Origin of the sequence: Bacillus cereus group sp. MYBK15-3, from assembly GCF_051916765.1 — a bacterium.
Lineage (GTDB): Bacteria > Bacillota > Bacilli > Bacillales > Bacillaceae_G > Bacillus_A > Bacillus_A cereus.
The window spans coordinates 519,044-634,386 of the sequence record NZ_JBQAHG010000001.1 but is presented as its reverse complement, the minus strand read 5'-3'; the positions used below and the strand labels follow the sequence as shown (position 1 = coordinate 634,386).

The following is a 115,343-nucleotide window of genomic DNA, read 5'->3' as shown; positions in this document are numbered from 1 at the left end:
CTCCTTGAGTATATAAAGAATTTTAATATATTGTTGGTCAATTTAGAAGGGGGACGGTTATAAAAAAAAAGAGCATACATAATAAGTACGCTCCAAAGAAAGATAGGTTTTATGAGTGGATAATCTCCATACGATAATATATGTTCTTTTAATAAAAACGTGTAAAAAATCAATGAATTATCAATGGAATATCATAAAATGAGTAATTTTAGTCTAGGAATGCAGTTATTTTCTTTCTCAGTTATTTTAGGTAACAAAGTTGTGAAAATCGTGCATTATGCGGACTAACAACGGGATAACGATCGTACTTCAGTTACATATTTCTGAAAGTCTGGATATTGCGTGATAGTTTGACATTTAGGGGTGCATAGTTGATTAATTATAGACACATTTGTAATTACTTCGTTACAAGGACCGAAAAATGTAACTTTTAGTTTTGAATTTGGTGGAATTTTAAACACGATAGGTTTTTTTTCCATGAAATCAGCTCCTAATATTGAGTATTATAATTTAAAGGATATAGAGTCGTATTAGTATAATATGAAATTTCAGTGGATTTGCTTATAATAAAGAATTTCATAGTAGTAAAAGTGCTTAAAGATGTAAAGGGAAAATTGAGAATGTGAAATAAGATGTTTAATTAATATAACTGATGCATTTTTTAGTTTTTTACATATTATGCTAGTAAGAATTGTATAAGGAGGTAGTGTAAAATATTGGAAGAAAATGTACAAGTTCAGCTTTCGCCACCTTGGATCACATATTTTAATGAATTAAAAAATTCAACATTTGACTTAATAATATATAGAAAATGAGTAGTGATTTTTATTAACTGAAAGGGAATTGATACTGGAAGTTTTAAGTTAATAATATAAGAGGATTTTTTCTAATATCTATAAAAATGTTCAATACCTAAATTGATAGGATGAGACTACATAACAAATAGTAAGGTATATTTCGAATATGAGAATATTTTTTGTGACATACATGTTAAAGCTAATAAAAATATTTCTGAAAGAGAATATATTTTGAAAAACGGTAAAGATTCTTTTTATTTATATTATAGATAGCTAGTTTTAGAGAGAGGAGGCTTACAATAAAACAAGCTATGAATAAGACATTCAAAAGGAGCTGGAATGTATGGGGTATATTGTAGATATTTCAAAATGGAATGGAACTATCAATTGGGATATTGCAGCATCTCAGCTAGATTTAGTGATTGCTAGAGTTCAAGATGGCTCTAATACGGTGGATTTTATGTATCAAAATTATGTTAGTGAAATGAAAAAGCATAGTATCCCATTTGGTAATTATGCTTTTTGCCGTTTTATATCTATTGCTGATGCAAAGAAAGAGGCACAAGATTTTTGGAATCGTGGTGATCAATCTGCTAAGTTTTGGGTAGCGGACGTAGAAGTTCAAACGATGGTAGATATGCAAGGCGGGACACAGGCATTTATTGATGAATTACGCCGTTTAGGTGCGGAAAAAGTAGGATTATATGTAGGGCATCACACGTATCTATCATTTGGAGCACGTAATATTGAAGCTGATTTCGTATGGATCCCTCGTTATGGAGGGAATAAGCCAGCATATCCATGCGATATGTGGCAATATACGGATTCAGGGAATGTTCCTGGGATTGGGAAATGTGATCTGAATCGATTAGTAGGAAATAAGTCACTTTCTTGGTTTATAAATTCGAACAAAGCAAATCAATCTAACATAGTGTATACACAGCAACCGAATGGCATTGGTATTGCAGTTTCGAAATATCCTGATGGATATGGAATAAATTTATATGAAAACCCCATGAATCCTCAATTTACAGGTACACTCACTCAAAAAATTCCATATTTAATCTTAGCAGGTTATTGGGGAGGCGGTGAGCAAGATATGATTTGTTTAGGGAACGATAAGCAGTGGGTATATTTAAAACATTTTAATGTGAAATGGTTTTATGCAACTTCAAAATATCCTGTCGGTTACGGAGTAAATTATTATGAAGAGCCTGAATGTATGAATTATAAAGGAAACATAGATGGATCGACATCTTTTCGAGTGTGGGGTAGAGTGGGAAATGCGGTAGATATCGGACAGAATAGTTGGATACCTGAAAAACATGTAATTATTAAGCAACTATAGAAGCTATATTTTTTTGAGAATTATATAAAGAGCCTTCTTACTATGCATAGTAAGAAGGCTCTTTATATTTAAAAATGAAAATACATGATACATAGTCAACTCATATGAAATGAATTACATGTAGAAAACACACTGTTTTCACAATGACTGTGTATAGTTAATTTGCATAATGATAAAAGTGAGGTATTTGAATTGAAAAAGAAGAAAATATTTATTGGAACAATTATTTCATGCATGATGCTAGCATTATCTGCATGTGGTTCCTCAGACAACGTAGTAACATCAAAAGTAGGAAATGTTACAGAGAAAGAATTAAGTAAAGAATTACGACAACAATATGGAGAAAGTACTTTATATCAAATGATGTTAAGTAAGGCATTGCTAGATAAATATAAAGTTTCAGATGAGGAAGCAAAAAAGAAAGTAGAAGAAGCAAAAGACAAAATGGGTGAAAACTTTAAATCGACTTTAGAACAACTTGGGTTGAAAAATGAAGATGAATTAAAAGAAAAAATGAAGCCAGAAATTGCATTTGAGAAAGCAATTAAAGCAACAGTTACAGATAAAGATGTGAAAGATAACTATAAACCAGAAATGAAAGTAAGTCACATTTTAGTGAAAGATGAAAAAACGGCTAAAGAAATAAAGGAGAAAGTAAATAATGGTGAAGATTTTGCTGCCTTAGCAAAACAGTATTCAGAAGATACTGGTTCAAAGGAACAGGGCGGGGAAATATCTGGTTTTGCCCCTGGACAAACAGTGAAAGAATTTGAGGAAGCTGCGTATAAATTAGATGCAGGCCAAGTAAGTGAGCCGGTTAAAACAACTTACGGTTACCATATTATTAAAGTGACGGATAAAAAAGAATTGAAGCCATTTGATGAAGTAAAGGATAAAATTCGTAAAGATATAGAACAACAAAGACTACAAGATACGACAGGTAAATGGAAACAACAAGTAGTCAATGATTTATTGAAAGATGCTGATATTAAAGTGAATAATAAAGAATTTAAAGATACATTTAAATTTCTAGAAAAGAAATAATGACTGTAATCATAATTAGAAAAAGGGAACTCATATAGAGTTCCCTTTTTCTAATTAGTGTGTGAGTTATAAATAGATAGTAAGACAATACAATATTACATTTAAATATTAAGAATTACAATGGAAAATTATGGATTATAATTATTTCAACGAAAGTGGATATTCTACGGTTTTCATTATGCAAGTTTATTACATATATTTACTCTTTAATAATGGATATCGAACATAATTTAAAAAATAATACATATAATGTTTTTGAATAAATATTTAACATGGATAATTAGTAAAAAGCTGAGCATTCGATTGGAAAGGATGTTCTTTTTCATATGAAAATTTTAGGATAAAGAATGAATCGTTTTAAACGCGTCATTTACCACATCAATAAATTAAGGTGGTGGAGAATATATGAAAGTAATCTTTCAAGGAGAGGGCGGCGCGAAAATTTTTGAGTCATATGATGAAAATGTAAGTGATTTATTAGCTATATTAAAAGAAACGAAAGGGATTAAAATCGGGATGGTTGAGTATAAAGTGTTAAAGTACGAACTTAATTATTTTCGTCATCCGAAAAAAGCGGATACAGAGAGAGAGTTACATATAATAGTACAACCTAAGTATATGTAATAAAATATAATAATAAAAATCATTGATTCAGTTTTGTAAAGTTCCATAGAGTATGTAAGAAAAGAGAGTGTTGTAAATGCTCTCTTTTCTTATGCTTTGTGAGTTCGTTCATCATAGTATATGTTTTCAGTTATAGATGGTTAATAAACGATAAAAATTTAAAACTTTTTCGTTTAGGCAGGGATTTTATATTTAAGTAAATAAATATACTATGAAGTATTTTTTATACGAATACTGGAGGAGTATAAAATGAGTTTAGCAAGTTACATAGGCTGTAATGTAGAAATTCCGTTAACGGATCCGGATTCTAATAATCTAATTGTTTTTGGACCGTGTTTTTCAGATGAAAGTATGCTTGGAATTGTACAAGATTATCAATTCCAAACAAATTACACATATGAGGTTTCAACTAGTTGGGGAATTGAACTTGTCGAGTGGCAAAATGTAAAGGAAAAAAAGAAGCGAAAGAAAAACTTTTAACTTTATGGAAGGTTATTCGGAAGATAGAGACTATTTCGAATTATTTAGTTGTTGGGTTGGTGATGAAGATAAGGAACGAGTAGGGGAATTGAACTTAAAAATAAATCATTTTAATATAGATGAATTATGTATTCCAGAAAGAACATTAGTTAGGATAGAAAAATAAGCTTTGAAATATTTTTTAGAAAAAGGTGATTTCACTTTGGGTGAAGTCGCCTTTTAGTTGTTATATGCATGTTATATAAGAAATGAAAAGTTTATTTGATAAAGGAAAAAAGTATGGAGATAAATAAAATTATGTTTTTTGTTAAGAAATAATAAGTATGGCTCTTCTCAAAAGAACGTAAGTTCGTGTATAATAGGAACGAATGTTCTTTTAAGAAGTAACCTAATTATAGTTTAGAAGTAAATTCGAGTTTAGTAAGTATTAAAAATAACTAAGGGATAGTATGGCTAAATAAATGTATAAATGATCAAGGAGATAAAAAATGAACGATGTAAAGATACAAAAAGAAGAAAGAGAGTGGGTTCCGTTTACAGTAATGTCCGAACAACTTTTAAATATGAGAAAGATTATTGGAGAGAAATTAAAAGTACAAAAACCGCTTTTAACAAATGAAGCAAAAGAGAGAATTTCTGATAAATTATTAACGTCATTACTGTCTGAGAAAGAAATATTGGTAACATATTTTGAAGATGGTTACATACTAACAAGCTACATGACTGTTGTACATATCAATCCGGTAAAACAAATTGTAATTTGTACAGACGCTTTTTATAAAACTTACGTATTTAACGCTATGGATATTATTGAAATAACGTAAAAGAAGCTGAGTATTAAATGGCAGCTTCTTTTATTTCTGATTTATGAGACAAATAATACAAGAAAAAGCAGCTAGCTTCGTGCTAGCTGCTGAGCCCCAGGGAAAGGGAGAAAAAGATAGGGTACTCCAAAATCGACAAGAGCTGTCAAACAGCCTGATTATAGTATAGACAAATTAAAATTTTCTATACAGAAAGTTGAACATAAGATTAGGCTGTACCCACTTGGTTTTGATCTGCAAGGTCAGAATCAAATGTATTGGTCGCGCTAACACCGCTAAAAGTATTAACAACAAAACCAACGTTTGATGCGCCGGAACCATTATAAGCTTTCGTATTTTCTTTCGGAGATACGTTGTAGAAATCACCTAAGTTAAATGATCCATTGCTATTTTGTACAACTAAATTTCCTACAACTGATGGCATAATTTTCACCTGCTTTATAATAAGTTGTTAACATTACTATATGGAGTTATAGTTCAGATGGTTCATACAATAAAAATTGTGGAATAGTAAAACGTTTGGAGCGTGGATTTCAATAAAAGTGTGTTAAAATTAATATAATAAAGTTGAGTAATTTTTTTAAAAAATTTGTATAATTGATATATATGAAAATAAAGGAGGCAAAATGTAATGAAAGATATTATGAAAAAAGTTGATTTAACAGATGCCAAATCAAGTAATCTTGTTGCATTAATTTATAGTAATGAAGTTATATTAGTTGAAGACGCATTTTGTCCAAATGAAATAAAATTAAAGTTTAATGAAATTGCAATTTTATCTGCAATTAAAACAGCTCATATTGCGAAAGTGTCTATTAGGAAAGAACTTGAAGCGCTTTTTCATGACACGGGTGTTATATTAGTGAAACAAAATGTTGATTATGGTAGTAGCCAATCTATTACCATGCATTTTGAGCAATTTAAAAAATTGCAAGATGAGATTGAACATTTAAATAAAAGTATGTAATAAAGCAGCTAAATAAAGGTTCTATCATAAAGGTGGAATGTGTTGTGTTGAAAAAGTGGTTTAAAAATTATTTGGGTGAATCGCATTGTAAACATAAATATATTTTTATTAAGATGCAGGATAATGAGGATTTTAAAAAAAGGTATATTAGGTGTAGTTTATATTTACCAGTGTAAGAAATGTGGAAAAGAGAAGTTGAAATGTAAAAACAATAATGAAATAAATAATGAATTTTTAGATATATAGCAAAAAGTAACCATGATGGTTACTTTTTTTGCTTATGTATGCAATATCAAAACCATTACTAAAGTATGAGTTGAGTTGATACTATAGTAAATCGCTGAATAAAAATGAAGAGAGTAAGATATAGGGAAGGAGGATGAGAGAAATGAAGCGAAAAGAAATTAGTAAATCTGTAATTATTACAGGCGTGACACAAGGGTTAGGACGTGCGATGGTTGATCGATTTCATGAATTAGGGTGGAACATATATGGTTGTGGACGTTCAAAAAATAAAATTGAAGAACTAAAAAAACAGTACAGTAAAATACATGATTTCCAAGTAATTGATGTTTCAGATTCTCAGCAAGTTAACGATTGGGCAAATTATATACTTAATAGACATATGGCTCCCGATCTGATAATAAATAATGCATCGATTGTAAATCAAAATGCACAACTTTGGAAAATTACGGCTCAAGAATTCGAAAATGTAATGAATGTAAACGTGAATGGTGTAGTAAATGTAATAAGAGCGTTTGTTCCCGCAATGGTAGCTAGGAAAGAAGGAATTATCATTAATATGAGTTCTAGTTGGGGGAGAGAAGGTGAAGCTGAGCTTGCGCCATATTGTGCCTCGAAATTTGCAATTGAAGGTATCACTAAATCTATGGCCCTGGAATTACCCCATGGCATGGCTGTAGTTGCTTTAGATCCTGGAGGGAGTATTAGTACTCCAATGCTGAAGTCATGTGCGCCACAATATATAAATGAATCGCCTACACCTGAAACTTGGTCACATAAAGCGATTGAATATATATTGAATATAACAATAGATAAAAATGGAGATTCATTGACATGCCCAGCATGCGTATAAAAAGCACCTTTAAGGTGCTTTTTATATTAGTAGCACATTATATCATTCACAAAATTACATCTGAAAAATAAAATAAAAGATTAAGGGTGAGATTTGTTTGTTTTGAAAGCTTTAGAAAATATTTGAATAGGTGATAAAAATGAATCCAAGCAGTTTAAAAGTGACAGGGGCATGGTTTCAAGTAGGGGGGAATCTTACAGCTGCTATTGGAACGACAAGAGGATTTATTGGAGAAGAGAAAGTTGAATCGGAACTTGTTATTGTAGGAAGCTCATTACAAGCCCTCGGGTATATATTACAAATCATTGCGAGCAATTATGATGATGGGGAAGAAAAAAGAGAGAATCAAAGTAAATTACTTGATCAAATAGGAATTGAGTTATTAGCATTAGGAAATATATCGAATGTAATAGGAATATATTTTAATATAAATGAACAATTGAAAGAAAATGATTATCTTATCATTACAGGGAACAGTTTACAATCGGTTGGTGCTTTTTTAGGAGTAGAAGCAGCTTTGGTGGATATAAATGTATTACAGAAAATTATTATACTGGGTAACTCCATGCAAAGTTTAGGAGCTGGATTACAAGCGTATCAAGGTGTTTTAAATGTATTGAAAGATGAGAAAGAAAATAAAGATAGTCTTTTTGATAAGAAGGATGAGAGAATCATTGCACTCATTGGTATTTGGATACAAGCGATAGGAACGTTAATTTCCGCAATTGGAATAACTGCAATAGAGGAAGAAAATAGGCTAGAAAACAATGAAAAGTCTGAAATACTTATATAAATAGAAGGAGATACATTGATTTTAGAGGCAGGTTAAGATTAAAATGGTAGTAGGTTTTTTTGCGTATATTTTGAAAAGTGATATATAAAATACAAAATAAGGAGTTTTCAAGGGATGATGTATTTATTAGCAATTTTTCTTCCACCTGTTGCTGTATTATTTTGTGGAAAACCAATTCAGGCAATCATAAATTTCATATTAACATTAATATTTTGGGTTCCAGGAGTTATACACGCAATTCTTGTAGTGCATGATAAAAAAGCTGATCGGCGTTTGAAAAAACAAATTCAAGCATATGATGAAATTAATAAGAGAAATCGAAGATAATTCATCTGCCAAATGTTTTTAAAAGAAAGGAGGATTAACCTCCTTTCTTTTTTAGTGGGTGTTAAGTTTAAATTTTTGTGTGGCGGAAAGAATTTTTAATGTAAGTATTATGATAATAACTTTTAGATTGTGCATGTAATAGGCCAGTATAAATGCTTTCTGGTACATTAAAGAAATCATACATACCATGCTTTAATTGGATTCGCAAAATCATAGAAAAAGGATTATAACCAACAGCAACTATATTTTTTGAGGTAACCGGAGATAGCTTCATTATTATGCAACTCCTTATTTTTCATTTTTAATAATTCTTTGTAGGTAACGGTATTGTGGTGTTGAAATCTTTATAATTAAAGAGGTATTATACCTATATTCAATATATTTAATATTGGTTATACGTAATTATAAGTAAGTTCACACGAAGTTCATATCGATATGCTATTTTTATTTCACCTTTGATTTATTAATAAGAAAATATTGACCATTTGAAAAAAAGGTATATTATTTATACGAGGTAATAAAAATTCACTTCTTTCATTATTATGCTAAAAGGGGCAGCATTATTAGAAAATTAGAAGTGAAAATAGTATGTATAAGAGCCATTCTAAAATTTGTAATCTGTGAATTGGGAAAATATTGAATGCTCCAGGTCAGTACACTTTCTTGCCTAAACGTATTTACGAAAGTGACCTCAATATTTTAAATTAAATCAACGGGAGAATTGAAAGGCAGGAGAAAGTAACATGTCAGAAAATTATCGTTCTCGCGAGGAGCGACGACAAGTTAAAAAGAAAAAACAACCAGCTTCTAAAACACAAAAACCAAAAGGTAAAACATCATTTTTCCGCAAGTTTTTAATTACTTGTTTATTACTTGGTATTGTAGGTTTAGTGGCGGGGGTTGCTACCTTTTTCGTAATGATTAAGGACGCACCAAAACTGGAAAAAGCAAAACTTGTTAATCCGTTATCCTCAAAAATTTATGATAAAAACGGGGATTTGGTATATGAATATGGAAAAGAAAAAAGGACGAATGTTACGTATGATCAAATACCTAAATTAGTAGAAAATGCATTTTTAGCGACAGAAGATTCACGTTTTTATGAGCATAGCGGAGTAGACTTTAAAGGTACTGCCCGTGCTGTTTTAGTGAGTCTTAAAGGAGATTATGGCTCTCAAGGTGGAAGTACGATAACACAGCAAGTTATTAAAAACTACTTCTTATCAATGGACAAAACACCAAAGCGTAAGGCGCAAGAAATATATTTAGCTTATAAGCTAGAACAACAGTATTCAAAACATGAAATATTAGAGATGTACTTAAATAAAATTAACTTAGGTAATCGTTCATATGGTATCGCAACAGCAGCACAAAACTACTATGGTAAAGAATTGAAGGACTTAACATTACCAGAAGTTGCGATGCTTGCAGGTTTACCGAAAGCACCGAATAACTATGATCCAACGAAAAAAGAAAATGTTCAAAAAGCAACAGAAAGAAGAAATGTTGTTCTAAACTTAATGAATCGACATGGATATATAACAAAACAGGAAATGGAAGAAGCAATAAAAGTTGACGTAGAAAAGGGACTCAAGCCTGCAGCTCAACTACAAACAATGCCATACCCTGCATTTATGGATGCAGTTGTGAAAGAAGTAGAAAAAGAATTGCCAGATGCTAATATTGGTTCTGACGGTTTAGAAATTTATACAACGTTAGATCCGAAAGCACAGAAACTTGCTGATAATATTTTAAATAATAATATCATTGATTATCCAAACGATAAATTCCAAGGTGCATTCACATTTATGGATACGAAAACAGGAGAAGTTCGTGCTATAGGTAGTGGCCGTGGAGAAAATAAAGCTGTATTTAAAGGGCATAATATGGCAATTGAATTAGATCGTGCAGCTGGTTCAACGATGAAGCCAATTTTCGACTATGCTCCTGCAATTGAATATTTAAAATGGGCTACGTATCATCAAATCGATGACTCTCCATTTAAGTATTCAACGGGTCAAGAAGTTCGAAATGCAGATAGAAGTCATATGGGTCCAATTACAATGCGTGAAGCATTAAAAATGTCGCGTAATATTCCTGCAATTAAAACTGCAAAAGAAGTAGGGATTAGTAAATCGAAAGAATTCTCTGAGAAACTAGGTATTACATTTAATACAGCACCGACAGAATCGACAGCGATTGGTACAAATGAAGTATCGCCAACTGAAATAGCGGGTGCTTATGCGGCATTTGGTAATGAAGGTAAATATACGAAACCGCATTTTGTTAAGAAAGTCGTTTATCCAGACGGTAAGTCACAAAGTTTTGGACAAAAACCAAAACAAGTTATGACAGATTCTACCGCATACATGATTACTGATATGCTTCGTTCTGTAGTTACATCAGGTACTGGTACATCGGCAAATGTAGGCTCTTTAGATGTAGCTGGTAAAACGGGTACGACAAACTATTCATCAAAGCAATTAGCTCAATATAAAATTCCAGAAAGTGCAACTCGTGATAGTTGGTTCGCTGGATATACACCGCAATATACGATGGCAGTATGGACTGGGTATATGAAAGATGGTAAAGACGAGTATATTAGTAGTAAAAATACGAAAATTGCACAGTTGATCTTTAAAGAAATGATGAGCGAAATGGCTACAGATAAATCACGCTTTAAAATGCCAAGTAGTGTTATTCAAGAAGGTAGTGAGCTACGTATAAAAGGTGAAAAACGTGATTCATCGCCAAATACTAGCGTACCGGATACAACAGAGCAACCAAAACAAGATCAACAGCAAAAAACTGAAGAAGAGAAAAAGCAAGAAGAATTAAAGAAACAAGAAGAACTGAAAAAACAAGAAGAACAAAAAGAACAAAAGAAACAAGAGGAACTTAAGAAGCAAGAAGAACAAAAGAAACAAGAAGAACAAAATAATGGAAATGGCCAAGGAACGACACCTCCAGTAAATAATGGAGGAGGCCAAGGAAATACGACACCTCCAGTAAATAATGGAGGAGGCCAAGGAAATACGACACCTCCAGCAAATAATGGAGGAGGTCAAGGAACGACACCTCCAGCGAATAACGGAGGAGACCAAGGAACGACACCTCCAGCAAATAACGGAGGAGGTCAAGGAACGACACCTCCAGCGAATAATAATGAAGGTCAAGGAACTCCAACCCCACCTGCAACAGTACAACCAAATAATGGTGGAAATGCAGGAGAGGTTCCTGCCAATAATGGACAATAAGAAAAATTTATAAAAATATTAAAAAGCACTTAAGATTTGTGGGAATTACAATCTTAAGTGCTTTTTTCATTTTGCTACAGAAAATGTAATGTTAAGGGCTGGATAGAAGAAAAAGAGTGAATTAACGTAAAGAGAGAAAAGTCTACTTGCAAATGATGGTATGTGTTGGTTATCCCGCAAAGGGACTAACTATGATGAATCATATAAAGTATTAAATAAGTAAAAATTATATTCAAATCTTTAATAAATGTCTTTCTTTAACGGTTACTTTAGTTTGGAAAACAATTAAAAAGTCGAATTTCTTATTTAAGGAATTCGACTTTGTTATGTTGAAACTGGATTAACGGTTCGCCTTATTAAAATGTAGGGGTAATACAGTGATAGCTATTAAATGTTAAACGTACCATGAAAATTTTGAAAAAAAATTGAAGGGAAATGATAAAAGACTTGAGTCTGAGGTAGTGGAGGATAACTATGGCTATGAATGGGAGTACTACTGGGGTGTGTACCATGATGCCAAAATGATGGGGTAACTTGACCGGGAATTTGATATTGCTGCCAAGTTGCGGGAAGTTCAATTCCTACATCGGAGCTGGCTGTATGAACTGCAGGAACATGTATCCCAGGAGTCGAAGGAACTACGGCAGTTACTCTTAATAATACCCACATAAAATATTCACTCCTAAGTTGAGTTAATAAATTAGTATATTCTTTTCACACATATAAAGGTACATATATAGGACTTTCGTTTAAAACATGCGTACAAAGTCTTAAGACTAATGTAAGCTGATGGTGGACTATTTAATATGAAAAGATACGTCTATTTGCGGAGGGAAAATAGATAAAAAAAATATACAATGAAGGTGTTAATCGTAATATTTTACGAGTGTATGGAGGTATTTTTATGGAACGATTATGGACGAAATCATTTATTCAAATGACTTTCGCAATGTTATTTTTATTTACAGGATTTTATTTACTTGTTCCAACGCTCCCGCTCTTTATTAAAGAGATAGGTGGCAATGAATCGCAAGTTGGACTTATGATGGGGATGTTTACAATAGCTGCGGTTGTAATACGACCGATTATTGGAGGAATGTTAGATCAATATGGTAGAAGATCCTTTATTATTTTCGGACTCATCTTTTTTGGCTTAACGATGTATTCCTATAATATAGCATCGACTATTGTCCTTTTAGCTGTTTTACGTGTTATTCACGGAGTAACATGGGCTGTTTCTACAACAGCTGTTGGAACAGCAATAACGGATATTATTCCAGATTCACGCCGCGGTGAAGGTATGGGTTGGTATGGGATGGCGATGACAATTGCAATGGCGATCGGACCTATGATTGGATTATGGGTTGTGCAAAATTATTCATTTGATGGTCTATTTTTATTAGCGACGTTGTTATCTTTTATGGCAGTCGTATTATCATTAATAACGAAGATGCCATTTACGCCACAAAAAGAAAAAGGGAAGATGCAGCTATTTGAGAAATCCGTATTAACAATCACGATTGTAGTATTCTTTTTATCGTTTGCATATGGAGGAATAACAACCTTTTTACCGTTATTTGCATCATCAATTCATGTGAATCCGGGAACTTTCTTTCTTGTATATGCAATTGCATTAACAATTGTAAGACCAATTTCAGGGAAACTATTAGATAAGTATGGAGAAGTATTCATCATACTTCCAGCATTATGTATTACTATTTTAGCTATAGTTGTTTTAACTATTTCAAATGGTTTGATAGGTGTAATTATCGCAGCAACATTATACGGTATTGGATTTGGTTCAGCGCAGCCAGCTTTGCAAGCGGCAATGCTTACAATTGTCGATCCGAGTAAAAGAGGAGTTGCAAATGCTTCATTTTTTACAGCATTTGATTTAGGAATCGGATTAGGTGCTATTTTACTTGGAGTTGTTTCACAAATGTTTGGTTATCGTATTTTATTTTCAGGGAGTGCAATTTCAGCATTGATAGCCTTAATTATTTTCGTCTTCTTTGTAAAACAACGATTAGGAAAAAAAGAGTTTGCGTAAACTGGAGGAATAAAGATGAGAATTTCAATTGATCGTAAAGCTCTGCAGTGGTTCCAGGAAGAATTACGTATAAAGCACGGTGAATCTGTACGTTTTACTGTAAGGTACGGAGGGGGATAGTTCAATTCAGCCCGGATATTCTTAGGAGTTGTTGTTGAGAAACCCGATGACGAAATAGTGTTAGTTGAGAAGGAAGGTATTATATTTTTTGTAGATTCTGATGATCTTTGGTATTTTCAAAACTATGATTTATTTGTAAGTTATCATGAGGAAATAGAAGAAATTCAATTTAATTATGTAAAATAATAACTTTATTAAAAATGAATAAGTTTTATATAAAAATTATATTTAAGAGATAGTGAAATAAATATCATATAGTAACGAGCTGTATTTATGTACAGCTCGTTTTTTTCTATTTCTCAAATAAAATTAGAATAATTGTATATTTGGCGGTGTTATATGAAAAATCTTTATATCTTGTTTTTGAAAATATGCAAAGAAGTCTATCCTTTCTTTATAAAATATAAGAATTATTTTCAAAAAATTGTATTGTTACAGTAAGAAAAGTGTAGGAAACTTATCATTATAAAATAAATTGAAATCTTCTAAAAACTCTGATACATTGAAATAGAAATGTAGTTTCACAATATTGTAAAGGCTTACAGTTATGTGCACGAAGATCTATTAGGATTGGAGGAAATAATGATGAAAGCTGAAGAAAAATTTTCCCCGGGATTAGATGGTATAGTGGCAGCGGAGACGAAAATCTCGTTTCTTGACACAGTAAAAGGTGAAATTGTAATTCAAGGGTATGACTTAATCGAACTCTCAAAAACAAAAGAGTATTTAGACATTGTGCACCTTTTATTGGAGGAACATCTACCGAATGAAGATGAAAAAGCAACACTTGAAAAGAAATTAAAAGAAGAATATGCAGTACCAGAAGGTGTATTCAACGTACTAAAGGCATTGCCTAAAGAGACGCATCCCATGGATGGATTACGTACAGGTGTGTCAGCGTTAGCTGGTTACGATAATGATATCGAAAACCGCTCGTTAGAAGTGAATAAAAGCCGAGGGTACAAGCTGTTAAGTAAAGTGCCAAACATTGTAGCAAATAGCTATCATATTTTAAATAATGAGGAGCCAATTGAACCTCTTAAAGAATTATCTTATAGTGCGAATTTCTTCTATATGTTAACTGGTAAAAAACCAACTGAACTTGAGGAAAAGATCTTTGATCGTTCCCTTGTTTTATATAGTGAGCATGAAATGCCAAACTCTACATTTACAGCTCGCGTTATTGCATCAACACAATCAGATTTATACGGTGCTCTAACAGGTGCAGTTGCATCTTTAAAAGGAAGTTTACATGGCGGTGCAAATGAAGCGGTTATGTACATGCTTTTAGAAGCTGGTAATGTTGAGAAATTTGAAGAGTTATTACAGAAGAAACTATATAACAAAGAAAAAATTATGGGCTTTGGACACCGTGTTTATATGAAGAAGATGGATCCAAGAGCACTTATGATGAAGGAAGCTTTAAAACAGTTATGTGATGTAAAAGGTGATTATACACTATATGAAATGTGTGAAGCTGGAGAAAAGATTATGGAAAAAGAAAAAGGAATTTATCCAAATCTTGATTATTATGCAGCTCCAGTATATTGGATGCTAGGTATTCCAATTCAACTTTACACACCAATCTTCTTTAGCTCTAGAACAGTGGGGTTATGTGCGCACGTTATTGAGCAACATGCAAATAATCGTTTGTTCCGTCCACGTGTAAATTATATTGGCGAGCGACATGTACTTAGTAAATAAGAACAACTGGGGAGTTGTTAGCGCCGCCCGCCAGATGGGTGTTTGACCGACACCCATCATTAATAATAACGAATTTTCGACAGAAAGGGAAGAATAGCATGATTAAAACAAATGAAATTAAGCAAAAAGATGCATTATTAGAAGAGATTACCGATTATGTATTAAATAAAGAGGTTACTAGTGCAGAAGCATTCAGTACAGCTCGTTACGTATTACTTGATACACTTGGATGTGGAATTTTAGCACTGCAATATCCAGAATGTACGAAATTACTAGGACCAGTTGTGCCAGGAACAATCGTGCCAAATGGTACACGTGTACCAGGTACGTCTTATGTACTAGATCCAGTAAAAGGTGCATTTAATATCGGATGTATGATCCGTTGGTTAGACTATAACGATACTTGGCTTGCAGCAGAGTGGGGACATCCATCTGATAATCTAGGCGGAATTTTAGCAGTTGCAGATTATATTAGCCGTGTTCGTATTTCAGAAGGAAAAGAAGCTTTAAAAGTACGTGAAGTATTAGAAATGATGATTAAAGCACATGAAATTCAAGGCGTGCTTGCTTTAGAAAACAGCTTAAACAGAGTTGGTCTTGACCATGTATTATATGTAAAAGTAGCAACAACTGCAGTAGTTGCGAAAATGCTTGGTGGAACACGTGAAGAAATCTTTAATGCATTATCACATGCGTGGATTGATAATTCTAGTCTTCGTACATATCGTCATGCTCCAAATACGGGCTCACGTAAATCATGGGCTGCAGGTGACGCAACGAGCCGCGGTGTTCATCTTGCAATGACTGCTCTAAAAGGTGAAATGGGTTATCCAACAGCATTATCTGCGCCAGGATGGGGATTCCAAGATGTATTATTCAATAAACAAGAATTAAAATTAGCAAGACCACTAGAGTCATATGTAATGGAAAATGTATTATTTAAAGTGTCATATCCAGCAGAATTCCATGCACAAACGGCTGCAGAATGTGCAGTGAAGTTGCATCCGGAAATTAAAGAGAGATTAGATGAAATTGACCGTATTACAATTACAACTCATGAATCAGCAATTCGTATTATTGATAAAGAAGGTCCATTAAATAACCCAGCTGATCGTGATCATTGCTTACAATACATTACGGCAATTGGTTTATTAAAAGGAGATATCGTTGCAGACGATTATGAAGATGCAGTAGCAAACGATCCACGTGTAGATGAATTACGTAATAAGATGGTTGTTGTTGAAAACAAACAGTACAGTTTAGATTACCTTGACCCGAACAAGCGCTCAATCGCCAACGCTGTTCAAGTTCACTTTAAAGATGGCACAGTAACAGAAAATGTGGAATGTGAATATCCACTTGGTCACCGCTTCCGTAGAGACGAAGCAATTCCAAAAGTTGTTCAAAAATTCACTGCAAATATGGCAGGTCATTATTCTAGTAAGCAACAAGAACAAATTCATGAAGTTTGTTTAAATGAAGAAAAACTAGAAAATATGAATGTAAACGAATTTGTAGATCTATTCTTAATTTAATAATAGGGGGAATTTAGAATGGCTTGGGTTGTGAAAAAGCAGTCAACACAAGAGGAGCTTGCGAATCGATTCCGAGCTTTAGTAGAAGCAAATGAAATTTTGCAAATTCCAGGTGCTCATGATGCAATGGCAGCTCTTGTTGCAAAAAATACAGGTTTTTCAGCTCTTTATTTATCAGGAGCTGCTTATACTGCAAGTAAAGGCTTACCAGATTTAGGTATCGTGACGTCTACTGAAGTGGCTGAGAGAGCAAGAGATTTAGTAAGAGCTACAGACTTACCTGTTCTTGTTGACATTGATACAGGATTTGGTGGTGTACTAAATGTGGCGAGAACAGCTGTAGAAATGGTGGAAGCGAAAGTAGCAGCTGTCCAAATTGAAGATCAACAATTACCAAAAAAATGTGGACATTTAAATGGTAAGAAACTTGTTACTACAGAAGAATTGGTTCAAAAAATTAAAGCGATTAAAGAAGTTGCACCGAGCTTATACATTGTAGCACGTACTGATGCTCGCGGCGTTGAAGGATTAGATGAAGCAATTGAAAGAGCAAATGCATATGTAAAAGCAGGTGCAGACGCAATTTTCCCTGAAGCGCTTCAATCAGAGGAAGAATTCCGTCTATTTAATAGTAAGGTAAATGCACCTTTGCTTGCGAATATGACTGAATTCGGAAAAACTCCATATTATAGTGCAGAGGAATTTGCGAATATGGGCTTCCAAATGGTTATTTATCCTGTAACTTCACTTCGCGTTGCAGCGAAAGCATATGAAAATGTGTTTGCTTTAATTAAAGAAACAGGTTCTCAAAAAGATGCACTGTCTAATATGCAAACGAGAAGTGAATTATACGAAACAATTTCATATCATGACTTTGAAGAGTTAGATACTGGTATTGCAAAAACAGTATTATCAGAAGATCAATAGATAAAGCAGCGAAGGCGATGAAAATACATCTTTGGCAAAATAAAATGCTTGATGTGAAAAATCATCGCCTTCTATTTTCAAAAAAGATATTCCACTCATCGTAGACGAGCATAAGCAAAAAGCTATGAAAGCCGAATGATAGGGGGATACATATGGAGAAAACGAAGTTACCATGGGATGAATTTTTTTCACTTAATAAAGATATAAATCATACTTACTTTACACCAGAAGATTTTTCAGGTGATGAAGATTTAATCGCAAAAACGACAGAACAATTCGTTAAACAAGAAATTGTTCCACAAATGGAGAATATTGAACAACATAACTATAAAGTTTCTCGTCAATTATTTGAGAAAGCTGGGGAACTTGGATTATTAGGCATTGAGGTACCAGAAGATTATGGCGGGTTCGAGTTAGGAAAGGCTGTCTCAGGTCTTGTAGCAGAGAAAATGGGTTACGCTGGTGCGTTTAGCGTTTCTTTTAATATACACGCTGGTGTCGGTACATTGCCTTACATATATTATGGAACGAAAGAGCAAAAAGAAAAATATTTACCGAAAATCGCATCGGGAGAATGGATTGGGGCTTATGCTTTAACGGAGCCAAATGCTGGTTCGGATGCATTAAGTGCAAAAACAAGCGCCGTATTGAATGAAGAGGGAACAGCTTGGAAGTTAAATGGTGAGAAGCAATGGATTACAAATGCTCATATGGCAGATGTATACGTTGTTTTTGCGAAGACAAATAAAGGAATGACAGCGTTTATTGTCGAAAGAACATGTGAAGGTGTATCTATTGGATTAGAAGAAAAGAAAATGGGGATTAAAGGTTCTTCAACAGCGACTCTTATTTTAGAAGATGTTGTCATCCCTGCTGAAAATGTTTTAGGGGAAGTTGGGAAAGGGCATCACGTAGCCCTTAATATTCTTAACTTTGCTAGACTTAAACTTGCTTTTGGAAATATTGGAACAGCAAAACAAGCAATTGGTTTGTCGGTTCAATATGGAAAAGAGCGAAAACAGTTCCAAACGGAATTAGTAGACTTTACGATGATTCAAGAGAAAATTGCAAATATGATCATTGCTACATATGGAGCAGAAAGTGCAGCTTATCGTACAGCAGGTGTAATCGATGAAGCAATTCATGAGAGCGATGAAGATCTTATGAAGAAAATGTCTCAATTTGCAATTGAATGTGCACTGAATAAAGTAAATGCTTCTGAAACACTTGCTTATATCGTAGATGAAGCTGTACAAATTCATGGTGGTTACGGTTATATGCAAGAGTATGAGGTAGAACGATTATATCGTGATGCAAGAATTAGTCGTATTTTTGAAGGAACGAACGAAATTAATAGATTAACAGTTGCTAAAATGTTAATGAAACAAATCGAACAATTAGAAGATACTGAAGTAGAAAGTAATGTAGCAAATGTAGAAAGAAACCATCGTTACATTTTATTAGCGAAAAAATTGTTGAAACAATCTTTGAAAACGCTCTCTAAAACTCCAGGTCTAAAAATTGACCAAGAACAAGAATATTCACGTGTAATATCAAATATGTTGACGGACGTGTACATCATGGAATCAGCGTTTTTACGTACGAGAAAAGCGGTACGTAAAAATGGAGAGGAAAAAGAACGTACGAAGCAACTCATAACGGATGTTATTTGTGAAGAAGGATACCGTAAAGTAGAAGAAGCGGCGATTTCTGTACTTTCAGCAGCTGTCACAAAAGAACAAGATAGAAATGTGATTTTAGCTGAAATCCGTCAATTATTAGTGCCTTTATACACGAACGTATTTACGAAGAAGAGAGAAATTGCGAAAGCTATTATAAATCGCGGGAAATATATTGTGTAAATAGGAGGAAAGCGATATGAAAAAGATTGGTTTTATCGGTTTAGGTAACATGGGTCTTCCAATGTCAAAAAATCTAGTTAAATCAGGTTACACAGTATATGGCGTGGACTTAAATAAAGAGGCGGAAGCGTCCTTTGAAAAAGAAGGCGGAATTATCGGTCTATCAATCTCAAAACTAGCAGAAACATGTGATGTAGTTTTTACAAGTTTACCTTCACCTCGCGCTGTTGAAGCGGTATATTTTGGAGCAGAAGGATTATTTGAAAATGGTCACTCGAATGTAGTTTTCATTGATACAAGTACGGTATCGCCGCAGTTAAACAAACAATTAGAGGAAGCTGCAAAGGAAAAGAAAGTAGACTTTTTAGCAGCACCTGTGAGCGGTGGTGTAATCGGAGCCGAAAACCGAACATTAACGTTTATGGTTGGTGGATCAAAAGAGCTATATGAGAAAACGGAATCTATCATGGGCGTACTAGGCGCGAACATTTTCCACGTTAGTGAGCAGATTGATAGTGGTACAACTGTTAAGTTAATTAATAACTTATTAATTGGTTTTTATACAGCTGGTGTGAGTGAAGCTTTAACATTAGCGAAAAAGAACAATATGGATTTAGATAAAATGTTTGATATTTTAAATGTAAGTTACGGTCAAAGTAGAATTTATGAACGTAATTATAAAAGTTTTATAGCACCTGAAAACTACGAGCCAGGATTTACTGTGAACTTATTGAAAAAAGATTTAGGATTTGCAGTTGACTTAGCTAAGGAAAGCGAACTCCATTTACCGGTAAGCGAAATGTTATTAAACGTATATGACGAAGCGAGTCAAGCTGGATATGGTGAAAACGATATGGCTGCTTTATATAAGAAAGTTAGCGAGCAATTAATTTCTAATCAAAAATAAATTATACAAAGGAGAGAATACAATGATTACAACTGAAATTAAACGAGTAAAAAATCACATTAACGGTGAGTGGGTTGAATCGACAGGTACGGAAGTAGAAGCAGTTCCAAATCCAGCGACTGGAAAAATTATCGCTTACGTTCCACTATCTCCAAAAGAAGATGTTGAAAAAGCTGTTGAAGCGGCAAAATCAGCATTCGAAACATGGTCTAAAGTACCAGTTCCAAATCGTTCAAGAAATTTATATAAATATTTACAGCTATTACAAGAAAATAAAGATGAGCTTGCAAAAATCATTACGCTAGAAAATGGTAAGACGCTAACGGATGCAACAGGTGAAGTACAGCGTGGTATTGAAGCGGTAGAACTTGCAACATCTACGCCAAATTTAATGATGGGTCAAGCACTTCCGAATATCGCTAGCGGAATTGATGGATCGATTTGGCGCTACCCAATCGGAGTTGTTGCTGGTATTACGCCGTTTAACTTCCCGATGATGATTCCGTTATGGATGTTCCCACTTGCAATTGCTTGCGGTAATACATTCGTATTAAAAACATCTGAAAGAACGCCACTTTTAGCGGAGCGACTTGTAGAATTATTCTATGAAGCAGGTTTCCCAAAAGGCGTATTAAATTTAGTACAAGGCGGAAAAGATGTTGTAAATAGCATTTTAGAAAATAAAGATATTCAGGCTGTTTCGTTCGTTGGCTCTGAGCCGGTAGCTCGTTACGTATATGAAACAGGTACGAAACACGGAAAACGTGTACAAGCGTTAGCAGGTGCGAAAAACCATGCGATTGTAATGCCAGATTGCAATCTTGAGAAAACAGTACAAGGTGTAATTGGATCTGCATTTGCAAGTAGTGGAGAGCGCTGCATGGCATGCTCAGTAGTAGCAGTAGTGGATGAAATTGCTGATGAATTCATTGATGTATTAGTAGCAGAAACGAAAAAATTAAAAGTAGGCGATGGCTTTAACGAAGATAACTATGTTGGACCATTAATCCGTGAATCTCATAAAGAGCGCGTTTTAGGCTATATTAATAGCGGTGTAGCAGATGGGGCAACTTTATTAGTAGATGGCCGTAAAATTAATGAAGAAGTTGGAGAAGGTTACTTTGTAGGTGCGACAATCTTTGATGGCGTGAATCAAGAAATGAAAATTTGGCAAGATGAGATTTTTGCTCCAGTATTAAGCATTGTACGAGTTAAAGATTTAGAAGAAGGTATTAAACTAACAAATCAATCTAAATTTGCAAATGGTGCAGTTATTTATACGTCAAACGGTAAACATGCACAAACGTTCCGTGATAATATCGATGCTGGTATGATCGGTGTAAACGTAAATGTTCCAGCACCAATGGCATTCTTCGCATTTGCAGGAAATAAAGCGTCATTCTTTGGTGATTTAGGTACAAATGGTACAGATGGCGTTCAATTCTATACACGTAAAAAAGTTGTAACTGAGCGCTGGTTTTAATATAAAATAAACAGCCAAATTAGTTATTAAATGAAAACCACCACTATTAATAGTGGTGGTTTTCATCTTGTTAATTACTTTTTTCAAAAGCAAGTTTAATACCAAAACCAATTAAGACGACTCCCGTTAACCCTTGAATATAACGCTGCGTCTTCGGTTTTTTCATAAAAGCACTAATTTTATCAATTAAAAATATATAAAAAGCGAACCAAATGGCTGTTAAAACGAGGTAAGTAAGGCCCATTACGAGTAGTTGGATAAACGTATTATGATTTGGATTTAAAAATTGCGGTAAAAACGTTAAAAAGAATACTGCAACTTTAGGGTTTAATAAATTCGTAAGAAACCCTTGTCGAAAGCAAGAGGTGTGTTCATCTTCATTATTCAAAGATATATCGTTCGTATCAATGCCTTCTTTATTTCTTACTGCTAAAAGGGCTTTAATACCAATATAAATTAAATATAGAGCCCCAACGTACTTGAAAATAGAAAATAAAAGAGCTGACTTTACAATAAGTGCAGAAAGACCAATTACAGCAGCTAAAGTATGAATTAATAGTGCAATACATGTACCAAACACTGTTTTCACTCCACCGACTTTACCAGCAACCAATGTATTTTTCGTAGCCATTGCTGTATCTGGACCAGGTAAAATGATAAGGCAAATAGACATAATGATGAAAAGAAGATAATTTTCTATCATAGCCGCCCCTCCTTTTTATTTTTAGAATATTTGATTAAAATCAGTGTAGCACAAAAATGGATTTAATAAAATTAAATTTTGTTAAAAATAATTAAATAAAAAAGGCTATATAGTAGCTGTAATTACACTACTATATAGCTTCGATTTTATACCGCTATTTGCGGGTAGTAAGATTTTCACCGCACAAGATTTAGCTGAAGCAAAGAAGTTAGGTAGGGGATGAACAAAACATCCCCTCATGACAATTTCATTTTATGCATTAAGTAAGTTAAAGAAACGATTCACATCTTCTTCTGAAACGTCACTTAACTGTTTATATTTATAATTCGGATTTTGATCTTTATCAACGACAACGGAGCGTACTCCCTCGAAGAAATCTTCATGTCTCATGAAATTTTTAGCAAGTATAAGGTCCGTAGCGAAACATTCTTCAACGGATTTATCTTTTCCATCAATAAACTGTTTTAATGTTACTTTTAGTGAAATAGGGGATTTTGATAACAGTGTTTCTTTCGTTTTTAGAGCAAAGGAACTTTCATCTTTCTCCAATGAATGGATGATTTCTTCAATTGTATCGAAAGCAAAATGTGAATTGATTACTTCTAATGAAGGAGCAAGCTCGCTTTCTAAGTTTGGAGCAGTTGCAAATGTACGAATAACTTCTTTTAAATTAGTATGTACATCATCTTCTTTATGCCAATTTACACTTTCAAGTTCAGTAAGAAACTCTGGTAATGAATCAGATGTCATAAAGTAATCAGCAGCATTAATAAATAATACGTCAGAAGCTTTTAAAATAGATGCTGTTAAAGCAACGAATCGTCCTGTATATCCAGGCGCTTTATTTAAGAAATATGCAGCTCCGACGTCTGGGAAGAAGCCAATATTCATCTCTGGCATTGCCCATTTCGTACGCTCAGTTACAATGCGATACTTCGCACCATTTGTAAGACCGACACCACCGCCCATTACAATTCCATCTAAACAAGCAATAATCGGTTTTGTATATTGATAAATATATGTATCAATTTCATACTCTTCTTCAAAAAAACGTTCTGCATGTTGCAATGCCACTTCATTGGAACGCGCTTCATAAAGAGTTTTAATGTCGCCGCCTGCACAAAAACCTTTTGTGCCAGCTCCTTTTAACACGATAAGTGCAATACGCTCATCGTGTTCCCACTCTTTAAGTTTTTGTCCGATAGGTTGTAACATGTCATAAGATAAAGAATTAAGTGCTTTTGGACGGTTTAAAGTAATTGTCGCAACGCCGTTTTCACTAACAGAAAATAAAACTTGTTCAGTCATAATGCATCCTCCCTTACATATCTTCTTATTCTTAATTCTTGATATGTACTGAAATGTCCTTTATAAATTTTGTCAAAAGTTGACGGTAAATATTAATTTGGTCACTGCATATTTTGACGAGTTATCTTTGCAGGATTTCAGAGACTGAGGGGGAATATTACAACATTACTGTAAGTGTAATTATTTGAAGTTATAATGATAAAAGCGCTATTATATAGGTGTGAAATGTTCATTATCAATTCTAAAAGTGTGTTTGAAGAAAAAATAAATCGTACAATTGTAATAAAAAATTTTACACTGAATTAGAAATAGAGAAAGGAGAAATCGGAATGCCAGGACCTTTACTATTGTCGGTTATTATTTTGTCTTTTTTAATGATAGGAATAACGCAGTATTTTCATCATACAGATACGACAGAAGAAGTGAAGGATAAAGTACGTCTCGTATTTCCGATTTTTATAATATCTATTTCATTCTGTATTTTATTAAATAAAGATGGCTACATTGTCGCAGTGTTCTCATTTTTCGTCGCAATCGTCTTAATTACCGTTTTATATTATGTAATGAAAGACTTTATACAAAAATAAAGATGTCATAATAGGCATTTTTATTTTGGGGAAAATATAAAATTTCACATACCGTATTTTATATAAAATACATAAAGCATATAACAATAGAAAAGTGTGTACTTTGCTGTGTATGTACTTGTCAATCTTGCATAGCCACTATACTATTAAAATGTAGAGATTATAAAAAGGGGTTGTATCTATCATGAAATTTGAGATGCACACAAAAATTATTTCAAATGAAAAAGAAGTAAGATTACATATTGAAGAAAATATATTTCAATTAATATTGGATGGCTATCACTTATTTACAGTTCAAGAAATATTGCCTTTATATAAATCAAATGAAGAAAGAATTGGAAGTGCAACGATATTGAAGCTAGAGTGGGAGAACGGAAAAACTACAATAAACTATCAACTCGTTTCACTAAAATCAGTAAATTAAAAGGAGTAGAAAAATATGAAGTTATTTCATACAGCGGATTGGCATTTAGGTAAGCTTGTTCATGGCGTGTATATGACTGAAGACCAAAAGATTGTATTAGATCAGTTTGTACAGGCTGTTGAAGAAGAAAAACCAGATGCTGTAATTATTGCAGGGGATTTATATGACCGAGCAATTCCACCTACAGAAGCAGTAGACTTATTAAATGATGTGCTGCAAAAAATAGTTATTGATTTGCAAACACCAGTTATTGCGGTAGCTGGTAATCATGATAGTCCGGATCGTATCCATTTTGGAAGTAGTTTAATGAAAAAACAAGGATTACATATTGCAGGTCAATTTCAATTCCCGTATGAACCTGTTGTACTAAATGATGAATATGGAGAGGTTCACTTCCATCTAATACCGTATGCAGACCCAAGCATAGTGAGGCACGTGTTGAAAAATGAAGACGTACGTTCTCATGATGATGCGATGCGCATTTTTATGAATGAGCTCTCTGAAACGATGGATAAAGAAGCTAGACATGTATTTGTTGGACATGCATTTGTAACTTCTTCAGGAGAAGCGGAGGAGAATACAAGTGATGCAGAACGACCACTTTCAATTGGTGGTGCTGAATATGTAAATAGTCATTATTTTGATAAGTTTCATTACACAGCGCTTGGACATTTACATCAAGCGCATTTCGTACGTAATGAGACGATTCGATATTCAGGTTCACCACTTGCCTATTCAATTTCTGAAGAGAAACATAAAAAAGGTTATTACATTGTAGAACTGAATGAAACTGGTGAAGTAGCAATTGAAAAAAGATTACTTTCACCACGTCGTAAAATGCGAACAGTAGAAGCGAAAATAGATGAATTATTACAGCACCCAGTAAGTGAAGATTACGTATTTGTAAAATTATTAGACGAAAACCCTGTCTTACAGCCGATGGAGAAAATACGATCTGTATATCCAAATGCAATGCACGTTGAAAGAGCGATGCAAAGGCGAGAACTCACAGATACAAATGAAGTAACTGTTTCAAGACATAAAACGGATGATTTATCTCTTTTAAAGGCTTTCTATAAAGAAATGAAGGGGTTAGATTTATCAGAAGAGAAAGAACGCCTATTTATAGATGTATTACAAACAGTGCAAGAACGGGAAGGTGAACGAGGATGAGACCGATTCAGCTTATTATGACAGCATTCGGGCCATATAAACAGAAAGAAATAATCGATTTTGAAGATCTTGGAGAACATCGTATTTTCGCTATTTCTGGGAATACAGGAGCTGGAAAAACAACGATTTTTGATGCGATTTGTTATGTGTTATATGGTGAGGCTAGTGGAGAAGAACGTAGTGATACGAGCATGCTTCGAAGTCAATTTGCTGATGATAATGTTTATACAAGTGTTGAATTAACCTTTCAGTTAAAAGGGAAACGCTATGAAATAAAACGACAACTTGGACATAAAAAACAAGGGAATAAGACTATTACAGGACATGCAGTAGAATTATATGAAGTTATTGATGGAGAAAACGTTCCAGCCGTCGATCGTTTTCATGTAACAGACGTAAACAAAAAAGTGGAAGATTTAATTGGGTTAAGTAAACATCAATTTAGCCAAATTGTTATGTTACCCCAAGGGGAATTCCGAAAACTATTAACATCTGAGACGGAAAACAAAGAAGAGATTTTACGTCGTATTTTTAAAACGGATCGTTATAAATTAATGCGTGAGTTACTTGATCAAAAGAGAAAACAATGGAAAGACGTCTTACAAGAAAAACAAAAAGAGAGAGAGCTCTATTTCCGTAATGTTTTTAAATTACCAATCCGTGATGGAGCATTATTAGAGACATTAGTGGCACAAGAACATGTAAATACGCATCAAGTAGTAGAAGCGTTAGAACAAGAAACAACCGTGTATAAGGCAGAGGTTGAGCAATTACAAGTAGAACAAGATGTTCAAACGAAGCAATTAAAGGATGCAGAAACACGTTTTCATGCAGCAAAATCTGTAAATGAGAAATTTATAGATTTACAACAAAAGAATGAGAAATATAACACTTTACAAGAGAATCGTGCAGCAATTGAAAGGAAAGAAAAATTCTTTAAACGTGCGGAACAAGCAAAGCACTTATTACCATTTGAACAATGGTATGAAGAAGCGATGGAAAATGAGCAGAAAGCTGAAAGTTTGTTAAAACAGATAATCGTCAAACAAGAACAGATAATGAATAGCTTTGAACTTGCTCAGGAGAAGTATGAAGTAGTAAAGAATAAAGAAGCTGAACGAGAAGAGGCTAAAAAACTTGTTCAAAGATTAGAAGAGTTACAAGCGATTATTGAATCATTAGCTGAGAGAAAGCTGAATTTACAAAATGCCGAAATTCAAATAGGGAAATTAAAAGAAAGTATGCAAAAGTTAGATCAACAACTAGAAGAGCATACAAACCAAAAACAGAGAATGTCTGATGAATTGCAGCAATTAGAACAAGCACTTGAGCAATATGTAGCTAAAGTGGAAGAACTAACGAATATGCGAGAAGATGCAAAAGTTTTAAAACAAGCATATGATGTTTGGCAAGAAAAACAAAAATTCGAGCAAGAAAAAGAAGCGGCAAATAATAAAATGCAAGTGGCAGTTCGTGCATATGAAAACATGGAGCGCCGCTGGTTAAGTGAACAAGCTGGTATATTAGCTCTTCATTTACATGACGGTGAATCTTGTCCGGTATGTGGTAGTACGAGTCATCCACAAAAAGCTACAGAGCAAAGTAATGCGATCGATGAAAAAGAGTTAAACGATTTAAGAGATAAGAAGAACATTGCTGAAAAATTCCATGTGCAAGTAGAGGAGAAATGGAATTTCTATCGACTACAATATGAACAAGTGATAGAAGAAGTTGTGAAGCGCGGCTACAATTCGGAAAAATTAGCTGAAACATATAGTGCACTTGTTCAAAAAGGAAAACAATTAGCTGCAGATGTTAATACGTTAAAAGCAAGTGAAGAAACACGTAAGCAGATTGCTGCGAACATGAAAAGCGTAGAAGAAAAAATAGAAGAACTTCAGAAACAAAAACGAGAATTGGAAACAATGCAGCACCGTACAGAAATGGAGTGTATGCAACTTCGTACGTCATATGAACATGATAAACGAAATATTCCAGAAAACTTACAAACAGTACAAGCTTGGAAAGCACAGTTTGACCAAGCTATGCAGGAACTTAGGTTAATGGAGGACGAATGGAAGAAAGTGCAGGAAGCGTATCAGCATTGGCAAAATGAAAATATACGTATTCAAGCAGAACAAAAAGGTGCTTTTAATCAATTTGAAAGTGCAAAATTAAAGAAAGAAGAGACTTTCGCACGCTTTATGAAAGAGCTAGAACAAAGCGGGTTTACAGATGAATTCACGTATAAAAAAGCCAAATTAAGCGATCCCGAGATGGAGATGTTACAAAAAGAAATTCAAGGTTATTATTCATCGCTTGAAGTGCTTGCAAAACAAATTGAAGAGTTAAACTCAGAATTAAAAGATAAAGAGTATATGGATATTACATCTTTAGGTGAACACATAAAAGAACTAGAAATTAATCTCGATATCATTAAAGAAAAACGTCAACGTGCGCAAAATGCGGTAACATATATTTCTGATTTACATGAAAACATTAGACGTATTGACGAACAAATTCACGAGGAAGAAAAAGCCTTCCAAGAACTTGTTGATTTATATGAAGTAATGAAAGGTGATAACGAAAGTCGTATATCATTTGAACGTTACATCTTAATTGAGTATTTAGAACAAATTGTTCAAATCGCAAACGAACGACTACGTAAATTATCAAATGGACAATTTTATTTAAAACGAAGTGAGCGAGTTGAAAAAAGAAACCGTCAAAGTGGATTAGGTTTAGATGTGTACGATGCATACACTGGCCAAACACGCGATGTAAAAACACTATCCGGTGGAGAGAAATTTAACGCATCACTTTGCCTAGCGCTAGGAATGGCAGATGTCATTCAAGCATATGAAGGCGGTATTTCCATCGAAACGATGTTCATCGATGAAGGGTTCGGTTCATTAGATGAAGAATCGTTAACGAAAGCGGTAGATGCCTTAATTGACTTACAAAAATCAGGCCGATTTATCGGTGTCATCTCACACGTTCAAGAGCTGAAAAACGCAATGCCAGCTGTATTAGAAGTAACGAAGCAGAAGGATGGGTGTAGTCAGACTAGGTTTGTGGTGAAGTAAGCTTAGAAAATGGAGTAGGGAATCTACCGATACTTTTAGTGTCATATGTATGAATAATAAAACGTCGTCTCTTCATATTGGAGGCGACGTTTTATTTTATAAAATATCTATGAATTATCTGTAGAAGGCGGCGTATTCTCCAAACGATTATAAGTTTTAAAGGCTGAAATTGCTGAGATAACCCCGCCTACTAAAAATAAAGCGGATCCTCCAACTAAGATGATACGACTGACATATGTTTCCCGTGCTTCTTCGACTTCTTCTTGTAACGCTGTAGGCATATGAATCCCCCTTTATAAAAGTTGTTTTATAAATAGTATATACAAACGCCTAAAATGTGTTAAAATAACTGATGATTTTATGCAGTGGGTAATTAGATGAGTAGGATGCGAGTGGCTAAGTAAATCTTCATCATAAATTTATGTGAACTTCACATAGAGCACATATTAACATTGTATTATGTATATGTACCAAATAAATAAATAAAGTGAATGTAAGTTCTGTTTTCAAAAATTTAAAATCCTTTTATTTCTATATAAAAGTTTTAATCAAGGGTTTTAAAAAATTTGGAAATAGATCTTATGAATATGGAATTCATATAAAAGGGGAATGTCTTATGACAACATATACGAGTGAAATGAGAAAAACTTTAGTTTCAGAAGAAGATGTAGATATTTTAAAAATTATGGCGCATCCAATCCGACTGCAAATTGTAAATGAATTAAGTACGAGAAAAACTTGTAATGTAACACAATTAACAGAGTTACTGAATATTCCGCAATCTACTGTTTCACAACATTTATCAAAAATGAAGGGTAAAGTGTTACGAGCAGAGAGAAGAGGTTTAGAAATTTATTATCATATTAACAATTTAAAAGCGAGTAAGATTGTTAATGTTTTAGGGTATATAAACTAGTGAAATATTTTTATATAAAATAGCCCCTGCTGTTGAGCAGGGGCTATTTTGTGTTGTTTTATGTATTTGTATTTAAAACTTTATAGTTTTTATGATTTACAATTGTTCGATCAAATTCAAAAGTACCACCGCTTACATTTGTAATTTCAACTAAGACCGATTCAGTATAAAGTTTTAATACAGATCCTGTAATCTTTAAATTATTTCGTTGAAAAAGTATAGTATCCCCTACGTTTGCTTTCATAGTACCTCCTCATTAAAGACAGAAATATTTTTTTATTATATATATTAAACCACGGATAGATATATTAGTGAATATTTAGTTTTATTTATTGGAAAAAAATTTGTGATTTTATAAAAAATAAGGTGGATTGAAGTATAAAAAATTTTTCTATTGTATTTAATCAGTAGTTTTTTGTATTTCATCCTTCGTTTTTTGTAACTGATTCTACGTTTTTGACGCTCTGTCTTGTAAGTGCTTACATAAACAAAAACATCTTATACAATGAAGGTGTTAAATCAAAAGAGGTGACCAAAATGAACATAAAAAAAGTAAATTTAGCGAATAGCATTGAAATAGAAAGAGGAGGCGGAAAGGTATGAAAAAATCAACTGTTAATCCATGGCTTGTTGTCCTTGGCACAGTTATAGTACAAATGGGGCTTGGGACGATATATACATGGAGTTTATTCAATCAGCCTTTAGTTAGTAAATACGGTTGGAGTCTTAACGCTGTTGCGATAACTTTCTCAATTACTAGTCTTTCTTTAGCATTTTCAACTTTATTTGCGAGTAAATTGCAAGAAAAATGGGGACTTCGTAAACTTATTATGATAGCTGGATTAGCATTAGGACTAGGATTAATACTTAGCTCACAAGCATCCTCATTAATATTACTTTATGTACTAGCGGGAGTTGTTGTAGGTTATGCAGATGGTACAGCATATATCACTTCACTATCAAATTTAATAAAGTGGTTTCCAGAGCGTAAAGGTTTAATTGCTGGTATTTCTGTCTCTGCATATGGTTCAGGTAGCTTAATCTTTAAATACGTTAACGCACAGTTGATTGAATCAGTTGGTGTATCCCAAGCATTTATATACTGGGGTTTAATTGTTACAGCTATGATTGTAATTGGTGCTTGTTTAATCCATCAAGCTGCAGATCAAGGAGCAGTTCATGAAACAAAAACTGAGGAATACACAACGAAAGAAATGTTAGGCACAAAACAAGTATACTTATTATTTATCATGTTATTTACATCATGTATGAGTGGCTTATACTTAATTGGTATGGTAAAAGACATTGGTGTTCAACTTGTAGGACTTAGCGCAGCAACAGCTGCTAATGCGGTGGCTATGGTTGCAATCTTCAATACATTAGGTCGTATCATTTTAGGACCGTTATCGGATAAAATTGGGCGTTTAAAAATCGTTACTGGTACTTTTGTTGTTATGGCGAGTTCAGTCTTAGTTCTAAGTTTTGTAGATTTAAATTATGGTATTTACTTCGTATGTGTAGCAAGTGTAGCGTTTTGCTTTGGTGGAAATATCACTATTTTCCCAGCTATTGTTGGTGATTTCTTCGGTATGAAAAACCATAGTAAGAACTACGGAATTGTGTATCAAGGATTTGGATTTGGGGCGCTTGCAGGTTCCTTTATCGGTGCACTTCTAGGTGGATTCAAACCAACGTTCATGGTAATAGGTGTATTATGTGTCGTGTCATTCATTATCGCAATTTTAATTCAAGCACCTAAGCAGAAAAAAGAAAAAGAAGAAGAGTATCGCAGCGTAGCATAAGTATACAAATCTTCTATAACACTATGATTACGAAAAAGCATCCTATTCTATTAATTAGGATGCTTTTTTATGAGTTATTTTAACAAGGTTAAATTACTTTTGGGATTTTTATAGATGTAAAAGTGAGTGGAATACCCATTTGGAATATAATAAATTGATACATCGTATTCGAAATATATATTAAATCTTAAATGATAAAGAAGACATTCATTAGTATTTGTAAGATATATTTTCAGAAAAATATTGAGAAAATATATACTTGAGTTTTTTATAAAGCATTGTAAATGAACGTATCTCTAGTTTAGTTTTTTCAATTTTAAAAAGAGGACTTTGAATTTTATTTATAATATAAGTACTTTTAATGCGTTTACATATGATTTTATTAAGAAGCATTAAAATGGTTTATCTGAAAAATAAAAAAAGATTGACAAGTTTATTGAGAAACATTATCATTTCGGTGTAAGATGGTAAATGAAAAACATTATCAATAAAATGGATTTTAAAGTAATGCGCACTTGACCAATTAGTTTAGTAAGTGTATTATTTTTTACAACACAACTGATAATGAAAATCAATATCATCGGTGTTACTTAATGAAATTAATGTTTATGTGAAAGGATAGAGAAAATGAACTTAGGGGAATTTGATGGGAAAACAGTTTTAGTAACAGGTGCAGCACAAGGCATAGGCAGTGTCGTTGCCAAAATGTTTTTAGAAAGAGGAGCCACAGTTATTGCGGTTGATCAAAATGAAGAGGGGTTAAATGTACTCTTAAATCAAAATGAATTAAACAATACACGTATGAAAACGTTTCGTTTAGATGTGAGTGATAGCGCCGCTGTTGAAGACATGGTAAATCATATTGCAAATGAAATAGCGCCAATAGATATTTTAATAAATGTTGCAGGAGTTTTACGTATGGGACCAATTCATTCGTTAAGTGATGAAGATTGGACTAAAACATTCTCTGTAAATACTACAGGGGTTTTCAATATGTCCCGAGCGGTAAGTAAAAATATGATGTTAAGAAAATCGGGGGCAATTGTTACAGTCGGTTCAAATGCGGCAAATACGCCAAGAATGGAGATGGCTGCGTATGCTGCGTCAAAGGCCGCAACGACGATGTTTATGAAATGTTTAGGACTAGAGCTTGCGGCATACAATATACGCTGCAACTTAGTTTCTCCAGGTTCTACTGAAACTGAGATGCAAAGATTACTATGGGCTGATGAGAATGGAGCTAAAAATATAATTGCTGGTTCTCAAAATACATATAGACTCGGAATTCCATTACAAAAAATTGCACAACCTTCAGAAGTTGCTGAAGCAGTGTTATTTTTAGCCTCAGATAGAGCAAGTCATATTACAATGCACAATTTATGTGTTGATGGCGGTGCTACGTTAGGAGTTTAATAAAAATTCAGGAGGTTATTATATTATGAATGAACATATAGCTGTAAAGGAATTGTCAGAAAAACTTTTAGAAGATTATAAGACTGAATATTCATTCTTTTTCGCTTCACCAACTCGAACGATATTAGCAGAAGGAGAGTTTACTACAGTAAAGCATCGTGAAATTGAAAGTTTCCCAGAGCTTGTGCAAGCGACATTAAGTAATGCGAAACAAGCTGGAAATCCAAATCCTATCGTTGTGGGTGCTTTGCCATTTGATCGTAGAAAAGAAGTCCAACTCATCGTACCAGAATATAGCAGAATTTCTGAGCGTTTACAATTGGATACAACAAATCAGCTTGAAACAAATGAGAATGTAACATTTGAAATGACACCAGTGCCAGACCCTGAAGTTTATATGAATGGTGTGAAGCAAGGAATTGAAAAAATACAGGACGGTGATTTAAAGAAAATCGTTCTATCCAGATCGTTAGATGTTAAATCTTCCGAAAAGATTGATAAGCAAAAACTTCTGCGAGAATTAGCAGAGCATAATAAGCATGGTTATACATTTGCTGTAAATTTACCGAAAGATGAAAAAGAGAACAGTAAGACGCTAATTGGAGCAAGCCCTGAATTACTTGTTTCACGTAATGGTATGCAAGTTATTTCTAACCCGTTAGCTGGTTCAAGGCCACGTAGTGAGGACCCAGTAGAAGATAAAAGAAGAGCAGAGGAATTACTTTCTTCGCCAAAAGATTTACATGAACATGCGGTAGTAGTTGAAGCGGTTGCCGCTGCACTTCGTCCGTATTGTCATACATTACATGTTCCAGAAAAGCCATCAGTTATTCATAGTGAGGCGATGTGGCATTTGTCTACAGAAGTGAAAGGTGAACTTAAGGATCCAAATACTTCTTCTTTACAATTAGCAATTGCCCTTCATCCTACGCCAGCAGTTTGCGGAACTCCGATGGAAAAAGCAAGAGAAGCTATACAGCATATTGAGCCATTTGACCGCGAGTTCTTTACAGGAATGCTAGGATGGAGCGATTTAAATGGAGATGGAGAATGGATTGTTACAATTCGTTGTGCTGAAGTACAAGAAAATACACTTCGTTTATATGCAGGAGCTGGAGTTGTTGCTGAGTCAAAACCAGAAGATGAGTTAGCAGAAACATCAGCTAAGTTCCAAACAATGCTAAAAGCTTTAGGGTTAAGAGATAGTTCACTTAATGAAAAATAGGGGGAAGAAAGAATGCTAGTAGGTTATACAGAATGGCCAAAAGAATTTGCCGATCGTTACCGAGAAGCAGGATGTTGGCTTGGTGAAACATTTGGAGGAGTGTTAAGAGAGCGGGCTGAGAAATATGGAGATCGAATCGCGGTTGTAAGTGGTAAGAAGCATATAACATATAGTGAACTTAATAAAAAGGTAGATCGTTTAGCAGCAGGTTTACTGAATTTAGGAATAAAGAAAGAGGACAGAGTTGTAATCCAGTTACCTAACATTATCGAGTTTTTCGAAATATGTTTTGCACTATTTCGAATTGGAGCGCTTCCTGTCTTTGCACTACCTTCACATCGAAGCAGTGAAATTAGTTATTTTTGTGAGTTTGGCGAGGCGAGCGCTTACGTTATTTCAGATAAGGCTCTCGGTTTTGATTATCGAAAACTAGCAAGAGAAGTGAAAGAGAAAGTGCCAACTTTACAACATGTAATTGTAGTGGGAGAAGAAGAAGAGTTTGTGAACATAAATGATCTGTATATGGATCCCGTCTCATTACCAGAAGTTCAGCCAAGTGATGTTGCATTTCTCCAATTATCAGGAGGCACAACAGGTCTTTCTAAATTAATTCCTAGAACACATGATGACTATATTTATAGTTTACGTGTTAGCGCTGAAATTTGTAATTTGAATGCAGAAAGCGTCTATATGGCAGTTCTTCCAGTAGCACACAATTACCCAATGAGTTCTCCAGGGACATTTGGAACTTTCTATGCGGGTGGAAAAGTGGTATTGGCAACTGGTGGTAGTCCAGATGAGGCCTTTGCTCTTATCGAAAAAGAAAAAGTTACAATTACAGCGCTCGTTCCGCCATTAGCAATGATTTGGCTTGATGCTGCATCTTCTCGTAATGCCGATTTATCAAGCCTAGAGATTATTCAAGTAGGTGGTGCTAAGTTTAGCGCTGAGGTTGCAAAACGTATACGTCCTACATTTGGATGTACGTTACAGCAAGTGTTCGGTATGGCGGAAGGATTAGTGAACTATACAAGATTAGATGATCCGGAAGAATTTATTATTTATACACAAGGTAGACCAATGTCTGCACTCGATGAAGTACGAGTTGTTGATGAAAATGACAACGATGTACAACCTGGCGAAGTAGGTAGTTTATTAACAAGAGGTCCATATACAATTCGTGGTTACTATAAAGCCGAAGAGCATAATGCACGATCATTTACAAAGGATGGATTTTATCGCACAGGTGATCTTGTAAAAGTAAATGAACAAGGATACATCATTGTAGAAGGAAGAGATAAAGATCAAATTAACCGCGGTGGTGAGAAAGTTGCTGCGGAAGAAGTTGAAAATCATCTATTAGCACACGATGCGGTCCATGACGTAGCAATTGTATCTATGCCTGACGATTATTTAGGTGAACGCACCTGTGCTTTTGTTATAGCTCGCGGACAAGTTCCAGCAGTAAGTGAATTAAAAATGTTTTTAAGAGAACGTGGTATAGCGGCTTATAAAATTCCAGATCGAATTGAATTTATTGAAGCATTCCCGCAAACAGGAGTCGGAAAAGTCAGCAAAAAAGAACTACGTAAAGTCATTGCTGAAAAGCTTATTACAGTAAAACAATAATAAAAACCGGAAGGAAGTGATTAGATGGCTATCCCATCTATTTCAGTATATAAAATGCCAATTGAATCAGAACTACCAAAAAATAAAGTGAATTGGACACCAGATCCGAAACGTGCAGTACTTTTAATTCATGACATGCAAGAATATTTTCTTGATGCATATAGCGATAAAGAATCACCAAAAGTAGAACTTATTTCAAATATTAAAATGATAAGAGAAAAATGTAAGGAACTTGGTATACCAGTTGTTTATACAGCACAACCTGGTGGGCAAACGTTAGAACAACGAGGTTTATTACAAGACTTTTGGGGTGACGGTATACCTGCTGGACCAGATAAAAAGAAAATTGTTGATGAACTTACTCCTGATGAGGATGATATATTCCTCACAAAATGGAGATATAGTGCATTTAAAAAGACAAATCTATTAGAAATTTTAAATGAACAAGGAAAAGATCAACTCATTATTTGCGGTATTTATGCGCATATTGGCTGTCTTTTAACAGCTTGTGAAGCATTTATGGATGGTATAGAGCCGTTCTTTGTAGCAGATGCAGTTGCTGATTTTTCACTAGAGCATCATAAACAAGCATTGGAGTATGCATCTAATAGATGTGCAGTAACGACATCAACAAACCTACTGTTAAACGATTTACAAAGTGTAAAAGATGATGAGAGTGAAGGAATCACTATACAGGAAGTGCATGAACTAGTTGCACAACTACTTCGTGAGCCAGTAGAGAGTATTGATATTGATGAGGACTTATTAAATAGAGGGCTTGATTCGGTCAGAATTATGAGTTTAGTAGAGAAGTGGCGTCGTGAAGGGAAAGAAATCACTTTTGCACATTTAGCAGAACGTCCAACTGTTGCAGGTTGGTACAGTTTACTATCTTCACAAACAGCACAGGTGCTGTAACAAATAGACTACATAATAAAGGGGTAGTAAAGAATGCCTAACAGTCAAAAGATTCGTCATTCGTTATCATCTGCGCAGTCTGGTATGTGGTTTGCGCAACAATTAGATCCGCTTAATCCGATATATAATACTGGGGAATATGTAGAAATAAACGGGAATATTCATCAAGACATTTTTGAATTAGCTGTACGTAAAGTTGTAATGGAAGCAGAAGCACTTCACGTTCGCTTCGAAGAGGATGAAATTGGCCCATGGCAAGTTATTGAAGAATCACAGTTTCATATGCATTTTATTGACGTTCGGAAAGAAGAAAACCCTGAAGAAGCTGCTAAAGTATGGATGAAAAATGATTTATCTATGCCAGTCGATTTGAAAAAAGATACTTTATTTACTGAAGCACTTATTCAAGTTGAAAATAATCGTTTCTTTTGGTATCAGCGCATCCATCACATTGTGATGGATGGCTATGGATTTTCACTTCTTAGCCAAAAAGTAGCGAATGAGTATACATCACTTATAGAAGAAACAAACAAGAATGAAAAACCATTTGGTTCTCTTGCAAAAGTCGTGCAAGAAGATATTGAGTATCGTGAGTCTAAACAATTTCAGGAAGATCGTATTTTTTGGTTAGAAAAGTATGCAGATGAACCAGAAGTTGTAAGTTTGGCAGAACGAGCACCGAGAACATCAAATGGATTTTCACGAGAAACAGCTTATTTATCTAGTTCTAGCACGAAAACTTTACTAGAAGATATCAATATTTCGTTAACAAGTTGGCCGGAATTCATTGTCGCTATAACAAGTATTTATATGCATAAATTAACAGGTGAAAATGATATTGTTTTAGGTTTACCGATGATGGGACGTCTAGGTTCTGTATCTATTCATACACCAAGTATGGTAATGAATTTAGTTCCACTTCGTATTACAGTAACTCCAAATATAACTCTTGCGGAATTATTGCAACAAGTTTCTAAAGAAATCCGAGATGTACGTCGCCATTATAAATACCGTCATGAGGAATTAAGAAGAGACTTAAAGTTACTAGGTGAAAATCAAAGGTTGTTTGGACCGTTAGTGAATGTTATGCCTTTTGATTACGGGCTTAACTTTGCTGGAAATCGTGGTATTACGCATAATTTATCAGCAGGACCTGTCGATGATTTATCAATAAATGTATATAAACGTTTTGATCAAAATGAGCTAATGATTCATTTTGATGCAAATCCTGAAGTATATAATGGCGCGGAGCTAGCATTGCATAAAGAAAGATTTATGAGTCTATTTGAATTAGTAGTAAATAATTATGAGAAAAACGAGTCGATTGGAAAAATAAACATTACTCTGCCTGAAGAAAATCATAAAGTTTTATTGGAATGGAATGAAACGAAGGAAGACGATGAGTTAATCAGTCTGCCTATATCATTTGAAAAACAAGTGCAAAAAAATCCCAATAAACTAGCCATTACTTGTGACGGTGTAAACCTTACGTATAAAGAGCTAAATGAACGAGCGAATGAACTAGCACATTATTTAGTAGAAGAAGGAATACGACCAAACCAGTTTGTAGCTTTAGTATTCCCTAGATCAATAGAAATGGTAGTTAGTATGCTAGCAGTCTTAAAGGCTGGTGCAGCGTATTTACCAATAGATCCAGAATACCCAGCAGAAAGAATTAATTATATAGTAAATGATGCCAAACCAGTTTGTATCATAACACATGCATCTGTTTCATCTAAGTTAGTTATAGAAAATGATATGAAAAAAATTGTATTAGATGAAGAAGAAACGAAACTAGCGTTACATACATATTCTCGTATGAATATAGCATGTAAGAATGATGTATCACTTTTAAACCCAGCCTATACAATATATACTTCAGGCTCAACAGGAAACCCAAAAGGTGTAATTGTTCCTATGAGAGGTTTAAGTAACTTTTTAATGGCTATGCAACAAAAGTTTTCATTAAATGAAAATGATCATTTATTAGCAGTTACAACGTTTGCATTTGATATTTCTGCTCTAGAAATTTATTTACCTCTTATTAGTGGTGCAAGTTTAACAATTGCGCAAAAAGAAGACATACAAGAGCCTTCTGCATTAACGACACTTTTACATGAAGAAAGAGTGACCATTATGCAGGCTACACCGACGCTTTGGCAGGCGTTAGTAACTGATTATCCAGAGAAGCTACAAGGGCTAAACATACTAGTTGGTGGTGAAGCTCTTTCAGCGCATTTAGCAAATAAATTAAAAGAATTAGGTTGCTCAATAACTAATTTATATGGACCAACTGAAACGACGATTTGGTCTACTTTCATGAACATTGATGAAGGTGAAAAGGGTATACCTCCTATTGGAAAGCCAATTTGCAATACAGAAGTGTATGTATTGGATGCAGGGTTACAACCAGTTCCACCTGGAGTTATTGGGGAATTATATATTGCAGGGGAAGGACTTGCAAGCGGATATTTAGGAAAACCTGAGTTAACAGCTGAACGGTTTGTTGCAAATCCTTATGGAGAATCAGGGAAGCGCATGTACCGTACAGGAGATCTTGTGAAATGGCGTAGTGATGGTGCGTTAGAGTACATTAGTCGCGCAGATCATCAAATTAAAATTCGTGGATTCCGAATTGAATTAGCTGAAATTGAAACGGTATTACAACGACATGAAAATATTCAACAAGCGGTAGTAATAGTACGAGAAGATCGTCCAAATGATAAACGCATCATTGCGTATATCGTTGCAGAAGAAAAGGAACCGATTAATCTTTCAGAAATTCGTTCTTATGTTTCAGAAAGTTTAGCGAATTATATGATACCATCGGCATTTGTTGTGCTAGAAGAATTACCATTAACGCCAAATGGTAAGGTTGACAGAAAGAAATTACCTGCTCCTGATTTTAATGGAATGCACAATGAGAGAGTTGCTAGAAATCCGAAAGAAGAAATATTATGTGATTTATTTGCAGAAGTACTTGGTGTTTCTCGAATTAGCATTGATGATAATTTCTTTGAAATGGGTGGACATTCACTTCTTGCATCTCGTTTAATGGCAAGAATTCGTGAAACGTTAAGTGTGGAATTAGGAATTGGGAAACTATTTGAAGCACCAACTGTTGCCGAACTGGCGAAACAATTAAACCATGCAAAAAGTGCAAGACCAGCTATTCAGAAAGCAAGTAGGCCAAATGAAGTTCCACTTTCATTTGCACAGCGCAGGTTATGGTTCTTAAATTGTTTAGAAGGTCCAAGTCCTACTTATAATATTCCGCTAGTCATTCGTATGAATGGAATATTGAATCGGGAAGCATTACAAGGTGCTTTTTATGATGTAGTTGAGAAACATGAAACACTTAGAACAATTTTCCCTAACGTATTAGGTAGTTCCTATCAGAAAATTTTAGATATGGAAAACTTAAATCTAGAAATGGTTATAACTAATACATGTAAAGATGAATTAGAAAGTGTACTTTCAGAGGCGGTAAGATATAGCTTTAACCTCGATTTTGAGCCGGCAGTTCGTTTGCAACTTTTTACAGTAAGTGAAAACGAACATGTATTATTAATTTTATTACATCATATTGTAGGTGATGGCTGGTCATTACAGCCGTTAACGAGAGACTTTACAGCGGCTTATAAAGCGCGATGTCAAGGTGACAGAATTCAGCTGGAGTCACTTCCCGTTCAATACGCAGATTATGCACTTTGGCAACAGCAATTGCTAGGTGATGAAACGACACCAGAGAGTCTTATTTCAACACAATTAGATTTTTGGAAAGAAGAACTTAAAGGTTTACCAGACCAAATGGAGTTACCTACAGATTTCCAGCGTCCAATTGAGACGAGTTACCGCGGGGAAACAATTCATTTTCATATAGATGAAGGTATGCATAGTAGGTTAGTAGAGCTTGCACGTAAAAATGGAGTTAGTTTGTTTATGGTATTGCAAGCAGGGCTTAGTGCACTATTTACAAGATTAGGTGCAGGCACTGATATACCAATTGGAAGTCCGATTGCTGGAAGAAATGATGATGTACTTTCAGATATTGTTGGTTTATTTGTAAATACATTAGTGTTACGTACAAATACGTCAGGAGATCCAAGTTTTAAAGAATTATTAAATAGAGTGAAGCAGGTAAATCTTGCAGCTTATGAAAATCAAGATGTTCCATTTGAAAGGCTTGTTGAAGTGTTAAATCCAGTACGTACTCGAAACAGCCACCCGTTGTTTCAAGTTATGTTAGCTTTTCAAAATACACCAGAAGCAACGTTTCATGTACCAGGTTTAGAAGCGAGCCTTGAAATTCAAAGCGTCGGTTCTGCAAAATTTGATTTAACATTTGAAATTAGTGAGAGTAACGGGGTTGATGGTACTCCGAACGGTTTACATGGATTACTAGAGTTTAGTACCGATTTATATAAACGTGAAACGGTTCAAAAACTAATAGAACGATTCATTTTGTTATTAGATGATGCAGCTACAAATCCAGATCAATCAATTGGCACATTAGAAATATTAACTGTAGCAGAGAAAAATACAGTGTTAGAAAAGTGGAATGGTGGTTTTCAAATTGCACCAGAAATGACATTGCCACAATTATTTGAAAAGCAGGCTCATATAAATCCAAATTCTATTGCTGTTGTCTTTGAAGATAAGAAATTAACTTATGAAGAGTTAAATAGAAAAGCAAATAAAATAGCTCGATTCCTAATAGCAAAAGGGATTGGTCCTGATCAACTCGTTGCTTTAGCGATGCCAAGATCATTAAACATGGTTGTAAGCTTATTAGCTGTTCTTAAAGCTGGTGCTGGATACCTTCCGTTAGATCCAGATTACCCAGCAGACCGCATTTCATTTATGCTACACGATGCGAAACCAACATGTGTTTTAACGAATTCAGAAGTGGAAATTGAATGTAATGAGGCACTAAAAGTTTTAGTTGATGATGTAAAAGTAATAGCAGAAGTTGAGAAATATAGTGAAGAAAATATTGATGAAGTGGAACGAATTAAGCCATTATCTCCATCACATATTGCTTACGTTATTTATACGTCAGGCTCAACGGGTAGACCGAAAGGCGTTATGATACCTCATCAAAATGTAGTAAGACTTTTAGGAGCAACTGATCATTGGTTCCAGTTTGACGGAAACGATGTTTGGACGATGTTCCATTCATACGCTTTTGATTTCTCGGTTTGGGAAATTTGGGGACCTTTATTATACGGAGGGCGTTTAGTTGTAGTGCCACATACTGTAAGTCGCTCACCGAAAGAATTTTTACAGCTTCTTGTTAAAGAAAAGGTTACGGTTTTAAACCAAACTCCATCAGCGTTCTATCAATTGATGCAAGCAGATCGTGAAAATGAAGAGATTGGCCAAAAATTATCTTTACGATATGTTGTTTTTGGAGGAGAAGCACTTGAGCTAAGTCGCTTAGAAGATTGGTATAGTCGACATCCTCATAACGCACCAAAGCTTATTAATATGTACGGTATTACGGAGACGACAGTACATGTTAGCTATATTGAATTAGATGAAACTATCGTCTCTTTACGAGCAAATAGTTTAATTGGGTGCAGTATACCTGACCTTAAAGTGTATGTGTTAGACAACTATTTACAACCAGTGCCACCTGGAGTAGTTGGAGAAATGTATGTTGCAGGTGCAGGGCTTGCACGTGGATATTTAGGAAGAGCAGGATTAACGGCTGAACGCTTTATCGCAGATCCATTTGGAAAGCCAGGTACAAGAATGTATCGTACAGGAGACTTAGCTCGCTGGCGTAAAGATGGGACGCTAGATTATATAGGACGTGCAGATCATCAAATCAAAATTCGTGGATTCCGAATTGAATTAGGAGAAATAGAAGCAGTCATAATGAAGCACCCTAAAGTTGAGCAAGTAGCCGTTATTGTACGTGAAGATCAACCAGGGGATAAACGGTTAGTTTCTTATATCGTTGCATCAAATAATGAAGCGATTGATACGAATGAAATGCGTCAGTTTGCTAGTGATAGTTTACCAGATTATATGGTTCCATACGCTTTTGTAGTAGTAAATGAGTTACCTTTAACTCCAAACGGTAAATTAGATAGAAAGGCATTGCCAGCTCCAGAATTTATCGCATCATCTTCTAGTCGTGGTCCAAGAACACCGCAAGAAGAAATGTTATGTGACTTGTTTACAGAAGTGCTAAGTGTACCTCAAATTGGAATTGATGACGGATTCTTTGATCTTGGTGGCCATTCACTCCTTGCAGTGCAGCTTATGAGCCGCATGAAAGAGGCGCTTGGAGTGGAACTAAACATTGGCACTTTATTTGCAGCACCGACTGTTGCAGGGTTAGCTGAAAGACTTGAGATGGGGAATGGTCAAAGTGCACTTGATGTGTTGCTTCCATTACGAGCAAGCGGGGATCGATTACCACTATTTTGTGTACATCCAGCAGGTGGATTAAGTTGGTGCTATGCAGGACTTATGAAATCTTTAGGAAAAGATTATCCAATCTATGGTGTACAAGCACGTGGTATTGCTAAAAATGAAGAACTTCCAAAAAGTTTAGAGGAGATGGCGGCGGATTACTTGAAACATGTTCGTGAAGTACAGCCTTATGGACCATATCGTTTATTAGGTTGGTCGCTTGGAGGAAATGTTGTGCATGCAATGGCGGCGCAACTACAAAATGAAGGGGAAGAAGTAGAATTACTCGTTATGCTTGATTCTTATCCTGGACACTTCTTACCGAATACGGAAGCGCCTACTGAAGAGGAAGCGTTAATCGCATTACTTGCTTTAGGCGGATATGACCCAGATAACATGGATGGTAAACGACTTACAATGGAAAGTGCAGTTGAAATCCTTCGTAAAGATGGAAGTGCATTAGCAAGTCTTGAAGAAGAGACTATATTGAACTTGAAAGAAACATATGTAAATTCAGTAGGGTTGTTAGGGAAATATGTACCGAAAGTTTATAACGGAGATATCTTATTCTTTAGATCTACTGTTATACCAGACTGGTTTGATCCTATTTCTCCAAATACGTGGCTAAATTATTTAGATGGGCAAATTGTGCAGCACGATATTGATTGTAGACATAAAGATCTATGTCAGCCAGGTCCACTTACGGAAATTGGACAAGTATTAGCGAAATATTTGCAGAATAAGAAAGGGGTAAGTAGAGTATGACGAATCCATTTGAAAATGATAATTACACATATAAAGTATTAATAAATGAGGAGGGCCAGTATTCTCTCTGGCCTGCTTTTCTCGATGTACCTATTGGCTGGAATGTCGTATATGAAGAAGCTAGTAGGCAGAGTTGCTTAGAATATGTTGAATATAACTGGGAAGATTTGAATCCACAAGGTAATCAAGTTCGCGAAAAAACATTAGTAGGAAAACGATAATGAAAGAAAAACTAAATCCAAAAGTAGTTGTAAGTATCGTTTATATAACTGCGATGTTTATGGCTGCGATGGACGCAACGATTGTAAATGTAGCACTGCAAACGATAAGTAGAGAACTACAAGTACCTCCATCTGCAATGGGGACGGTGAATGTTGGGTATTTAGTTAGTTTAGCTGTTTTCCTTCCGATTTCTGGTTGGTTAGGAGATCGTTTTGGTACGAAAAGAGTATTTTTAATTGCTCTTTTCGTATTTACAATTGCATCTGCTTTATGCGGAATGGCTAACGATATTACTTCATTGAATATTTTCCGTATTATTCAAGGTGCTGGCGGAGGGCTTTTAACACCGGTTGGAATGGCGATGTTATTTCGAACATTTTCACCAGAGGAAAGACCGAAGATTTCCCGGTTCATTATACTTCCAATTGCTGTAGCACCAGCAATTGGTCCTATCATCGGTGGTTTCTTTGTAGATCAAATGTCTTGGCGTTGGGCATTTTATATTAATCTACCGTTTGGAATCGTTGCATTGCTATTTGGACTTCTATTTTTAGCAGAACATGTTGAAAAATCAGCTGGTCGCTTTGATTCGCTCGGCTTTATTTTATCAGCACCAGGATTTGCGATGCTCATATATGCACTCAGCCAGGGACCATCAAAAGGGTGGATTTCTTCAGAAATTATGAGTACTGGGATAGCTGGGGTTGTATTCATTACATTGTTTATAATTGTAGAACTGAAAGTAAAGCAACCGATGTTAGATTTACGCTTATTAAAAGAACCAGTCTTTAGAAAGATGAGCATTATATCATTATTTTCATCAGCTGGTTTATTAGGAATGTTATTTGTTTTTCCTCTTATGTATCAAAATGTGATAGGAGTTTCTGCACTGGAATCAGGACTTACGACATTTCCAGAGGCGATTGGATTAATGATTTCTTCACAAATTGTACCATGGTCATATAAGAAATTAGGAGCTCGAAAGGTAATTTCTATTGGATTAATATGTACGGCGGTTATATTTGTTTTATTGAGTTTTGTAAATCATGATACGAATCCGTGGCAAATCCGGGCATTATTGTTTGGTATCGGTATTTTCTTAGGTCAATCTGTCGGTGCGGTTCAATTTTCTGCCTTTAACAATATCACGCCACCTTCTATGGGGAGAGCGACTACTATATTCAATGTGCAAAATCGACTAGGTTCAGCAATAGGAGTAGCGGTTTTAGCTAGTATACTAGCTGGTTTTGGAGGTAATAACGTTCAATCCGATTTTTTACCATATCAAGCAGCATTAATTGGGTCAGCAATATTTTTGCTCATAGCACTACTATTTTCTTTACGTATTTCCGATAAAGAGGTAATGTCAAAGAAGAAAGAAAAAACATTATCTGTATCAGAAAAAGAGAAAGTACTTGTCAATGAATAACAATATACGTATGCTTTTTTATGAAAATTGATATTCGTTGAATAAAGGAGAGTTTACATGATAGAAAGTAAAGTTGTAGATTCTATTCCAACTTTGAATGAGAATGATTGTCAAATATGGTGGGCAAGAATTTCGGATTTACAATCATGGCATTACAATTTACTAAATGATATAGAGCGAGAGAAAGCAAATTCGTATCATCATTCGGCAGATCGAGCTCGTTTTATAATAGGTTGCGTAATAAGTAGATTAGTTCTCGGCAAGATACTTTCTATGTCACCAGTCCAAGTACCAATTGATCGAATGTGCTCAGTATGTAAATTGCAGCATGGAAGACCACAATTACCAGAAGGTATGCCGCAATTATCCGTTTCGCATTCAGGTGAGTGGGTTGTCGTTGCATTTACAAAATCTGTACCTGTTGGCATAGATGTAGAACAAATGAATCCAAGTATAGATGTTATGAAAATGGCAGAAGGTGTATTAACAGAAATTGAAATAGCGCAAGTTATGAAACTGCCAAATGAACAGAAAATAGAAGGTTTTTTAACATATTGGACTCGAAAAGAAGCGGTGCTGAAAGCGACAGGTGAAGGACTAATGATTCCACCAGTACATATTACAGTATCAGCTCCAAATGATCCTCCAAACTTGTTGGTTTTTAAGGATAGACAAGAGTTAGCAAGTAATACAATGATGGAAGATGTAAGGCCTAGTTTAGATTATAGGGCTTCTGTTGCAATATTCAGTAAGGAAGTGACTGAAATTACGCAATTAGACGCGGCAGCACTTTTAAATCTTAAATAAAAAAATTACAGAAGAGGTGTTCCTCATGTTAGTAGCGGAAAATAGAAAGAATGAATTCATTTATAATGTACAAGCAATTAAAAATATTTTATTTTCTGGAGATACATCATCCATTCATGCTTTAGAAAAGCTTTTAAATGATACAGTTCAGTTTGATGTTCTTGAACAAGAGGCACTTGGTAGACAGTACATTCCGAAAGAAGCAAAGAATTTCTTTGATAAAGATGGAACATTTCTTTACCGTGTATCTAATGTTAGTTATAAAGGAAAGGTGTTATCGGAAAATCTAATTTTTGCAGACACTTCGTTTTTACCGGACGCAATAAAGAGTGAATTAGAGAGTGGAAATATTCCTGTTGAAAAGCTTATAGAAAAGATGGAAGTAAGAAGAAATGTATTATATGAAGGATATCAGCCATCTGGAAATATTATTGAATTGTTTGATGGATGTTCTGTTACAGCGAATGTGTATCCAACTAGAAAGTATCAAATTGTAAGTAACTGCAAATGTGTATTTTATATTTGTGAAGTGTATCATGCAGAGAATATAAAGCAATTGCTTAAATAAAAACAAGAAACCAGCCTATAAAATGGCTGGTTTCTTGTTTTTATTTAACAGCTTCTTTTAATTCTTTACCCGCTTTAAATGCAGGAACTTTACCAGCGGCGATTTGAATTTCTTCGCCAGTTTGCGGATTACGTCCTGTACGAGCAGATCTTTCGCGTACTTCAAAAGTTCCAAACCCGATTAGTTGAACTTTATCTCCAGATTGTAATGCATTAGCAATTGTGTCAAATACGGATTGTACAGCTGCAGAAGCGTCCTTTTGAGAAATATCAGCTGATTGAGCTACGTTTTTAATCAATTCTGTTTTGTTCATGTTTTCACCTCATAAAAAAATTTTTGGAATGAATGTTTTAGTATAATAGATAGTAAAGATAAAGCTATCACCATGATTAGAAAGAATACTATATAATTATGTTAATTTCGTTGCAAGAGACTGAATCCCTTCTATTATTTAGGGATTAATTAAGAATTGATGCATATAAAAAGCTTTAATATGAGGATGAGGGGGAGTATACGAATGATTTTTCGTGAAAAAAATGAGAAGGAAAGTATATTAATTCGTCAACATGATCATGGTTTTTTAGCTGGAGAGATTGCAAAGCATATAAAAGAAGACTTTTTTGAAGATAAAACATATTTAAAAGAAACAGTTGATGCAATATATGAGCATGACAGAGGATGGATAGAGCTTGATAAAGTACCAATTTTGAATGATGCTAAAAATATTCCATATACATTTATGGATTGTCCAAGCCCATTACGTTTTGTTTTTTATACGATTGGTTTGAATGAAATTGAAAATTCTAATCCATACGGGGCATTGCTTTGTAGTAAACATTTTTTATCATTTCCACTAAACGAGGAAGATGGAGAGATGATGTCATTTTATAAACATGAGTTAGAACGACAAAAAAGAATTTTGAAAACGTTAACAAAGGAACAGTTTGCGATGTTCGATAAGCATTATAGATTATTAAAGTTTTGTGATGAACTTTCTTTATACGTATGTATGAATAAGCCTGGTGTCAAAAAGAAAGATGAAATTGATTTATTTAAAGATGGTTTTGAAGGAACAGAAATGTTTAATAGTAAAGAGGAGAAACTTATTCAAGCTGAATGGGTGGACGAGGAAACAATTCGGATTACACCATTTCCATTTCAAACGGAATTTTATACGTATGTAAAATATAAAACGATAAATAAGCATGAAATGAAAGAAAAAGGGATTGCAAAGGCTGATAGAGAATCAGAAATGAAGAAACAAACCATTCGTTTCATACAATAAGGAGGTAATATAAATTGAAAGATTATATATTAAAACAGTGTGATTATCATGCTTGGGCTAATACTAGATTATTCAATCGATTAAAAGAGTTACCAAACTATGAGACAATTTTTAATGAGCAGATACAGAGTGTATTCCCATCCATTAAGGATACTTTTGTGCATATTTATATTACAGATCAAGTGTGGTTACATATATTGCATGGTAAAAGTATGAATGAAGCAATACAAGACCGAGAAGATTTACGAAAACAAATTGAAACTAAATCATTACATGAATTAGAAAAAATGTTTGAAAACATGGCAAATCAATATAAAGAGTTTTTAATTACAATACAAGATGTGAATGCTGTATTTGTTATTGAGAATCCATACGTAGGGAAATTAGAAACTTCGATTTTAGAATTAGTGCAACATGTCGTAAATCATGGTACATATCATAGAGGAAATATAACAGCGATGATCCGTCAACTTGGTCATTCATCGACAATGATGGATTTTGTACTGTATTTACATATGGTTAAAAAGCAGGGAGAGTAATATAGTTTGTAAGAAGGAGAGGCTTTAATTATAGAAGTCTCTCCTTCTATTTTATTCTGCATTCATGGTAGATCGACTGATTAAAGTTTTCTTAAGAAGCTTTATTTTCTTGTAATTGCTTAGCGTATTGTACAGCCTTATATGCATTGACTCTACCGTTTTTCCAGTACGTACCTGTACCACTAATTTTATCAGTAGTAGACTCAATAATTTGGCGGATTTGTGTATTGCTATATCCTTGATTTGCTAAAAGAGCTGCGACTCCTGCAACATGAGGTGTTGCCATAGATGTACCACTTAATGATTGATACGTGCTTCCTTTATATGTTGAATATATATTTGAACCTGGTGCTGCAACATCTACCCAGCTACCATAAGTAGAGAATGAAGATTTTCTATCTGATTGATCTGTAGAAGCAACTGCAATTACTTCGCTGTAATAAGCAGGGTAATTAGCTTTTGTATTTCCAGCATTTCCAGCAGCTGCAACTATAACAGAGCCTTTATTCCATGCATATTGAACGGCTTGTTGTAATGCAGTACCACCATTTGGAGCTCCTAAACTTAAACTAATTACTTTTGCACCCGAATCAGCAGCTTCTCGAATACCTTGCGCTACAGCATCAAGAGTACCACTTCCTTGATTATCTAATACGCGGACAGCATAAATTGAAGTCTGTGGGGCAACACCAGCAATTCCGACGCTGTTATTCGTAAGTGCTCCAGTAATTCCAGCGCAATGTGTACCATGACCATTACCATCATCAGATGTATTGTCGTTATCAACATAATCATGCCCGTAAATTACTTTCGAAGCCAGATCAGGGTGTGAGCCTTGAACTCCTGTATCAATAATAGCTACTTTTACACCAGGATCACTTCGTTGGCTATCCCAAGCTTGTGGAGCTTGAATCTTTTGTAACCCGTATTGATTATTAAAATATGGGTCGTTTGGAGTCCAAAAGGCGTGAACGTAATAATTCGGTTCTGCATATTCCACATCTGGATTATTTTTATAGCTCTTTATTTTTTCTTTTACAGTACCTTTTGAAAATTGTACGACTTCAAAACCTAACTTATCATCTTTAGATAAGACATTAGCTCCGACAGATTTATGAAAAGATTGCACATTACTTAAAGATGCATTTTGTTTGAACTTAACGATTAATTGGTTAGGAACGTAATCAGTAGATGATGTTTCAGCGCTTGAAGTATTCGTGTTAAAGAAGAAACCACCAATAATAAATGACAAAACAGATAGGAAAACGATGATTTTGTTTTTCAAAAGATTTTTCCTCCCTTTTCTTGGATGAGTTTTTCAGTGACACTTTAATGTCACATTCCTTTTCAACTATATAGTTAGACCATACGATTTATGACATTTATGTGAAAAACTTTTGGAGGAATAAAAAGGAGTAAATATTGATATAAATATATTTTTAATAATAGTAATTAAGTAAAAGAGGGGATGAAAAAAGGAACGCTCATCATGTATGAGTCATTCCTTTTTCATAGATTAACTTGCCTGGTTTTTATTATTTTCTTTCAATTTCTCTGCTTGTAAAAAGCGATTCGTTTCAGCAACAACAATACTACTTAATCCAATTAGACCAATCAAGTTTGGAATTGCCATAAGTCCATTTGCAATATCAGCAAATGTCCATACGATTCCTAGCTTTAAATTAGCACCAATTGCAATCATAACAATAAAGATTGCTTTATAATATTTAACTGCACTTTCTCCGAATAAATAAGCTACACATTTTTCCCCATAATACGACCAGCCTAAAATAGTAGAGTAGGCAAATAAAATAATTGCGATACCGAGAATCATACTACCAGCAGTACCAAATACAGATTGGAATGCAAGTGTTGTAGCTTCAACGCCAGTTTTACCAGATCTCCAAGCACCTGTAGTAATTAATACTAGTCCTGTAATTGTACATACAATAAACGTATCTAGAAAAGTACCAGTCATTGAAACTAAAGCTTGCTTTGCAGGCGAATCAGTTTTTGCCGCCGCCGCGGCAATAGGGGCACTCCCTAAACCAGCTTCGTTCGCAAATACACCACGCGCCATTCCGATTTGAATAGCTGATGCAACTGTTGCCCCAATAAAACCACCAGCAGCTGCTGTACCATTAAATGCACCAGAAAAAATAAGTGAAAATGCTTCTGGAATTTGGTCGTAGTGATAGAAAATAATTATAAGACCAGCAATTATATAAAAGAAAGCTTTAATAGGAACGACATATCCCGTCACTTTCCCAATTTTTTTTACACCGCCTAAAATAACAATTGCGATTAAAAATGACATTACTATACCAGTTAAAGCAGGAGGGAAAGAGAAATTAATTCGCATTGCCTCTGCAACTGAGTTAGATTGCACCATATTACCAATACCGAAAGAAGCAGTTGTGCCGAATATAGCGAATAATACTGCCAGCCATTTCTTACCTAAACCACGCTCTAAATAATACATTGGTCCACCTGAATATTCACCATTTTCATTACTAACACGGTATTTTACTGCAAGTATTGCCTCGGCATACTTTGTTGCCATACCGAATAAAGCGGTAATCCACATCCAAAATATTGCACCAGGACCACCAATTGTAACCGCTGTTGCAACACCGGCTATATTTCCCATACCAATCGTTGCGGCCATAGCTGTCATGAGTGCTTGGAAGTGACTAATATCTCCAGAAGAAGAAGTATCTTCTGATTTTTTAAACGCTAGTTTGTGAGCGTATAATAGTTTACTAAACTGTAAACCTTTCAAACGCTCTGTGAGAATGATACCTGTTCCAACGAGTAGCAACAAAGTTGGTAATCCCCACACGTATTGATTCATTTGTTCTAATACTTTACTTACTGTCTCCATCTTTATTCTCCTTTATTTAGAAAAAATAAAAACCACTTCAAGTAAATGAAATGGTCTCTGGAGAAACAAGGGATAGAAAAATAAACCGATACAATCGGCTTTTTCTTTCGCTTGTCTCTGTCCTTTTACCTGAGAGATTATCCGCTAAAGTAGCGGATTTGCTCCTTCGGTGCTCGTTTTCCTCCGCGCTCTATGAAAGCGAGAGGGAGTCTCTCCAGAGATTCGTCCCCATGCAGTTCTACTTGTAACCAAGACCTGAGAGTTTCAAAGTTGGTATAACAACTTCTTGCCCCGTCGGTAGATCAATAGACCTTCTCCTGAATGGTTCATCCGAATTATAAAATTTATAAACACATTGATTGTAAATCAATAAAAACATTATAGACATACAAATTGTGAATTGCAATCATTTTTTATTTTAAAATAGTAAATAGTTTTATTTTTTTGTAAGTCCTAATTTATCTTCAACTTCATTTAAAGTAGATAAAGCGATGACAATATGTTGATCCGCAAGTCCTAAAGCTTGTTTTGTTTTTTCAATAGTTTCATCGGTTGGAGTAGAGTTATTTGCTCCGTCTATAATCAAATTTGCTGCATTTTTCATGAAATTTGATGCGGATTTAAACTGATTTGTGAATTGAAGTAGTTGTTTTTGTATATCTATATCTGTTATGTTTTCTTCAATTTTAAGCGTGTCTATTTCGTTCATAATTGTTTCGTACTGCTTGGAAACAGCACTCATTGTAACTAATAGTTTATTTCGATCTACTGAATCTCCATTTGTGTTAATCTCTTCCCAGGCAGGTAACCAATCTTTTTCGATGATGTCATTATAATGAGTAGTCAATTCATTAATTTTAGGTTGTAATTTAGTTTTGAAAGTTTTTGTATCCGCTGTTTCTACAGTTGCTTTTTCGTTGTTATTTTTAACATTAGTAACATAGAAAATCGTACCGAAAATGATGAAAATAGAAATAACAACTGTCCATTTAGTAAAAAGTAATTTCCGCAATATGTAACGCCTCCAAAATTTAAAAACTTATAATTATAATATATAACAATAATGTTGTTTAAAGTAGAGAAAATAGGTTAGAAATAATTTTAATTATTTCTTTTTTATACATAAATAATTAAAGTTAGTAAAATGATGAAAGTTGTATGCGAGAAAAGAGGGTTTTTAGTGAAAATGAATAGAAGAAAACTGGTTTCAAGTATTTCAATGGTTATGTTATTAGTTGGTTTAATTGCATTCATATTTATGAATAAAGAATCTAAAATTAAAGGTTTTCCAGTACCAATGTCAGCAATTCATATTAACGATGATAAGAAAGAGGACTATCAATATATAAGTGTAATGCCTATTACAAAGGCAAATGGATGGGAGAACTTAGGGGAAAACGGGCATACTGTTAGTTTTAAAAAAGGGGAGCGGAAGGTAGCAGTAGTACATTATCCGGGAGAAATTACGTATTATTTATTTGAAAAATAATTGATGATAAGAGAGATAGGAAGTGAATGATATTGTAGGATTGTTTACTTTCTATATCTTTTGATTTTTAATTCTGAATTATTTAAATTATAATTACTATGTGTATAGAATAAAATAATATTTAGTATGGAGATGACAAATTGCCAAGTATAAAAAAGATAGGTCGTTTTTGTTCTACTGATGATGAAGGATATATTATAAATGATGCACATATTGAAAAAGTTCAACCTATATTTATGGAGGTAATACAAGAAATAAAAAATACTTGTTGTGAATTGTTACAGGATGATTTACACAGTGTTTATATAAGAGGCTCAATTCCAAGAGGGATTGGAATTAAAGGTATTGCTGATATAGATGTAATTATATTAGTGCGAAAGGATCCTAAATTAATAGACTTAAGTTGGCGAAAGAAACTAGAAATTAAAATTTTGCAAAAATTCAATTGTATAACAGGAGTGGAATTGAGTTTTTACAGTGAAAAAGAAGTGATAAATTCCAAGAGTTTTTCTTTTATAAGCTTCATGATACAGACACATGGAGTATGTATATTTGGTGAAGATGTAACATTGTCTTTGCCTAAATATAAAGTAAGTCAGGAGTTAGCCTATGAACATCTTATTCAATTGGGAAAACAAATTGGACAAGCACGCAAAGAGTTAATACATAATAAAGGCGTGGAAGATATAGCTGATTGTTGTCGTTGGATTATGAAGATAATAATCAGGTCAGGTCTAGCATTGACAATTGAGAGAGAAGGACTTTATTCCAGAGACTTATATCCTGCCTATGAATTATTTAGTAAGCATTTTCCCGAACAAGAAAAAAATATGAGAAAGGCATTACAATATGTAATTGAACCGATAAATGATATAAATGAAATTTTATTATTTTTAAGTACGTTTGGTGAATGGCTGATAGAAAGAGCGGCTGCTTTTTTGAATACTATAGATAACTAGAAGAATATAATTATGTTATGTAAATAAATGAACGATCTAAATGTTCGTGATTTTGCAGACTATTATGGGATCCCGGAAGATGTGACAAAAGGAAGTTCAAATGGATATTTAACAGCCTATCTTTTAAAGTATCGTTTTTGTGGGAACAGAAAAAATAAATATGCGTGTTGAACAAGGATACGAGATGAAAAGGCCCTCTTTAGTACATATAAGAGCTGAAGAAATAGAGAGTAAAAATAATGTTCGTTTAGGAGAAAAGTAGAAAGTATTGCAGATGGGAAATGGAATGTAAGATAAGGGGGAATTAAAAATGTTACTAAAAACAATCTACTGTAAGGTGGAAGAAGAGAAAAAGGAATTGTTTTCAAATTCGCAAGGAAAATGGCGTGATATACGGCACCTAGATGGTTTTCATGGACAATTTGGTGGATGGTATGAAGATGAGGCATGTGTATTTACTTTATGGGAAGATAGAAGTACATATCAATCATTTATGAATGGTGCTCACGATACAATTTATTTAAATAGTAATCAAGAGGATACGTTTCTTTCATGTGAAATTGAATTATTTCAAACGTTGTATGATATAACTGATACGCATTTGAAAGACGTTGTTACAGAAGGATCATTCGTAAGAGTTGCTATATGTGATGTAAAGATGGAAAAGGAAAATCATTTTTTACATAAGCAAGAAACAATTTGGGATAAAGGAATGGAAAAAGCAAAAGGAATGTTAGGTGGAGTAGTTGGGAAGTCTTTAAAAAATAAAAATCGTTACATAGTGTTAACGTATTGGAAAGATGAAAAGACGCACCAACATTATGTGGAAGAGATTTTCACAGATTTATATAAATTAGCTAATATTCATGAAGAGATAGAAGAGATAAAAGGAAAACAAGCTGTATGTAAGGAAGAATGGCTTGTATATTAAACGCTGAAAAAGTGCATAAATGAATGTATAATAAAGAGATTTTCTTATAAACAAGTAATTAATAGAAGACGTTATATACCCTTTCATGTTAATATATTTAAGTTATAATAGGAGGCTTACCCTTTTGTATTGTACGGTAGAAGCAGTGTGAGCTTGAAATTTTTTTAGAAAAGGATGTGCCTAATTTGCGTATCAATAAATTTATTAGTGAAGCTGGAAAAGCGTCTCGACGTGGAGCGGATAAACTAATTAATGAGAGAAGAGTAATTATTAACGGTAAGGTTGCAAAAATTGGTGACCAAGTGAACCCAGGTGATGATGTACGAGTAAATGGAGAGCAGCTTCGAATTGCTCGAGATCACGTATATATCGCTTTAAATAAACCAGTAGGTATTACATGTACGAGTGAAAAATCAGTAAAAGGTAATATTATTGATTTAGTGAATCATCCTTTACGAATTAGCCACATTGGACGTCTTGATAAAGACTCTGACGGTTTAATTTTGTTAACGAATGATGGCGATATTGTTAATGAGATTTTACGTGCTGAAAACAAACATGAGAAAGAATATATCGTTTCAGTAGATAAGCCAATTACACCTGATTTCTTAGAGAAAATGGCAGCGGGTGTTAAAATTTTAGGAACAAAAACGCTTCCTTGTGAGATTACACAGTTATCAAAATATGAGTTCCAAATTATTTTAACACAAGGGCTAAATCGCCAAATTCGCCGTATGTGTGAAGCTTTAGGTTATCAAGTATACACGTTAAAACGTACGAGAATTATGAATATTGAATTGAATAATTTACCAGTTGGGCAGTGGAGAGATTTAACGAAGAAGGAGAAAAGACGTCTATTTGCAGACTTAAATTACGAACCACAAGATTGGTAAAATTGTGAAGTGAAACCAAAAAAATTTGGTTTCGCTTTTTTAAATTAAATAAATAATTTTTTTAAACACTTGCAAAAATAAAATGAATAAGATATATTAAATAACAATAAATGGATGTTTTACAAAAAGCAAAGAAAAGGACACGAGTTATTTTACCCGGTTATACAGAGAAGGAAGGAAAGCTGAGAACTTCCTAACGCAGAAAAATAACTTACCACCTTAGAGCTGCACTAGGGAAATTAAGTATCTAGTGCCGTGTATGCGACGTTATCGCAAAAGAAGCCATTATGTTTTTTTGTGATGGGAATCTGGGTGGAACCACGGATATAAGCATATTCGTCCCTATATTTAGGGATGAATATGCTTTTTTGCATTCAATTTCATAATAAGCGAAGAAAAGGACACGAGTTATTTTACCCGGTTATACAGAGAAGGAAGGAAAGCTGAGAACTTCCTAACGCAGAAAAATAACTTACCACCTTAGAGCTGCACTAGGGAAATTAAGTATCTAGTGCCGTATAAACGACGTTACCGTAAAAGAAGCCATTGTTTGTTTACAATGGGAATCTGGGTGGAACCACGGGTAAAAGCACGCTCGTCCCTATTTTAGGGATGAGTGTGCTTTTTATTATGAAATGGAGAGATGAAAAATGAAAGAACAAATGATTGAAATTAAATTTCCAGATGGTAGCGTTAAAGAATTTGTAAATGGAGTTACTTTAGAAGAAATTGCTGGATCCATTAGCAGTAGTTTGAAAAAGAAAGCAGTTGCGGGGAAAGTAAATGATGGATTATATGATTTACGCCGAAATATTGAAGAAAATGCGGAAGTGGAAATCATTACTATAGATTCAAATAAAGGGGTAGAAATTGCAAGACACTCCGCGGCACATATTTTAGCGCAAGCTGTAAAAAGATTGTATGGTCATATAAATCTTGGAGTAGGGCCTGTTATTGAAAATGGATTTTATTATGATATGGATCTTCCAAGTAGTGTAAACATAGAAGATTTACGAAAAATCGAAAAAGAAATGAAAAAGATCATAAATGAAAATATAAAGATAGAACGAGTTGAGGTTTCTCGAGAAGAAGCAGCTAAACTGTTTCAAGAAATGAACGACCGCTTGAAATTAGAACTTTTAGAAGCAATTCCTAGTGGGGAAAGTGTAACACTATATAAACAAGGTGAATTTGTAGATTTATGTAGAGGACCACATTTACCATCTACAGGTTATTTGAAAGCATTTCAATTAACTCACGTTTCCGGTGCATATTGGCGAGGTGATAGTAATAACCAAGTGCTTCAGCGCATATATGGTGTTGCATTCTCTTCTCAAAAAGAATTAGAAGAGTATTTACATTTCGTTGAAGAAGCAGCAAAAAGAAATCATCGTAAGTTAGGCAGTGAGCTTGAGTTATTTATGTTTTCTGAAGAGGCTCCGGGAATGCCGTTTTATTTACCGAAAGGACAAATGATTCGTAACGAATTGGAAGCATTTTTAAGAGAAATTCAAAAAGAGTATAAGTATCAAGAAGTACGCACTCCGTTCATGATGAACCAAGAAGTATGGGAGAGATCAGGGCACTGGGGACATTATAAAGATAATATGTATTTCTCTGAAGTAGATAATAAAAGTTTTGCATTAAAACCGATGAACTGCCCAGGGCACATGCTTATGTTTAAAAATAAATTGCATTCTTATCGTGAATTACCGATTCGTATGTGTGAATTTGGTCAAGTACATCGTCATGAATTTAGTGGTGCGTTAAACGGATTATTAAGAGTACGTACTTTCTGCCAAGATGATGCACATTTATTTGTAACTCCAAAACAAATTGAAGATGAAATTAAATCAGTAATGGCGCAAATTGATTACGTATATAAAACTTTTGGATTCGAATATGAAGTAGAGCTTTCTACTCGTCCAGAAGATTCAATGGGTGATGATAAATTATGGGAGCAAGCAGAAGCGGCATTAGAAAATGTATTACAATCGCTAAATTATAAATATAGACTAAATGAAGGTGACGGTGCATTTTACGGGCCGAAAATTGATTTTCATATTAAAGATGCTTTAAATAGAAGCCACCAGTGCGGAACAATCCAGCTTGATTTCCAAATGCCAGAGAAATTTGATTTAAATTATATAGATGAAAATAATGAAAAGAAAAGACCAGTTGTTATTCACAGGGCAGTTTTAGGGTCATTAGATCGCTTCTTAGCAATATTAATTGAGCACTTTGGAGGTGCATTCCCGGCATGGGTGGCACCAGTTCAGGTGAAAGTCATTCCAGTTTCGAATGCAGTTCATGTACAATACGCAGATGAGGTTGCGGATAAATTAGCACAAGCTGGTGTTCGTGTCGAACGAGATGTGCGAGATGAAAAATTAGGATATAAAATAAGAGAAGCACAAATGCAAAAAGTTCCTTATATTCTTGTTATTGGGGATAAGGAACTGGAGAACGGAGCTGTAAATGTACGTAAATATGGGGAAGAGAAGTCGGAAGTTATTGCGCTAGACGTATTTGTGGCAACTATTGAAGAGGAAATAAAGAATAGAAAATATTGATTGTAAAGAAAACACACTATTAGCAATTAGTGTGTTTTCTTTTTTATCTTACAAAAATGTAAGGTAAATGTAAGCGAAATCGAGGGAACGAGTTGTAGAAAAATGAGAATATGAAGTAGGAAAAAGGTTCATGTTACAGGTGTAACTCTTCTTGAATGAATAATTAAAAAATTCTTAAGAATTCACATGACAAAATAATAAGAAATATGTGAGAAATTAATTTTATACAAAAGGGATGGAGTGAAAGAGATGTCAACAAATGTAGTTACTGTAGAAAGTGTAGAAAAAACGTATGGGAAAAGAAATGAGAATCAGTCAAAAGCATTAAGGGGTGTATCGTTAAGTATTAAAGAAGGAGAATTTGTCGGGATCATGGGACCTTCTGGTTCTGGAAAAACGACTTTACTTAATGTGATAAGTACACTTGACCAAGCGACAGGTGGTAGTGTGACAATAGCTGGTACAAATATTACTTCTATGAAGGGCAATGCGTTATCTGATTTTCGCTCTCAAAAATTAGGTTTCATTTTTCAAGATTTTAATCTTCTAGAAAACTTATCAATTTATGAAAATATCGCTTTACCACTTTCTTTGCAAGGCGTACCGTCAAGTGAGATTACTGGAAAGGTAAATGACGTTGCGAAGAAATTAGGCATCACCGAAATTTTAACAAAATATCCGACGGCTGTTTCTGGAGGACAAAAGCAAAGAACAGCGGCGGCAAGAGCTTTAGTACATAATCCAGCAATTGTATTAGCAGATGAACCGACAGGTGCGCTTGATAGTAAAAACGCAAAAAGTTTATTAGAAGCAATGCAAGATTTACATGAAAATCATAATGTAAGTATTTTGATGGTTACACACGATGCATTTAGTGCAAGTTATTGTGAGCGTATTTTATTTATTCAAGATGGTCTTCTTTATAAAGAATTAAACCGTCAAGGTACTCGAGAGAATTTCTATCAAGACATTTTAGGTGTGCTCGCTCATATGGGCTCAGCTGCTGAGTCTAAGTAGGGGGCGAAACTATGTTATTTAAATTATCACGTCATAGTATGAAAAAGATGTTAAAAGATTATATGGTTTTACTTATTGGCCTCGTTATTAGTATTAGTATTTTCTACATGTTCCAAACGATGGCGATGAATAGTGAATTTACGAAAGATAATAGCCTAATTAGTAGTATTAGACTCGTCTTTTGGGTAGGTGCAATACTATTATCTTTCATTACTGTATTTTATATTATATATGCCAACTCTTTCTTACTCACGTTAAGAAGAAAAGAACTCGGTATGTACATGATGCTTGGTGCGAAAAAGAAAAAAGTAGCACAGTTATTATTTATTGAAACATTCGGTATGGGGATTGTCAGTATTATTATCGGTATTTTAGTAGGGATGTTACTTGCAAGTGTAGCAGGAAACTTTTTAATGAATGGAATGGAAATTTCAGCAAAAGGTAGTTATGCATCTGTATACACACCAGCAATTTTAGTCACAGCTATTTTCTTCTTAATACTATTTTTCATTACTGGCTTAATGAACAGTGTCCGATTGTTACGTAAAACTGAATTAGAGTTAATTCGTGAAGATGAAACACTAGATGAAGTGAAGAAAAGTAAAACTCGCATTATAATAATGACAGTACTTGGTGTATTACTAGTAAGTACAGGGTACTATTTTATGATCAATGTAAAAATATATGCTGAATTAGGTTTTATTATAGCAACCATCGTTACAACACTTGGAACATATTTTATCTTTAGTTCATTACTTCCATTTTTTGTGATGAAAATTAAGGGGAATAAAAAACGAAATGAAACTGGTCTAAATAGTTTTACATATGCACAGCTACGCTTTCGAGTAAATAGTTTATCGAGAGTATTAGGTACTGTAGCAATGTTAATTGCATTAGGCGCAGGTGCGATGACGGCAGGTATGGCGTTCCAAAAAAATGTAGGTATTATGACAGACTTTTCTCGTGTATATGATGTTGTAATTCATGATCCGAATGATCAAGACAAAGCTGCCTTAAAAGAAATGGAAATTGTTGAAGAAAGCAAGTACAAATATAAAGTAGATGGAGAAGCGGTTTATTATTTACGTAACGACTTAACTGCGAAACCGCCACTTGTTTCAGACCATTTTGATACAAAAACTTTAAAAGAGCCTGTTCGCAAACGTGTGACTGAACCTTTAACTGAACCTGTATATTCAGCTTTAGAGGCTCCTGAATTAGCAAAATTCCCTCATATGCCAAAGGATTGGGAAGACGCAGTTGTAAGAGAGATACAAATTACGCATAATCAATTTAGCGGAAAACCAGTAAGAATTGCAGACGAAGAGCATTATAAAGGGATTCAAGGAACAGAACATACTGTAACATTAGCAAAAGTAGATGATATGAAAAAATATAAACCGTTATTGATCGAAATAGATAAGAGACAAAAAGCACAAATTGAAAAAGCAACAGGTGAAAAGGTAGACTTATTTACGAAAATGACAATTTATCAGTTTATGAACAGCTTCATGAGCGGAACGATGTTTATGGGATTTTTCCTCGGAATTGCCTTTTTAGCAATGATGGCAAGTTCCCTTATGTTCAAAATATTAACAGGTGCTTCTCGCGACGTACGCCGTTATGAAATGTTACGAAAAATTGGTGTGAGACGTAGTATGTTAACGAAAAGTATATATAAAGAAATTTCATATTTATTTATCTTCCCAGCGATCATTGGCATTTCTCACGTTTTAGTTGGGCTTAACTTATTCAGCTTTATATTAGTTGACCCGTTTGTGAAAGTGTGGGTGCCAATAGGAATCTTCTTAGTCATTTATTTCATGTATTACTGGATAACTGTTCAACTTTATAAAGGTATGGTAATGCCGAAAGAAGAAGTAGCTAAATAGTTTATGAAAAGAGTCCTTGTGTTGAGAATAAGGGCTCTTTTTTATGTTTTTTATAAAGAAGGAAAAGATTGGATAATGGTCGAAAAATATAATGTAACTTCCAAGAAATTACTAAAATAATACTATTTTGTCGAGAGAAAGGATACGAAGTATGAAAGAAATGCTACAGTTATTTCGCAACAAAGTGTATGCACGTTTTTTCTAGCAAATATTTTAGAGCGACTCGGTTCTATGATTGCTGGAATTTTTTTAATATTTTATTTGCTAGATTAATACGGAAAACAACCAGTTTACGCAACGATGACACAAATTATGATTGCATTACCTGCATGAATCTTTTTTCTATTAGTAGGGACAGTAGTGTATCGTTTTGATAGACAACGTATATGTACAGTAAGTAACATATGTTGTTCGCTCTGTAATATTGGAATCCTAATTTCGCTTTATTACGGGATGATTATACTTGTCTTTATATTTTTATTTTTGGAAAATGCATGTATACAATTTTTCTCTCCATTAGAACAATCGATGATACAGGGAGTAGTTGAATCAGACCAATACGGTGCAGCAGCAGGTATTAATCAAATGGTAAATAGTTTGTATGCTTTGTTTGGTGTAGGAATTGCAACGATGGTGTACTGGACTTTTGGGATTTATCGTGTTTGGTTGATTATTTTTTGTTACGTGTTTATTCCAAGCTATTTTACTAAGTGGGAAAAAGCGAATTCAAGGTATGGTTGAAGAGGTTTGATTTTTTCTGAATATTCTTTTTTAAAGGGGTAATAGTTATGTTGATGCGAACTGCTAAGTGGTGTGGGATTACTTGTTTACAATTATTCGCTGCAATTCTATGTATAATCTGTTTAGGTGCGCTCCCTCGATTATTTAAGGGATTACAAATTGATTTAATTGGTTTTTGGAACACGATTGTGTTTATTGGAGGAAAGTTACTCCAACCTTGGGAAATTACATATGGATTTCGAGATTCGAGGAAATTATTTCCGCAAATATGGATTCATTATTTAGAGACAATGTTTGTATTTATTTCGGCATTTTTACTGTCATTACTTATTGCGTATGTTCTCGTTGTGTGGGTATTACAACGGTCTCAATCAAAGCAACGAATGTGGAATGGGATTTTTGTTGTACTTGAAAGCATCCCAGATATTTTAATAATTTTATTATCGCAACTTCTAGTCGTAATAATCTTTCAAAAGACAGGCTTTATGCCAGTAAAACTAGCGGGGATTGGGGAGGAAAGGGCTCGCCTATTGCCAATAATATGTCTAACTTTGCCTACAACACTATTATTTATTAAGCTACTACTATTACGTTTCAGAGAAGAATTAGAGAAAGATTATAGTATATTTGCTAAAAGTAAAGGGCTTAGTTTACGACATATTTTAACAAATCATATTTCAAGAAATGTTTTGTTAACAACAATCTATTATGCAAAAACAAATATTTTATTTATGTTATCAAATTTATATATTATTGAATGGATATTTAATACGTACGGTATGTTTGTTTTTGTAAAAGAAAATTCGAAATTAGAAATATTTACAGTAAGTTTAATTATATTATACGTACCGCTTTTTATACTATTTCGTTTATTACATACGTTTTTACAAAATGTAATAAAGGAGCGTGTTTAGCATGTGGCAAGTTGTAAAAAGAGATGTGAGATTTTGGTTTGGTGTTACTTTTTTAAGCGTACTTATGATTGTTAGTATTGGAAATACTTTATTTTTCGATGGGAATATCCGTGAACTTACGATGATGTATAACGAAAAAGGAGAACTAGAGGCTGCTCCATTTTCACCGTCGAATAAATTTTGGTTCGGTAGTGATGAGAAAGGACGCGATCTTTTCCAGCTAATAATAGAAGGAGCGAAATGGACAGTTGGTGCGAGCGTAATTATAGCGATTCTACGAGTTATAGTTGGAGGAGGTATTGGTTTGCTTCTTGGTATGTATAGCAAACGTTCTTTTCCAGTTATAGCATCTTTTTTTGATCCGTTCAGCATTGTACCTATGGTTATGATTTCTTTTTTTGTGTTAAAGGAAGTTTTAGTGTTTGAAAATGGGACAGTACCAGAGCCGTTTCATTTAAGGCTAATATTTCAAATGGTTATCCTTACATGTTTAGCGGTACCAACAATTATGTTATATACAGCGCAGGAAGTCCGTCGGATAAAAAGAGAAGAATTTATGATGGCAGCAACTGTGCTTGGGGGCAGTAAATGGCATAGAGTGAAAAATCACGTATGGCCACACGTATTACCATCATTTTTTTTACTTGTTGCTCAACAATTTGTGAGTACTTTATTACTTCTCTTGCATCTTGGCTTGTTAGAGTTATTTTTTGGTGGAACAATTATCTTTGGTACAGAGGCAGATAGTGTAACAAAAGAATGGACCGGCCTAATTGGTCAAAACTTCCGTCATTTAACTACTCATACATGGATTGTACTTATACCGATTGCTTTTTATAGTATGACAATTTTAGCTGGAAATCTAATTAGTAATAGCATGCAAGATGCGATTAAGTTAGGAAATGTGAGAAAGCTAGAGAGGGAAAGTAAAGAATTACAAGTAGAGAAACAAGTACAACCAACTATGAATGACTTTTCTTTTTATAAAGAGATACAAAAATAAAAAAAGATAGCTGAAGACAAATTGTTTTCAGCTATCTTTTTTCGTTTAAAGTGGAGGTAAATCAATCTTACCTTCTTCAAATAATTCTTTTATCATATGCTTCGTATAACCAGCGGCTTGACCAAATGTGATTTTTGCTGGCATTGGTGCTTCGTTAGCATCTACAACTACATCAATAATACACGGTTTATTTTGTTTTACTGCATTTTCGAAAGCGGGAAGGAGCTCATCTAAATTCTCAACACGGTATCCAATACCTCCACACGCCTCTGCATATTTTGCGAAATCTGGGTTCGTTAAGTCTGTTTCGAATTCGATATTACCCATGACTTCTTGCTCGAATTTAATCATCGCAATTTTATTATTGTTTAATACGACGACAACGATTGGTAATTTATATTTTACAGCTGTTACGAAGTCATTCATCGTCATTCCAAATCCACCATCACCACAAACTGCAAATACTTGTTTATCCGGGAAAGCAATTTTTCCAGCAAGTGCACCAGGTAAACCGCAGCCAAGTGTTGCGAGCCAGCTAGAAATGATAAATTGTTGGTTTGTCATACGGAAGTGTCTTGCGGTCCATACTGTTACATTTCCAACATCGACTGATAGAATTGCGTCATCATGTGCTACTTGCTGCAGAGCATGCATAACACGTTGTGGTTTAATTGGAATGGAAGAGTCTTCTTCTTGATCATGTAATTTATCTTCCCACTTTTTCATCATTTCTTGGTGCTGTTCTAAGAAGGAATGGTCTGTGTGTTCTTCAACATTTTCAATTAACCATCGTAATGTTTTATCAGCATCACCAGCTAAACCAATATCTGTCGCATAACGTTTCCCGATTTGGGCAGGATCTGTATCGATATGAATTGTTTTTGCTTTTTCAGGTAAGAAGCCGGTGAACGGATAAGAAGTACCGACCATAATTAAAGTATCTGCATGCTTCATTGCTTCATAAGAAGGTTTCGTTCCAATTAATCCTAATCCACCAATACAAAGAGGGTGTTCATCAGGAATAATTCCTTTAGCAGGTAATGTAAGTACGATTGGAGCACCAATATGTTCTGCTAATGCAAGTAAAGATTCTCTCGCATGTTTTGTTCCTTTTCCAGCTAAAATCACAGGCTTTTTCGCTTCATTTATTGCGAGTTTCGCTGCATCTAAATCTTCTTTTTGTGGAAATAATTCAGGCAAAGTAAAAGAAGTGTTTGTAACACGGGCACCATTTTTCACTTCAAATTTCGGGACATCATCTGGAATAGTAAGAACGGATACACCTTTTTTCGTATAAGCCATTCGAATTGCTTGATTCACTACGGCAGGTAGTTGCTCTGCTGACATAATACGCTGGTTATAAACCGCAACATCATCAAACATTCTTTCTAAATTTACTTCTTGGAAAAAGTCCGTTCCAAGTAAATCGGTTTCTACTTGACCTGAAATTGCTAGAACAGGGGCTTTATCGAGTTTCGCATCATATAAACCATTTAATAAATGAATAGCACCAGGCCCTGCAATTGCCATACAAACGCCAAGTTTTCCTGTTAATTTTGCATAGGCAGCCGCTGCTAATGCACCAGCTTCTTCATGGCGAACTTGAATGAATTTAATTTTATCTTGTTTTTTTCTTAAAGCTTCAATGATAGAATTAATGGAATCTCCAGGCATACCGTATATGTGCTCTACTCCCCAATCAATTAATAAATCAACTAATGCTTCACCTGCTGTTTTCCCAAACATAATTGTTCCTCCTTATAATAGGTAGATAACATTATGTTTTGAATAAAAAGGAAAAATATACAAGTAAGAAATTTATCTAGTTATTTGTAATCCAAGAATCAGTGTGGGAGGAACAAAAGTTTCACTTTAGCAACTTTAATGATGACCAGCGAATAAAGTGAACACTGTTATTAGTAAAAAACCACTAGTTGCCCACATTAGAAATGTAAGGAAAGAGAGCTGTTTCTTAGCTTTCCAAAGCATTTCATGAATTGTGACATATCCAAGTGAACCGATAGCACTTCCCATAATGAGGCCTTGCAGGTGAAGAGCTTTTCCTTCCATCAAAATGCCAAAAACTGTGCCAGTACCGAGAATAAGAGAAAGTAATAAAGTCGTTAATAAAAAGGAAATATATTTATGTTTTGTAAAAAGAAATGGAATAATTAAAGCTAATCCTTCTGGAATATGGTGAACGACAATTGCTATTAAAAAGGGAATGGCAGAGTCATTATGATTTATAAAAGCTGTACCTAACGCAAATCCACTCGGTATATTATGAATAAATATAGCGAAAGAGAGAAAAAGGAAGGTTTGCCATGCTTGTTGATCTTTTTTATGTATCATTGGATGGTGACAATAGTTATCTAATAAGCTCATAACTAAAATACCGATAGCTATACCAAGTATAGGCCCAACCATTTCGTAGCTTGAAAATGTTTCAGGAATAATTTCAAGGGATAAAAGCCCAAGTAAAATACCACCACATAATGCGTATAAACGATGCATCTTTTCTTCAATGAGTTGGCGTGTTGCTACTCCAACAGCACCTCCTAATAGTAATCCACCGAACGAAAAAAATGTTACAATCATTGGAATCCATAAACGTTCCATAGTATCACACTCCGATTTTATTCCCTTATTTTTAGCTTACGAAAAGGAAAGTTAGATTAGTCCAAGTAATTGTGTTTGATTATAGAGAAAAAAGTAGTGATTCGTTATAATTTATATATTAATTTTAAGTGAGAAAATGAAAAGGGGAATTGGTTATGCAACAAATTAAAAAAATAGGAAACTCATTTTGGTATATGACACCTGTTTCTGAAACAGATAGGCCTATATTAGGAATGGTCGTTGGACAAGAAAAAACGTTAATGATTGATGCAGGAAATTCAGAAGAACATGCACAATTATTTTTAGAAATGTTAAAAGAACAAAATATATCGAATCCTGATTTTGTAGCATTAACGCATTGGCATTGGGATCATATTTTTGGATTATCTGTATTACAGAATACATTAACTATTTCGCACGCTGAAACGAAAAAAGAAATGCAGGCAATAGTATCTTATGAATGGACAGATGAAGCGTTGGACGCACGCGTAAAAGAGGGTACTGAAATTGCATTTTGTGCGGATTGTATCAAGAAAGAGTTTGAAGAAAAAGCGAGAAATATTAACATTATTCCTCCAACCTTAACGTTCCAGGATCAAATGGAATTAGACCTTGGTGAAGTGACATGCGTGTTAAAACATGTGGGCGGAGATCATGCGCATGATTCAGTTGTTATGTACATAAAAGAAGAAAAGATATTGTTTGTAGGAGATTGTATATATGCAGATATTTTTTCTTCAAAGTGGAACTATACGACGAAAAGAACGTTTAAATTGATAGATGAATTAGAGAAATTTGATGCTGAGACATATATTCTTTCTCATGGGGAAGCGATAAATCGAGAGGAGTTTTTACAAGAGATTCGCATGTTAAAAGCAGTAGGAACTTATACAGAAGCTCATAAGGGCGATGAAGAGAAGATAAAGGCAGCGTACAAACAAGAGCTAGATAGAGAATTAAATGCAGATGAGTTAGAAACAATAACGTATTTTGTCAATGGTTATGAAATGAATAATCTGTAAGACACTACATTAATCAAATATAATTAAATTGCACAAAAAGAGTATTGAAATTTAATTCAATACTCTTTTAAATATTAAGTTCCAAGCAATTTCTAAATTTTTTGGCTGGTTCATCATCTGGATTTATACCACTTTCAAAACTGGTAGTGAAAGGTAACCACTGCCAATCTTCGCATCCTACAAAAGCTACTCTTGACCAATTCTCAATGAATTCAATGAAATTATTCGCAATCTTATACCCATGTCCTTCTCCATCGTCGTGGCTTAGGTAAATTATCGGAGCATCTATATCATCTTTCATATCAAATGCTAAATAATCTCCATTTCCCACTTCACAAAATGCTAATTTGTTGTGCCAAACTACATCATATTCATCATCTAGATTTGAAAAAACCTCGTCAACCAAGTCTTTACGTTCTTTTTCGAATTCAGAAAGACTTTTTAAACTCCAGTGGGGTGTTCCGCAAAAAATATCAGTAAATTCATTTGGTAGCTCTACATCGTCAGGTAAAAACCAGCGTAAGCTAAAATTTCCTGAGAACTCTAAAAGTACTTTTTTGAAGCTATTTGGTAGTTTAATACCCAGTTTTTCTTCTACTTGGATTATTTGTTCAAGGGAAGATGGTTCATCTATACAAACTTCTTGAACTTCACCACCTATGTATTTAATTCTAGAAGTTATAATTTCTATTCGTTCTTTTAGTAACTCATAATCCATCTTATCACCTCATGTTATATTAATTAAAGTATATCATTCTTAATAAATTTTTTCGTGTTATTAAGGTTTTTAGTAGAAGCTTTCTTTGCTAATTCAGTAATATATTCAAAGAAAACATCATGTTTTACATCATAAACGACATTTACAGGTCGTCCATCAGTAGTTTCTTCTGTACGTCCTTGGCTTGGTCCGTATGTATGAACGATACTATTAATCGTTTCAGTTTTTGCAAGGCTAGTGTTTCCGACAAAAGCGGTAGTTAGTACATCCCATAAATAGTAAGTAGAGTTCGTTGAGAAGTGAACGAGAGGAGGGACCATTGCATAGCATTGACCAAGGAAATCCATACCAATATACTTTCGCTCTTTTGCCCACTGTTCACGTATGTTTATAGTTAACGGAACTTGGTTTGTACTTTCTAGTGTCACTAAGTCGATTTTAATTTTTGCATCCCATACACGAGCCACTGCTTCAGGGTCCCAAAACGAATTCCACTCAGCTGTTCCATCATGCTCTGGTTCATGTACATTGCCAGCTTTAAGAAATGTACCACCCATCCAAACGAGGCGTTCAATTTTATCTTCGATTATGGGAGCTTCATATAATGCACGAGCAAGGTCAGTTAGGGGCCCAGTAAATAATAAAGTTGTTTTTCCTTCCGTTTGTAGAAGCGTTTCTATTAAATGATGATGCGCGGGTTTTGCCACCACGGGTGTTACAACTTTTCCAGACTCATTTAAAATTGGTAAAGCATCTACATAAAATGCATGCATCCGCCAGTCTTTCGGAAACGGGTTTTGCCCACGAGAGTTTGAAGCGGCTACTGCAATATTACCTTTGCCGAAGCGATCAATAATTTTACGACTTGCAGACATTGCGGGTTCTAAATAACAGTCTGCTGGGATAACAGATACACCGGTAAGTTCAACGTTTTCCATTTGAAGTAATAAAAATAATGAAATTAAATCATCTACGCCGCCATCATGATTGAAGTACACTTTTTTCTTCATTGTAATCTCCATCCTATATGATTTAGTTAGAAATTAAATATGAATTGAGGAAAAGTCATCAATAATTTCCACCACTTCAATTTCTCCATTAATCAGTAGCTCAGGAAGATCATTTCTAATATTTCCTTTCCAATACTCTCTAGCTTGTTCGATTTTTTGAGAAAAAGGAATTCCATCTTCTTTCGGTAAAAGATTCCCGTCACCTTCAAAAGAATTTCCGATCACTCGTAGTTTAACAATCTGTAAAACTTCTCGATTGTAAGAATCAAATAATGTTTTCCATTTTAAAGCATCTTCATAGCTTTTTGAAGCGTATAAACAAGATAACCTGGAAGGGTATTCAGGGAATTCTTGTAGTCTAACCATTTCTACAATTGTTTCTCTAACTGCTCTAATTGTTTGATCCATATAACTCATAACTACTTTAGTATTTTCATTATTTATATGTAATTCGTTATTTTTATAGTGTTTATTTAAAATTTGTATGCCATCTTCACCACTAGCATTTAATTGTTCTCTTTCAAAAAAGAAGTGATATAGAGTATTGTGTTGATTTTTGTTAAAAAGAATGATTTGTCCGATATGCATTTTTTTCCTTGTTACGATGTGATATGCGTAAAATTCTGCTTCATTCATGGTTATCCTCCTAGTAATAGTGTAATGCAATGTTAAATTTAGTAATTCAACATTGCGATATATATAACCTCTATAAGTAAAAGTGAGAATTTGAGTAGAAAGGAAAAAATGAAAACGTTTTAAATTTGTTCACAAAATGTTCACTTACGAAGGGGTTTCCAATGTCGATATAATGACAAAGACTCAAAGAGAAAGGGTGATGAAATTTGCCAACAACAAGAAAGGAAAACCTCCAATTTGGCATGATGATGTGCCTTGGGATGGTTATCGTAATGACGTTTTACAATTTACTAATGAATGAAACAGGAGGACCAATTTATATTAAAGAGATTGCATTAGAACTATTAATTGGCTTTATTATTGCACTATTAATTGAAATATGTATCGTTGGACCTTGTGCGAAAAAAATTGTATTCATATTGCCATTTGATAAATCTAAAAAAATAAATATTATCGTTGCAATGGCGACAACTATGGTAATTGGAATGGTGTTCTTTATGTCATTTTTCGGTATGGCTATGATGTATTTACATGGTGGACTACAAGGAGATTCATTTGTTTCCATTTATTTTACGATTTTTATTAAAAATTTCATAATGGCATATCCATTACAATTAATTATTATGGGACCGCTTGTACGTTTCTTATTTGCAAAGTTTGTTATGAAAAAGAAATCTTTTAATGTAGCGTAATTTTAATTTATAAAACATTATATATAAATAATAAAAAACACATCTCGCATTTTTGAGGTGTGTTTTTTTGTTCATTCCAAGTTATTTTCATAGTGATGTGACATTTGTCCTTTTGCCATTATAGGATGATGGTTTTTAATTAAGTCAGAAATAAAGGAGGAGATGATTTTTTGAAAGGTATTATATTTGCTATTTTTGCGGGGATATTTATAACACTTCAAGGAACCTTTAATGCGAAACTTAGTTCACATATCGGTATATGGTCGACGAGTATTATAACCCATTTAATTGGATTCATTATTGCAACAACTGTATTTTTGTTAAAGAAAGAAGAGAAAATAACGGATTTAAAGAGTGTGAAAAAAATATATTTAGTAGCTGGTGCACTTGGTGGGTTAATCATTTGTGCAGAAACAGTAGCGATACATGCAATGGGAGTTACAGTAACAGCGGGAACACTTATGGTTGCTCAATTATTAACAGCAACTTTTATTGAGATGAAAGGATTATTTCAAATGAAAAAGATACAGATGGAGAGATATCATATTGTGGGAACAATAATAATGATTATAGGTATTGTTGTATTTAATATGTAAATGAAAGGAGAAATGAATATGGAGGATAGATCAGGTTTAATTACGCATTATTTGAAAACCAATAAAACGCTCGAGGTTTTTTCAGAAATAGATACAGCTTATTTTCAATTAAATCACTTTGAAAAAGGCGAGCTCATTTGCAATATAGATGACGAAATGGATCGTTTATATTTTGTTGTTAAAGGTAAAGTAAAAGTTTATACGATTACACCTGAAGGGAAGAAACTAATTCTTCGCTTTATCAATCCATTGGCCATTGTTGGTGATATTGAACTAATTCAAAATAGCAAAGCACATAATGTCGTTGAGGCTTGTTCAGATGTTGTAGCAATCTCTATTTCTAATACGGTTATTAGAAACAAGTTATTACATGATCCTATATTTATAAAGTTCTTGCTTGAAAACATTGCGAACACATTAAAAATATCGACTCGTTTTACTGCTCTTAATTTACTTTATCCTGTAGAAGTACGTGTAGCTAGTTATTTGCTTTCAATTTCAACAGATAGTAACGGGAATATGTATAAAGAGGATTTGGATGCAACTTCGGTAACGAGTATTGCGGATTTTATAGGGGTAAGTTATAGGCACATAATACGGGTATTACAAAGATTTTATAATGAAAAATTAATTGAAAAGAGTAATGGAGTTATTGTAATTAAAGATTTTTGTAGAATGAAGGAAGTCGCTAAAGATAATATATATGAGCAATGAAAGGGAGGGGTAGATTTTGATTGGATTTAGTTTAGCTATATTAGCAGGAATATTAATTAGCTTACAATCTGTTTTTAATGCAAAAGTAAATGAAAATGTAGGACAGTGGTTAACGACTACATGTGTCCTTGGAATAGGTCTCATTAGTTCTATTCTATTTTATATCATTACAGAAAACAGTATTAACATTAAAGTGTATACTACAAATTATTTGTTTTATGTAAGTGGACTGTTTGGCATCGGGTTAATTATTTGCATAATGGGTGCAATAAAGAGCTTAGGTCCAGCATATACAGTGCTAATTAGTCTTATTACTCAATTGGTTGTTGCGTTATGCATTGATACATTTGGATTATTTGGAATGGAGAGTATTCCATTACAAGTAAATAAATTAGTTGGTATAGGTTTATTAATTGTGGGAGTAGGAATTTTTAAAAATCTATTTTTGAATAAGAAAGCTATTCATATAAATGAGGATAGTGTCTAAAGAATATAAAGGGAAAAAGTGTAAATGGTCAGAACTTATACATTTAGATAGTAACAAGTGAGCGATGAGGAGAGAGGATAAATGAATCAGTTAATGTTGCAAGATGGTATACACTATTTGAAAATCAATGGGATTATGCATTGGTGTAAAGTTGCAGGGACAGCTCATAATACAGTCCCTCTTATTATAGTACATGGTGGTCCAGGTGGTAATCATTATGTATTCGAAAGAACGCTTGGTTTGAAGTTAGAAGGAAATATGACTGTAGTTTATTACGAACAAAGAGGTTGCGGACGAAGTGAGGCACCACAAGATGACGGTGAGTACTCAATCAATACTCTAGTCGAAGATTTAGAGGAATTAAGAAAGCAATTACATGTAGAGAAGATAAATTTGTTAGGATATTCTTTTGGTGGACAACTTTGTTTAGAGTATGCTTTGAAATATCCAAAAAATGTTGAACAAATGGTATTACAAGCACCATCGTTAGATGATTTTAATGATATGTATACTGTGCAGATAGAAGGTTTTCTACAAGTAACGAAAGGGGAAATGAAAGAACAAATATTGATAATAAGTAAGTCAGAAATTCCTTTAAAAGAAAGGTATAATCAAGTTTGGAGTATAGTTGATACAAAAGCTGTAGATCGATTATTGTTTAAAAATGAAGAATTTGCAAAGCTAAATCGGAGTCTTTGGGAGGAAAGTCAGTTAAGTAATACAGGGAAGATGAGCAAAGTTATTTTTGGAACAAAATCATCTTTACCGCTTATTGAGCGTATTAAAGGTTTAGAAATTGATACGTGTGTCATAGTTGGAGCGCATGACTATAACACGGGTGTAGGAATGAGTTATAGAATAACGAGACAATTGAAAAATGGTAAACTTGTTATATTTGAAAATAGTGGACATTTCCCAGATATCGAGGAGACGGATAAAGTATGTGAAACGATTATTGAGTTTTTGGAATAAAAGGGGGATATTAAGGTCGAACCGAATTAATAGAGTTGAATTGGTTATTAGGATATTAAATCATGTAATATGCTAATTGTTTACTTGTAATTGAGGAAGAATCAATTAGTGTATTTGGAAAATAAGTAAAAAAGACCTCGTAAGGTGGAGGTCTTTTTTACTTATTATTTAATATTTTGAACTTATATGAACTGAAGTAGAAGAGTATGATAAGCAATTTCAGGCAACGAGAATATAACCGAATATAAAATATTACTAAACGTATATAACTAATGAATACAATGTCTTTTTCAGTTATTAAGTTGTAAATCATTTTATGATAAAATCTTTTACATAATTTAATAAAGGGGTAGTATTCAATGGGTTATTTTTCAAATGGTTTATTAGTTTTGTTTGTGCTAATCGTATGCAGTTGTATATTTTTTGGTTGATAATATAATGAGAGTCTTATATAAAAGAAGTTATCTTAAGTGAGGTAACTTCTTTTTATTTTATATTGAGAAGGAATTCTATCTTTCTTATTGAAGTTTGTTCTAGTTATTTTTACATCGATCACATTTGTGTAAAGGGAATTTTATGAAATATAAACAAGCCAGAGAATAGGGAGTGTTTACATGGAAAATAGTATACGCTACACAAGTGAACACCCTACAGATTTTAATGGATTATTATCCTTATACGAATCTTTAGGATGGAATTCTCTTAAATTAACGGTTAACGAGTTAGAACGAATGTGTAAGCAAAGTTGGTATGCAATTTATGTTTTTGATGATAAGAGGTTAGTAGGGATGGGGCGTGTCATATCAGATGGAGTCATAACAGGCATTATTTGTGGAGTTGGTGTATTGCCAAAATATCAGTCTAGTGGCATCGGAAAAGAAATAGTGAAACGATTAATCCAGCACTGTGAACAAAACAAGGTTATTCCACAACTTATGTGTGTAGAAAAATTGCAATCTTACTATGAATCTATAGGGTTTGAAGCATTCTCTATTGGAATGACAAAACATATTATAAGATAGAGGTGCTTTATCCTGCTATTTGTCGGGTAGTAAAACCCCACGGATTAAAGTTTCACTTTATATTTTCAGTTTACTTGTACATATTTTCAAACTTCAACATAAAGGAGAATGGCTGTATGGAGATTGCTAAAGGAGTAGAAATGTTACAACTTGAATTTCAAGAATTTGTTATTCATCCAATTCTTTTATGGAATGATGAAATGGCAGTATTAATAGATACGGGTTTCCCAGGACAAATTGAAGATATACAAGTAAAGATGGAAAAGGTTGGGGTATCATTTGATAAGTTAAAAGTCGTGATTTTGACGCATCAGGATATTGATCATATAGGTAGTCTGCCAGAATTGTTGCAGCGCTGTCGAAGTAATATTAAAGTTTATGCGCACGAACTAGATAAGCCATATATCGAGGGGGATTTACCTTTATTGAAGGACGGAAATGTAGAGAACCGCCCAAAAGGAAAAGTGAGTGATACTGTGATTGACGGGCAAGAACTTCCGTATTGCGGTGAAATACTAATTCTTCATACTCCAGGGCATACTCCGGGTCATATTAGTTTATATTTGAAACAAAGCAAAATTCTTATTGCAGGAGACTCTATGTATAGTGTGAATGGGATGTTAGGAGGAATTCACGCCCCAACAACTATAAATATTAAGGAAGCAAAGCAGTCTTTGAAGAAGTATTTAAATTTACATATTGAATCTGTAGTTTGTTACCATGGGGGGATTAAGTAAGGAGAATATAAATGTTCAACTTCAAAATTTGTAAAGTTAAAATGGAGTTTTTTGTTAAGTGACGTTGAAGTATAATCTGATTATTAGTATATAAATAAATTATAAAAGAGCATGTTTAAAAAAATTAAACATGCTCTTTTATTAAAGTAAATCAGTTTAATATGAATGACCTAACCCATTCCAATAAAAAGAAACGATTTCTTGTGCTAATTCATCTATATTTGCCAGAATAGGATTGTGATTTTCATCTTTAAAATTCCCAATTGATAATAAAGATACGAAAGCATGAGCCACAAATTTAGCGTTTCCTTTCGGAATTTCTCCCATGTGCATCGCAGTATCGAGTGCTTTTTCTAGCACTTCATACATATTATTTTCAGCATTTTTTAATTCCTTCAATTGTTCTTCAGATAACGACAGTTTAGCATCTTTCATAAAATTTTTCATATCAATATCCATCGTTGCGTGTAAGTAAACTTTGGCGAAGTCTAATAATCTTTCTTCTAAAGTTTTGTTTGTAGAGAGTATTTGAGACATATTCTCTCGTATACGTATCATCATTTGGGTCATAGTAGCGGTAAATAAATCGGCTTTTGTTGAATAGTAATAGTAGACGGTTGCTTTCGTAACACCACAAACTTTTGCGACTTCATCCATAGAAACGACTTGATAATTTTGTGTAAGAAATAAGCGAGTTGCCACTTCTAAAATGGTTTCTTTTGTAGATTTTGTATTTTTATTTTGACGTGGCCTTCCGAGAGGACGTTGTTTTTGTTCCAAATCCATTCGCTCCTGACATTTATTCTTGAGATAATTATAACATAATTTTCAATCATTCTTGATTAATTAACCTACCAGTATATATAATTAATAATGAAGGAAAAAAGGAAGGTGGGTTTTTATGAAAAAGCACCCGTTACATATGTTAGGGAGGCTTGTAGCAGGAAAAAATACGCAATGGATCACTTTATCGGTGTGGGTTCTTATTACATTATTACTTTCATTTACGTTACCACAAGTAAATAGTACGAAAGAACCGAATCCAAAAAATTTACCTGAAACAGCTATGTCACAGCAAGCGGAAGCGCTTATGAAAAAAGAGTTTCCGAATAATGCAGGGAATCCGTTGTTAGTAGTATGGTATAGAGATGGTGGATTACAGTCACAGGATTATAAACTCATACAAGACGTTTATAAAGAGTTAAAAGCTAGTCCTTTAAAAGAACAATCAACGTTACCGCCATTTGATACAATTCCAGAGCAAGTATTATCAAAAAGTGCATCAAAAGATGGTACATCATTTGTTACACCGGTATTCTTTAATAAATCTGCTGGTACGGATATATTAAAAGGAAATCTGGAATATTTTAGAAAAATAGTGAATAGTAAGGTGGATGAAGATCCATTTAAACAAAAAATAAGTGAATCTGGTTTACATGTTCGATTATCTGGGCCTGTAGGTATTCAAACGGATGCAGTTAGTTTATTTAGTCAAGCAGATGTGAAATTGTTAGTGGCTACTGTATTATTAGTCTTGGTCCTATTAATTTTGCTTTACCGTTCGCCAATTTTAGCAATTTTACCTATACTTGTTGTTGGCTTTGCATATGGTATCATTAGTCCTACACTCGGTTTTTTAGCTGATCATGGATGGATTAAAGTAGATGCCCAAGCAATATCAATTATGACAGTATTATTGTTTGGTGCTGGAACGGACTATTGTCTATTTTTAATTTCGAGATATAGAGAGTACTTGTTAGAAGAAGAAAGTAAATATAAAGCATTACAACTTGCGATTAAAGCTTCTGGCGGTGCAATAATAATGAGTGCGTTAACTGTTGTACTTGGATTAGGGACATTATTACTTGCTCATTATGGTGCCTTTCATCGATTTGCAGTACCATTTAGTGTTGCTGTATTTATAATGGGAATCGCGGCTTTAACGATTTTACCAGCACTATTATTAATTTTCGGTAGGATTGCATTTTTCCCGTTTATACCGAGAACAACTTCAATGAATGAGGAGTTTGCAAGAAAGAAAAAGAGGGCTGTAAAAGTTGAAAAATCAAAAGGCTCCTTTAGTAAAAAACTTGGAGATATTGTAGTACGAAGACCGTGGACAATAATTATGCTAACTGTGTTTGTATTAGGTGGATTGGCTTCGTTCGTACCACGTATTCAATACACATATGACTTATTAGAATCGTTTCCAAAGGATATGCCTTCTCGCGAAGGGTTTACGTTAATTAGTGATCATTTCTCGGCTGGTGAACTAGCACCAGTAAAAGTGGTTGTTGATACGAAAGGAAAAGAGCTTCCTATTAAACAAGAACTAGAGAAATTTTCTTTCATAAATACAGTGAAAGAGCCAAAAGAGGGAAAAGAAAATAAGCAAATACAAATGTATGAAGTTTCTTTAGCGGAAAATCCATACTCAATTGAAGCGTTAGATCAAATTCCTAAATTGAAAAGTAATGTAGAAAAAGTATTAAAAGATGCTGGGGTTAGTAATGCTGAAGAGCAATTGTGGATTGGTGGAGAAACAGCTTCATTATATGATACAAAGCAAATTACTGAACGTGATGAATCAGTAATTATTCCAGTAATGATTAGCATTATCGCTTTACTATTACTTGTCTACTTACGATCGGTTGTTGCGATGATTTATTTAATTGTAACTGTCGTTTTATCATTCTTCTCAGCGTTAGGAGCAGGATGGATATTGCTTCATTACGGTATGGGAGCGCCGGCCATTCAAGGTGCGATACCGTTGTACGCATTCGTATTTTTAGTTGCTTTAGGTGAAGATTATAATATCTTTATGGTTTCAGAAATATGGAAAAACAGAAAGACACAAAATCACTTGGATGCAGTAAAAAATGGTGTAATACAAACAGGTAGTGTTATTACATCGGCAGGTTTAATTTTAGCAGGAACTTTTGCAGTGTTAGGTACACTTCCAATTCAAGTATTAGTTCAATTTGGTATTGTAACTGCAATTGGCGTATTACTAGATACGTTTATCGTAAGACCGTTACTTGTACCCGCAATTACAGTTGTGTTAGGCCGATTTGCTTTTTGGCCAGGTAAACTTTCAAGAAAGAGTGAAGAAATACAAAAGGTGGATGCATAGTGAAAAAAGCCAAGGGTATTTTCCTTGGCTTTTTTCAATGTAGTTAATTAATTTTTTGAAGTCAAATTATCAGCTGCAGCGTGATCAGCATCTTCAATTGTTGTTTCGGGCATTCCGTATAAGCCGTTCATTGCTTGTTCTTCAATAGTAAGGTTTGCAGTATTATTATTTTGAATAGATGTAGTATTTTCAGTAACATTTTCCTTTTTATTCATATTTTTGTTATTCATGTATGTATCCTCCAAATTTCATTTGATTTATCTATAGTATGTGGATGGATTTCAAGAAATATGTGAATTGATTCTTACATATGTTATATAATTAAATAAATAATTAGGGTCAAATGTAAACTGTTAGGAGTGAACAATTATGGTGAAAGCAAGTGAATTAGCCTTCTAAAATAAAAAGAAAATTTTAGGAGGCTATTAGAATGAAGTTTCATGTAATTGATAGAGAAGATTGGAATAGAGAGCAGTATTTTGAGCATTATTTAAAGTTGAAATGTACATTTAGTATGACTGTAAATGTTGATATCACGATGTTATTAGGGGAAGTATATCAAAAGGGAATAAAATTTTATCCCGTTTTTATATATTTAATTTCTAGAGTAGTAAATAATCATAAAAAATTTCGAACATGTTTTAACGATGAAGGAGTTTTAGGCTATTGGGAGGAAATGATACCGAGTTATACAATCTTTCATAAAGATGATAAGTCCTTTTCAAGTATATGGACGGATTATTCAAGTGATTTCTGCACTTTCTATAATAATTATGAAGACGATATGAGATGCTATGCTAATGTTCATGGTCTTTTCACGAAAGAAAATATTCCGCCTAATGTATTTCCGATTTCTAGCATACCTTGGATTAGTTTTACTGGATTTAATCTTAATATTAATAATGATGAAAATTTTCTATTGCCAATTATAACTTGTGGGAAATATTTTAACGAAGGAAACAAGGTTATGCTACCAGTTTCATTACAAATACATCATTCGGTTTGTGATGGATATGATGCGAGTCAATTTATAGAAGATTTACAGCAGTTAAGTAACACTTGCAACGATTGGCTTAAGTAATATCTAATTTTTAATTATATAAAGTGAAACTTTAATCAGTGGGGTGTCAGCCCCCGCTGATTATTAGCCCGACCCCCACCTAACTTCTTTGCTTTCGCTGAATTTTGAGATGGGGGTCTTACTGCCCGGCAAATAGCGGAATAAAATTGAAAATGAATAAAAGAAGAGACCATGTTGATATTACATGGTCTCTTCTTTTATTCATTAATACTAAGTAATCGTGGAAAATATAGGGTGATTTGTAGTTTAATAGTAAAGAGAGTGATTAGCGTTAATTTTCTTAGTTTTTAAAAAGGATATAAATGTTTTAATAGGGGGGAGTAAAGTGAAATTTGTAAGCATTGAAAAAGAGGAGATCCTAATTGGGAATATGGCAAATTTGTATTGTAAAGTATTTGAGAAAACAAATTTCAATGAAATGATCAAGCGAATGAATAGGCATATAGAATATACAGGTTTTAAAGGTATAGTAGCAATAAATGATGAAAATGAAGTAGTTGGTTTTACTTATGGTTATCGCTCAATGGAGGGACAGTACTATAATCAATTAATGAGAGAAGCGTTACATCTAGAGCAAGTAGACGAATGGTTGCAAGATTGTTTTGAATTTGTAGAGTTAGCAGTTCACCCACAATATCAAAATAAAGGTCTTGGAACGAAATTACATAATAAATTACTAGAAGGAGTTTCAAATAGAACGAGTGTTTTAACAACACAAATAAACAATGAAAAAGCACGTTCGTTATATGAAAGATTAGATTGGATAAATGTATTGGAGCCATTTCATCCAAGTAAAAATGATGTTCCATATGTAATAATGGGAAAAGCATTAAAAACAAAAGTGAATTGATAATTATGGCATTCACAAAAATTATTGGTTTGTAATAATGAAGGGGAAAACGAAAATGAAGAGAATATCTATAGAAAAAGCTACAATTTTAGATGCTGAGAAATTAACAGAAATAATGAAAAGAACATTTGATGCAGAAGCAAAACAATGGCTATACGGCCAAGATGATGTCATTGATTATAACATTCAACCGCCAGGGTATTCTTCAGTTGAAATGATGGAATATTCCATTGAAGAATTGGATTCTTTCAAAGTTGTAATGGATAAAGAAATAATTGGAGGGATAATAGTTACGATTTCTGGTAAGTCGTACGGTCGAATTGATCGTATTTTTGTAGATCCTGTTTATCAAGGAAAAGGAATTGGATCACATGTTATGAAATTAATAGAAAAGGAATATCCAAACATAAAGATTTGGGATCTCGAAACATCTAGTAGACAAATTAATAATCATCACTTTTATAAAAAGATGGGCTACCAAATGATTTTTGAATCGGAAGATGAGTATTGTTACGTGAAAAGAATAAAAACAAGCTCAAACAAAGAGAGTGTAGTTACAAATAAAGATATGAAAAATAGTCAATACGAAAACTGTAATTTAGCAAATACAGAGTATTATCAAGTGAATTTAAAAAACAGTTCATTTGTTGGTAGCAATATAATGAATATGAATATGAGTAATTGTAATGTAAGTCAATCAAAGTTTAGAAATATAAATTTTAGATGGTCATCATATGCAGATTTAAATCTTTCTGGCAGTAAATTTAATTTGGTGACTTTAGGTGGAGTGCAATTTAAAAATACAAGTCTCGGAGATGAGAAGGAACCTATTGTATTCGATAAATGTGATTTGGAAGGTAGCACTATAAGTAATAGTAATCTGAAAAATATTGAAATAGAAAATTGTGATATAGTCGGCATGAAACTAAATGGTATTTCAATTGAAAATTTTCTTGATTTATATAACAAGGTGAAAAGTTAACCAAATCCATTTATGTCGTTAATCTTTTTGAAAATTAAGTGTTATATCAAAATAATTATGTAAAAATGACATAAAGAAATACGAGTGAGAAGGTCATTCATACACGTTTCTAGAATACACACAAACAAATATATTGTTATTTATACGGAGGAGAGAAAGATGGGGATCAACGTTAGAGCAGTAGAAATACAAGATGCTAGAGCAATTCATCGTATATGTATACAGGATGACGTTTTACCGTATATGGTTTTCTTACCTAGCATGCGTGTAGAAGCTATGGAAAATAGAATTCGAAATTTAGCACCAAATCAATTTGAATTTGTTGCAGAATATGATGGAGAAGTTGTTGGATTTGTAGGTTTAACACAAAGTCCGGGCCGAAGATCTCATTCAGGCGATTTATTCATTGGGGTAGACAGTGAATATCATAATAAAGGAATTGGGAAAGCACTTCTTATGAAGATGCTTGATCTGGCTGATAATTGGTTAATGTTAGAGAGAGTAGAACTAGGTGTGTTAGAAACGAATCCAAAAGCAAAAGCTTTATATGAAAAATTTGGATTTGTAGAAGAGGGAGTAAAGATAGGGAATTTGAAAGCTCACGGAAAGTTTATTAATGAAATTATGATGAGTCGTTTTAGACCGAATGGTTTAATTGTACATAATGAATAGTTAAAAGCATGACAGTATACTGTCATGCTTTTTCATTAGAATTTGGCTGTAATAAAAATAATACTAAACCAATAAAAATAACAGTAATTCCTAGTCCTTGTTGTAAAGAAATAGTCTCATGTAATATAAAGTACGCTAGCATACAAGTGCCAATTGTTTCACCTAAAATACTCATTGAAATTACAGTAGCACTCATCCATTTTAATAACCAATTAAAAATGGTTTGTCCTAAAATTGTAGCAATGAAAGCTAATCCAATAAAGCACAACCAAGTTTGTGTAGAGTAATGGATGAAAGATTCTTGTTGCATGAAAGCAAATATGCTAAGAAAGCCAGCACTACTTCCATAACTAATTACCGAATAGGGTATAAGTGACAAATCTTTACGAACGTGTTGGCTAATGAAAAAATAAGCAGTAATGATACCGGCAGCGATAAATGCTAAAATATCTCCATATAAAGCTTCTCCACTAATTTTGAAATCTTGCCAGCCAATGATGATACTACCTGAAATAGCGATGAGGCAACCAATAACCGCTCCTTTCGTAAATCTCTCCTTAAATAAAAAATAACCACCAATCATTGAGAACAAAGGTTGTAACGTTACGATAACTGTAGAGCTTGCTACAGAAGTATATTGTAATGATTCAAACCATAGTACATAATGTGCAGCTAAAAATAGCCCAGATGTGAATCCGAATGTCCATTGTTTTTTCGTTAAAGTTTTTAGCTCATTTCGACTATTTTTATTAAATAGTAATAACGGTAACAGGATCAGTGTGGCAAAGAATAATCGGTAAAAAGCAATGATTGTCGCAGGAGCATCTGCCAATTTTACAAAAATTGCTGAAGTTGATAAGGCGAATACACCAAAAAATAAGATGAAATATGAAAGAATAGGTGATTTCAAAGTTTGTCCCTCCGATAGAATGTTTATTATAATAAACTTAATGCGATATAATGTACAAAAGTAAGTATATAAGTCCCGGAGATAATAGGAAAGGATTATTTGCCTTTGTTTAGTATGTCAGCACAAAGACAATGAAATATGCATTATGATGGACGAAAGGAAGTTTTACTATGATACATGATAGGCTTGGACAAACAGTATTAAGTTATCGTAAGAAAAATAATATGACAATTCGTGAATTCGCTGATTATGCAGGGATTAGTACATCACTAATTAGCCAAATTGAAAGAGGACATGCTAATCCTTCTTTAAATGTTTTGGAGTTAATTGCAAAAGCATTAAATGTACCGCTATTTACACTTTTTATTAATGATATCGATACAGATTCGCTCATTTCTAAGAAAAAAGATCGAAAAAAAGTATATCGGGAAAACAATGATCACATTGTATATGATGTATTAACACCTGATTTTATGAAAGCACGTATTGAAATGTTAATGATGGATTTAAATAAACAAGCAAACACAACAGAAAGTCATTATTCCCATGAAGATAAGGAAGAGATTGCTGTTATTATGAAAGGGGAAGTGTACGTAGAATTGGAGGGAAAAGAATATTTTTTAGAAGAAGGCGATGTTGTACGTATTCCACCAAATGTGAAGCATCGATTTTTGAATAAAAGTGATGAATCGAATCACATTTTATTTGTACTGACACCATCTTTAGGATGAAAATATAGTTTAACTAGAGGAGAAAGAAAATGGAAAACAAAAGTATTTTAAAAGGCGGCCTTTCAATTATTTCTCAATGTAAAAAAGAAACAAATGATATTTGGCATGCGCATTTTGGAGCAGCTGCAATTGCTAGTTATTTTAATCATATACAGAGAGCTCCAAATTATAAAGATATCACATTAGAAAAATTCCGTTATGTTATTCATTCTTAATGAACGTTAATGATCTGTAAAAGGATGTTTAATCTAGTTTCTTTTTTTGTTAGTAGTATATTATTTTTTCAAATATGTAAGATTTTACATGTGTATTTTACTTTTACTAATTATGTAAGTAGGCTATACTGAAATACATACATTTTATTTTTGGAGAGATGTAAAACGACATGGAACTAGCGAAATTGGAAAAAGTAATTGAAATAAAAAAAGAAGAACTTTTATATTTAGTATCGGATTATGGAATTCAACATGAAAAAGTATTGGCATTGAGTCAAGAACTAGACAAATTAATCAATTACTTTATGTTTTTAAAATAAAGAGAACTATGACGGGGTTTGTAAATGTTATAGTTCTTTTTTATTAGGTAATTTGAAAATATATTCAAATATATTGTCTAATTTCTTACAGAATGCGCAACTTGCTAGTCGAATATAAGGACTTTTGGTTATAATAAAAAGGAATTATTAATTGTATCGGTTAGGAGCGCAGCACATATGAAAACAGTTGTTGTTATCGGTGGAGGTATAACGGGACTTTCTACTATGTTTTATTTAGAAAAATTAAAAAAGGATTATAATATCGATTTAAATTTAATTCTTATTGAGAAAGAAGAGTATTTAGGTGGTAAAATCCATAGTGTGGAAGAAAAGGATTTCATTATGGAGTCAGGAGCGGATTCAATCGTTGCTCGTAATGAATATGTTATGCCACTTGTAAAAGATTTAAATTTAGAAGATGAAATGGTATATAATGAAACGGGTATTTCTTACATATATTCTGAAAACATGTTACATCCGATTCCTTCTGATACTATATTTGGGATACCGATGAGCGCCCAGTCTTTGTTTAGCAGTACGCTAGTCTCAACGAAAGGGAAAATCGTAGCTTTAAAAGATTTCATAACGAAAAATAAAGAGTTTACGAAAGATACATCACTTGCTCTATTTTTAGAAAGTTTCTTAGGGAAAGAGTTAGTGGAAAGACAAATTGCTCCTGTACTTTCAGGCGTATATTCTGGTAAATTGAATGAGCTTACAATGGCATCTACATTACCGTATTTACTGGATTATAAAAATAAGTATGGAAGTATTATTAAAGGTTTTGAAGAGAATAAAAAACAATTTCAATCAGCAGGAAATAAAAAATTCGTATCATTTAAAGGTGGACTATCTACGATAATTAATCGCTTAGAAGAAGTGCTCACTGAAACTGTCATAAAAAAAGGTGCTATAACGACGGCTGTAAGTAAACAAGAAGATCGATATGAGATTTCTTTTGTAAATCATGAAACAATACAAGCTGATTATGTTGTTTTAGCAGCTCCGCATGATATAGCACAAACTTTATTACAGTCTAATGAGTTAAATGAGCAGTTTAATACATTTAAAAACTCATCTCTTATAAGTATTTACTTAGGATTTGACATACTAGATGAACAACTACCAGCTGACGGCACAGGGTTTATTGTAACGGAAAACAGTGATTTACATTGTGATGCTTGTACATGGACAAGTCGAAAGTGGAAACATACATCGGGTAAACAAAAATTATTAGTAAGAATGTTTTATAAGAGCACCAATCCGGTATATGAAACAATCAAAAATTATAGTGAAGAAGAATTAGTACGAGTAGCTTTATATGATATTGAAAAGAGTCTCGGAATTAAAGGTGAACCAGAAGTAGTCGAAGTTACAAATTGGAAAGATTTAATGCCGAAATATCATTTAGAACATAATCAAGCGGTTCAAGCATTGCAAGAAAAAATGACGAATCTTTATCCAAATATATATTTAGCTGGTGCCTCATATTATGGTGTCGGAATTGGTGCGTGTATTGGAAATGGAAAGAATATAGCCAATGAAATAATGGCTACATTAAATGAATAATACTGTAGAATAAATAAAAACTGTTCCTTCAGCAAAATGGAGGAACAGTTTTTATTTATTTTATTTGAATGGAAATTGTATTGTTTTTTACATTGTTTTCTTTTAATGTTAATGTTATTTCTCCAGACTCTTTAAATGAATACGGTGATAGTTGATAAATATCTTTTATATCATGTTTTTCTTGTAATTTATTTACCGGTATTGATATGATATTTGGCTTCCATGTTTCTTGTTTTCCTGAAGGATATTCTATAAGTATTACCGGATTTTTTAACTGTATTGTTTTCCAAGAGACAAAATATAGTTGTACTTCTGTATCTTTTTTTAATAATTCTTCGGAGAAATAACCGAATTCGCCTACATTACCGAAAACAGTATAGTTTTGATTTTTTAATTTAATATCTAAATAACTAGGTTGATATGTTACCGCATGATAAGTTCCATATGAAAGTGAGAGTATGGCAGCGATTAAAATACCGATTGAAAATGTCCTAAAGCTATTACCTTTAAAGCTAGTCATCATGAATGAGTTTGGTGTGAATTTTTTTGCGAATAAAAAAATAAGTAATATGAGTAAGAGGGATAAGCCGATGAATATATACATAGATTTTTACACCTCCATAGCGCAAAATGGATTAACTATATTTTACCATAAATGTATGGGTTAGGGTGGTTGTTTAGAAGGAAAAAATGAAGGAACAAATTCTTTACAGTTCTTGATAATTTAAAATTTGATTTATGAAAATTATAGTGTCATGTTTGAGTCGCAATCAGAAGGTATCCAATTCGTGTATATAGAATAAAGAGGGAATGCGCCATTAGAAATGTTTGACTTATGGAACAATAAGGACTTTACTAATTATACATATTTTTTCTGATATAATGAATGAGTAGAGAGAAAGGAGTGATCCTATGGCATTTCCTATATTAGAAACAGAACGCTTACGTTTAGTTGAAATAGAACAATCTTATTGTCAAAAAATATATGAAATCTTTTCATTGGATGAAGTGACGTGTTATTACGGTATGAATTCTTTTACGGAGTTTGGACAAGCTTCACGTATGATCGAATCTTTTTCAAAAAATTACTTTGAGAAAAAGGCAATACGATGGGGAATTGTGTTAAAAGAAACGAACGTTTTAATAGGAACAATTGGACTAAACAATTTACAATTATGGAGTAAACGATCTGAGATTGGATATGATCTGCATCCTCGCTATTGGGGAAATGGTTATGCTTCAGAAGCAGCTGGAGAAATTATTAATTATGGATTTAAAGATTTAGGTTTGTTTAGAATTGGAGCTATTACATATCCTGAAAATGTTACTTCTTGTAGAATGTTATCTAAAATTGGCTTCCAAAAGGAAGGGCTATTGCGCGGATATATTCATCAAGGAAATAAGCAACACGATGCATTATTGTATTCTATAGTGCGAACTGATGTTGAGGACATAAATTTATAATAAAAAAAACCTCTTAATTAAAAGAGGTTTTTTTTATTATAAATTAACCTAATTTAGGTAATAAACGTTCTCCGCTTTTCATGCTACTTTTACATAAAGGGCATTTAGGCTCTTCTTCAAATGAAAAGTTCTTTCTCATCCATCCTAAACAATCCTCTGATTCACATTCCCAAACAGGGGTTTGTTCTGGTGGTACTTCTGCTACATCGTTCTTTCGATTGCGATACATGTAACCACTCCTTTTATGTAAAAAATTTTAGTTATATATTAAAAAGGTTGTTAACCTTGCTGGTAACAACCTTTTTATTGTTTGAATTATAGCTTTACAACGTTTTTAGCTTGAGGTCCGCGGTTACCTTCTTCAACTTCAAAGCTAACTTCTTGACCTTCGTCAAGAGACTTGAAGCCGTCGCCAGTGATAGCTGAGAAGTGAACGAATACATCGTTACCGTCTGCAACTTCGATGAAACCGAAACCTTTTTCGCTGTTAAACCATTTTACTTTACCTGTTAATGTCATGGTAATGCCTCCTAAAAGTAGAAAAATTACAATATGATCGGCCTTATTTGAATGAAAATAAAATTTCACATATTATCAAAAACCCATAAGGAGTACAAACTGTCCCTGATTGATACTTGATAATATGCAAAGAAAATATAGTGTTAAATTGACCTTAATTACTATCTTACAACAAATGGTGGGAAATAGCAAGTGCTGGTAATACCACTGAGTAATCTGGGTGATAATAGTAAAGGCACAAAGGAACCTCTTTTATTTATATATTATTCCTAATTGGGATTTATGCAAAATCATGTAAGAAAAACTTAGAGTAAATATTAATAATATATTTTTCGTGGTAAAATATGGTTGGTTACTGTTGGTAGTTAAATATTATAAAAGGAGAAAAGAAAGTGAAAAATAATTCATTTATAATAATTGAAGCAGCAAAAGCAGGGAGAAAAAAGGTCCATCCAGTCTTTGCTGTAATATTAGCCATTATATTTTTGACTTTAGGCGAACTTTTTATGTTATTTATGTTATTTTTACCGAAAGCTGAAACGATATTCATGAAAGGTATTTATGACAATGTTAGAATGGTGTTAACGTTTGGCGGAGCTATATTTATTTTATTTATATGGGTTCGTTTTGTAGAAAAAAGACCTTTTTCATCCATTGGCTTTTGGAAAGAGAAATGGATGAGAAAGTATTTAAAAGGTGCGTTAATAGGGTTTTTATTTATTTCAACGCCAGTTATTCTACTATTATTAATGGGGAGTGTGAAATTGCAAGTACAACATATTACCTCAACAGTGATAGTAGGAATAGTAGGATCTCTAGTTGCATTTTTAATACAAGGGGCAACGGAAGAAATTATTGTACGAGGTTGGTTATTCCCGGTTCTTTCTGTTAGAAGTCGTATATGGGTTGGAATAATTGTAACTTCATTTTTATTTGGATTTCTTCATCTACTTAATCCAGGAATTACAATATTATCTATATCGAATATAATATTAGTGGGTGTTTTCGCAGCTTTATATGTATTGAAAGAAGACGGTCTGTGGGGAATATGTGCATGGCACTCAATTTGGAACTGGGCACAATATAATGTATATGGTTTTGCAGTTAGTGGCACAACTGTATATTCTACTCCAATTTTTAAGTCTATAACAAATGGACCAGAAACATTGCATGGAGGCACGTTCGGAATTGAAGGTAGTATCATTACAACAATCATGCTCACTGTCGCTTCAATTGTTTTATGGAGAAAGTTATGGGGAAGAAAAGCGAAACAACGAAATTTTAGTTAATGAAAGAGGGAGAAACTATGGGGATAATAGCATTTGAGGGAGCAAGCGCTGTTGGTAAAAGTACCACGTGCCGTGAATTAGAAAAGAATTATGGTGCTTATATAATACCTGAAGTGAATTCTTTATTTGAAAGACCAAAAAATGAACATAGAACATGGTATTTTGAAAAACAAGTTGAGCGCTGGAATATAGCTGTTCAGAAGTCAAAGCAATATGAATTAGTAATACTCGATGGCGATATATATCAGCCACTTAGTTATAATTGGTGTTTTCATTTTGATATATTTAATCAGCCATTATCTTTAATAGAAAATTTTTATAAAGAAAAGATGATAAATAGGGAAATTGGTTTTCCAGATCAATATTTTTATTTATATACGAACGATGAAGAACTTAGAAAACGGAAAGTATCTGATGAAACGAAAAGAAGGAGAAACTTTGAAAAACATTTACATATATCAAAATCGTTTCAGCGTTATTATGAAAATTTAAATACTGTTACAGATGGGTATTGTAAATTAATTGAGGCAAAAAGTGTAAGAAATAATGAATTAGAAATAGTGAGAAACTCACAAAATTTGAACGTGTGTGAAGAAAGACGTTTTGATGTTTCGAAGTTAGATGCTATTACGAAGTGGTTAAAAGAAAATCGTGCATAAAGTAAAAACAACGAGTGTTGTAGAACGCGCTCGTTGTTTTTTGTTTCTTTATAAATATAAAGGAAAAATTTGTAGAATATTTTCATTATTTAACAGAATAATCTTTCAATTTTAAAGAAAAAGAAATACAATATGAGGAAGTATATATAAATAATATGATAGGGGATGGGATGCGATATTTTGAATGAAGTAACAGTTTTTATATAAGAAATAATTAGGTAGTCAGAACGGAGATATTTGGGAGGAAACAAGCGAGATGAAAACATTTTTGAAAATAATAGGTGTTATAGCTGGTATGGCGGTAATTGGAGTAGGTTTAACATATGGTATGCTGCATTATTTAAATAATAGTAAACCAGCTGCGAAAAAGGCATCACCAGCTGCTCCAGCAGTAGAAGTATTAGCTGATAGTAACGTAAAAGCAGAAGATGCAAAGCTTTTAGAAAATGGAAATTATTCATTGCCGAATAGTGGTTTTAATAAAAATTTTAAATGGACAGATGAGAACATACAGACAGCATTACATGAAATGGCACATCAAAAAGCGAAAGCTGATCAAAAGTGGGGCTATATTTTTATTACACAAGAGCGGATTGAAAGCTTAATTGATATTGTAAAGAGTAATGATCTTGTACAGGGAAGTACATATGTAGAAATTTTAGAACGATGGAAACAAGGAAAATATGAAAAGGTTGATGGGGATCATAATAAGATTTGGAAATTACAAAGTGGGAATTTAGGAGAAGGAAAAGGAGTAATGTCGGAAGCTGAGCAAAAAGAATTAATTAATCAAGTGTTTATGAACAAAGGTACATATTCAGGTAGTAAATTAATTGCAGGTGGGGGACAGACTAATAAATAGTATACTAATTAATGAAAGAGAGTAATTGCTTATTAGGCAATTACTCTTTTTCTATGTACATCTTAATATTTTAGTCTCGTTCAAGTAAGGAAAGGAACGATTGTAATACCGGGGAAATCCATCTAGATTTATGATAGATTACATAACTTTGAATAACTGTTGGAGTTTCGATAGGTTGAAAACATAGTTGTCCTTTTTGGCAACTTTCTTGTACAACGATATAAGGAAGAATTGAAATGCCTAACTCACACATAACGGATTGTTTAATGACTTCAACATTGGAAGTTTCAAATGTTTTAGCTGGAATATTTCCACTTTGACATAAAAAACGATCTACCATTGGCCTATAGCCGCAGCTTTGTTCTGTAAAAATGAACTGGGTGTCCTGTAATAACTGGAATGGATTTGTATGCGCAGAGGAATAAGCTGGTAAAATCCATCCAAATGTTTCATTACTAAAAGTACGCGTAATAAAATCATTATGTTCTATACTTTCTCCAATTATGAAGACAACGTCTGTTTCTCCTTCACGTAATTTTTGTAATGCTTGTTCATTTGTGTTTGTTTCAAGTACGATATTTACTTTTGGATTTTTCTGTTTGTAAGTACGTAATAATTGTGGTAATCGGTATACCGCTAATGATTCATTAGATGTAATACTTAATGTACCTTCTAAATAATCTGTATTTTGGGGGATTTCTCGCGCTTTTTCATATATTGAAAGTAATTCTAATGCATAAGGATGAAATTGATGACCTGCTTTTGTAAGTAGCACTTTTTTCCCTAACCGATCGAAAAGAGGAATATGTAAATCGTTCTCTAAAGCTTTCATATGTGCTGTAACAGTAGATTGCGCATAACCTAGCGCATGCGCAGCCTTAGAAAAATTACCATACTTCACAATGGCGCAAAATGTTTTAACATGTCTCATTTCCATAAGCGATCCCTCTTTTATTATCATGATTTGTGAATGATTATATCATGTATTTTAATTTTCCAAATGATTAAATTCTGTATAAAATGAAATTGTAGAAATATTCATTCAGGTGATATTGGAGGAGAAAAGATGAAAAAAAAGGGCTATCATGTAGCTGTTGTTGGGGCTACAGGTGCGGTAGGGCAAAAAATTATTGAACTGTTAGAGAATGAAATGAAGTTTAATATAGTTGAAGTTACATTGCTTTCGTCAAAACGATCCGCTGGTAAGAAAGTAAGATTCAAAGGACGAGAGATAATTATAAAAGAGGCAAAAACAACTAGCTTTGAAGGTGTAGATATTGCCTTTTTTAGCGCTGGGGGAGAAGTATCTAGACAATTTGTAACTCATGCAGTTTCTAGTGGTGCGATTGTAATTGATAACACAAGTGAGTACCGAATGGCACAAGGTGTACCGCTCGTTGTTCCGGAAGTGAATGCGCATACTTTAAAGCAGCATAAAGGTATCATTGCAGTTCCAAATTGTTCAGCATTACAGATGGTAACAGCACTTCAGCCGATTCGAAAATCATTCGGTTTAGAAAGAATTATCGTTTCAACATATCAAGCCGTATCGGGTTCTGGCATTCATGCGATTCATGAATTACAAGAGCAGGCTAAGTCTATGCTTGCTGGTGAAGAAGTGAAAAGTAATATATTACCGGCGAAAAAAGATAAAAAACATTACCCAATAGCGTTTAATGTACTGCCTCAAGTAGATATATTTACAGACAACGATTTTACTTTTGAAGAAGTAAAAATGATTCAAGAAACGAAGAAAATATTAGAAGATGAAAACCTGAAAATGGCAGCTACTTGTGTACGTGTTCCAGTTGTATCAGGGCATTCAGAATCGGTTTATATAGAACTGGAAAAAGAAGCAACCGTTACGGAAATTAAGGAAGTATTAATGGATGCACCAGGTGTTATTTTGCAGGATAACCCTAGTAAACAGCTGTATCCAATGCCATTATATGCAGAAGGGAAAATAGATACATTTGTCGGAAGAATACGTAAAGATCCTGATATGCCAAACGGATTCCACCTCTGGATTGTTTCTGATAACCTATTAAAAGGTGCGGCTTGGAATTCAGTTCAAATCGCAGAGACTTTAGTAGAAAAGGGAATACTTTAATCTAGTTTGAAAAACCGGGGAATCGATAATCATTTTCCGGTTTTTATCCCGCTATTTGCTGGGCAGTAAGACCCCCACTGATTAAAGCTTCACTTTATTTAATAATTGTTTTCTTTATTTCGCCCAACTTTAATTTAAATTAGTCGTTATTGAACTTTTACAAATATCTACTTTATGTGCAGTGAAGCGTAAGGTTTTGGATTCTGCATGAATTGTTAGGTTAATAATAATCGATAACGGCATTTCGACCATTTTCACAATATCTTCTATAGCAATATACTCATTTTCTGCTTCGTTATAATAAACAACAGAACGAATTACTGCCTCGTTATTTTCAATGTCAATTTCAAACATCATAGGGAATTTTTCACCATTATGTAAGAATAGTTTGCCTAGTACGATTGAACCGTTTAGCGCCTCTGTAAAATTAGTAGTTGCTGCTGGTTTTACCCATGTTTCGTCATGTTCTTCGTTTTCCTCTTCATCTATTGCCCATTCCCAAATGGGGTTTTGTTTTAGGTCTTCAATAGTTAATTCATCAATTGGTTTGCAATTGCTCATACATAAATTCTCCTTTTGCTTTGATAAATAAGTTTCTTAGTTTCATGAATTAGATGATTGCTTATAAGTGGGGACAATGTATTGTTTTTGTTTATCGGATGTCAAATCACTTTATTTTGGAACTCTATTATTACCATAATCTTAACAAGGCAATTATCAGTTAGCAAATAATCATTAGTTGAGAGTTTTGATGAGGTCTGATGTGAAGGAAAGATAGTGAAAAACAACAGGAATGAATAAAAGTTCTTTAGTATTATGTGGTATAATATGGTAGTGTAAAGAGTGCGTTTATACAGGAGGGATTACCAATGCTAAAAGTTATGTTACCATTTGTTCTTATCTTTTTTCTTGTTATTGCGATGTATATTGCTTATCAAAAGAGAAAAAAATCTGGGATAAAAGGATTGAAAAGTGCGTTAACTTCTATTTGCTTCTTTTTACTCGCAATCTTAAATATGTTTGCATATTGGTTTCATTTTGGCGGTGCTTTTACTTGGTTATTTTCAATTGTATTATTGCTAGTTGGTGCATATTTTACAAAATATATTCCAATATCTAAAAAGGTACATTAAAATTTATAAGAGTTTAATATAATGTTTACTTTGTTTTGAAAAGAGATTATTCTACTAGATCGTTGTGAAACGGTTTCATAGGATAATCTCTTTTGTTTAGTTTTGGAAAGAACGTACTGTACTTTTTAGTTGCTCAATAAATTCTCGAGTTGCAGCACACATATATTTATCTTTTCTATAAATTAGCCCTATTTCAATTGTTGGAGTAGGGTTTTCTATTTTAATAGCTTGAATGTTTTTATTTTGTAAAAAGTCTATATATGGTTTGGGTAACACTGTAATTCCCATTCCTTTGGAAACCATTTGGATTAAAGATTCCATCGTGCTAATTTCTAAAATTGGTCTTGGTTTAAAGTTGAATTTTTGACAATGAGATGTAATTAGTTCGGTTAAAAAGAAATTTTTAGGTAAAAGAATTAAAGGGTAGTTCTGTAATTCAGCAATAGATACATGATTACGTTCAGCTAATCGATGACCAGTTGGCACGACTAATGTAAGATCGCTTTTGTATAGAGGGATAGAGATAATCTCTTTATCTTGCACCGGCAGAAATGTAATTCCAATATCTAGTTCGTTTCGTAATAATTTTTCACGAATATCTCCTGTGCGAAGCCCTAATACAGAAAGCTCTATATTGGGATATAAATTATTGAAATTTAAAATAGCTGGTGGTAGTAAATAATTTACGACGGTTAACAAAGCCCCTATTGTTAAGGAACCTTGCTGTAATCCGTTTAGATCTTGAATAGCTGAACGAGCTTGTTCGACTTCATGAAAAATGGTTTTACTATGTGATAATAAAATCTTCCCTGCTTCAGTTAAAGATATTTTTTTACCAATTCGATCGAAAAGTGGCATTCCTACTTCATGCTCTAATGCACGTATTTGTTGACTTAGTGAAGGCTGTGAAATATTTAATTTCTCAGCTGCTTTTGTGAAATGTAATTCTTTTGAAACAGCTAAAAAGTATTCAAGTTGTCGTAATTCGATTGGAATCACCTCAAGTATAATAATAGGTTATACCTATCATTATTATATAAATAATTGAATTGAACAATGATTTTAAAGGTTTTATAATCATCTTTATATAGCAGAGAGGGTTGTAAAAATTAATTGAGAGAAAATACATGTAACACCTTTAAAGGAGGAAATAGAATGGCTAATGAATATCAATTATTATCTTTAAATATAGGATTACCAAAAGAGGTTACATACGGTGGAAAGGTAATTCATACAGGCATAAATAAGAAACAAGTAAAGGAACCGGTATATTTATCCTTTGTAAAATTTAATGGGGATGGACAAGCTGACTTAGTTCATCATGGAGGAGTAGATAAAGCAGTTTGTGTTTATACTGGTGATCACTATCCATACTGGGAAAAAGAATTGAATCAAGATCTTGTATATGGGGCTTTCGGAGAAAATATAACAGTTAGTGGTATGAGCGAAGAGGATGTTTGTATTGGTGATACGTTTGAGCTAGGACAGGCAATCGTACAGGTAACACAACCAAGGCAACCTTGTTTTAAATTAGCAAAAAAATATAATATTCCAAAGTTACCACTATATTTTCAAGAAACAGGATATACAGGATTTTATTTTCGTGTATTAAAAGAAGGATGGGTATCATCAGTCGACACCTTAAAAAGACTACAGTCTGATCCAAAAGGTGTTTCAGTAGCATTCGCTAACCGTATTATGCATAAGGAAAAACAAAATATTGAAGGGGTAAAAAGGATATTAGAAGTAAATGCACTTTCAAATAGTTGGAGAAAGTCTTTTGAAAAGCGTATAAGTGGAGAAGAAATTAATACGAAGGAAAGACTTGAAGGGATAAAAGAATAAAAATATTTTATTATAAATAGTGTATTTCTATTAGTAAAAGCTAATTAGAAAGCACTATTTTTATAAAATAAACTAATTAATATCCGAAAATCTTAATATTTTTTTATTCGACTTATTTTCAAATAGTCGAAACATAAAATTAATTAGACTTTTTTTTTATGTTTTATGATAGTATATTGATTGGTAAGACCTCTATTTTTAAGAGTAGGTCATATAAGTATATCTAATTTAATGGAATTTAACATTTGGAGGTACAACATGGGGAATGTTGAAAAATTGGCAAGTCTTCTAATAGAAGAACCGAAAAGAGAGCAGTTATTTCCTTTATTTGAAGAAGTGTTTGGAATTACAACTCAAACATTGAATGATTTTTCGGATAAAGGATATTGGGATGATACATATAAAGCTTTATCATTTTTACAAGAAGATAAAGTGATTGCAAATGTTGCGGCATTTTCACTCCCATTATTAATTAATGGTGAAAAAATAAATGCGGCGGGTATTCAATCAGTAATGACACACCCTAATTTCCGTAGACAAGGGCTAATGACACAATTAATGAGTAAAATGATAGAAGAAATTGATAAGAAATGTGAATGTGCATTATTGTTTACGGAAAAACCTGAACTATATACAGCATTTGGATTTAAAGTTGTGCAGGAATATTTGATGACTATACCATATGATAAAAATATTAATAATAACCATTCACTACTTAAAAAGTTAGATTTCTATAATATAGAGAATAGACAGTTAATACATGAAACGATTGATAGTAGCCAAAGACTTTCAAATAGTTTTTCAACTTTAAACTTCCATCCTTCATTTTATTTGAATATGTATGATTCGGAATGGAATGAGAAATTGTATTATTCAGAGAAACTAGATGCTTTAATCGTTTATGAAGTAGACAATGAAAAGTTGAAATTATTTGGAGTATTTGCGCCAGTACTTCCGGTTTTAGATGAATTATGTGGAGAAATCAATGAAAGGTTTACGGAAATCGAATTTTATTTTTCACCGGATCAATTAGGGGTTGAGGATGTACAGTTTAAAGAATTACAGTCTAGCAAGTATTTAATGGTTCGAAGTGATAAAGAGTTAGATTTTAAAGGTTATAAATTCCCAGTATTAGCGGAGTTTTAAATGTCTATATAAATGCTTTATTATGGAGGAGCTATGAATATATCGTATATACCAGAACGTATTGAGCAACTCACTATAATGAATGTACCTGAATACTATAAAATTAATGATAATCATGCGTTTATTGTCCGTTCGAAAGCAGAAACCGATTTTTGGCTTAAAACACATTATGGTTTTGAAGTAATGAATGGTCATGTATTTTATAATGAGATGATGACAGACTTTCAAGCTGAAGTTCAGTTACGTATGAATCCAAATTCAAAATTCGATCAAGCAGGTCTTTTTGTTATGATTTCGGAGAACTGTTGGCTAAAAACATCTTTAGAATATATCCCTGAAGGGCCATCTCACTTAGGTGCTGTCGTAACGAATAATGGATATTCTGATTGGTCAACGCAAGATTATCCAACAGAAGCAGCTAAGCAACAACTTCGTTTTCGAATTATTCGAAAACGCGGTGATTATACAATATATGTGAAAAAGAGCCATCAATGGGAACAAATAAGAATCGCTCATTTAATGGAGGATATAGGGAGTGAGCCTATTAAAATAGGTTTTTACACGTGTAGTCCTTCTAAAAATAATGGATTTGAGACTGAGTTTTTAAATTTTACAATTGAAGAATTATAGATGAAAAACCGTATTCGTTTCATTAAGAATGCGGTTTTTGTATTTACATAATATAAAGCATATGTATTGACCAGAAAGTCATTAATACTTATCATTTAATAATGTTAAATATTAATTTGCATAATATAATAAAAGTAATGAAGAAATTACAAAAAATATCGCTTAAATAAGGAGGGATATGAATTATTCAGTGGTAATTTCATGGGAAAAGGAGATTATGTATGAAATCATTTCGTAAGTTATTACAGTATTTAAAACCATACATGTTCTTCGCTATTATTGGACCGCTATTTATGGTACTTGAGGTTGCGATGGACTTAATTCAACCGACTATTATGCAACATATCATTGATGTTGGGATTGCAAATCGGGATTTAAATTATGTAATAAAAATGGGGCTTCTTATGATAGGAGCAGCAGCACTCGGTTTAGTTGGAGGGCTTGGGTGTATGATGTATTCTACAAAAGCAGCTGTTAATTTCGCTACTGACATACGAAAAGATGTGTTTGCGAAAATAGAAACATTTTCTAGTAATAATCGTGATTCATTTGGAACAGGTAAATTATTAACGATCGTGACGAATGATATCACTTCCATTCAATCAGCAATGACAATGACATTACGTGTTCTCGTTCGTGGTCCGCTGTTATTTATGGGAAGTATAATTATTGTTTTTGTAACAGCAAGAGAGTTATTTCCAATATTACTTGTAGTTGTTCCGATTTTATTACTTGCGATTATTTTAATTGCAAGTAAAGCAAGTGGTACATTTAAAAAGGTGCAAGAGGCATTGGACAAAGTGAATACAAAGTTACAAGAAAATTTATCTGGTGTACGTGTTATAAAAGCGTATGTAAGACAAAAATACGAAATCGCCCAATTTGGAAATGTAAATACAAATTTAACGAAGATAAATATTCGAGCTGTGCAACTTATTTCTTTAATGATGCCAATCATTATGCTAGTTGTAAGTGGCGGGATTGTCGCAACATTATGGATTGGTGGGGAAAAAGTATTCAATGGAACGCTTCAAGTAGGAGCGATTTTGGCATTTATTAATTACTTGAATATCATTTTAATGTCACTTATGTCGATTAGCATGGTATTTATTCAAATTGCGCGAGCTTTTCCATCTGCGGATCGTGTACAGCAAGTGTTAAATACCGAGGTTGATATTATAAGCGCAGCTAATGCAATCGAACCTGAGAAAATCGAGGGGAATATCGAATTTAAAAATGTTAGTTATAGCTATACGAAAAATAATGAATACGTTTTAAAGGATATTTCGTTTAGCATACAAAAAGGTGAAAAAGTAGGGGTTATTGGATCAACTGGAAGTGGTAAATCTACCTTAGCGAAACTGTTACCACGTCTATATGATGTGGATCAAGGTGAAATATGTATAGATGGAATAGATGTTAAAACATATGATTTGCAAAAACTCCGTGCTTCAATAGGGTTTGTACCTCAGAAGGCTTTGTTGTTCTCAGGTAGTATAGAAGAGAATTTACGTTATGGTAAAGAAAATGCAACACATGATGAGCTGGAAGTAGCAGCTGCATCAGCTTGTGCGACTGAGTTTATCAATAAGCTGGAAGAATCTTATCGATATAATTTAACACAAGGTGCGACAAATCTATCAGGTGGACAAAAACAACGTGTATCAATTGCAAGGGCACTTGTGAGAAAACCACCGATTCTCATATTAGATGATTCTACATCAGCAGTTGATGCAAAATCAGAGGCTACTATTCAAACAGCTTTAAAAACAAAATATAAAGGCACAACGACATTATTAATCGCGTCCAAAATTTCTTCCATAATGGATGCGGATAAAATACTTGTATTAGATAATGGTGAATTAGTTGGCAATGGTACACATGAACAATTGTTAGAACGAAGTGAGATTTATCAGGAAATTTATCTTTCCCAAGGTGGTAATTTGCATAAAGAAGGTGGGGAAGAACATGCGTAATTTTCAAGGGCAATTTGCTAATAAAGGTGGACGAAACACACCGAAGATGGGAAAAGCTAAAAATGCCCAAGGAACTGTAATGCGGATATGGAACTATATGGGCTATCAAAAAGCTGCTCTAATGTTTGTTATATTTCTAGTCGTTGTTACTACTTTACTTGGATTATTAGGTCCCTATTTTATGGGAGTCATTATAGATCAATATATTGTACCGAAAGATTTAAGTGGTACAGCAAGAATGTGTATGTTACTTATCGCGATTTACGGTGTAACTGTACTTTTAACATGGTTACAAACATTTGTCATGATTAACGTTGCATTAAAAACAATTCAAAAAATACGACAAGATATTTTTGAGAAAATCCAAACGCTTTCTTTACGGTTCTTTGATGTGCGTTCTCAAGGTGATTTAATGAGCCGTGTGACAAATGATATAGATAATTTGAACCAAGCTTTGACACAAAGTGTTGTACAAATTATTTCATCAGCGCTAACTTTTATAGGTGTAACGATTGCGATGTTCGCCTTAAATTGGATTTTAGCAATTGTAACTTTAATTACAGTACCTATTATGTTTTACGTTACAAAAAAACTAGTTGCATATAGTGGTAAAAACTTTGCGAAGCGTCAAAAAGATTTAGGTGAATTAAATGGATTTATTGAGGAAGCAATTACAGGTGCGGATGTTACGACGTTGTATGGAAAAGAAAAAGAAACTGTACAAAATTTCAATAAAATTAATGAACAGCTAAGAGTTTCAGCTACGAAGGCTGATACATTTTCAGCTTTTATTTTTCCAAGTATGAACTTTATTAATAACTTAGGTATGGGGCTTGTCATTGGGACTGGATCAGTTATGGTCTTAAACGGAATGACAACAGTAGGTGTTATTGCGGCTTTTATTAATTATTCTCGTCAATTCTCAAGACCGTTAAGTCAATTTGCGACTTTAATGAATACAATTCAAGCGGCAGTTGCTGGTGGAGAACGTGTTTTTGAGATTATGGATGAGGTACCAGAAATTCAAAATAAAAAAGACGCATTTGTTGTACAAAATTTACAAGGGCATGTTGCACTTGAGAATGTTTCATTTGGCTATGCAGAGAATAAAACGATTTTAAAAGAAGTGAGTCTTAAAGCGCAGCCAGGAGAGACAATTGCTTTAGTTGGTCCGACTGGATCAGGGAAAACAACAATCATTAATTTGTTAACTCGCTTTTACGATATACAGCAAGGACAAATTCATATTGATGGAAAAGATATAAAAGATTATGATATTAATTCTTTACGAAGTAAAATAGGAGTAGTTTTACAGGATACGTATTTATTTGCGGGTTCGATTATGGATAATATCCGTTATGGACGCTTAGATGCTACTGATGAAGAAGTTATCACTGCAGCTAAGGCAGCATCTGCACATTCTTTTATTAAGCATTTGCCAAATCAATATGAAACAGAAATTGCTTCAGAAGGATCGAATTTAAGTCAAGGACAAAAACAACTTCTTGCGATTGCACGAGCAATTTTAGCAGATGCAGATATATTAATTCTCGATGAAGCGACATCTAATATTGACACAAGAACAGAATTACAAATACAAGCAGGGCTAAATAATTTAATGAGAGGTCGCACAAGTTTTGTGATCGCTCACCGACTTAAAACAATTGAAAAAGCAGATCAAATCCTTGTTATAAAGGATGGAAGAATTTTAGAAAGAGGGAATCATGAGTCTCTTATGGAAGATAGAGGGTTTTATTTTGATCTGTATACGAGTCAGTTTAAAATATAGTAAAAACATTGATATGTTGCGGTTTCTCTTGAGAGGAGAAACCGCATTTTTTATATTTGTAAATATTACTATTCAAATGGTTTTTCACTACATATTTTAACAGCATCCTCCTGCATTCCAGGCAAAACATGTGAATAGCGATTTAATGTTATGAACATATCTTTATAACTGAATTGTTCACTTACAGTCTTTAGATGTATACCTTGTTTCAAAAGTAGCGTAGCATGTGTATAACGTAAATCATAAAATCGAACCTTAAAAATCGGAATTTAAATAAAAAGAGCGCTGTTAAAAGCGCTCTGAGACAAACTATATATTTAGAGAGGAATCAAGATAATATATGGATATTGTTTGAGAATGTTGTAGGTTTTAATTAAAAATAAAGCACACATATAAGTGTGCTTTTATGAACGCTTTAGATTTGTATGACTATATAGTCAACATACAATAAAATATGCTTGTTTGATATAAATGTGTGTCAAATCTATAAAAATATATTTTAGTGTGTATAAGGAACATTAAATGTTAGTTAGCCAAGTCTTTTGTTTTTATCCCGCATTAACGGGCAACCCAATTGGTGAGGGCTAATAATCATGGGGGGATGAACTAAACCCCAATGATTAAAGTTTCACCTTATTAACGAATTTGTGCAACTGTTAACGCTGCAGAACGAATATCTACTGTACCTATTACTTCAACGGGGACAATTTGAATTAGATCACCTGGGTTTAAGTTAATTAGAATGACGCCACTTGATACATCGACTTCACCAGTTCCAATAATATTAGAATGGACTGCGGTTCCGGATCCTGCAATAACATTAGTCGATGAATTTAATGTCAAGAAAAAGCGTGCTGCTTCTGGGGCTACTGGAACGTTATCAAGACTAATCGTTAATGTATAGCTAATTTGATAAATACCAGCTACTTGAATTTTAATACCAGTTCCAGTACTAATTGTATCATTGATTACAGGGACAGTAATGTTAGGATTTGGGCCTGTACTAGGTAATAGTAGTGGTGTAAATAATGTTGCAAATTGAGGTGAAGTAGCATTGAAGGCAAAACCTAGGGCAGGTAGTGTACTAGGTGCTTGTGCTTCACAATTAAAATTAGCGAATTTACGAATGGATGAGCGCATATTTTCACTCCTTTCTTGTATTTAGATTTCGTGAGTATTAACTTCACATTTTGGACAAGCATAATACAATATATGAAAATTTATAGTAGATAGTGCACAAGCGTTACTATTACGGATAAAGCTATGAATAATAATAAATACAATATGGAAAAAGCAGTTAGCTAATTTAGCTAACTGCTTAGTCGATTCTCCAAGAGCAAATAGACGAAAAATTATTGCGCTATATAAAAGATCACTATAGATAAGTGCTCTTTTTGAGAGTGAGTATAAATTTCTATCATTCTATCTAGTATTTGCACTGTATTATGTAGTTGCTACTAAAATTGATGTGAATTTTTAAAATTAGAGGTTTCTTTTAATGAAACCTCTAAAAAGACAACTAAAGTTACGTTATAGTAAATTCAATTGCGATAGGAGTGCCTCCATCTAGGACTGCTCCTCCTACAATAGTAGCAGCTGTAGTAGTCACACCAGTAATAGTATCACCTGTTTGAATAACACCATTAATATAAAGTGTTAAAAAGGCATAAGAAGCAGGGAATGTTGTTACAGCACCAGTGTCATCAGTGAAGTCTGTGTTAGCAAAAGTTAAATCTGCTCCAGCAGCAGTTCCTGTTGCTGCTGTACTTACAAATCGTCTTCCAGCTATAAAAGGTTTAACGATAGGCATTTATGTTCACCCCTTTTTGAAAATTAACTCGGACAAGTGTTTTGAAAGTTTTGTCCTGTATCGTATAATATGCTGTGCTTCTACTAAGAGATACGGCTTGTATACTAGTAAATAAGTATAATTATTATGCGTTTTATAAGTTAGGTTCTTATAAGTAATTAGTAATTAAGTGGTTAAGGTTGGATTTTGTATATGGTATGTTTATGTAAAAAAAAGAGAGCTCTTTTAGAAAGAGCTCTTAATCAAATTATTATCTTAGTGTTGGAGGGAGACTGGCGGCCTCAGTGACAGATGGTAAAAATAATTTCCGTGGTATTGTAATAAATTCAAGCGCAATTTGCTTTGGATAAAAAAGTATTTGAGTTAAATCTAGAGCATGTATTAATAGTATCATGAAGCTTGTAAGAATGATAAAACTACCCCAAAAGAAACTTTTTGAAGTGTTGCGAAAATCTTTTATTAAAGAAAAGAATGAAAAAAATGTGGTAACAATGAGAATGAAAAATTTATACTTATCAGCCATTGTAATCCTCCTAAAGAACAGTAATTTATATTATACCGTATTTTTCAATATTATTATAAAAAGATTTTAAAGTGAATAATAAAAAAAAATAAAGCCATAACTTAAAACATTAGTTTAGGTTCTATTGTTTGAATTCTTTGTTTTAGAAGGTATATAATCTGAATTTGAAAATTTTCCAAATGAATTACCATTTTTTATTTCTGATCCAACATCAAGTGCTTAATGAAATGGTATGAAAGATTATAGGCTAGTGATACGAGATTAAATAAGAGGAATTTGCGTACAGCAAGAGTTCTAGCTCAGATTTCTACTAGAGAAAAGTATTTAGTTGGAGTTGGTATGTTAATAAAAAACGGATAGATGTCGAAACTAAATATTCATGACATTAAGGACAAAGATCAGGAAATATAATTTGGTATTCTGGGAATAACCGGAGATCCGTAGTTAAGGTTGCATAGTATTTGTATTTTTTTTCTAATTTTTCAATTGTTGTTAAGTGATGAGAACCTAATCCACGTCGTACACTATGTTGAGAAAGAGTCGGCCCAATTTGTAATTTTCGTTTTTTCATTGGATCGTTCCATGGACTGTAAAAAAATTTAAAAATAAAAGCAGGTTCCATGTAAATGCTATAAGGATAATGCGAGCCATGTCTCCCGACTCTATAGTTGCCGTGCGAATTATTGTGAATTAATCTACCGTTAAGATATAGTTGATTTGGATTAGGTTGAATTATTATGCCGTGATAACGTTGTTTAACAAGCGGAGAGCTATATCTTGGATTAGTGTAGCCATAAGTCGGTTCATCAATCATCATAATCATTCTTATTGAAAACATATTGCCGCCCATAGTGCTAAGTGATTTAAAAAATTGTTCTTTATTATAACAGCACAGGAATTCTGTCGTATTCAATACCATTTTCCATCCTGTAATTTCTCTTTCAATTTCCATAACTTCTTGATCAACTAAATAAGCATCAAATTCGAGTGATTTTGAGTTTCGTATTTCCCAATTAGGAGCGAATGTTTTACAGATTTCAACTGAACGATCAGTGGATCCACGATTAATAAGAATGCCATGATCAAATAGCTTTGTATGGTGCATTAACCACCATGGAAGTAAATATTCTTCATTGTAAAAATGAGAAATTAAAGTAGTCTTAATCAAAATCACCTCCGTATTTAACCTGCTTCTTATTTAATATGATATGGAAGGAAACCTATTGTTAGAAGGTTTCCTCTTAAAAGTTTTAAACCACACAGGGTATGTGGATGGATTAGTATATAAAGTAGTCTGATTTTTATTTTTTGAATATAAAAAAAGACACTCAATTGAGTGTCAATATAGTATTGCTCTCGCGTATAGGATTGGAGATGTTCCTCAAATACATATTGAGATGGTCTGTAAAGAAGAAACAATCTTCATCTTTAATGTAACATCGACATGGGTGAAGTGTAAATTGATAATATATATACGGAAAATTTAGTATAGATGTTTTCTACTATGGATATAGTAAAATTTATTTTTATTACTTAATCACTATCGTAATATTTATCAATTGAGTATTTAGATTGTTTATTATAAAAAGAATGAATCATTTTTTAATCAATTCGTATAATTGTAAGAGAGGCACCTGTTGATCCGCCTCCAACTAAATTCACGACGGATAATATACCAAATAATTGTAGTGAGATTGTATTACCAGCATTTAAATTAGTAATTAAGTTATTACTATAATTTGAAGTAGATAAAGTGGGAGAAAAAATAGAGCCAGGAATTGGCGTAGAAGCGTTTAATAGTAGTCTAGTTCCAGCAAGTAGAGCGGTTGTTGTATTAACTTGATAGGTTAAATGATATCTTCCAGTTACAGGAATTGTAAATACGTCATTTGAAGCGTTAACTGTAAAATTACCGAGACTTTGGTTATTTGCAAGTGGAATGTTTGTTCCTCCTAATACGACTGAAACAGAACCACCTGATGTATTATTAGCGAACATAGAGTTTGTTGTAACGATTGAACCAGTACTCCCGGTAGGTCCAGTACTCCCGGTAGGTCCAGTACTTCCGGTAGGTCCAGTACTTCCGGTAGGCCCAGTACTCCCGGTAGATCCAGTACTTCCGGTAGGCCCCGTAAGCCTGTAAGGGAAAATAATGTCAAGAGCCATTGACATTAGTTCCTTTTTTCTAATTTCATTATTATCTTGAATATAAATCACCTCATCTTTTTAAATAAGAATGTTATAGATTTACTACTTTTTAAATAGAATGATCAATTTATTATATTAATAATAGTGGCTATAGCAACGGTAAAATGTTTAATACATGTAATAATTATTATGAGAAGAAAAGAGAATAGTTATAAAGTTATTCTTTAATGATAAGGTCTAAATGATATGTATGAGTTAAAAAACATGTGGAATGAGGTATTAACTTGAAACGCAATGACAAATTATCATTGAATAAGGGGATGATAGGACCAGAAAATATTGGACCTACATTTCCGATTCTTCCACCAATTTATATTCCAACCGGAGCAACAGGACCAACTGGAATAACGGGACCGACCGGAGCGACGGGGATAACAGGAGCAACCGGAATAACGGGAGCAACTGGAGTAACCGGGCTAACCGGAATAACGGGAGCAACCGGAGTAACAGGACCGACTGGAATAACAGGCCCGACTGGAATAACAGGCCCGACTGGAATAACAGGCCCGACTGGAATAACAGGCCCGACTGGAATAACAGGCCCGACTGGAATAACAGGCCCAACCGGAGAAACGGGCCCGACCGGAGAAACAGGCCCGACTGGAATAACGGGGCCGACCGGAGAAACGGGGCCAACCGGAGAAACAGGCCCGACTGGAATAACGGGGCCGGCCGGAGAAACGGGGCCGACCGGAATAACAGGCCCAACCGGAGAAACAGGCCCGACAGGAGAAACGGGCCCAATTGGAATAACGGGCCCAACAGGAGAAACGGGCCCGACTGGAATAACGGGACCAACAGGAGTAACCGGGCTAACCGGAGAAACGGGACCGACCGGAGCAACAGGCCCTACTGGGGGTATTGGTCCTATCACAACAACCAATTTGTTATATTATACTTTTGCAGATGGAGAGAAACTTATATATACAAATGCCGATGGGATACCTCAATATGGTACAACGAATATATTATCGCCTAGTGAAGTTTCATATATTAATTTATTTATTAATGGAATAATGCAACCACAGCCATTATATGAGGTGAGTACTGGTAAATTAACTTTATTGGATACTCAACCTCCATCGCAAGGATCTTCAATTATATTACAATTTATCATTATTAATTAAAAGGACAGATCCTTAATGAAAAGGAATCTGTCTTTTTTTGTTTTATATTTAAATAGTTAAAATTAAGTGAAGGTACATTCAATTTCTAGCTGTCATAAATGGTTGAATGATAGGAATTTTAACTTCAATCCTTTTCACAGTGTATTGGAATAAAATATAAAATGAATTTTTCAATATATTATATGAGAGTTCTCTATAATACAAACGGCTTCATGTTTAAAAAGAGAACACAATCTTAGTAAAGAAATAATGTATATTTATATAAAAAAATAGCACTGTTAATTGTTGAGTATATTCAAATTAATATGTGTATTTAAACCTAAGAGATAAACGTGGAAAAATAAAATAAACCCGTAAGTTTAGGTATTTAATCTAAGCAGTCAATTATTAAAAACATATAATTAATATGTGAGTCATGAACATAATTAAATAGCGTTTGTAAGTTTAATTATATTTCATGTTTCCTATTTTAAGTCAATATATAACATATTTTTTTACAACTTTATGATCCTTATAATAGGAAAAACTCAAATATAAAACAAGTAAGGAGGACATAAATGACAAACAATAATTGTTTTGGTCATAACCACTGCAATAATCCGATTGTTTTCACTCCAGATTGCTGTAACAATCCACAAACAGTTCCGATTACTAGTGAGCAATTAGGTAGATTAATTACTTTACTAAACTCTTTAATAGCGGCTATTGCAGCGTTTTTTGCAAATCCAAGTGATGCAAACAGATTAGCTTTACTCAATTTGTTTACTCAACTATTGAACTTACTAAATGAATTAGCACCTTCCCCAGAAGGGAATTTCTTAAAACAATTAATTCAAAGTATTATTAATTTACTACAATCTCCTAACCCAAATCTAAGTCAATTACTTTCTTTATTACAACAATTCTACAGTGCTCTTGCACCATTCTTCTTCTCTTTAATTATTGACCCTGCAAGTTTACAACTTTTATTAAACTTATTAACTCAATTAATTGGTGCTACTCCAGGAGGCGGAGCAACAGGTCCAACAGGTCCAACAGGTCCAGGAGGCGGAGCAACAGGTCCAACAGGTCCAACAGGTCCAGGAGGCGGAGCGACAGGTCCAACAGGCCCAACAGGAGCGACAGGTCCAGCAGGTACTGGTGGAGCAACAGGTTTAACAGGAGCAACAGGTTTAACAGGAGCAACAGGTTTAACAGGAGCGACAGGCCCAACGGGAGCAACAGGTTTAACAGGAGCAACAGGTTTAACAGGAGCAACAGGCTTAACAGGAGCGACAGGTCCAACAGGAGCAACAGGTCCAACAGGAGCAACAGGTTTAACAGGAGCAACAGGTTTAACAGGAGCAACTGGTGCAACTGGTGGCGGAGCTATTATTCCATTTGCTTCAGGTACAACACCATCTGCGTTAGTTAACGCGTTAGTAGCTAATACAGGAACTCTTCTTGGATTTGGATTTAGTCAGCCTGGTGTAGCTTTAACTGGTGGAACTAGTATCACATTAGCATTAGGTGTAGGTGATTATGCATTTGTAGCACCACGTGCAGGAACTATCACGTCATTAGCAGGTTTCTTTAGTGCAACAGCTGCATTAGCTCCAATATCACCTGTTCAAGTGCAAATACAAATATTAACTGCACCTGCAGCAAGCAATACGTTTACAGTACAAGGCGCACCTCTTTTATTAACACCAGCATTTGCCGCAATAGCGATTGGTTCTACAGCATCAGGTATCATAGCTGAAGCTATTCCAGTAGCTGCTGGAGATAAAATACTACTGTATGTTTCATTAACAGCAGCAAGTCCAATAGCTGCAGTTGCTGGATTTGTAAGTGCAGGTATTAATATCGTTTAATTTGTTACAATGTTTAGTAGGAAATTAAACAGGGGTTTGTATATAGTCCTTCCTAATAAATTTAGGAAGGACTATATTTTTTGAGGAAATAAGTAATAAATCAATTGAATAATTACTCTTTATTAAGTTCGTATAAAAAAGTATAATTTACCCTTTCTCATTTAAGGCATAAGTTATGTAACTTTAAAAATTTCCGATCAGCAAAAAAAGATGAATTCTTTTAAAAAAGAATTCATCCATAAAATAAACTATTTATTTTTATTGCAGTTACATCCTTTTTTCTTTACATAGCCTTGCTCGGCTAAGTCTCTTTGCGATTGGGAATTGGAAGATTGAGAATTGGAAGATTGAGAGGATGCTGAAGAGCTACTATTTTTATTATAAGAGTAGTTTTTTCGATAGTTATAATTACTCATAGTACTATCACCTCCAATTTAATATATAAATATTATATGTATGTACACTATCAATTGTTACTATTTTTAATAGGAAGAGAAGATACAATAAAAAAATCTCCTCGGTATTTTCCTAGGAGATAAACTATGTTTTTTTGAAAATTTACAAATTAATAGCCCCAGTAAAGAGGAAAGTAATAAGAATCTTGGTGATGCGGATTATGTTGTTGAGCGAGGGGCTGGGTTGGATAATTTTTCGTTTCACGGTTTTGATTGCAGTTTGAAGGAGGACCAATTACAGTAGTTGATTGAATAGGGGAAACCGCTTGTTTCCATTGTTGTTCATTGAGGCAGTAAGTATGGGCCATCATATGAGCCGGAGTTAATCTTAAAATATCAGAACCGAAAATAACTTCTGGCGCTGGGGCATTGAAAATAGCTAATAAATGAGTATTATCTGCTGTAGCAATTTCATAATGCCACCACGCTTGTGGAATGTTGGCAACTTGCCCCGGTTTTATCGGTAAGTTTAAAATTTGATTCGTAAATGGATTAAGTAAAGAAACAACAGCAGACCCTGAAATACAATAAACAAGTTCAGTTGCATTTTGATGAATATGTGGTTCTACAACATTTCCTGTACTTAAATAAATATCTAATAAAGAAGTATTTTCTAAAGTATTTAATTGTTTAATACCGAGTACATTTATATAATTTTGGGCATCTTTCCGAAAAAAATTACTTTTATTTACATCATAAGTAAAATTGGTTGAGGGAGAGGTATAGTCGATGTTGGCAGTCAATTGTATTACCCGCCTTTCTATAGGGAAGTTAGGTTACAAAATTAGGATATGAGTCTAGTCTTTGTTTTGTGCTGTTGTCGGCAGCTTAATAAATTCACTTATTTCATAAAGAATAAGGTGTTAATACTAAACTATATTCGTATTCCCATTCATACTTTGGATTGATGGAAAAAAGTAATGAAAATGTTAATTTAAAAGTACATCAATCATTTATAAGGAGTGAATGTTCATGTCATTTAGTGAAATGATTAGAAATGAAGTACTCAGCTGGGCGGGTGTTTCTGAAAAACCGCATCGATTTGGTGGTATTGAAATAAATTATGGTAAGAAAGAACTTGGCCATCTTCATGGTGATAAATTAGCTGATTTACCATTTCCGAAGTTAAAGCGAGATGAATTAGTGAAGCAAGGATTGGTAAAACCAAATCACGTATTACCTGAATCAGGATGGATCAGTTATTATATAAAGAGTGAAGAGGATATTCCATTTGCAATTGAGTTATTTCGTATGCAATATGAACGAATTAAAAAGTAATGAAATAAAGTAGGGTAATAAAAATTTATTTTCATGTCACATCCCTCCTTAATCGTTCGTCTTGTATGTAGAACGATAAGGAGGGATTTTATTATGAATACATTTGATGTAGCAATTATTGGCGGTGGGCTTGCTGGATTAACAGCATCTATATATTTAGCGAAAGCTGGAAAGAAAGTGATTGTATTAGAAAAATCCAGTCAATTCGGTGGCCGAGGGATGACTATAAATAAAAATGGAATCTGCATGAATCTTGGTGCACATGCTTTATATAGAGGCGGAGCAGCGTTTATAACTTTTAATGAGCTCGGTTTGAATCTTCCAGGTGGAATACCATCTACAAAAGCACATGGAATATGGAAAGGGGATATATTCACCATCCCAACAGATTTTCGCTCAATTTTATCAACACCACTACTTTCGTGGTCTGCAAAAGTACAATTCTCACGTCTTATGATTCGTTTAGGAAATTTAGATGTAGGAGAAGTTCCGAAAATGAGTCTAACTACATGGGCAGAAAATGAAATAAAAGATCCAATGGTTCGCAATATATTTTATGCGCTATGCCGGACAACAACATATACGTTTGCTCCTACAATACAATTAGCATCATCTGTACTAAAGCAAATACAGCTTTCTATAAAAGCAGGAGTGCTTTATGTAGATGGTGGTTGGGAGACGATAATAACAAAATTAAGAGATTTAGCGAATGATGTCGGGGTAAAATTTTTGGCTAAAAAGCATGTTTTGGAAATAGAGCATTATGAAGATAAACAAAGAATACATTGTGTTGATGATGAGGTTTTTGAAGTAGGTACAGTCATCGTGACGACTCCGCCAAAAGAGGCTTGTAAAATAATAAAAGGTGCAGAAGGAACAAGTTTGCATAGATGGAGTGAACAATCGGTACCGGTTACTGTTGCTGCATTAGATATTGGCTTGAGACAATTACCCAATTCTACACATCAATTTGTATTAGGATTAGATCAACCTATATTTTTCACAAATCAATCGAGAGCAGCTAAATTAAGTGAAGATGGATCAATTGCAGTGAGTCTAATTAAGTACCATAATCCTATGCTAGAGATGAATCATATTCATGAAGATAAAGAACAGTTGGAAAGTACGATGGAGTTGTTACATCCAAATTGGAAAAGAGAAGTTGTTGCACAGCAATATTTACCGAAAATAACAGTAGTACATGATTTTCCTCATATTGACCGTGTTGAAAAGCCGGGTCCTAATATACCTGAAATGCCAGGTGTTTATGTTGCAGGAGATTGGGCAGGGCATGATGAAATATTAGCTGATGCTGCGGTAGCAAGCGGGAAACGTGCAGCGTTACACATTTTAAAGCAATATGAAAGTGAGGCAGTTCATCATGGAAACGGAGCAGTTATATGAAGCGTATCAACCATTATTATTTTCGTTAGCATACAGAATCCTTGGGAGTGTTATGGATGCTGAGGATATCGTTCAGGATGTATTTATCTCGCTAAATAATATAGAAGATCCTCAATCTATAGAAAATATGAAAGCATATTTATGTAAGATGGCGACAAATCGTTCAATTGATAAATTACGATCGGCAGCGCATAAACGTAACGTGTATGTAGGGATGTGGTTGCCAGAGCCAATTGTAGAAGAGAGTGATGAGCCATCAAAGTCATTTATAATGAAAGAATCCCTTTCCACCGCATATTTATTACTTTTACAACAATTATCTGAGGTAGAAAGGATTGTTTTCATATTAAGAGAGGTTTTCAGTTATGAATACGAAGAAATAGCTTCAATTGTTGATAAGAGTAGTGTGAACTGCAGGAAAATCTTTCAACGTGCTCGAAAAAGCATGTTGGAGAAACCGAAGCAATCAAAATTAAGCACGGAGAAAATGGCTTCTTATGTTGAAAAGTTTGTATCATCATTACAGTGTGGGGATGCGGAAGGTATGTTAGAAGTATTAAAAACAGATGCTATACTCAAAGCTGATGGTGGTGGTAAAGTTACGACTGCTATTAACCCGATTTATTCTGCGGATCGAATTATACGTTTGTTCTTTGGGATTGCACAACGATTGACAGAAGAGTACACTGTTGATTTCAAAATGGTCAATGGTATACCAGGAGTTATAGTTACAATAAATAATAAAGTAACTTATGTTCTTTCGTTTGCATTTGAGGATGAGAAAATTTCAAATATTTATATGATGGTTAACCCTGAAAAACTTATGCATTTAAATGTAAAAATATAAAAAAGCGCATTTCTTCAGAAATGCGTTTTTTTATTATTTTTCTAACATTTCAAGAGGTACATCTTTTTCGCCAGCTACCTCAAATTTAATTTCCCCGTCTTCTTCATAAATACGTGTAATAATCGGTATAGTAATCATTAATTTTTTATGCTGCTTTCGTTTTCGAGCAGCATCTAAGCTAATCACGTTCATTTGTAAGCATCCTTTCTTCTGGAAATATATAAACAAAGAAAATGCGTCCGAAAAGGGCGCTTAATTGAATTTGAAATACCGATTCATTTAAATGGGGTTTATATAATTTAATAACTGCAATTTTAATATGAAATAATATGAATGGAATAATTGCACGTAGAAATTAACTTTACCAAAAAACGAAACAATATGCTATAAAAAAATTCAAATCTTTGTCATATAATAGGAAAAAGGTCTTTGTTTCGCATATAATGAAAGTAGACGGGCAGCAAGAGCTTTTTCATCATATTGCTTTGGAAAGGCGATGAAAAAAATGGATACGTTAGATTCATTATTATTTCAACTTGAACAATATGGAGAAGAGCATGATCGAAATAAAAAAACACGGGAAGAAAAATTACGGAATATTACTCGTGAGATGGGGCAATTTTTATCAATTTTAGTAAAAGGGTGTAGCGCAAAAAACATTTTAGAAATCGGAACTTCTAATGGCTATTCTACATTGTGGTTAGCTAATGCGGTAGAAGAAACAAATGGAAATGTAACAACTGTAGAGCTTTCTTCAGAACGAGTTGGAGAGGCACTTGTCAATTTTGAAAAGGCAAACCTTTTACAAAGGATTGATGTTCATAATCAAGAAGCAGGGGCATTTTTAGATGCGCAATTAGATCATTCATTTGATTTTATTTTCCTAGATTCAGAGCGTACGCAATACATGTGGTGGCTTGAGCATATAAAACGCATTTTACAACCAAAGGGTTTTCTTGTTGTTGATAACGCAACCTCTCATGCAAATGAATTAGCCGAGTTTAAAAAAATGATAGAAGAAGATGAAATGTTTGAAACGGTGTTATTGGCATTTCAAAATGGAGCACTCGTAGCGCGCAAGAAGAAATAGGAGTGAGCGCAATATAATTATCACATTGAAAAAGGGTGTATGTCAAAAGATTGAGTACAGAAGGATAGGAGAACATAATTTATAGTAACATACGAAGAATCCGCCTTCAGCATGTCGTTCTCTAGGTCTTAAGTCTGAGGAAAATTATGTTGTTTACAGGTATACTTATAGTAAGAAACAGGGAATGACTGCATAAACAGGCATTTCTAAAAAAATCGATTTCAAGCAATCAGAATGTATATGAAATACGATATAATAGATGAAATATAGTGCATATAAATTCGCACATATAAATAAAGGAGCGATTTTGTTGACTGAACTCGAGAAAAAAGAACCTGTATCGATCGTGAAAGATAATAATGTAGAAGTAGTGGTTGATACAGTTATAAAAGATGCAGAATTAGAGGAACTGAATAAAGAAGCTGATCTTTATGTACAAAAGTTAAATAGCGAGCAAAATACAGATTTATCAAAAGTATTGTCTCAGCTAGGAGATTTAGGAGATAAAGAGCAACAAGCAGCAGGACAAACGTTGTCAGCATTAAAACGTCCTGTAACAGCGATGATGAATGGAAAGAACGAAGAAATTCCAAATACATTGTTAGAATTACGAAAAGTGGTATCAGAACTTGATCCGAATTCATTAAAAGCAAGTGGTATGAAGAAAATTATGTTTAAAGTATTCAAGAAAAATCCACTTGAAACATACGTGCATAAATATCAATCTATAGATAAGCAAATTGAGGAGATTATAAGATCCCTTCTAATTGGTCGTGACAACTTACAAGAAGATACAGTTGGTCTTGAAATGCTTAAAGAGCAATCGCATGATAAAATTCACGCTCTTGATAAGCAAGTATACTTAGGGAAAAAACTTGCTGGCATGCTGGAAGCTGAGAAACAAAATCCAGAACGTCAAAGAGATATTCCATTAATTAACGATGCGTTAGAAAAGATACTTGTACGTACACG

The 115,343-nt window shown here is 33.7% G+C and carries 111 protein-coding genes, 4 pseudogenes, 1 riboswitch and 2 other annotated features (1 of these 118 cut by a window edge); of the genes and pseudogenes, 82 read left to right on the top strand and 33 right to left on the bottom strand.

Annotated features, from left to right (window positions below):
• Positions 1 to 284: 284 nt before the first annotated feature.
• Positions 285 to 479 carry a hypothetical protein gene (locus ACTFR8_RS03185; protein ID WP_000412559.1) on the bottom strand — a complete coding sequence of 65 codons (195 nt, stop codon included), beginning with the start codon at positions 477 to 479 and terminating at the stop codon, positions 285 to 287.
• A gap of 661 nt (positions 480 to 1,140) precedes the next feature.
• On the opposite strand from ACTFR8_RS03185, the gene ACTFR8_RS03180 reads away from it, so the two are divergent.
• The 6 genes from ACTFR8_RS03180 (at position 1,141) to ACTFR8_RS03155 (ending at position 5,117) form a co-directional block, all read left to right on the top strand.
• Positions 1,141 to 2,145, top strand: coding sequence for a glycoside hydrolase family 25 protein (locus ACTFR8_RS03180; RefSeq protein ID WP_000540659.1), 1,005 nt, complete (start codon positions 1,141 to 1,143; stop codon positions 2,143 to 2,145).
• A 192-nt stretch (positions 2,146 to 2,337) separates the two neighbouring features.
• Positions 2,338 to 3,189 (top strand): peptidylprolyl isomerase PrsA, encoded by an 852-nt coding sequence (locus ACTFR8_RS03175; RefSeq protein ID WP_000727342.1) that lies wholly within the window; start codon positions 2,338 to 2,340, stop codon positions 3,187 to 3,189.
• 405 nt (positions 3,190 to 3,594) lie between these two features.
• A complete protein-coding gene (locus tag ACTFR8_RS03170) occupies positions 3,595 to 3,813 on the top strand; it encodes a hypothetical protein (protein WP_000864279.1) in 219 nt (72 codons plus the stop codon).
• Between the two features lie 249 nt (positions 3,814 to 4,062).
• Positions 4,063 to 4,293, top strand: a complete 231-nt coding sequence (locus ACTFR8_RS03165; protein WP_000050518.1) for a hypothetical protein — start codon at positions 4,063 to 4,065, stop codon at positions 4,291 to 4,293.
• A 4-nt stretch (positions 4,294 to 4,297) separates the two neighbouring features.
• Entirely contained in the window at positions 4,298 to 4,459 is a 162-nt protein-coding gene (locus ACTFR8_RS03160) for a hypothetical protein (RefSeq protein WP_165851656.1), read from the top strand.
• Positions 4,460 to 4,781: 322 nt separating this feature from the next.
• Positions 4,782 to 5,117: a YolD-like family protein gene (locus ACTFR8_RS03155; RefSeq protein ID WP_001999741.1), complete on the top strand. Its 336-nt coding sequence runs from the start codon at positions 4,782 to 4,784 to the stop codon at positions 5,115 to 5,117.
• A 208-nt stretch (positions 5,118 to 5,325) separates the two neighbouring features.
• Here ACTFR8_RS03155 and gerPF read toward each other — a convergent pair whose 3' ends face one another.
• Positions 5,326 to 5,541 carry a spore germination protein GerPF gene (gene gerPF, locus ACTFR8_RS03150; RefSeq protein ID WP_001141569.1) on the bottom strand — a complete coding sequence of 72 codons (216 nt, stop codon included), beginning with the start codon at positions 5,539 to 5,541 and terminating at the stop codon, positions 5,326 to 5,328.
• A gap of 207 nt (positions 5,542 to 5,748) precedes the next feature.
• On the opposite strand from gerPF, the gene ACTFR8_RS03145 reads away from it, so the two are divergent.
• The 5 genes and pseudogenes from ACTFR8_RS03145 (at position 5,749) to ACTFR8_RS03125 (ending at position 8,300) form a co-directional block, all read left to right on the top strand.
• Complete coding sequence (locus tag ACTFR8_RS03145) at positions 5,749 to 6,084, top strand: hypothetical protein (protein ID WP_000651907.1); 336 nt, start codon at positions 5,749 to 5,751, stop codon at positions 6,082 to 6,084.
• Between the two features lie 44 nt (positions 6,085 to 6,128).
• Positions 6,129 to 6,330: pseudogene (locus ACTFR8_RS03140) on the top strand (hypothetical protein).
• 142 nt (positions 6,331 to 6,472) lie between these two features.
• Entirely contained in the window at positions 6,473 to 7,180 is a 708-nt protein-coding gene (locus ACTFR8_RS03135; protein ID WP_000823068.1) for an SDR family oxidoreductase, read from the top strand.
• Between the two features lie 139 nt (positions 7,181 to 7,319).
• Positions 7,320 to 7,973, top strand: coding sequence for a DUF6944 family repetitive protein (locus tag ACTFR8_RS03130; RefSeq protein ID WP_001070044.1), 654 nt, complete (start codon positions 7,320 to 7,322; stop codon positions 7,971 to 7,973).
• A 114-nt stretch (positions 7,974 to 8,087) separates the two neighbouring features.
• On the top strand, positions 8,088 to 8,300 hold the full coding sequence (locus ACTFR8_RS03125; RefSeq protein ID WP_000990219.1) for a YqaE/Pmp3 family membrane protein: 213 nt from the start codon (positions 8,088 to 8,090) through the stop codon (positions 8,298 to 8,300).
• Between the two features lie 67 nt (positions 8,301 to 8,367).
• On the opposite strand, the gene ACTFR8_RS03120 is transcribed toward ACTFR8_RS03125, so the two are convergent.
• Positions 8,368 to 8,574 (bottom strand): KTSC domain-containing protein, encoded by a 207-nt coding sequence (locus ACTFR8_RS03120; protein ID WP_000777843.1) that lies wholly within the window; start codon positions 8,572 to 8,574, stop codon positions 8,368 to 8,370.
• Between the two features lie 469 nt (positions 8,575 to 9,043).
• On the opposite strand from ACTFR8_RS03120, the gene ACTFR8_RS03115 reads away from it, so the two are divergent.
• Positions 9,044 to 11,557, top strand: a complete 2,514-nt coding sequence (locus ACTFR8_RS03115) for a transglycosylase domain-containing protein (RefSeq protein ID WP_144608094.1) — start codon at positions 9,044 to 9,046, stop codon at positions 11,555 to 11,557.
• A 387-nt stretch (positions 11,558 to 11,944) separates the two neighbouring features.
• Here the strand turns inward: ACTFR8_RS03115 and ACTFR8_RS03110 are convergent, their stop codons facing one another.
• On the bottom strand, positions 11,945 to 12,226 hold the full coding sequence (locus ACTFR8_RS03110; protein WP_000270093.1) for a hypothetical protein: 282 nt from the start codon (positions 12,224 to 12,226) through the stop codon (positions 11,945 to 11,947).
• A gap of 235 nt (positions 12,227 to 12,461) precedes the next feature.
• Here ACTFR8_RS03110 and ACTFR8_RS03105 point away from each other — a divergent pair, with 235 nt between their 5' ends.
• From ACTFR8_RS03105 to ACTFR8_RS03070, 8 genes and pseudogenes are all read left to right on the top strand, one after another.
• Positions 12,462 to 13,607, top strand: coding sequence for an MFS transporter (locus tag ACTFR8_RS03105; protein WP_000440665.1), 1,146 nt, complete (start codon positions 12,462 to 12,464; stop codon positions 13,605 to 13,607).
• A 15-nt stretch (positions 13,608 to 13,622) separates the two neighbouring features.
• A pseudogene (locus ACTFR8_RS03100) lies at positions 13,623 to 13,913 on the top strand (HesB/YadR/YfhF family protein).
• A gap of 396 nt (positions 13,914 to 14,309) precedes the next feature.
• Positions 14,310 to 15,431 carry a citrate synthase gene (mmgD, locus tag ACTFR8_RS03095; RefSeq protein ID WP_001987369.1) on the top strand — a complete coding sequence of 374 codons (1,122 nt, stop codon included), beginning with the start codon at positions 14,310 to 14,312 and terminating at the stop codon, positions 15,429 to 15,431.
• A 98-nt stretch (positions 15,432 to 15,529) separates the two neighbouring features.
• On the top strand, positions 15,530 to 16,966 hold the full coding sequence (prpD, locus tag ACTFR8_RS03090; protein WP_000598123.1) for a 2-methylcitrate dehydratase: 1,437 nt from the start codon (positions 15,530 to 15,532) through the stop codon (positions 16,964 to 16,966).
• A gap of 18 nt (positions 16,967 to 16,984) precedes the next feature.
• Complete coding sequence (gene prpB / locus ACTFR8_RS03085) at positions 16,985 to 17,893, top strand: methylisocitrate lyase (RefSeq protein ID WP_000312639.1); 909 nt, start codon at positions 16,985 to 16,987, stop codon at positions 17,891 to 17,893.
• 152 nt (positions 17,894 to 18,045) lie between these two features.
• Complete coding sequence (locus ACTFR8_RS03080; protein WP_000415998.1) at positions 18,046 to 19,755, top strand: acyl-CoA dehydrogenase family protein; 1,710 nt, start codon at positions 18,046 to 18,048, stop codon at positions 19,753 to 19,755.
• A gap of 16 nt (positions 19,756 to 19,771) precedes the next feature.
• Positions 19,772 to 20,662 (top strand): NAD(P)-dependent oxidoreductase, encoded by an 891-nt coding sequence (locus ACTFR8_RS03075; protein WP_000719410.1) that lies wholly within the window; start codon positions 19,772 to 19,774, stop codon positions 20,660 to 20,662.
• A 22-nt stretch (positions 20,663 to 20,684) separates the two neighbouring features.
• Entirely contained in the window at positions 20,685 to 22,145 is a 1,461-nt protein-coding gene (locus tag ACTFR8_RS03070; RefSeq protein ID WP_000633363.1) for a CoA-acylating methylmalonate-semialdehyde dehydrogenase, read from the top strand.
• Positions 22,146 to 22,215: 70 nt separating this feature from the next.
• On the opposite strand, the gene ACTFR8_RS03065 is transcribed toward ACTFR8_RS03070, so the two are convergent.
• Together ACTFR8_RS03065 and ACTFR8_RS03060 are read right to left on the bottom strand one after the other, a co-directional pair.
• Positions 22,216 to 22,848, bottom strand: a complete 633-nt coding sequence (locus ACTFR8_RS03065; RefSeq protein WP_000572358.1) for a LysE family translocator — start codon at positions 22,846 to 22,848, stop codon at positions 22,216 to 22,218.
• 252 nt (positions 22,849 to 23,100) lie between these two features.
• Complete coding sequence (locus tag ACTFR8_RS03060) at positions 23,101 to 24,156, bottom strand: enoyl-CoA hydratase/isomerase family protein (RefSeq protein ID WP_000139776.1); 1,056 nt, start codon at positions 24,154 to 24,156, stop codon at positions 23,101 to 23,103.
• 329 nt (positions 24,157 to 24,485) lie between these two features.
• Here ACTFR8_RS03060 and ACTFR8_RS03055 point away from each other — a divergent pair, with 329 nt between their 5' ends.
• The 4 genes from ACTFR8_RS03055 (at position 24,486) to ACTFR8_RS03040 (ending at position 29,426) form a co-directional block, all read left to right on the top strand.
• Entirely contained in the window at positions 24,486 to 24,743 is a 258-nt protein-coding gene (locus tag ACTFR8_RS03055) for a hypothetical protein (protein WP_001119404.1), read from the top strand.
• A 184-nt stretch (positions 24,744 to 24,927) separates the two neighbouring features.
• Positions 24,928 to 25,167, top strand: coding sequence for a DUF2584 family protein (locus ACTFR8_RS03050; protein WP_000667346.1), 240 nt, complete (start codon positions 24,928 to 24,930; stop codon positions 25,165 to 25,167).
• Positions 25,168 to 25,182: 15 nt separating this feature from the next.
• On the top strand, positions 25,183 to 26,340 hold the full coding sequence (locus ACTFR8_RS03045) for an exonuclease SbcCD subunit D (protein WP_000765150.1): 1,158 nt from the start codon (positions 25,183 to 25,185) through the stop codon (positions 26,338 to 26,340).
• On the top strand, positions 26,337 to 29,426 hold the full coding sequence (locus tag ACTFR8_RS03040; RefSeq protein WP_144608093.1) for an AAA family ATPase: 3,090 nt from the start codon (positions 26,337 to 26,339) through the stop codon (positions 29,424 to 29,426). The genes ACTFR8_RS03045 and ACTFR8_RS03040 overlap by 4 nt, the downstream gene beginning before the upstream one ends.
• A gap of 107 nt (positions 29,427 to 29,533) precedes the next feature.
• Here ACTFR8_RS03040 and ACTFR8_RS03035 read toward each other — a convergent pair whose 3' ends face one another.
• On the bottom strand, positions 29,534 to 29,707 hold the full coding sequence (locus tag ACTFR8_RS03035) for a hypothetical protein (RefSeq protein WP_001141667.1): 174 nt from the start codon (positions 29,705 to 29,707) through the stop codon (positions 29,534 to 29,536).
• Between the two features lie 335 nt (positions 29,708 to 30,042).
• Between ACTFR8_RS03035 and ACTFR8_RS03030 the strand changes: the two genes are divergently transcribed.
• Positions 30,043 to 30,342: an ArsR/SmtB family transcription factor gene (locus tag ACTFR8_RS03030; RefSeq protein WP_000214801.1), complete on the top strand. Its 300-nt coding sequence runs from the start codon at positions 30,043 to 30,045 to the stop codon at positions 30,340 to 30,342.
• Positions 30,343 to 30,400: 58 nt separating this feature from the next.
• On the opposite strand, the gene ACTFR8_RS03025 is transcribed toward ACTFR8_RS03030, so the two are convergent.
• Complete coding sequence (locus tag ACTFR8_RS03025; RefSeq protein WP_000646793.1) at positions 30,401 to 30,586, bottom strand: YkvS family protein; 186 nt, start codon at positions 30,584 to 30,586, stop codon at positions 30,401 to 30,403.
• A 355-nt stretch (positions 30,587 to 30,941) separates the two neighbouring features.
• Here ACTFR8_RS03025 and ACTFR8_RS03020 point away from each other — a divergent pair, with 355 nt between their 5' ends.
• The 10 genes from ACTFR8_RS03020 to ACTFR8_RS02975 all read left to right on the top strand — a co-directional run bounded on the left by ACTFR8_RS03020 (position 30,942) and on the right by ACTFR8_RS02975 (position 47,546).
• Positions 30,942 to 32,144 carry an L-lactate MFS transporter gene (locus tag ACTFR8_RS03020; protein ID WP_000750126.1) on the top strand — a complete coding sequence of 401 codons (1,203 nt, stop codon included), beginning with the start codon at positions 30,942 to 30,944 and terminating at the stop codon, positions 32,142 to 32,144.
• Between the two features lie 627 nt (positions 32,145 to 32,771).
• The gene (dhbA, locus tag ACTFR8_RS03015) at positions 32,772 to 33,557 is read left to right on the top strand and encodes a 2,3-dihydro-2,3-dihydroxybenzoate dehydrogenase (protein ID WP_001048432.1); all 786 of its coding nucleotides are present in this window, start codon (positions 32,772 to 32,774) and stop codon (positions 33,555 to 33,557) included.
• Positions 33,558 to 33,582: 25 nt separating this feature from the next.
• A complete protein-coding gene (dhbC, locus tag ACTFR8_RS03010) occupies positions 33,583 to 34,782 on the top strand; it encodes an isochorismate synthase DhbC (RefSeq protein WP_252209954.1) in 1,200 nt (399 codons plus the stop codon).
• 12 nt (positions 34,783 to 34,794) lie between these two features.
• Positions 34,795 to 36,411, top strand: a complete 1,617-nt coding sequence (locus ACTFR8_RS03005; RefSeq protein WP_000960118.1) for a (2,3-dihydroxybenzoyl)adenylate synthase — start codon at positions 34,795 to 34,797, stop codon at positions 36,409 to 36,411.
• Positions 36,412 to 36,435: 24 nt separating this feature from the next.
• A complete protein-coding gene (locus ACTFR8_RS03000) occupies positions 36,436 to 37,329 on the top strand; it encodes an isochorismatase family protein (protein WP_001007253.1) in 894 nt (297 codons plus the stop codon).
• A gap of 33 nt (positions 37,330 to 37,362) precedes the next feature.
• Complete coding sequence (locus ACTFR8_RS02995; protein ID WP_252209955.1) at positions 37,363 to 44,520, top strand: amino acid adenylation domain-containing protein; 7,158 nt, start codon at positions 37,363 to 37,365, stop codon at positions 44,518 to 44,520.
• On the top strand, positions 44,517 to 44,741 hold the full coding sequence (locus tag ACTFR8_RS02990; protein ID WP_098536941.1) for an MbtH family protein: 225 nt from the start codon (positions 44,517 to 44,519) through the stop codon (positions 44,739 to 44,741). The genes ACTFR8_RS02995 and ACTFR8_RS02990 overlap by 4 nt, the downstream gene beginning before the upstream one ends.
• Positions 44,741 to 46,171 carry an MDR family MFS transporter gene (locus ACTFR8_RS02985; RefSeq protein ID WP_000660202.1) on the top strand — a complete coding sequence of 477 codons (1,431 nt, stop codon included), beginning with the start codon at positions 44,741 to 44,743 and terminating at the stop codon, positions 46,169 to 46,171. Before ACTFR8_RS02990 ends, ACTFR8_RS02985 begins: the two co-directional genes overlap by 1 nt.
• A 57-nt stretch (positions 46,172 to 46,228) precedes the next feature.
• Entirely contained in the window at positions 46,229 to 46,978 is a 750-nt protein-coding gene (gene sfp, locus ACTFR8_RS02980; protein WP_000573002.1) for a 4'-phosphopantetheinyl transferase Sfp, read from the top strand.
• Positions 46,979 to 47,003: 25 nt separating this feature from the next.
• Complete coding sequence (locus ACTFR8_RS02975; protein ID WP_000959119.1) at positions 47,004 to 47,546, top strand: hypothetical protein; 543 nt, start codon at positions 47,004 to 47,006, stop codon at positions 47,544 to 47,546.
• A 40-nt stretch (positions 47,547 to 47,586) separates the two neighbouring features.
• Here ACTFR8_RS02975 and ACTFR8_RS02970 read toward each other — a convergent pair whose 3' ends face one another.
• A complete protein-coding gene (locus tag ACTFR8_RS02970; RefSeq protein ID WP_001043905.1) occupies positions 47,587 to 47,859 on the bottom strand; it encodes an HU family DNA-binding protein in 273 nt (90 codons plus the stop codon).
• A 204-nt stretch (positions 47,860 to 48,063) separates the two neighbouring features.
• Here ACTFR8_RS02970 and ACTFR8_RS02965 point away from each other — a divergent pair, with 204 nt between their 5' ends.
• A complete protein-coding gene (locus ACTFR8_RS02965; RefSeq protein ID WP_000577285.1) occupies positions 48,064 to 48,831 on the top strand; it encodes a DUF3891 family protein in 768 nt (255 codons plus the stop codon).
• A gap of 14 nt (positions 48,832 to 48,845) precedes the next feature.
• Entirely contained in the window at positions 48,846 to 49,370 is a 525-nt protein-coding gene (locus ACTFR8_RS02960) for a DinB family protein (RefSeq protein WP_000656270.1), read from the top strand.
• A gap of 91 nt (positions 49,371 to 49,461) precedes the next feature.
• Here ACTFR8_RS02960 and ACTFR8_RS02955 read toward each other — a convergent pair whose 3' ends face one another.
• From ACTFR8_RS02955 to ACTFR8_RS02945, 3 genes are all read right to left on the bottom strand, one after another.
• On the bottom strand, positions 49,462 to 50,655 hold the full coding sequence (locus ACTFR8_RS02955) for a S8 family peptidase (RefSeq protein ID WP_000790937.1): 1,194 nt from the start codon (positions 50,653 to 50,655) through the stop codon (positions 49,462 to 49,464).
• Positions 50,656 to 50,886: 231 nt separating this feature from the next.
• Positions 50,887 to 52,254, bottom strand: coding sequence for an alanine/glycine:cation symporter family protein (locus tag ACTFR8_RS02950; protein ID WP_252209957.1), 1,368 nt, complete (start codon positions 52,252 to 52,254; stop codon positions 50,887 to 50,889).
• A gap of 107 nt (positions 52,255 to 52,361) precedes the next feature.
• Positions 52,362 to 52,482: riboswitch (glycine riboswitch) on the bottom strand.
• A gap of 208 nt (positions 52,483 to 52,690) precedes the next feature.
• Positions 52,691 to 53,266: a hypothetical protein gene (locus ACTFR8_RS02945; RefSeq protein ID WP_001228757.1), complete on the bottom strand. Its 576-nt coding sequence runs from the start codon at positions 53,264 to 53,266 to the stop codon at positions 52,691 to 52,693.
• Positions 53,267 to 53,398: 132 nt separating this feature from the next.
• Between ACTFR8_RS02945 and ACTFR8_RS02940 the strand changes: the two genes are divergently transcribed.
• From ACTFR8_RS02940 to ACTFR8_RS02895, 10 genes and pseudogenes are all read left to right on the top strand, one after another.
• Positions 53,399 to 53,743: a hypothetical protein gene (locus ACTFR8_RS02940; protein WP_046392680.1), complete on the top strand. Its 345-nt coding sequence runs from the start codon at positions 53,399 to 53,401 to the stop codon at positions 53,741 to 53,743.
• 140 nt (positions 53,744 to 53,883) lie between these two features.
• Positions 53,884 to 54,702 (top strand): hypothetical protein, encoded by an 819-nt coding sequence (locus ACTFR8_RS02935; protein WP_001139241.1) that lies wholly within the window; start codon positions 53,884 to 53,886, stop codon positions 54,700 to 54,702.
• A 310-nt stretch (positions 54,703 to 55,012) separates the two neighbouring features.
• Entirely contained in the window at positions 55,013 to 55,633 is a 621-nt protein-coding gene (locus ACTFR8_RS02930) for a YdbC family protein (RefSeq protein ID WP_000925172.1), read from the top strand.
• A 185-nt stretch (positions 55,634 to 55,818) separates the two neighbouring features.
• On the top strand, positions 55,819 to 56,526 hold the full coding sequence (gene rluF / locus ACTFR8_RS02925) for a 23S rRNA pseudouridine(2604) synthase RluF (protein WP_001222170.1): 708 nt from the start codon (positions 55,819 to 55,821) through the stop codon (positions 56,524 to 56,526).
• Between the two features lie 122 nt (positions 56,527 to 56,648).
• Positions 56,649 to 56,873: a binding site (T-box leader), on the top strand.
• 36 nt (positions 56,874 to 56,909) lie between these two features.
• Positions 56,910 to 57,132: a binding site (T-box leader), on the top strand.
• A gap of 44 nt (positions 57,133 to 57,176) precedes the next feature.
• Positions 57,177 to 59,099, top strand: a complete 1,923-nt coding sequence (thrS, locus tag ACTFR8_RS02920) for a threonine--tRNA ligase (protein ID WP_252209958.1) — start codon at positions 57,177 to 57,179, stop codon at positions 59,097 to 59,099.
• A 249-nt stretch (positions 59,100 to 59,348) separates the two neighbouring features.
• On the top strand, positions 59,349 to 60,116 hold the full coding sequence (locus ACTFR8_RS02915; RefSeq protein WP_000106426.1) for an ABC transporter ATP-binding protein: 768 nt from the start codon (positions 59,349 to 59,351) through the stop codon (positions 60,114 to 60,116).
• A gap of 11 nt (positions 60,117 to 60,127) precedes the next feature.
• The gene (locus ACTFR8_RS02910; RefSeq protein ID WP_000897859.1) at positions 60,128 to 62,008 is read left to right on the top strand and encodes an FtsX-like permease family protein; all 1,881 of its coding nucleotides are present in this window, start codon (positions 60,128 to 60,130) and stop codon (positions 62,006 to 62,008) included.
• Positions 62,009 to 62,159: 151 nt separating this feature from the next.
• Positions 62,160 to 62,665, top strand: a pseudogene (locus ACTFR8_RS02905) (MFS transporter); the annotation flags it as partial.
• Between the two features lie 131 nt (positions 62,666 to 62,796).
• A complete protein-coding gene (locus ACTFR8_RS02900; RefSeq protein WP_000929104.1) occupies positions 62,797 to 63,663 on the top strand; it encodes an ABC transporter permease subunit in 867 nt (288 codons plus the stop codon).
• 1 nt (position 63,664) lies between these two features.
• Entirely contained in the window at positions 63,665 to 64,666 is a 1,002-nt protein-coding gene (locus ACTFR8_RS02895) for an ABC transporter permease subunit (protein WP_000267875.1), read from the top strand.
• Positions 64,667 to 64,711: 45 nt separating this feature from the next.
• On the opposite strand, the gene ACTFR8_RS02890 is transcribed toward ACTFR8_RS02895, so the two are convergent.
• On the bottom strand, positions 64,712 to 66,412 hold the full coding sequence (locus ACTFR8_RS02890) for a pyruvate oxidase (protein WP_000467235.1): 1,701 nt from the start codon (positions 66,410 to 66,412) through the stop codon (positions 64,712 to 64,714).
• A 135-nt stretch (positions 66,413 to 66,547) separates the two neighbouring features.
• Positions 66,548 to 67,285 (bottom strand): ZIP family metal transporter, encoded by a 738-nt coding sequence (locus ACTFR8_RS02885; RefSeq protein ID WP_000440632.1) that lies wholly within the window; start codon positions 67,283 to 67,285, stop codon positions 66,548 to 66,550.
• A gap of 155 nt (positions 67,286 to 67,440) precedes the next feature.
• Here ACTFR8_RS02885 and ACTFR8_RS02880 point away from each other — a divergent pair, with 155 nt between their 5' ends.
• Positions 67,441 to 68,307 carry an MBL fold metallo-hydrolase gene (locus ACTFR8_RS02880; RefSeq protein ID WP_001184110.1) on the top strand — a complete coding sequence of 289 codons (867 nt, stop codon included), beginning with the start codon at positions 67,441 to 67,443 and terminating at the stop codon, positions 68,305 to 68,307.
• A 67-nt stretch (positions 68,308 to 68,374) separates the two neighbouring features.
• On the opposite strand, the gene ACTFR8_RS02875 is transcribed toward ACTFR8_RS02880, so the two are convergent.
• The 3 genes from ACTFR8_RS02875 to ACTFR8_RS02865 are packed head-to-tail and all read right to left on the bottom strand — an operon-like array spanning position 68,375 to position 70,671.
• The gene (locus ACTFR8_RS02875; protein ID WP_252209960.1) at positions 68,375 to 69,025 is read right to left on the bottom strand and encodes an SMI1/KNR4 family protein; all 651 of its coding nucleotides are present in this window, start codon (positions 69,023 to 69,025) and stop codon (positions 68,375 to 68,377) included.
• Between the two features lie 23 nt (positions 69,026 to 69,048).
• Positions 69,049 to 70,047: a nucleoside hydrolase gene (locus tag ACTFR8_RS02870; protein WP_100635413.1), complete on the bottom strand. Its 999-nt coding sequence runs from the start codon at positions 70,045 to 70,047 to the stop codon at positions 69,049 to 69,051.
• A 21-nt stretch (positions 70,048 to 70,068) separates the two neighbouring features.
• Positions 70,069 to 70,671: a DUF2441 domain-containing protein gene (locus ACTFR8_RS02865; protein WP_001001044.1), complete on the bottom strand. Its 603-nt coding sequence runs from the start codon at positions 70,669 to 70,671 to the stop codon at positions 70,069 to 70,071.
• Positions 70,672 to 70,877: 206 nt separating this feature from the next.
• Between ACTFR8_RS02865 and ACTFR8_RS02860 the strand changes: the two genes are divergently transcribed.
• From ACTFR8_RS02860 to ACTFR8_RS02830, 7 genes and pseudogenes are all read left to right on the top strand, one after another.
• The gene (locus ACTFR8_RS02860; RefSeq protein ID WP_009326921.1) at positions 70,878 to 71,363 is read left to right on the top strand and encodes a hypothetical protein; all 486 of its coding nucleotides are present in this window, start codon (positions 70,878 to 70,880) and stop codon (positions 71,361 to 71,363) included.
• Positions 71,364 to 71,533: 170 nt separating this feature from the next.
• Complete coding sequence (locus ACTFR8_RS02855) at positions 71,534 to 71,959, top strand: DMT family transporter (RefSeq protein WP_000676010.1); 426 nt, start codon at positions 71,534 to 71,536, stop codon at positions 71,957 to 71,959.
• An 18-nt stretch (positions 71,960 to 71,977) separates the two neighbouring features.
• A complete protein-coding gene (locus ACTFR8_RS02850) occupies positions 71,978 to 72,673 on the top strand; it encodes a Crp/Fnr family transcriptional regulator (protein WP_000390200.1) in 696 nt (231 codons plus the stop codon).
• 16 nt (positions 72,674 to 72,689) lie between these two features.
• Complete coding sequence (locus ACTFR8_RS02845) at positions 72,690 to 73,160, top strand: DMT family transporter (protein ID WP_000579010.1); 471 nt, start codon at positions 72,690 to 72,692, stop codon at positions 73,158 to 73,160.
• Positions 73,161 to 73,241: 81 nt separating this feature from the next.
• Complete coding sequence (locus ACTFR8_RS02840) at positions 73,242 to 74,132, top strand: alpha/beta fold hydrolase (protein ID WP_001072681.1); 891 nt, start codon at positions 73,242 to 73,244, stop codon at positions 74,130 to 74,132.
• 614 nt (positions 74,133 to 74,746) lie between these two features.
• A complete protein-coding gene (locus ACTFR8_RS02835) occupies positions 74,747 to 75,154 on the top strand; it encodes a GNAT family N-acetyltransferase (RefSeq protein WP_000431735.1) in 408 nt (135 codons plus the stop codon).
• 116 nt (positions 75,155 to 75,270) lie between these two features.
• Positions 75,271 to 75,925, top strand: a pseudogene (locus tag ACTFR8_RS02830) (MBL fold metallo-hydrolase).
• A gap of 122 nt (positions 75,926 to 76,047) precedes the next feature.
• On the opposite strand, the gene ACTFR8_RS02825 reads toward ACTFR8_RS02830, so the two are convergent.
• A complete protein-coding gene (locus tag ACTFR8_RS02825) occupies positions 76,048 to 76,671 on the bottom strand; it encodes a TetR/AcrR family transcriptional regulator (RefSeq protein ID WP_000436039.1) in 624 nt (207 codons plus the stop codon).
• A 121-nt stretch (positions 76,672 to 76,792) separates the two neighbouring features.
• Here ACTFR8_RS02825 and ACTFR8_RS02820 point away from each other — a divergent pair, with 121 nt between their 5' ends.
• Entirely contained in the window at positions 76,793 to 79,024 is a 2,232-nt protein-coding gene (locus tag ACTFR8_RS02820) for an MMPL family transporter (RefSeq protein ID WP_252209962.1), read from the top strand.
• 47 nt (positions 79,025 to 79,071) lie between these two features.
• On the opposite strand, the gene ACTFR8_RS02815 is transcribed toward ACTFR8_RS02820, so the two are convergent.
• Positions 79,072 to 79,254 (bottom strand): DUF4021 domain-containing protein, encoded by a 183-nt coding sequence (locus ACTFR8_RS02815; protein WP_098926697.1) that lies wholly within the window; start codon positions 79,252 to 79,254, stop codon positions 79,072 to 79,074.
• A 200-nt stretch (positions 79,255 to 79,454) separates the two neighbouring features.
• On the opposite strand from ACTFR8_RS02815, the gene catA reads away from it, so the two are divergent.
• From catA to ACTFR8_RS02795, 4 genes are all read left to right on the top strand, one after another.
• Positions 79,455 to 80,105 (top strand): type A chloramphenicol O-acetyltransferase, encoded by a 651-nt coding sequence (catA, locus tag ACTFR8_RS02810; protein ID WP_000668536.1) that lies wholly within the window; start codon positions 79,455 to 79,457, stop codon positions 80,103 to 80,105.
• Between the two features lie 325 nt (positions 80,106 to 80,430).
• Positions 80,431 to 80,955 (top strand): GNAT family N-acetyltransferase, encoded by a 525-nt coding sequence (locus tag ACTFR8_RS02805; RefSeq protein WP_000673976.1) that lies wholly within the window; start codon positions 80,431 to 80,433, stop codon positions 80,953 to 80,955.
• Between the two features lie 37 nt (positions 80,956 to 80,992).
• Positions 80,993 to 81,937, top strand: a complete 945-nt coding sequence (locus ACTFR8_RS02800) for a GNAT family N-acetyltransferase (protein ID WP_001987418.1) — start codon at positions 80,993 to 80,995, stop codon at positions 81,935 to 81,937.
• A gap of 159 nt (positions 81,938 to 82,096) precedes the next feature.
• Positions 82,097 to 82,609 (top strand): GNAT family N-acetyltransferase, encoded by a 513-nt coding sequence (locus ACTFR8_RS02795; RefSeq protein WP_000512617.1) that lies wholly within the window; start codon positions 82,097 to 82,099, stop codon positions 82,607 to 82,609.
• A gap of 22 nt (positions 82,610 to 82,631) precedes the next feature.
• Here ACTFR8_RS02795 and ACTFR8_RS02790 read toward each other — a convergent pair whose 3' ends face one another.
• A complete protein-coding gene (locus ACTFR8_RS02790) occupies positions 82,632 to 83,519 on the bottom strand; it encodes a DMT family transporter (RefSeq protein WP_000841812.1) in 888 nt (295 codons plus the stop codon).
• Positions 83,520 to 83,689: 170 nt separating this feature from the next.
• Here ACTFR8_RS02790 and ACTFR8_RS02785 point away from each other — a divergent pair, with 170 nt between their 5' ends.
• The 4 genes from ACTFR8_RS02785 (at position 83,690) to ACTFR8_RS02770 (ending at position 86,354) form a co-directional block, all read left to right on the top strand.
• Entirely contained in the window at positions 83,690 to 84,250 is a 561-nt protein-coding gene (locus ACTFR8_RS02785; protein WP_000581029.1) for a helix-turn-helix domain-containing protein, read from the top strand.
• Between the two features lie 29 nt (positions 84,251 to 84,279).
• Positions 84,280 to 84,465: a hypothetical protein gene (locus tag ACTFR8_RS02780; RefSeq protein WP_144608077.1), complete on the top strand. Its 186-nt coding sequence runs from the start codon at positions 84,280 to 84,282 to the stop codon at positions 84,463 to 84,465.
• A 170-nt stretch (positions 84,466 to 84,635) separates the two neighbouring features.
• The gene (locus ACTFR8_RS02775; RefSeq protein WP_000417698.1) at positions 84,636 to 84,785 is read left to right on the top strand and encodes an aspartyl-phosphate phosphatase Spo0E family protein; all 150 of its coding nucleotides are present in this window, start codon (positions 84,636 to 84,638) and stop codon (positions 84,783 to 84,785) included.
• Between the two features lie 177 nt (positions 84,786 to 84,962).
• The gene (locus ACTFR8_RS02770; RefSeq protein WP_119780924.1) at positions 84,963 to 86,354 is read left to right on the top strand and encodes a protoporphyrinogen oxidase; all 1,392 of its coding nucleotides are present in this window, start codon (positions 84,963 to 84,965) and stop codon (positions 86,352 to 86,354) included.
• Positions 86,355 to 86,409: 55 nt separating this feature from the next.
• On the opposite strand, the gene ACTFR8_RS02765 is transcribed toward ACTFR8_RS02770, so the two are convergent.
• Complete coding sequence (locus tag ACTFR8_RS02765) at positions 86,410 to 86,958, bottom strand: hypothetical protein (protein ID WP_000275249.1); 549 nt, start codon at positions 86,956 to 86,958, stop codon at positions 86,410 to 86,412.
• A 308-nt stretch (positions 86,959 to 87,266) separates the two neighbouring features.
• Here ACTFR8_RS02765 and ACTFR8_RS02760 point away from each other — a divergent pair, with 308 nt between their 5' ends.
• Entirely contained in the window at positions 87,267 to 87,818 is a 552-nt protein-coding gene (locus ACTFR8_RS02760; RefSeq protein ID WP_000885392.1) for a GNAT family N-acetyltransferase, read from the top strand.
• 43 nt (positions 87,819 to 87,861) lie between these two features.
• Here ACTFR8_RS02760 and ACTFR8_RS02755 read toward each other — a convergent pair whose 3' ends face one another.
• Positions 87,862 to 88,047, bottom strand: a complete 186-nt coding sequence (locus tag ACTFR8_RS02755; protein WP_000286203.1) for a cold-shock protein — start codon at positions 88,045 to 88,047, stop codon at positions 87,862 to 87,864.
• Between the two features lie 86 nt (positions 88,048 to 88,133).
• Positions 88,134 to 88,337, bottom strand: a complete 204-nt coding sequence (gene cspD, locus ACTFR8_RS02750; protein WP_000176366.1) for a cold-shock protein CspD — start codon at positions 88,335 to 88,337, stop codon at positions 88,134 to 88,136.
• Between the two features lie 392 nt (positions 88,338 to 88,729).
• Here cspD and ACTFR8_RS02745 point away from each other — a divergent pair, with 392 nt between their 5' ends.
• The 3 genes from ACTFR8_RS02745 to ACTFR8_RS02735 all read left to right on the top strand — a co-directional run bounded on the left by ACTFR8_RS02745 (position 88,730) and on the right by ACTFR8_RS02735 (position 91,147).
• Positions 88,730 to 89,626: a CPBP family intramembrane glutamic endopeptidase gene (locus tag ACTFR8_RS02745; RefSeq protein ID WP_000794817.1), complete on the top strand. Its 897-nt coding sequence runs from the start codon at positions 88,730 to 88,732 to the stop codon at positions 89,624 to 89,626.
• Positions 89,626 to 90,285 (top strand): AAA family ATPase, encoded by a 660-nt coding sequence (locus ACTFR8_RS02740; protein WP_002005064.1) that lies wholly within the window; start codon positions 89,626 to 89,628, stop codon positions 90,283 to 90,285. The genes ACTFR8_RS02745 and ACTFR8_RS02740 overlap by 1 nt, the downstream gene beginning before the upstream one ends.
• A 256-nt stretch (positions 90,286 to 90,541) precedes the next feature.
• Entirely contained in the window at positions 90,542 to 91,147 is a 606-nt protein-coding gene (locus tag ACTFR8_RS02735; RefSeq protein WP_000846982.1) for a PRK06770 family protein, read from the top strand.
• Between the two features lie 70 nt (positions 91,148 to 91,217).
• Here the strand turns inward: ACTFR8_RS02735 and ACTFR8_RS02730 are convergent, their stop codons facing one another.
• Positions 91,218 to 92,084: a LysR family transcriptional regulator gene (locus tag ACTFR8_RS02730; RefSeq protein ID WP_000425905.1), complete on the bottom strand. Its 867-nt coding sequence runs from the start codon at positions 92,082 to 92,084 to the stop codon at positions 91,218 to 91,220.
• A gap of 129 nt (positions 92,085 to 92,213) precedes the next feature.
• On the opposite strand from ACTFR8_RS02730, the gene ACTFR8_RS02725 reads away from it, so the two are divergent.
• A complete protein-coding gene (locus ACTFR8_RS02725) occupies positions 92,214 to 93,257 on the top strand; it encodes an aspartate-semialdehyde dehydrogenase (RefSeq protein ID WP_000726549.1) in 1,044 nt (347 codons plus the stop codon).
• A gap of 129 nt (positions 93,258 to 93,386) precedes the next feature.
• On the opposite strand, the gene ACTFR8_RS02720 is transcribed toward ACTFR8_RS02725, so the two are convergent.
• Entirely contained in the window at positions 93,387 to 93,818 is a 432-nt protein-coding gene (locus ACTFR8_RS02720; RefSeq protein ID WP_119780918.1) for a hypothetical protein, read from the bottom strand.
• A gap of 308 nt (positions 93,819 to 94,126) precedes the next feature.
• Here ACTFR8_RS02720 and ACTFR8_RS02715 point away from each other — a divergent pair, with 308 nt between their 5' ends.
• Positions 94,127 to 94,390 (top strand): hypothetical protein, encoded by a 264-nt coding sequence (locus ACTFR8_RS02715; protein WP_000921856.1) that lies wholly within the window; start codon positions 94,127 to 94,129, stop codon positions 94,388 to 94,390.
• Positions 94,391 to 94,486: 96 nt separating this feature from the next.
• On the opposite strand, the gene ACTFR8_RS02710 is transcribed toward ACTFR8_RS02715, so the two are convergent.
• Positions 94,487 to 95,389 (bottom strand): LysR family transcriptional regulator, encoded by a 903-nt coding sequence (locus ACTFR8_RS02710; protein ID WP_000612241.1) that lies wholly within the window; start codon positions 95,387 to 95,389, stop codon positions 94,487 to 94,489.
• 156 nt (positions 95,390 to 95,545) lie between these two features.
• On the opposite strand from ACTFR8_RS02710, the gene ACTFR8_RS02705 reads away from it, so the two are divergent.
• The 5 genes from ACTFR8_RS02705 to ACTFR8_RS02685 all read left to right on the top strand — a co-directional run bounded on the left by ACTFR8_RS02705 (position 95,546) and on the right by ACTFR8_RS02685 (position 101,776).
• Complete coding sequence (locus ACTFR8_RS02705; RefSeq protein WP_001262998.1) at positions 95,546 to 96,235, top strand: MOSC domain-containing protein; 690 nt, start codon at positions 95,546 to 95,548, stop codon at positions 96,233 to 96,235.
• A 258-nt stretch (positions 96,236 to 96,493) separates the two neighbouring features.
• Entirely contained in the window at positions 96,494 to 97,381 is an 888-nt protein-coding gene (locus tag ACTFR8_RS02700) for a GNAT family N-acetyltransferase (protein WP_061139304.1), read from the top strand.
• A 33-nt stretch (positions 97,382 to 97,414) separates the two neighbouring features.
• Complete coding sequence (locus ACTFR8_RS02695) at positions 97,415 to 98,011, top strand: DUF1349 domain-containing protein (protein ID WP_001027681.1); 597 nt, start codon at positions 97,415 to 97,417, stop codon at positions 98,009 to 98,011.
• 221 nt (positions 98,012 to 98,232) lie between these two features.
• A complete protein-coding gene (locus tag ACTFR8_RS02690) occupies positions 98,233 to 99,987 on the top strand; it encodes an ABC transporter ATP-binding protein (protein ID WP_070183840.1) in 1,755 nt (584 codons plus the stop codon).
• Entirely contained in the window at positions 99,980 to 101,776 is a 1,797-nt protein-coding gene (locus ACTFR8_RS02685) for an ABC transporter ATP-binding protein (protein ID WP_001243556.1), read from the top strand. The genes ACTFR8_RS02690 and ACTFR8_RS02685 overlap by 8 nt, the downstream gene beginning before the upstream one ends.
• A 636-nt stretch (positions 101,777 to 102,412) precedes the next feature.
• Here the strand turns inward: ACTFR8_RS02685 and exsF are convergent.
• From exsF to ACTFR8_RS02660, 5 genes are all read right to left on the bottom strand, one after another.
• On the bottom strand, positions 102,413 to 102,916 hold the full coding sequence (gene exsF, locus ACTFR8_RS02680) for an exosporium protein ExsF (protein WP_252209964.1): 504 nt from the start codon (positions 102,914 to 102,916) through the stop codon (positions 102,413 to 102,415).
• Positions 102,917 to 103,301: 385 nt separating this feature from the next.
• Positions 103,302 to 103,586, bottom strand: a complete 285-nt coding sequence (locus ACTFR8_RS02675) for a DUF4183 domain-containing protein (RefSeq protein ID WP_001123247.1) — start codon at positions 103,584 to 103,586, stop codon at positions 103,302 to 103,304.
• 250 nt (positions 103,587 to 103,836) lie between these two features.
• Positions 103,837 to 104,109: a hypothetical protein gene (locus tag ACTFR8_RS02670; RefSeq protein WP_000774119.1), complete on the bottom strand. Its 273-nt coding sequence runs from the start codon at positions 104,107 to 104,109 to the stop codon at positions 103,837 to 103,839.
• A 385-nt stretch (positions 104,110 to 104,494) separates the two neighbouring features.
• The gene (locus ACTFR8_RS02665; RefSeq protein ID WP_000598287.1) at positions 104,495 to 105,277 is read right to left on the bottom strand and encodes a glycosyltransferase family 2 protein; all 783 of its coding nucleotides are present in this window, start codon (positions 105,275 to 105,277) and stop codon (positions 104,495 to 104,497) included.
• Positions 105,278 to 105,711: 434 nt separating this feature from the next.
• Positions 105,712 to 106,326: a BclA C-terminal domain-containing protein gene (locus ACTFR8_RS02660; RefSeq protein WP_025966752.1), complete on the bottom strand. Its 615-nt coding sequence runs from the start codon at positions 106,324 to 106,326 to the stop codon at positions 105,712 to 105,714.
• A 215-nt stretch (positions 106,327 to 106,541) separates the two neighbouring features.
• Here ACTFR8_RS02660 and ACTFR8_RS02655 point away from each other — a divergent pair, with 215 nt between their 5' ends.
• Together ACTFR8_RS02655 and ACTFR8_RS02650 are read left to right on the top strand one after the other, a co-directional pair.
• Positions 106,542 to 107,444 carry a DUF4183 domain-containing protein gene (locus ACTFR8_RS02655; protein WP_252209967.1) on the top strand — a complete coding sequence of 301 codons (903 nt, stop codon included), beginning with the start codon at positions 106,542 to 106,544 and terminating at the stop codon, positions 107,442 to 107,444.
• Positions 107,445 to 108,001: 557 nt separating this feature from the next.
• Positions 108,002 to 109,297, top strand: a complete 1,296-nt coding sequence (locus ACTFR8_RS02650; protein ID WP_098481260.1) for an exosporium glycoprotein BclB-related protein — start codon at positions 108,002 to 108,004, stop codon at positions 109,295 to 109,297.
• Positions 109,298 to 109,862: 565 nt separating this feature from the next.
• On the opposite strand, the gene ACTFR8_RS02645 is transcribed toward ACTFR8_RS02650, so the two are convergent.
• On the bottom strand, positions 109,863 to 110,495 hold the full coding sequence (locus tag ACTFR8_RS02645; RefSeq protein WP_000126331.1) for a cupin domain-containing protein: 633 nt from the start codon (positions 110,493 to 110,495) through the stop codon (positions 109,863 to 109,865).
• A 229-nt stretch (positions 110,496 to 110,724) separates the two neighbouring features.
• On the opposite strand from ACTFR8_RS02645, the gene ACTFR8_RS02640 reads away from it, so the two are divergent.
• From ACTFR8_RS02640 to ACTFR8_RS02630, 3 genes are all read left to right on the top strand, one after another.
• Positions 110,725 to 111,030 carry a luciferase domain-containing protein gene (locus tag ACTFR8_RS02640; RefSeq protein WP_252209968.1) on the top strand — a complete coding sequence of 102 codons (306 nt, stop codon included), beginning with the start codon at positions 110,725 to 110,727 and terminating at the stop codon, positions 111,028 to 111,030.
• 93 nt (positions 111,031 to 111,123) lie between these two features.
• Positions 111,124 to 112,434 (top strand): phytoene desaturase family protein, encoded by a 1,311-nt coding sequence (locus ACTFR8_RS02635; protein WP_252209970.1) that lies wholly within the window; start codon positions 111,124 to 111,126, stop codon positions 112,432 to 112,434.
• Positions 112,412 to 113,281: a sigma-70 family RNA polymerase sigma factor gene (locus ACTFR8_RS02630; protein ID WP_000447142.1), complete on the top strand. Its 870-nt coding sequence runs from the start codon at positions 112,412 to 112,414 to the stop codon at positions 113,279 to 113,281. The genes ACTFR8_RS02635 and ACTFR8_RS02630 overlap by 23 nt, the downstream gene beginning before the upstream one ends.
• Positions 113,282 to 113,314: 33 nt before the next feature.
• Here the strand turns inward: ACTFR8_RS02630 and ACTFR8_RS02625 are convergent, their stop codons facing one another.
• Positions 113,315 to 113,473, bottom strand: a complete 159-nt coding sequence (locus ACTFR8_RS02625) for a hypothetical protein (RefSeq protein WP_001100984.1) — start codon at positions 113,471 to 113,473, stop codon at positions 113,315 to 113,317.
• Between the two features lie 304 nt (positions 113,474 to 113,777).
• Between ACTFR8_RS02625 and ACTFR8_RS02620 the strand changes: the two genes are divergently transcribed.
• Both ACTFR8_RS02620 and ACTFR8_RS02615 read left to right on the top strand, forming a co-directional pair.
• Positions 113,778 to 114,371 carry an O-methyltransferase gene (locus ACTFR8_RS02620; protein WP_252209972.1) on the top strand — a complete coding sequence of 198 codons (594 nt, stop codon included), beginning with the start codon at positions 113,778 to 113,780 and terminating at the stop codon, positions 114,369 to 114,371.
• A 310-nt stretch (positions 114,372 to 114,681) separates the two neighbouring features.
• On the top strand, positions 114,682 to 115,343 hold the 5' portion of the coding sequence (locus ACTFR8_RS02615) for a toxic anion resistance protein (protein ID WP_000137396.1). The gene runs 451 nt beyond the window's last position; 662 of the gene's 1,113 nt are visible here — the first part of the coding sequence; it begins with the start codon at positions 114,682 to 114,684; its stop codon lies beyond the right edge, outside the window.

Excerpts from the sequence above, each read along its gene's own strand:
- ACTFR8_RS03185 (WP_000412559.1), bottom strand. The coding sequence starts at position 479 with ATGGAAAAAAAACCTATCGTGTTTAAAATTCCACCAAATTCAAAACTA.
- ACTFR8_RS03180 (WP_000540659.1), top strand. The coding sequence starts at position 1,141 with ATGGGGTATATTGTAGATATTTCAAAATGGAATGGAACTATCAATTGG.
- ACTFR8_RS03170 (WP_000864279.1), top strand. The coding sequence starts at position 3,595 with ATGAAAGTAATCTTTCAAGGAGAGGGCGGCGCGAAAATTTTTGAGTCA.
- ACTFR8_RS03165 (WP_000050518.1), top strand. The coding sequence starts at position 4,063 with ATGAGTTTAGCAAGTTACATAGGCTGTAATGTAGAAATTCCGTTAACG.
- ACTFR8_RS03160 (WP_165851656.1), top strand. The coding sequence starts at position 4,298 with ATGGAAGGTTATTCGGAAGATAGAGACTATTTCGAATTATTTAGTTGT.
- ACTFR8_RS03155 (WP_001999741.1), top strand. The coding sequence starts at position 4,782 with ATGAACGATGTAAAGATACAAAAAGAAGAAAGAGAGTGGGTTCCGTTT.
- gerPF (WP_001141569.1), bottom strand. The coding sequence starts at position 5,541 with ATGCCATCAGTTGTAGGAAATTTAGTTGTACAAAATAGCAATGGATCA.
- ACTFR8_RS03145 (WP_000651907.1), top strand. The coding sequence starts at position 5,749 with ATGAAAGATATTATGAAAAAAGTTGATTTAACAGATGCCAAATCAAGT.
- ACTFR8_RS03135 (WP_000823068.1), top strand. The coding sequence starts at position 6,473 with ATGAAGCGAAAAGAAATTAGTAAATCTGTAATTATTACAGGCGTGACA.
- ACTFR8_RS03130 (WP_001070044.1), top strand. The coding sequence starts at position 7,320 with ATGAATCCAAGCAGTTTAAAAGTGACAGGGGCATGGTTTCAAGTAGGG.
- ACTFR8_RS03125 (WP_000990219.1), top strand. The coding sequence starts at position 8,088 with ATGATGTATTTATTAGCAATTTTTCTTCCACCTGTTGCTGTATTATTT.
- ACTFR8_RS03120 (WP_000777843.1), bottom strand. The coding sequence starts at position 8,574 with ATGAAGCTATCTCCGGTTACCTCAAAAAATATAGTTGCTGTTGGTTAT.
- ACTFR8_RS03115 (WP_144608094.1), top strand. The coding sequence starts at position 9,044 with ATGTCAGAAAATTATCGTTCTCGCGAGGAGCGACGACAAGTTAAAAAG.
- ACTFR8_RS03110 (WP_000270093.1), bottom strand. The coding sequence starts at position 12,226 with ATGTGGGTATTATTAAGAGTAACTGCCGTAGTTCCTTCGACTCCTGGG.
- ACTFR8_RS03105 (WP_000440665.1), top strand. The coding sequence starts at position 12,462 with ATGGAACGATTATGGACGAAATCATTTATTCAAATGACTTTCGCAATG.
- mmgD (WP_001987369.1), top strand. The coding sequence starts at position 14,310 with ATGATGAAAGCTGAAGAAAAATTTTCCCCGGGATTAGATGGTATAGTG.
- prpD (WP_000598123.1), top strand. The coding sequence starts at position 15,530 with ATGATTAAAACAAATGAAATTAAGCAAAAAGATGCATTATTAGAAGAG.
- prpB (WP_000312639.1), top strand. The coding sequence starts at position 16,985 with ATGGCTTGGGTTGTGAAAAAGCAGTCAACACAAGAGGAGCTTGCGAAT.
- ACTFR8_RS03080 (WP_000415998.1), top strand. The coding sequence starts at position 18,046 with ATGGAGAAAACGAAGTTACCATGGGATGAATTTTTTTCACTTAATAAA.
- ACTFR8_RS03075 (WP_000719410.1), top strand. The coding sequence starts at position 19,772 with ATGAAAAAGATTGGTTTTATCGGTTTAGGTAACATGGGTCTTCCAATG.
- ACTFR8_RS03070 (WP_000633363.1), top strand. The coding sequence starts at position 20,685 with ATGATTACAACTGAAATTAAACGAGTAAAAAATCACATTAACGGTGAG.
- ACTFR8_RS03065 (WP_000572358.1), bottom strand. The coding sequence starts at position 22,848 with ATGATAGAAAATTATCTTCTTTTCATCATTATGTCTATTTGCCTTATC.
- ACTFR8_RS03060 (WP_000139776.1), bottom strand. The coding sequence starts at position 24,156 with ATGACTGAACAAGTTTTATTTTCTGTTAGTGAAAACGGCGTTGCGACA.
- ACTFR8_RS03055 (WP_001119404.1), top strand. The coding sequence starts at position 24,486 with ATGCCAGGACCTTTACTATTGTCGGTTATTATTTTGTCTTTTTTAATG.
- ACTFR8_RS03050 (WP_000667346.1), top strand. The coding sequence starts at position 24,928 with ATGAAATTTGAGATGCACACAAAAATTATTTCAAATGAAAAAGAAGTA.
- ACTFR8_RS03045 (WP_000765150.1), top strand. The coding sequence starts at position 25,183 with ATGAAGTTATTTCATACAGCGGATTGGCATTTAGGTAAGCTTGTTCAT.
- ACTFR8_RS03040 (WP_144608093.1), top strand. The coding sequence starts at position 26,337 with ATGAGACCGATTCAGCTTATTATGACAGCATTCGGGCCATATAAACAG.
- ACTFR8_RS03035 (WP_001141667.1), bottom strand. The coding sequence starts at position 29,707 with ATGCCTACAGCGTTACAAGAAGAAGTCGAAGAAGCACGGGAAACATAT.
- ACTFR8_RS03030 (WP_000214801.1), top strand. The coding sequence starts at position 30,043 with ATGACAACATATACGAGTGAAATGAGAAAAACTTTAGTTTCAGAAGAA.
- ACTFR8_RS03025 (WP_000646793.1), bottom strand. The coding sequence starts at position 30,586 with ATGAAAGCAAACGTAGGGGATACTATACTTTTTCAACGAAATAATTTA.
- ACTFR8_RS03020 (WP_000750126.1), top strand. The coding sequence starts at position 30,942 with ATGAAAAAATCAACTGTTAATCCATGGCTTGTTGTCCTTGGCACAGTT.
- dhbA (WP_001048432.1), top strand. The coding sequence starts at position 32,772 with ATGAACTTAGGGGAATTTGATGGGAAAACAGTTTTAGTAACAGGTGCA.
- dhbC (WP_252209954.1), top strand. The coding sequence starts at position 33,583 with ATGAATGAACATATAGCTGTAAAGGAATTGTCAGAAAAACTTTTAGAA.
- ACTFR8_RS03005 (WP_000960118.1), top strand. The coding sequence starts at position 34,795 with ATGCTAGTAGGTTATACAGAATGGCCAAAAGAATTTGCCGATCGTTAC.
- ACTFR8_RS03000 (WP_001007253.1), top strand. The coding sequence starts at position 36,436 with ATGGCTATCCCATCTATTTCAGTATATAAAATGCCAATTGAATCAGAA.
- ACTFR8_RS02995 (WP_252209955.1), top strand. The coding sequence starts at position 37,363 with ATGCCTAACAGTCAAAAGATTCGTCATTCGTTATCATCTGCGCAGTCT.
- ACTFR8_RS02990 (WP_098536941.1), top strand. The coding sequence starts at position 44,517 with ATGACGAATCCATTTGAAAATGATAATTACACATATAAAGTATTAATA.
- ACTFR8_RS02985 (WP_000660202.1), top strand. The coding sequence starts at position 44,741 with ATGAAAGAAAAACTAAATCCAAAAGTAGTTGTAAGTATCGTTTATATA.
- sfp (WP_000573002.1), top strand. The coding sequence starts at position 46,229 with ATGATAGAAAGTAAAGTTGTAGATTCTATTCCAACTTTGAATGAGAAT.
- ACTFR8_RS02975 (WP_000959119.1), top strand. The coding sequence starts at position 47,004 with ATGTTAGTAGCGGAAAATAGAAAGAATGAATTCATTTATAATGTACAA.
- ACTFR8_RS02970 (WP_001043905.1), bottom strand. The coding sequence starts at position 47,859 with ATGAACAAAACAGAATTGATTAAAAACGTAGCTCAATCAGCTGATATT.
- ACTFR8_RS02965 (WP_000577285.1), top strand. The coding sequence starts at position 48,064 with ATGATTTTTCGTGAAAAAAATGAGAAGGAAAGTATATTAATTCGTCAA.
- ACTFR8_RS02950 (WP_252209957.1), bottom strand. The coding sequence starts at position 52,254 with ATGGAGACAGTAAGTAAAGTATTAGAACAAATGAATCAATACGTGTGG.
- ACTFR8_RS02940 (WP_046392680.1), top strand. The coding sequence starts at position 53,399 with ATGATGAAAGTTGTATGCGAGAAAAGAGGGTTTTTAGTGAAAATGAAT.
- ACTFR8_RS02930 (WP_000925172.1), top strand. The coding sequence starts at position 55,013 with ATGTTACTAAAAACAATCTACTGTAAGGTGGAAGAAGAGAAAAAGGAA.
- thrS (WP_252209958.1), top strand. The coding sequence starts at position 57,177 with ATGAAAGAACAAATGATTGAAATTAAATTTCCAGATGGTAGCGTTAAA.
- ACTFR8_RS02915 (WP_000106426.1), top strand. The coding sequence starts at position 59,349 with ATGTCAACAAATGTAGTTACTGTAGAAAGTGTAGAAAAAACGTATGGG.
- ACTFR8_RS02910 (WP_000897859.1), top strand. The coding sequence starts at position 60,128 with ATGTTATTTAAATTATCACGTCATAGTATGAAAAAGATGTTAAAAGAT.
- ACTFR8_RS02900 (WP_000929104.1), top strand. The coding sequence starts at position 62,797 with ATGTTGATGCGAACTGCTAAGTGGTGTGGGATTACTTGTTTACAATTA.
- ACTFR8_RS02895 (WP_000267875.1), top strand. The coding sequence starts at position 63,665 with ATGTGGCAAGTTGTAAAAAGAGATGTGAGATTTTGGTTTGGTGTTACT.
- ACTFR8_RS02890 (WP_000467235.1), bottom strand. The coding sequence starts at position 66,412 with ATGTTTGGGAAAACAGCAGGTGAAGCATTAGTTGATTTATTAATTGAT.
- ACTFR8_RS02885 (WP_000440632.1), bottom strand. The coding sequence starts at position 67,285 with ATGGAACGTTTATGGATTCCAATGATTGTAACATTTTTTTCGTTCGGT.
- ACTFR8_RS02880 (WP_001184110.1), top strand. The coding sequence starts at position 67,441 with ATGCAACAAATTAAAAAAATAGGAAACTCATTTTGGTATATGACACCT.
- ACTFR8_RS02875 (WP_252209960.1), bottom strand. The coding sequence starts at position 69,025 with ATGGATTATGAGTTACTAAAAGAACGAATAGAAATTATAACTTCTAGA.
- ACTFR8_RS02870 (WP_100635413.1), bottom strand. The coding sequence starts at position 70,047 with ATGGAGATTACAATGAAGAAAAAAGTGTACTTCAATCATGATGGCGGC.
- ACTFR8_RS02865 (WP_001001044.1), bottom strand. The coding sequence starts at position 70,671 with ATGAATGAAGCAGAATTTTACGCATATCACATCGTAACAAGGAAAAAA.
- ACTFR8_RS02850 (WP_000390200.1), top strand. The coding sequence starts at position 71,978 with ATGGAGGATAGATCAGGTTTAATTACGCATTATTTGAAAACCAATAAA.
- ACTFR8_RS02840 (WP_001072681.1), top strand. The coding sequence starts at position 73,242 with ATGAATCAGTTAATGTTGCAAGATGGTATACACTATTTGAAAATCAAT.
- ACTFR8_RS02835 (WP_000431735.1), top strand. The coding sequence starts at position 74,747 with ATGGAAAATAGTATACGCTACACAAGTGAACACCCTACAGATTTTAAT.
- ACTFR8_RS02820 (WP_252209962.1), top strand. The coding sequence starts at position 76,793 with ATGAAAAAGCACCCGTTACATATGTTAGGGAGGCTTGTAGCAGGAAAA.
- ACTFR8_RS02815 (WP_098926697.1), bottom strand. The coding sequence starts at position 79,254 with ATGAATAACAAAAATATGAATAAAAAGGAAAATGTTACTGAAAATACT.
- catA (WP_000668536.1), top strand. The coding sequence starts at position 79,455 with ATGAAGTTTCATGTAATTGATAGAGAAGATTGGAATAGAGAGCAGTAT.
- ACTFR8_RS02800 (WP_001987418.1), top strand. The coding sequence starts at position 80,993 with ATGAAGGGGAAAACGAAAATGAAGAGAATATCTATAGAAAAAGCTACA.
- ACTFR8_RS02795 (WP_000512617.1), top strand. The coding sequence starts at position 82,097 with ATGGGGATCAACGTTAGAGCAGTAGAAATACAAGATGCTAGAGCAATT.
- ACTFR8_RS02785 (WP_000581029.1), top strand. The coding sequence starts at position 83,690 with ATGATACATGATAGGCTTGGACAAACAGTATTAAGTTATCGTAAGAAA.
- ACTFR8_RS02780 (WP_144608077.1), top strand. The coding sequence starts at position 84,280 with ATGGAAAACAAAAGTATTTTAAAAGGCGGCCTTTCAATTATTTCTCAA.
- ACTFR8_RS02775 (WP_000417698.1), top strand. The coding sequence starts at position 84,636 with ATGGAACTAGCGAAATTGGAAAAAGTAATTGAAATAAAAAAAGAAGAA.
- ACTFR8_RS02770 (WP_119780924.1), top strand. The coding sequence starts at position 84,963 with ATGAAAACAGTTGTTGTTATCGGTGGAGGTATAACGGGACTTTCTACT.
- ACTFR8_RS02765 (WP_000275249.1), bottom strand. The coding sequence starts at position 86,958 with ATGTATATATTCATCGGCTTATCCCTCTTACTCATATTACTTATTTTT.
- ACTFR8_RS02760 (WP_000885392.1), top strand. The coding sequence starts at position 87,267 with ATGGCATTTCCTATATTAGAAACAGAACGCTTACGTTTAGTTGAAATA.
- ACTFR8_RS02755 (WP_000286203.1), bottom strand. The coding sequence starts at position 88,047 with ATGTATCGCAATCGAAAGAACGATGTAGCAGAAGTACCACCAGAACAA.
- cspD (WP_000176366.1), bottom strand. The coding sequence starts at position 88,337 with ATGACATTAACAGGTAAAGTAAAATGGTTTAACAGCGAAAAAGGTTTC.
- ACTFR8_RS02740 (WP_002005064.1), top strand. The coding sequence starts at position 89,626 with ATGAAAGAGGGAGAAACTATGGGGATAATAGCATTTGAGGGAGCAAGC.
- ACTFR8_RS02735 (WP_000846982.1), top strand. The coding sequence starts at position 90,542 with ATGAAAACATTTTTGAAAATAATAGGTGTTATAGCTGGTATGGCGGTA.
- ACTFR8_RS02730 (WP_000425905.1), bottom strand. The coding sequence starts at position 92,084 with ATGGAAATGAGACATGTTAAAACATTTTGCGCCATTGTGAAGTATGGT.
- ACTFR8_RS02725 (WP_000726549.1), top strand. The coding sequence starts at position 92,214 with ATGAAAAAAAAGGGCTATCATGTAGCTGTTGTTGGGGCTACAGGTGCG.
- ACTFR8_RS02720 (WP_119780918.1), bottom strand. The coding sequence starts at position 93,818 with ATGAGCAATTGCAAACCAATTGATGAATTAACTATTGAAGACCTAAAA.
- ACTFR8_RS02715 (WP_000921856.1), top strand. The coding sequence starts at position 94,127 with ATGCTAAAAGTTATGTTACCATTTGTTCTTATCTTTTTTCTTGTTATT.
- ACTFR8_RS02705 (WP_001262998.1), top strand. The coding sequence starts at position 95,546 with ATGGCTAATGAATATCAATTATTATCTTTAAATATAGGATTACCAAAA.
- ACTFR8_RS02700 (WP_061139304.1), top strand. The coding sequence starts at position 96,494 with ATGGGGAATGTTGAAAAATTGGCAAGTCTTCTAATAGAAGAACCGAAA.
- ACTFR8_RS02695 (WP_001027681.1), top strand. The coding sequence starts at position 97,415 with ATGAATATATCGTATATACCAGAACGTATTGAGCAACTCACTATAATG.
- ACTFR8_RS02690 (WP_070183840.1), top strand. The coding sequence starts at position 98,233 with ATGAAATCATTTCGTAAGTTATTACAGTATTTAAAACCATACATGTTC.
- ACTFR8_RS02685 (WP_001243556.1), top strand. The coding sequence starts at position 99,980 with ATGCGTAATTTTCAAGGGCAATTTGCTAATAAAGGTGGACGAAACACA.
- exsF (WP_252209964.1), bottom strand. The coding sequence starts at position 102,916 with ATGCGCTCATCCATTCGTAAATTCGCTAATTTTAATTGTGAAGCACAA.
- ACTFR8_RS02675 (WP_001123247.1), bottom strand. The coding sequence starts at position 103,586 with ATGCCTATCGTTAAACCTTTTATAGCTGGAAGACGATTTGTAAGTACA.
- ACTFR8_RS02670 (WP_000774119.1), bottom strand. The coding sequence starts at position 104,109 with ATGGCTGATAAGTATAAATTTTTCATTCTCATTGTTACCACATTTTTT.
- ACTFR8_RS02650 (WP_098481260.1), top strand. The coding sequence starts at position 108,002 with ATGACAAACAATAATTGTTTTGGTCATAACCACTGCAATAATCCGATT.
- ACTFR8_RS02640 (WP_252209968.1), top strand. The coding sequence starts at position 110,725 with ATGTCATTTAGTGAAATGATTAGAAATGAAGTACTCAGCTGGGCGGGT.
- ACTFR8_RS02635 (WP_252209970.1), top strand. The coding sequence starts at position 111,124 with ATGAATACATTTGATGTAGCAATTATTGGCGGTGGGCTTGCTGGATTA.
- ACTFR8_RS02630 (WP_000447142.1), top strand. The coding sequence starts at position 112,412 with ATGGAAACGGAGCAGTTATATGAAGCGTATCAACCATTATTATTTTCG.
- ACTFR8_RS02625 (WP_001100984.1), bottom strand. The coding sequence starts at position 113,473 with ATGAACGTGATTAGCTTAGATGCTGCTCGAAAACGAAAGCAGCATAAA.
- ACTFR8_RS02620 (WP_252209972.1), top strand. The coding sequence starts at position 113,778 with ATGAAAAAAATGGATACGTTAGATTCATTATTATTTCAACTTGAACAA.